This is a genomic window from Agarivorans sp. Alg241-V36, assembly GCF_900537085.1.
GTDB lineage: Bacteria > Pseudomonadota > Gammaproteobacteria > Enterobacterales > Celerinatantimonadaceae > Agarivorans.
Genome location: NZ_UNRE01000004.1, coordinates 173,015 through 288,357, shown reverse-complemented (window position 1 = coordinate 288,357; position 115,343 = coordinate 173,015). Strand labels below are relative to the sequence as shown.

The window sequence follows — 115,343 nt, the reverse complement described above, 5'->3', positions numbered from 1 at the left end:
TTGCAGGTACGGCCACGTAACTGTGAGTTCGATAGGTCTCGACATCACCGATCGGACGGCGGCGTTTATACTTTATGGTGAGTCCTACATCCAACCCATTTACTTGGTACTCTTGACAAACATCTTCGAAAAATTCTTTGAGTCCATCAAAATCTGACGCTGCGTGATCGGAGCAGGTTTTTTCTAAATGGTCCAAGATAGCTGCGTAAGCTTCAGCTGCATTGAGGTTGGTATAGTGCATCGAAGCATTATTACCATGATAACCGCAAGCTCTACCAATATTGGCTTGCACAACAGCAGCAACACTAGCAACGGTGCTATCCCATGTCGAGATAAGGTTGTTTTTCATCATCGCACCAAAGTTAATGCCAGCTCTGGCACCCGCGACCGTAATGGCAATGAGTTTATCATCGAAGATCTTTGCATCATCGAACTCTCGCTTAAAGCGGTCTATGCTGCAATGTTCATCCTCTGGTACTCCGTTAAGCGAGTTTCCAAGTATATAAACAGCATTTTCATCTATCCCTTGAGCAATTAGTAACTCTTTTGCATCCATAGCAAAGCCCGCAGGAACCCGAACTAATGACCAACCCATACCTTCATGAGTTTTAAACTGCCGAATAAATTCTTCTCGCTCAGGAGAGCCAACGAGAAAGTTTTTGTTGTCTTGTTCCAGGCCTTTAACTTTCCCACTGTTGAGCATTTCACGAACGCCATAGTATTCATCGCTGGTCTTATGGAAAACTAAGCGTGTATTGAAATCGCGTCTTAGGATTGAATCTTTAAGTGCGTTATGGGCAGCTTTTTGTGCCTCAAGAATTAAAGCTCGGTCGTTCTCATCTTCTGCTTCTTGTTGAATATCAATCGCCTCTTGATATTCTGATTCCGCCCCATAGAGAGCACCAAAAGGCGTTGCTGAAATGAAGGCGACTTTGCAGCTATCGTTTTCTTGCTCAAGGTAATCAAAGATCTTGCTGTATCTCACCGCTGATACGTTTGACCCATAATGACACTCATCAATGATGATAAGCTTTGGTGGACTGCCTTTAAATTCATTTTCTAAAGCTTTTTCGAAATTGACGAAGTTGCTTACCACAACATTTTTAGCTAGTTTTAAGTCATCTTCAGCTTGTTCTTTAAGCGCGGTATCAGGCATGGTAACAAGGTACAGAGTATCTTTGAGCTGTTTACGATCGCAGATCTCAGTATCGCTTAAACTTAGACGTTGTATACAACAAAGAGCGAGAGCGATCCCTGATTTCCCAGCCTGCATTTCTGCAGCAGTAACCACAGCTCTTATATCATTTTTGAGTGCGTTAAAGGTTTTCGTGGCCGCATTAACCTGGTGAGTGTGGAGGTCATCACTATCGAGAACAGAATGTACCATTTGGCGAAGTTTTTGTGCTTTATCTGTCAATTTTATCTCTGCCGCGTATCAAAATAATCATAGTCGTATACTGTAAAGACTATCTAGCTATTCTGTTTTTAAAAGTCTGATAATTGAGGTATACGTCATACTATGTGTTGGCTATTTAAACTGGGATTACCAAGGTTAACAGGCTAAACAATAGAAAATGGACTGTTTTTGATCATAAAGCGGATTCATATAGTTAATCGTATCATGCTATAGAATGGCACCTAATAGGTACTTTATGTGCTACTGCGGTATCTAATGCATTCAGACCTCAAGCTTGGAAAACTTTTTTAGGTATCGTATGACCAACACGAGTTAGGACGCTAGTTGTACTAATTAATTGCTCTGTGAGGGCCAAGGTAAATTACAGTATGGACTCAACTATTTTGCTTTGATGTACCTATATAATGTGGCTACACCGATTCCCACAGCCTTAGCTGCTTTTTCTTTACTTAGTCCCTTTTCAACATAGGTGAGTGCTTCTTTGCATTTTTGAATCGTTTCTAATGATTGCTGTTTGCCTTTGTACTTGCCCTCTGCCTTGGCGCGAGCAATACCGATACGTTGTTTATCAAGTGTATCTTCACGTTGCATCTCTGCCACCGCAGCAAGAGTAGTTAGAACTAGCTTGCCCATTGCGCTAGTCACATCTATACCGCCTAAATCTTCCACAAGCACTGATACGCTCTTGGTTTTCATCAGTCGGATGAAAGCCAACACTTCTTCAGTATTACGACCAAGTCGGCTCACCGACAAAACAATGATGATATCTCCGGCTGATACTTTGTTGGTGAGTTTATTGAGTATTGGCCTATCGAGAGATTTTCCGCTCGTTTGTTCTTTGAATATTTCGGCGGCATCGTGAAGAGTGAGTAAATGTTCCGCTTGTTGGTCAACATTTTGATCTGTGGTAGAGGTTCGAGCATAAATGTACTTCATAGGAGGCGTTCCATATCTATCATTTAGGAGCCTATATGATAATCCTATCTTTTAGGCTGACTAATGAGTCATATGATAGCTTTTAGGGAATCTATGCTAAGACCATGCCCAAGTGATAGTGTAACGGTCAAATAAACGAGGCTACTTGGTTAAGAACTTTTCCTTAATTTCACCCATATACAGCAGGAGGTATATTGACTGTTTTGTTACTTACATTTACCGTATCACTTTATATTTGATTTAACAGTAAAAGGAACAAACTGTGAGCGAGCAAGCCGAGATTTTTCTCAGTACAAAGAGTCGTCAGCTAAAATCGAATGATTTTGAAAATGAAGCAGCATTTAATACATTTTTAAGCGACAATTCTTTGCAATCTGGCAGTTTTTTGCATGCAGGAACGCCTTACATTGTTCGCCCAAGTGGGAGTGAAAAATCGACCAACTTAATGCAGCAATGTAGACAGCTGCAAAGTATCCCGTCCTGTCATCGTCGCTCGTTAGCCAATGTAAATGCTCAGCTTGGCAGTGATGTTACACTTGGGCTTGCTGAGCTGTTTGACCAACAGATTGCTCCTGCGGCCAGCAAGCTTAATCAATGGGTGAATGATGAGAAAGTAAACCTATCTAGCGCAGCTGCTGGATTATTGCAGAGTCGTAATGGACAGTTTGAAAAAAGCATTGGCGCTTATGAAAAAGCATTAATGGAAGTGCGAAGAGGCCACAAAGCCAAACTGCCAAAACTACAAATGATGACGTTGGAATCGAATGCTCGCTCGGCGTGGAAAAAACTAAATGATTTATTCAAAACCGAACTGGCTAAAGCTACAGCGAAAGTAAAAGCTCGAAAGGGCACCGTGCTGAATAATCCCCAAAGAGCTATCAACAAGGCGAAAGGCAATAGAACTGACGCGTCTGTTAAGCTAAGTAACGCAAAAGAACTGAAAAATTTGAGTCGTATGTCTAAAGGCTTAAAGTTTGGGGGGAATGCGCTTTTGGCTGTTGATGTAGCTCAGAGAGGGCAAATAATTAAATCTGATTTTGAGCAAAATAAAGACTGGGGGAAAACGGCAGTTGTACAGTCCTCGGGACTGGCTTTTTCTGTATTAGCTGGCGCAGCTGTGGCAAAAGGAACTATTACTGCGGTAAGTACAGCCGCCGTAGCTATTGGGTTAACTATGACTCCTGTGGGGTGGGGCATCGTTATATGTATTGGTATTGGGGCGGCATATGTAGCGGCGACAAAAGTTGATGAGTTGGCTCAAGACGCGACAAAAAACCTGTATGAACGCAATGGTATATTTAGCCGTATTCCAAGGACTTTATGATGGAGCATGCCCCTTTAACCTATGCAGATTGGATACAGTTATTTTTTCTGATACTTGGAGTATCAGCAATGATAGCTTGGTTATTAAGTGCAAAACTCACCATGCGACGAATAGAACCAGAATTGATAAAGCAGGGCTTCAGTTGTGGAAGCTGGGATGGACCTGGTTTTCGGGTTTTGAGCTATGCAACGATTATTTTGTTTCAAACAAAATTGCTTAATGACAGTAATTATCCCTTCGTTCCAGTGAGTGCTACCCGTAAGCTAGCTACGAAAAAAGACTGGTACATATCACTGTGGCTATGGTGCTCATTAGTAGGAATGGTATTCCTAGCATTTATCTATTGACCTTATGTTTACTCTACCCCTTAAGCAAATAAATCGGCTTAAACGTGATGTCAAAAACCTTTATGAGCGAAATAGTATCTTTAACCGTATTCCAAGGTTATTGTAATGGAACATCCTCCTTTAAGTTATGACGATTGGCTCCAATTCTTTTTCATGATTACTTTTGTGTCGTCAATGATAGCTTGGCTATTAAGTGCAAAGTTCACCATGAGAAGAATTGAGCCTGAATTAAAAAAGCAGGGATTTAATTGTGGAAGCTGGGATGGCCCTGGATTTCGAGTATTAAGTTATGCAACGATTATTTTGTTTCAAACAAAGTTGCTAAATGACAGTAATTATCCCTTCGTTCCAGTAGATGCTACCCGTAAGCTGGCTACGAAGAAGGACTGGTACATATCACTGTGGCTTTGGTGCTCATTAGTAGGAATGGTATTCCTAGTGTTCCTTTATTGAACTTGCTGTTATGACAAAGCTGCAAATATGCTGTATTAGTGCGGGAGTAATACTTAGCTGCTTTTGTTTTGCAAGCAGCGAAAATGTCGTTACTACAACGTCTAATGGCAAAAGCTATTATCACCTGAAGCTTGCATTGAATGACCAAAGTATTAGTTCAATCAAAGAGTTTAGCGCAGACCAGTTTGTTATAAATGGAGGGCAATTTGAGGTGAAGGTTCAACAAAACTCTTTCCCGATAAAAGCCCCTAACTGTAAAGATGACTTGATCCTCAGATTGCCTTGGACAAACTCAGGCTTAAATGCAGCTGAAGATTTCATTGATGAAAAATACAATGTGTACAAAGCGATTGTAGATGCGTCAAAAAGTGAGGGGAGTAATGTCGATGTTTACATCGAGCTAAACCCTTATGTTCAAAAGACGGGCGATGATTTTGAGCTAACAGAGTGCAATGTGTTTTTTAGACATGTTAATGGTCAGTACATTCCTAAAACTGGGGCGCTAAATTAAGGTAGGTATGAGGGTAAAGGTTGGTCTACTGTTTTTAGGGGGGCTCTTTTGGTTATCAGGTTGCTATAGCGATGAACCCAAAGAAAGTAACTTTATTGAGTACTCCCGTAGTGTTGAAAAATTAGCACTATTTGTGAATCTTGATGGATTAGATATCGAATCGGTATATTGGACTTCTGGGCCAGTTATTCGTGAAAATGAATATGATAGCTTTTTGCCATCTAGTAATGATTGGTGGCTTAATGCAGTAATAAATATCTCCAGTGAGCAAAAGGTCGAAGAGATAACGCAAGGGTGCAAGTTTTTATACTCCATTAATGACGGAGATATAGATTCTGATTTTGTAGACGATACTATTCGAAAGCTAACCAGCAACCCCAAATTTTTTAGTGCTCCTATAGAAGTTTTTGATGCGTGTAGGTTTAGGTCTAGTGCTTTACCAGACGGAGTTTTAGTTAAAAATGTCAACAGCAATCAAATTTTGGTAAGGCTTTTTGTTAATTGACTTAGCCAAGCTAAAATGTGCTTCATAAGGACTAACATGAAACAGTTTTTGCCTATTGTTATTGCTAGCATATTCTTTATCTTGGGATGCACCCACTCTTCGATAGAAGATAAGATTATCGTTTTACCTTACAACGCTTTTGGACCACCTTCTATGAGCAGCCATTTATTGGGTGTGGAGTGGTTTCAGTGGCAGTCGCATGGTGACTCAAGACCTCGCGAGTACCCGGTAAAAGTTGTTGTTTATAAGGATGCGTCTTTAGAAGAGTTAGCAGCAGCTTATCCAATTGATGAAGATTTAGAAAAAGATTTTAGGTATGTGGAATATACTGCAGCGATAAGCTACTTCGACAAGAACGTTCACGAAGTCGAGGAAATGGCTAAAGAAGGTTTTCCAGCGGGAGATCTTTCTAGCGAACTCGTAGAAACCAAATCTCTAATTTTGGAAGCTCTAGGAAAATAGATTTTAGAATATTTTCTAAAATTGAGTCTTCAGCAGTTAGGCGTGAAGACTCAAATTTATCCTCAAGCTCAATTCCAGAAAGAAGTGCAGTGCTGTCGCTCGCATGGCACTCCATCGCCATCACCGTCTATTTTAGTATTAGGGCAGCTTGCCAAGTAGAATTTGGCTTCCTCACAAGAAACCATTTGGCTGCAATGCGTTTTCCCTTCACAGCTAAAGTTGTTACTAGTTGAAAAGTTTGAAGAGCTATTAAATGCAGAACCTTCTGCATTGGGGGGAAGTGGTGTGCTCTCAGTATTCGAGTATTGAGGAGCAAATGTTTGATACAGATAAATCGCACCTATAACCGCAAGAACCGGAATCAATTTTGCCAATACACTTGGCTTTTTATTGCGAGCTACTTTCCTTTGCGGTGAATGGTTAAAAGGCTTCTTAGAGCTTATGGGCGTTAGCCCTTGAATACTGCAATTGTAGGCTTTGGTTTTTCCATTCGGCTGATGCTCAATCTGAAATAAAATGGTGTCGCCAACTTGTGGTTTTCTGGGCATTAATTTTAAAGATGAAATGTGGATAAACACATCGTTTGGTTTTCCAGTTACTGAGATAAAGCCAAATCCTTTGGCATCATTCCATTTTTTTAATACGCCTGTTTCCATTTTATCTACCGTATTCCTGAGCTGTGACCAATTCTATACAAAGTTACCAATCAATAATCTTGATTGACATCAACTAGCCTTGCTCTCTCTTAGTAGTTTCATGCAGATTGGTAGGGTATCCCGATGATAGGCTGGGAGTTGCAACATATCTTCTATTGCATCATTAGGGGGATTTCTATTTGTGCTGTGCAAAACGCGTATATCTGAAGGATGTCAGCCTTTATTTAACTGCTACTATGATAGCAAATAAATCATAATTTTTGCTATAATTGCTATTATAGTAACAATTTGTGAGGCATGTATGTTATCTCTTTATACCGCTTATGATTTGCAGATGGAACTCAAAGAGTTTATCAAGTCTGCTCGGAAAAAAGATAAACTTAGTGTTCAAAAGATGGCCGAACTCTCAGGCGTACCTTACGCGACGATCCGAAAGTTTGAGTCATCTGGCAACATCTCATTACGTCAGTTCCTCATGCTTTATGAGGCAGTCGGAGACTTGAAAAAAGTGAAAGAGTTGACCAAGTCGTCCGAGCCTGAATTTAAGTCAATTGAGGATGTGCTTCGACATGCTTAAACCTGCCCTAACCGCAAAACGAACGCTTAGCAAAGGTGAAAAGGTACTGGTCGGAAAGCTCGTTGAAAATAGTAAGCAAAGCTTCTTTCAGTTTGATGAGTCTTATTTAAGCGATCACTCAACCTATTTAGCTCCGTTCAATTTAAAGGCTGATACAAGCCTGCAAGTTGCGCCTAGAGGGCCGCATTACGGTATTCACGGAGTTTTGGAGATAGTCTTCCTGATGGTTGGGGCCTTTATCTCATGGATCGTGTATTTAGAAAGAACGATCATAACCCAAAGGAAGTTACCGCCCTAGAGCGTTTGGCATACCTGGGGGACAGATGTATGGGGGCGTTGAGCTATGAGCCAGAATTAGATTTACTTGATGAGTCAAAGGAGTCGATTGATATCATTGCCCTTGGACGAGCTGCGATTGAAGAGCTTGAAGGCACCGAGTCTGCTTTGCTTGAGCACTTGATGAATACTGGTGGTTCGGGTGGTGCTAGGCCCAAAATGAACGTTACACGTTTATTAAATGGGCAATATTCAACATTAGATGACTCACCAGGAACAAAGCTCATCGTAAAGCTTACATCTGAAAAGTTTGACTTGAAGCACTCTGAATCATTAGTCGAATATTGCTACATGCAGATGGCCCGTAATGTAGGTATTGAGGTTCCTGACTTTGATTTGATAGATGTGGGTAATGGACGATTCTGGCTAGAACAGGAACGATTTGATTGCACCGAGCAAGGCGGCCGAGTCCACATGATTTCAGCGTGTGGGTTGTTAGATGCACCGTTTCGAGAGCCTTCTTTGGACTATGTGGATTTAGTTAAAGCTACGCGCATTATGTGTAGTGTCACTGAATCTCAGAAACTTATTAAGCGCTGCATGTTTAACTACTTAACTGTTAACCAAGATGATCACAGCAAGAACTTCAGTTTCCTTGCCAGTGACACCGATAGCTGGACTCTATCGCCTTTCTACGACATTGTTTACAGCCCTAACCCTTACAAAGATCGGTGGCAATGGGCGAACGCTAAAGAGCGCACTAGACCAGTTAGCTGCTCAGTCGGGTTTGTCTTCAAAGAAAGCAATAATGGTTATGGTTGAGGAAATATTTGAAACAACACGTTCGTTTAGTCATGAGGCCAAACATCTGGGCTTGTCACCTAATCTAATCAAAGAGATTGATAAGGATATGTTAGAAAAATTTAGAGCGCTGTCAGTGTAGTGGATAAATCATATCTGCCATGGCTTTGTGGCCGATTTTGAGGGGGCGGGTAAAGTAGCCGAGGTTATTCGAGTTAACTTTGTAATATAAAGTTCGTAACAAGCTTTTGCTCCAAATGAGCTACGTATAGGATTGTTATTTCGGGTATTTACTGGTTTTGATATATCAAAACTAATGAATGGCAAGAGGCAGACTGTCCCCATGGTCTTGCGCTAGCGACTCACCTCAGCTAGCTTCAAACACAAAATGATTACTACCAAGTGGCACTTTGTATCTTATTTGGATTACATCTCCTGAAGTATCGTATCTATTTTTTGATACCGTTAGTTTTTTATGTATCTGAAAATGAATACTTTAAACTGGTTTTGTATCTGTATTTAAACACAATTAAAGCTATTATGTGTTCACTAATAGATACACTCATAACTTATATGTAATCTAATTAAGATACAATATAGTGGAAAGTGTATCTATTTTTGGTTACACTTATGGCGTCAGTAATAGAAAACGAGGTTACTATGTACTCTTTTCAAAGCAGCTCGTACAAGCAACAACCCGTTAAGAAAACGGTTTTAAGACAGTACAGAGAACTGGTTGATGCAGTTAAGGAAACACTATTACCCTCAACACCTAAAGAGGGCTGGATTAGAACGGTAAGAAAGGCTCTTGATATGTCAGGCGCCCAGCTAGCAGATAGGGCCGGCATGACCAGAAATAGAGTTTCAGTCCTTGAAAGGCGAGAGGCTGATGGCGATATCACTCTAAATCAGTTAAAGCAACTAGCTGAAGCTCTAGACTGTGACTTCTCATATACTCTAAAACCGAAAAAGGCAATCTCTGAAACAATACAAGAACGTGCACTTGAGATTGCGAAAATAGAAGTAAAGAAAGCATCTAAAAATATGTTTCTAGAGGCGCAATCAATTAACAAAGAGAAAGAAAACATATTAATAAGTGAACTAGCCGGAGAAATTATGCGTGCCGGTGGACGAAAGCTATGGGTTAAGAATAAGGAAGATAAAGTAATTTGATCATCAGCAATGAGCCAGAAGGTGCTACACCTCTTGATCCAGATGATATGGAAGGGTTGAAACACCCACACGTAACAACAAGAGAGCAACTTAACGAACTTGAACAGTCCAATATATTGGCAGGGCAACAATGGGTTACTGGAATCTTCTCTGACCTAACACAGGATTCTATTTTCTCAGTTGAATTCGTCCTTGCCCTCCATGAAAACCTATTTGGTGATGTCTGGAGATGGGCGGGGACCATTAGAAACAAAGAGTTAAGCATTGGCTGCGATCCCTTCCAAATCAGGCCTAATCTCCACAACTTTCTAGAAGACGCTAAGTGTTGGGTAGAGTTCAAGCATTTCTCAAGCCTAGAGCTCAGTGCTCGTATACAACACAAGCTTGTTGAAATTCACCCTTTCCCAAATGGGAATGGCAGGCACTCGCGTGTATTTACCGACGTAGTTCGTCTAGTTCTACTAGAAGAGCCACAGCTTAATTGGGCTGAAGGCAATTTAGAGAAAGTGAGCGAAGAGCGAAAAGCTTATATCTCTTGCCTTAAGGAAGCAGACAAAGGTGATTTTTCTTCGTTCGTTAAGTACCTAGAGAACCTTGGTAACTAACTTAAACAGCAGGCCTAAAAAAGTCTCTAAATACGACCTTATTTATTTTGTCTCGGTGAGTCTATAAAGCTTGCTCTTACATCAAAGCAGCCTTGACTGTAGTGGATGAGAACTCCACTTGATCAAAAGCTTTCTCCATACCCCAAATAATCCGTAAAAAGCTAATTTAGCAAAGCCACCAACAGAGCCATTGACTCGGTTTTGTCCAAAAGTATTTTAAGCACTGTTTTGCCGGTGAAGTTACAAAATATAACTGATTCAGTTTGCGCTAACGGCTCTCGAATCTGATATACGAATAGTTGAGCTTCTAGTTGCGCAGTTACTAACTAAAATCTCATTATTTGGAAAATTGAACTGATATCGATTGAACGATTTAGTTCTAAGTAAAAAGCTTTTTACAGCAACAATCAAACTCTAACACATGTAAATCGTTGAATAGCGTTAATCTGTTGAACGAGCTTTTTTGCCTGCAATTTTCTTATCGATTTTGGATACAAAAATAGACGACAGTTTTATCGCTATTTTAGCCGATTTGCACAATCCTCCATTGCACACCCATGAGAAAAACATAGCCAAATTAGTCCCAAGTAATGAGAAAAATGTGCTCAAGTTAAATTTTAGAGGGGATTGTGCAGGGGGATTGTGCAGGGGATTGTGCAGGGGATTGTGCAGGGGATTGTGCAGAGGTATTTTTGCGGCCTATAAAATTTTTGAAATTTGGCTTTTCAAGGTCCCCAAAAAAAATTCGAGTTAAGGCAAAAAAAAAGTTTGAATCGATAGATTGTGCTCAGAGTGATGCTTCAATGAATAAAATCTATCGAGCTAAAAGCTCGATAGATTTTTATGCAACGTTCATCGAGTTTGCCTATCCAGAAATGCGATAAGTGCATCAGCGGGATAATAGATCCGCGACCCCACTTTCAAGTAGTGCAAGTCATAGCATTTTGCACATCGCCAATTGGCTAAGGTACTTATACGAACCGATAAAACCCTAGCTGCCTGCGCTGAGTATGTGTCCTGAATGAAAGCCTGCCGACAGTAATGCATTTGTACCAAAAGTATTATTTTCCATGGGTCGTCCTTAGGTTGTTTTTATAAGGTCAAAACCCATTGGGTAATGTTTTTGGTTCTTTAGTGTGATGCATATCGCAGTTTTGGTTTGTTTGTGATTTTTGGCTTATTTAAGCGGAGGCGTGGGCTTAACTAGATTTTGCTGAGGTGGTTAGTGTATCTAGGCTTGAACGGAATAATGCAAATAAAGCTTATAGAGCCGTATCAACTCTATAAGCCTCCCTGCGTATTAACATTGCCTGGTTTGGCTATCAAGGTGAGCAATGACAGCCTCTGCTGGGTAGTAGATGCGCCCGCCAACCTTCATGTACTGCAACGTATAACGTTTGTTGCAGCGCCAAGTAGCCAAAGTGCTCACTTGTACAGACAAGATGTCAGCTGCTTGTGCCGGTGTGAGTTTTTCGCCCGTTGAGAAGCCAGCTCTAGCCAATATTTGAGTACCAAATGAATTTTCTTTCAAAACAAACTCTCCAATAGATTTTTAAGATTTGCTTATGAGAAGGTTAACTTTATCTGGCACAAAGTGTGATCTGTGTCACGCTTTTGCGGTTGGGTTAGAATATTTTTGTTTCGCGTTTTGGGGTGAAAAACGCGGAAAACCTCTCTATTATCTCAGTAGGGTATTGGTACTGATAATAGGCCTTTACGGGGAATAAACGGCACAGAGGCGGCACAGAAAAAAGGCGTAGTGGTTACTAACCTTCTACGCCTTTGTATATGGTGGCCCTTCACAGACTTGAACTGTGGACCTAACGATTATGAGTCGTGTGCTCTAACCAGCTGAGCTAAAGGGCCAAATTGGGTGTTGCGAGCTTAGCTCAAACAACGAGGCTGGATTATAAAAAATCATATCAGCCTTGTCTATGCGTTTGAAACTAAGCGCTTATTTATTCGCCGTTTAGCTCACCTATTCGTCTAAGAAGCTACGTAGCTGCTCAGAACGAGATGGGTGACGAAGCTTACGCAGTGCTTTTGCCTCAATTTGACGAATACGCTCACGGGTTACGTCAAACTGTTTGCCTACTTCTTCAAGTGTATGGTCGGTGTTCATACCTATACCAAAACGCATGCGTAGTACTTTGGCTTCACGCGGGGTTAGGCCGGCTAGTACTTCTTGCGTGGCAAACTTGAGGTTTTCGCCTGTTGCTGCATCTACTGGCATCGACAGGGTGGTATCCTCAATAAAGTCACCTAAGTGCGAATCTTCATCATCACCAATTGGTGTTTCCATGGAGATTGGCTCTTTAGCAATTTTAAGCACCTTACGGATCTTGTCTTCTGGCATTAACATGCGCTCTGCCAGTTCTTCTGGAGTAGGCTCACGACCCATTTCCTGAAGCATTTGGCGGCTAATACGGTTTAGCTTGTTAATGGTTTCTATCATGTGCACAGGGATACGAATAGTACGTGCCTGGTCTGCAATAGAACGAGTAATTGCCTGACGGATCCACCAAGTAGCGTAAGTAGAGAATTTGTAACCACGACGGTATTCAAACTTATCTACGGCCTTCATTAGGCCAATGTTACCTTCTTGGATAAGGTCTAAGAACTGCAAACCACGGTTGGTGTATTTCTTCGCAATAGAAATTACCAAACGTAAGTTAGCTTCAACCATTTCTTTCTTGGCACGGCGAGCTTTTGCTTCACCAATGCTCATACGACGGTTGATGTCTTTAATGTTGTTAATGGTTAGGCCAGTTTCTTCTTCAACACTTTTCAGCTTGAAGATACAACGGCGAACTTCTTCGTCTACGGCCATCAACGCAGGTGCGTAGTCTTTAGCAGAGGTTTTGTGCTCGTTAAACCATTCTTCGTTTGTTTCGTCTTTAGAGAAGGCTTTTACAAATGCTTGTTTTGGCATTTTGCCTTGCTCTACACACAACTTAAGAATTAGGCGTTCTTGAGTACGCACACGTTCCATCATGGTACGCATGCTGGCTACTAGCTTGTCGAACAGTTTTGGTACTAGGCGGAAAGTATGGAAAATTTCGCTTAGTTCAAAAATCTCTTTGGTTGCACGGGCAGACATACGGCCGTGCTTTTCAATAGCTGCGTGAGTTTTTTCGTATTGATCACGTAGGGTGTCGAAGCGCTCTTTTACCAGCTCTGGATCAAGGCCAGTGTCTTCTTCTTCCTCGTCTTCATCTTCGTCTTCGTCTTCAAGATCTTTTTCTTCAAGCTCTGAGCCGATGTGAGTCGCTGTAGGTGCGGCTTCGGCTACTTCGTCTTCGTCGATGAAGCTGTTTACAATATCGCTAATTTTTAGTTCTTCTGCTTGGTACTGGTCGTACATTTCAAGCAGGATAGAGATGGTTTCTGGGTATTCAGAAACACTACGTTGAACTTCGTTAATACCTTCTTCAATGCGCTTGGCAATGTCGATTTCGCCTTCGCGAGTAAGTAGTTCAACGGTACCCATTTCACGCATGTACATACGTACTGGGTCGGTGGTGCGGCCTAATTCTGACTCTACCGTAGCAAGTGCTTGGGCTGCCGCTTCGGCGGCGTCTTCATCGGTAGTATTTTCGGCCAACAATAAGTCATCGGCATCGGGTGCATTTTCATGTACCTGAATACCCATGTCGTTGATCATTTGAATGATATCTTCAACTTGATCGGAATCTACGATATCAGCAGGTAAATGGTCGTTTACCTCTGCATAAGTTAAGTAGCCTTGCTCTTTACCTTTTGCGAGAAGGAGTTTGAGTTGAGACTGTGGGGTTTGTTCCATAGATGTCATCCGAAGTAGATTAAGCTAGCAAAACCATAAACGTAAGCGCTGCAAGCGCAAACGAAGAATTATATCAAGTATGGGTTAAAATTTCTATATCAAGGGCATTTAACCAAAAACTTTTTGTTTATTCCTTAAACAAGCCATTTAAGGCTTTAATTCCACTACCAATTGCTGCATTTCATATTTCTCCTCAACGCTAAGTGTGCCTTGTAGTGACTTAACATTGAGTTGCTCGTAACGCTGCAGTAGCAGTTGCTCCACAAAACTGGCAATAATATCTTGCAGCTCGTCTGGGTAGCCTGATTCGTCAATTTCTAAATTATAGCCTGCCAATGCACTTAAGTGCTTTTGCTCAGGTTGTTCGCGCCAGCGTTCAATTAGCTGGCCGGTGGTAATCTCGGGTTTCTTGTGTATTTCGCTAATCAGTGCCAATAACAGTGGCATGCCTTTAATGTTAACTTGCTTAAGCTGCTCTGATGGCGGTAATTCATTGGCAATCTCAGGACGTTGCAAAATCATCGCAATGGCTTTACGCATTGGGGTGATTTTGAGTGTGTTGGCCTGATTGTTTTGGGGCTTGGGGTCGCTTGCGGCAAAAAACTTATTTAAGCGGTTACTATCCCAGCGCAACCATTTAGCCAATTCGCCCTTGAGCATTTCGCGATAAAATTCAGCCTGAACCGGTTTAATTAGCTCAGAAGCGCGGGCTGCCAAGTGGCTTTTCCCCGCATCTGTAGTGACGTCTATTTCTTGGCTTAGGCGTTCAAATAGGAATCGAGAGAGCGGCATGGCGTCACGCATGCGCTGTTCAAAGCCGTCTTTACCTTCTTGGCGAACTAGGGTGTCTGGGTCTTCACCGTCGGGTAAAAACATAAACTTAAGTTCTACGTTGTCGCGTAAATGCGGTAGGGCATTTTCTAGGGCGCGCCATGCGGCGTCGCGGCCAGCTCGGTCGCCGTCATAACAGCAAATGATTTGCTCGCTGGCTCTAAATAGCGTTTGCAAGTGTTCTGGCGTAGTAGAGGTACCTAGCGAGGCAACCGCGTAATCAATATCAAACTGGGCTAATGACACCACATCCATATAGCCTTCAACCACCAAAATTTGAGGTACTTGTTTGTGCGCTTGGCGCACTTCGTAAAGGCCGTAAAGCTCGCGTCCTTTATGGAATACGCTAGTCTCTGGAGAGTTTAAGTATTTAGGTGTGCCGTCGCCAAATACCCGCCCACCAAAGCCAATATAGCGGCCACGTTTATCACGAATAGGGAACATGACCCTGTCACGAAAGCGGTCGTAGCGGCGGCCTTTGTCGTTTTCTATGGATAATCCGGCATCGACTAACTGTTGACTAGCTTGCTTAGAGCCGCCTAGGGCTTTGCCTAGCGCGTCCCACTCATCGGGCGCGTAACCAATGGAGAAGCGCTGTACTACTTCGCCACTTAAGCCGCGGCTTTTTAGGTAGTCGATAACCTGTTGTTTGTTTGGGTTAACCCGTAACTGCTGTTGAAAAAAGCGGCTAGCATGGCCAATTAGCTCGTATAAGTCTTTACTGGCTTGGCGCTGTTGCTGGCTTTTGACTTTATCAAATTTACTGTTGTTGCTGTTCTCACGCTCTACTTCTACGCCCATTTGGCTGGCGAGATCTTCAATGGCGTCTACAAACTCAAGTTTGTCGTACTCCATTAAAAAGCTGATGGCATTACCATGAGCACCACAACCAAAGCAGTGATAAAACTGTTTGTCTTGGCTTACGGTAAATGAGGGAGATTTTTCATTATGAAAGGGGCAGCATGCTGAATAGTTTTTGCCGGTTTTTTTTAAGCGCACACGTTGATCGATAAGGCTTACGATATCGGTACGAGCCAATAAATCATCGATAAACTGTTGCGGTATTCTTCCAGCCATTCACTACCATCTTCAGCGAAATTTAAAAACAAACAAGCCGTGAACTCAATGAGAACACGGCTTGTTCGAGTATTCTAAGGGACGAGCTTAGGCTAGTTTACTGCGAACAGCGGTGCTAATAGCACCCATGTCTGCACGGCCTTGTACCTGAGGTTTCAGGATGCCCATCACTTTACCCATATCTTGCATTCCTGCAGCGCCTGTTTGAGCAATAGCTGCTTCGATTAACGAAGCCACTTCTTGTTCGCTAAGCGCTTGAGGAAGGAACGCTTCCAAGATTTCAATCTCGGCAAGTTCTTTATCAGCTAAGTCTTGACGCTCGGCAGCTGTAAATTGTTCAGCTGCGTCTTTACGCTGTTTTACTTGTTTAACAATGATGCTCAGGATCTGGTCATCATCTAAAGTAATACGCTCGTCAATTTCTACCTGCTTAACTGCCGCAAGCAACATGCGTAAGGTGCCAAGACGAAATTTGTCTTTAGCACGCATTGCTGCTTTTTGCTCATCTTGTAAGGTTGCTTTTAATGACATAGGTTATTAACAGCGCTTAGTACAAGCGAACGCGACGTGCGTTTTCACGAGCCAATTTCTTAGCGTGACGCTTAACTGCAGACGCTTTAGCACGTTTACGAGCTGTAGTTGGTTTTTCATAAAACTCGCGACGGCGAACTTCAGAAAGAATACCTGCTTTCTCGCAAGAGCGCTTGAAACGACGTAGAGCTACGTCAAATGGTTCGTTTTCACGTACTTTAACGATTGGCATATGCCTATCACCTTCCGGTTTATTAACGGCCGAACAAAAATCAGCCTGAGTGTTTAAAAATGGTGCGGAATTTTAAGCCGAACTAGGGGGCAATGTAAAGCCTATTTGTAATCCTCTGGTGAAATAAGCCGCTAGCAAGTAAGATAGCTGCGATTTTAAGCGGGCTTAAGCAATAAAAACACCTATTTTTAAGCCAGTAACTAAGCAGGAAAAGCAAGATTATGCGTGTACTAGGTATTGAAACGTCGTGTGATGAAACGGGCGTGGCCATTTATGATGACCAACAAGGTTTATTGGCCGATGTTCTTTACAGCCAGGTTAAACTGCATGCCGATTATGGTGGTGTAGTGCCCGAGTTAGCCTCGCGTGATCATATTCGTAAAACGATTCCGCTAGTAAAAGAAGCAATGGCTAAGGCTAATTGCAGCCCCGAAGATATTGATGCAGTTACTTACACAGCTGGCCCAGGTTTAGTGGGGGCTTTGTTAGTGGGTTCGCTTACGGCGCGCAGTATTGCCATGGCATGGAACAAGCCTGCTGTGCCGGTTCATCATATGGAAGGGCACTTATTGGCCCCAATGCTGGAAGACAATCCACCGGAATTTCCTTTTTTAGCGCTGTTGGTATCAGGTGGCCATACACTGTTAGTTGAAGTAGACGGGATTGGTGAATACCAAATTCTTGGTGAATCTATTGATGATGCCGCCGGTGAAGCTTTTGATAAAACTGCCAAACTACTTGGTTTAGATTATCCCGGTGGCCCTGCTTTAAGCCGTTTGGCAGAAAAGGGCACTCCAGGTCGCTTTACGTTCCCAAGGCCAATGACCGATCGACCCGGTTTAGACATGAGTTTTTCTGGCCTTAAAACCTTTGCTAAAAACACCATTGATGCAGAAGGTAAAGATGAGCAAACTCAGGCTGATATTGCCTTGGCGTTTCAACAAGCCTTAGTAGAAACTTTGATCATTAAGTGCCGTCGCGCCTTAAAGCAAACTGGCTTGAAGCGTTTAGTGATTGCTGGCGGGGTGAGTGCCAATAAGTCACTGCGTGAGCAGCTAGGTGAATTGCTGGAGTCTCGAGGTGGAAAAGTGTTTTATCCTCGTCCAGAATTTTGTACCGACAACGGTGCTATGATTGCCTACGCGGGCATGCAGCGTTTTAAGGCAGGGCAAACTGAGGGCTTGTCGGTGAAAGCTATGCCTCGTTGGCCGCTTGATGAGCTGCCGCCGGCTAAAGTGATCTAGTTAGAATAAAGCGCCCAGATGAGGCGCTTTTTTATTGGTCTTTGTTTACTACTTTGCTTTCGGTGTGGTTGCGCAGGCGACTAATGTTGCTTTGGTGGCGGATAATAATCAGGCAGGCCAGCATGGCGACTGGCAAGGTGTACTCTGGTTTAATGAGCCAAGTATATAAAGGCGCGAGGCTTACGCTCACGATGGCGGCCAAAGAGGAATAGCCACGCAGTTTTAAGGTAATAATCCAGGTGACTATTAGTAAAGCTGCTAAGTCTAAGCCAATGGGCAGTACGCCGCCTAAGGCGGTAGCTACGCCTTTCCCGCCTTCAAAGTGAAAGAAAATGGGGTACATGTGGCCCAAACATGCTGCTATACCTACAAAGCCCAACACAATCGGAGCAAGGCCAGCATAATAGCCCAACCATACTGGCATCATGCCTTTTAGTAGGTCGCACAATAGTACTAATGCTGCAGGAATTTTGCCGCCGATGCGGTAAACGTTGGTGGCGCCGGGATTGTTTGAGCCGTGTTGGCGGGGGTCGGGCAAGCGATAAATTCGGCATATTAGTACGGCGCTGGATATAGAACCCAGCAAATAAGCCGCCGTAATAAAAAATAAACCGAGTAAACCCATTAGCTTAGAAGCATTCCACCAATTGCTGAATTGCGGTATTATCGCGCTCTCTCAAAGGTCAAATCATACGCTGTTTTTTTAGCTAAGGCTAATAAGCACGTTTGCAGCATAGCAGCCAGAACTATGGATAAAGTATTTATTAAAGATCTCACCGTATTAGCCACCATCGGCGCTTACGAGTGGGAAAAAGAGATTAAGCAAAAGTTGCTTATCGATCTAGAAATGGCGTGGGATAACAAGCCTGCCGCCCAAAGCGACGATCTGTCACTTGCCTTGGATTATGCTTCGGTAAGCCAAGCGGTTAGCGACTTAGTCACTGGGCAAGCCCACGAGTTAGTTGAAACGGTAGCCGAAAAAGTGGCGAGTTTGGTGATTCAACAGTTTTCAGTGCCGTGGCTAAAAGTCACTATTAATAAGCCTGGTGCGGTGCCTTTTGCTAGCAATGTAGGTGTACAAATCGAGCGCGAGCAAAAGGATTACCTTTCGTAATGGCCGATATCTTTGTAGGTATTGGCAGTAACATTGAGCGCGAACAATATATTCGTCAGGGAGTGGCGGCCTTACGCGAGCAGTTTGGTGAGTTAAGCCTAAGCCCTGTTTATGAAAGCCCAGCCTTGGGTTTTGATGGGCCTGCGTTTTACAATTTAGTGGCTAAATTTACCAGCCCCTTATCGTTGCAAGCGGTTTTTGAGGCGATCAAACGGATTGAATTTGAACATGGGCGAGCAATGGATGCACAAAAGTACTCGTCACGAACGCTAGATATCGATATCCTTTTATATAACCACTTAGTGGTAGATTCACCCTGTGTACTACCCAGAGCCGAGATAAGTAAGAGTGCTTTTGTATTAAAGCCGCTGGCAGATATTGCTGGCGAACTGATACATCCAACACTTCATCAAACTTACACGCAACTATGGCAAGATTTTGATCATAGTAGCCAAGCGCTCACTCTTGTAGAGAGTTTCAATTTTTAATTTTTTAGCAGCAAGGAACCAAGAATGAGTACATTCGAGACCATTTTTTTGGCTTTGATCCAAGGTTTAACCGAGTTTTTACCAATTTCCAGTTCTGCCCATTTAATCTTGCCTTCGCAAATCTTTGGTTGGGATGACCAAGGCATCGCCTTTGACGTAGCCGTGCATGTAGGTAGTTTGTTTGCTGTGCTGGGTTACTTTAGAAAAGAAGTATGGGTAATGTTAAAGGCTTGGCTAGGCTCTTTTGCCGGTAATCGCAGCCCCGAAGCCGTGCTAGCGTGGCTAATTATACTGGCCACCATTCCTGCGGTATTGTTTGGCGGCTTATTTAAATCGATGATTGAAGAGTACTTGCGTTCTGCTTACGTAATTGCAACCACCACCATCGTGTTTGGTGGTTTGTTATGGTGGGCAGACTCTCAAGCGAAGCTGGTGCACGACGAATATAAAATTGGCTGGAAACAAGCTCTGTTTGTGGGTGTTGCCCAAGCCATTGCGATTATTCCTGGTACCTCGCGTAGCGGGATAACCATTACCGCCGGCTTAATGTTAGGGCTTACCCGTGAAGCAGCTGCTCGCTTTTCCTTCTTAATGTCTATTCCGGTTATTGTTGGCGCGTGTGTACTTATGGGTAAAGACATGGCTGATAATCCGGTTGATATTGATTGGTCTGCTATGTCGCTAGGTATATTGGTGTCGTTTATCAGCGCTTATTCTTGTATTCACCTGTTTATTAAGTGGGTGAACAAGGTTGGCATGAAGCCATTTGTTATCTACCGCATGTTACTGGGTATTACCTTATTTGCCTTTTTGGCCTTAAGTTAAACCACATTATGCTAGAACCAAAAAAGCACGCTAATTAGCGTGCTTTTTATTTTACTTAGCGCTTGATTAAGTTACTGCTCTAGCTGCTGCAAGTAACGTTGCTTTTCTTGTTTAATCAGTTTTAGTCTTGCCTGATGCACTTGCTCTCGAATTGCCTCACCTTTAAAGCCTTGTTGCACAATGGCCTGAATATTCACGCTATTGGCTACTTCAAGTTGCGCTAGCAAATAGTCGTAAGGTGGGTAATCGTTTTGCTCAAAGCCCAAACGCCCGCGAATATCGGCCACGCCAGCTTCTAGTATTTGGGTAAAGCGCTGCGGCTTGCGCCAAGCATCGCAACGGTTAAACAGTTTTAATACGGTTTCGGGGCGAAGCTCCAAAGCGCTGTGAATGGTAATATGATGCTCGGCAACGAGCAGAGCGAGATCGCGGTATTCATTAGGGACTTTTATTCGTTGGCAAAAGGCTTTGATGAGCTTAACGCCCTTAGGCCCGTGGCCCGGATGAGAAGGTAGCTTTTCTTCAGGAGTGAGGGCTTTGCCAAAGTCATGGCATAAAGCGGCAAAACGCACCACTTCGTCATATTCATGCTTAGCGCTTTGCTCAATCACCATTAAGGTATGAATACCGGTATCAATCTCTGGGTGCCATTTGGGGCTGGCAGGTACGCCAAATAAATCGTCTAGCTCAGGAATAAGGGCAGCCAGAGCGTCAGCCTCTCGCAATACCTCAAAAAACACTTGTGGTGATTGGCTACTCAGCGCTTTTTCTAACTCTCGCCAAATACGCTCTGGGGTTAGGCTGGCTAATTCGCCAGATTGAGCAATTTCTCGCATTAGCTCGATGGTTTCATCGGCAACTTTAAATCCTAGATGATGAAAACGCGCGGCAAAGCGAGCTACTCGCAATACTCGTAGTGGATCTTCGACAAAGGCTGGTGATACATGGCGTAGTAGCTTGGCTTCTAAGTCGTGTTGACCGCCATAAGGGTCAATAAGGTCGCCATTTTCAGCGCGGGCGATGGCGTTTACTGTAAGGTCGCGCCGCAGCAGATCGTCTTCTAAACGAATATCAGCGGAAAAATCACAATAAAAACCGGTGTAACCGGTGCCTTGTTTGCGCTCGGTGCGAGCTAGTGCGTATTCTTCTTGACTGTGAGGATGTAAAAATACTGGGAAGTCTTTACCCACTTGGCTGTAGCCAAGCTGCAACATTTGCTCTGGAGTGGCGCCAACCACTAGGTGATCGCGGTCTTTTACTGGTAAACCTAGTAGTTGATCTCGTACTGCTCCGCCGACTAAATAGGTTTCCACTTATCACTCCTCGCTAACTAATATCCACAAACGCCTTGTGTGGGGGTATTATACACCTATCAATGCTCAATAGGGCTTGGATTGCGACTTGCTGATATAAGTGGCAGCCATAATCGGTGAAAGGATAGCGGTTTAATGTATTTGGATTATTTTGGCTTGAAGGAAAGTCCCTTTTCGATAGCGCCAAACCCTGATTTCTTGTTTATGAGCGAGCGTCATAAAGAAGCCTTAGCTCACCTTACTTTTGGTTTAGGCGAGACTGGCGGTTTTGTTTTGCTTACCGGCGAGGTGGGCACCGGTAAAACCACGGTGTCGCGCGCCTTGCTTAAACAGGTACCAGAAAACACTCAAGTTGCCTTGGTATTAAATCCTAGTCTTACCGAGCTAGAGTTATTAGCCACAGTGTGTGATGAACTTAGCATTGAATACGATAGAGAAGTGTTCAGCGTTAAAGACTATGGTGACGCGATTCGCAAGCGCCTGTTAGAAAACCACTTCCAAGGCGGCAATACCATGCTGCTAATTGATGAAGCGCAGCACTTGTCGGTAGAAGTTCTCGAACAACTTAGGCTATTAACCAATTTTGAAACCGACACGCGTAAGTTATTACGGGTGGTGCTGATTGGCCAGCCTGAGTTACAGCAAAAGCTAAAGCAGCCTATTTTGCGCCAGTTAGCACAGCGAATTACCGCGCGTTACCATTTATTACCTCTAACGGTGAATGAAGTAGAAGCTTACGTACGCCACCGTTTAATGGTGGCAGGGTGTGAGCGGCCATTATTTGCTCCTGCTGTGATTAAGCAATTGTTTAAAGCCGCAGAGGGTATTCCGCGGGTAATTAACTTGTTATGCGATCGCGCCTTGCTAGCCGCTTACGGCCGTGACCAAATGCAGGTAGATAAAAAGGCGCTTAATCAAGCGATTGAAGAAGTAGCGCTAGGCGAGCCTAAAGCATCAGGCATTAATCTTAACTATGTCCTCGGTGGTGCTTTGGCTGCTTGTTTAATCGTAGTGGCCTGGTTTGTATTGCAGCAGCCTGCAAAAGTTGAAGATACAAGCCAAGTTCTCGTTGCTGTTGCTCCTGCTCCAGTGCTTGAAGAGCCGGAAGTAGAAGTTGTTGCTGTTGAACCTGTGGTGGTTGCGCAGAGCCCCGATGATATCCAAGCCATTAAACAAGAGTGGCAACAACTGCGCGCGAACAACAGTTTGCCAGCACGCTCTTGGCAATTGTTGCTACGCACTTGGGGGTACGATGTGGCGAATGCCCAAGCAAACTGTAACTTGGTGACCAGCTTAAACTTATATTGTTTAAACCTTACTGGCGGCGAGCGGGCATTGCGTGAAGTGAATCTTCCTGCGGTGGTAGAGCTAGAGGAAGAGGGACACTATTTTTATGCGGTGGTGCGCCATTGGGGACCTACATTGGAATTGTGGATGGGCGACCGCGCGATAATGGTTAGCCGATCTTGGTTTGGCCAGCGTTGGAACGGTGAATTTCAAGTACTGTGGAAGCAACCTCCAGGGTTTACCGGGGTACTTAAGCAAGGCAACCAAGGCGAAGCGGTTTATTGGTTGGAGCAAAGCTTGTCGTTAATTCAAGGCCAGCGTCCGCGTAAAACCTTTAACTTTGATGCCCAGTTAAGCCGCCAAGTGCAGCAGTTCCAACAGCAAAATCGCCTAAGTGCCGATGGTATTGCCGGTGTGTTTACTTTATTACGTCTTAACCAACAGATTTACGTTGATCAACCGCGCTTGCAGGAGTTGAACTAATGTCCAGTATTTTAGACGCGCAGCGCCGCAATCAGCCAAGTGAAGCCGTTGCCTTAGTTGCACCGGCTTCAGTTAACCCGGTATTAACCGCAGTGCTAAGTTCGGTGCTAACTTTATCTTTAGGCGCTGGCGGATTTTGGTTGTGGCAGCAATCAAACCAAGAGACAGCGCCGCCAAAAGTGGTGGCAGCAGTTAAGCCAGTGGCAGCTGAGATAGAAACAAAACCTATTATGCGGGTTTCTCGGGTGGGTGAGCCTGAGTTGGAAATAGAGCTGCTAGCTTTACCTCAATTAGAAGGCTTAGAGAAAGTTGATTTACTCGCACTACGCCAAAGGCAGTTTGAAACCTTATTAAATGCGCCTATTCCGCAGTATCAAGCGGCTGAAGCAGTGGCCCAACCAAGCCCCAGCAATAATGTTGTTGCTAGTAGAGCCGAGCCAGTGCAGCCGTCAGCGTCTGCCAAGCCTAGCTCGGCAGAAGAAAAGGGCTTAGAGCAGCGTTTTGCCGCCGCAGTGCAGGCAACCAATACTTTAAGTTGGGATCAGGAACTTGACCCTAGTAATTATGATGACGCTCCCATGGTTGGGGCGCTCGACCCAGAGGTGCAAAAGTTGGTACCGGCGATCACTTTTAACTCTCATGTATTTTCTTCAGATCCCAACCGTCGTTATGTCACGCTTAATGATAAAGAGTTAATTGAGGGTGACTTTGTGACCAATAATATCGAGCTAGTGGCGATTCGCCTTGATGATATTGTATTGCGGGTGGCAGGCAACTTATGCCGATTGAATGCTTTGTCGGATTGGGGGTAATACCCATCGTACTAAATAACTGTTCATTCTATATGGTTAAAATGCTTGATAACTGCGTTATTTCTGAAGATATTGTATTGCGGGTGGCAGGCTACTTATGCCGATTGAATGCTTTGTCGGATTGGGGTTAATTTCCATCGTACTAAATAACTGTTCAATCTATCTGGTTAAAGTACTCGATAACTGCGTTATTTCTGATGGCTTGTAGAGTGACAGGCATAACAAAAAAGGCGCATTAAGCGCCTTTTTTAATGGAATAAATGTTCGAGATTACATCCACTGATTATCACGTTTTTTGCGGCGTGGGATCATCGGCAGCAAGATACCTAGGATTAAACCAATACCGGCTACACCTGCACCTCGCATAAACCACTGCATTTGCACAGCTTCATCTTTGGTGTCTAACTCATGTTGAATGGCATTATTTTGTTGGCTAATTTGAGTTAGCTGTTCGTTTAACTGATCGTTAGTCACCTGAAGTTGCTCAATTTGCTGTTGCTGGGCGTCAATTTGTTCCACTTGTTCGGCAGAGGCCGCGCCGCTGTCTTGTTGCTGTTGCTTAAGTGCAGTTTGGCTTTTTTCTAACTGACTTTTAACTTGTTCTAACTGTGCGGCTAAACCTGGAGAGCGATTAAGGTATTTGGCTTCTACCCAACCTTCGCGACCACCTTCTAATACAATTTTGGCGTATTTGTTTTCTTGGTTGTACTCAACCTGATTGATTTTAGTACCTGCATTTACACTACCCACAATTCGAAATTGGTTGCTAGGACCAGAATGCATGAAGACATATAAGTCGTCAGAGATGTAACGAGTTTGAGCAAGAGCAGGGAAGGCGAGGGCAAGCGATAAAAAAGCAGCAGATAGGGTTCTGACAATCACGGCGTATCTCTTTATTTAAAATAGTTTCGCCGTTAGTGTACGAAACAACGTTGCTAGTCTCAACCAGCAACGTTGTTAATGTGAGTAAAGTTAACTAGTTTAGCGCTGTTCTAGTTAAAAATAGCCAACATAATGTAGTAGAACACGATAGATAGTGCAGCACCGGCCGGTAGCGTTACTACCCAAGATACTACAATACTACGTACTACACCGAGGTTAAGTGCGGCAATACCACGCGCCATACCCACACCTAATACCGCACCCACTAGGGTTTGAGTAGTTGAGATTGGCAAGCCAGTACCCGAGGCCACAACTACGGTAGTTGCAGCTGCAAGTTCTGCGGCAAAACCACGGCTAGGGGTAAGGTGAGTAATACCTTTACCAATGGTGGCAATAACGCGGTGACCAAACAATGCCAAACCGGCCACAATTCCTAAACCACCTAGTGGTAAAATCCACCAAGCAAGCGTCGCTTTAGCGCCAATTTCACCGTTGTTGCTTACTACGCTAACCACCGCAGCAAGAGGACCAATCGCGTTGGCAACGTCGTTTGAACCGTGGGCGAACGCCATACAACAAGCAGTGATTACCATTAATACCGCAAATACTTTTTCTACGTTGGTGTAGTGCATTTGACGGTCAGCTTTAGGGTCAATTTTCAAGCGACTAATAATCACTTTACCTACTATCGCAACCAGTACGCCAATAGCTACAGCCCAAACGTAACCTTCAACACTGCTTAACTCTAAGCCAATGTGCTTAAGGCCTTTCTTAATGGTAACCAGTGCCATCATAAAGCCAGCTAGGAACATATAACCCGGTACGTAGCGCTTAGCTGCTTCTAGTGGGTTGTCATGTTCAAAGATCAGCTTTTGGGCACTCACAAAAATTAAGTAAGCAAATACACCAGAAATAGCCGGAGTAATTACCCAACTACCTACAATGCCGCCCACTTTCGCCCATTCTACTGCTTCGGTGCCTACACCTACTGCAGCAAAACCAACAATGGCGCCGATAATAGAGTGAGTAGTAGATACCGGCCAGCCGTTGTAAGAGGCAATTAATAGCCAAGTACCAGCAGCCAGTAGCGCGGCAATCATACCGAATACTAATAGCTCGGGAGTATTAACAAAGGCGCCAGAATCGATGATGCCTTTACGTACAGTATTGGTTACTGCACCACCGGCTAAGTACGCACCAGCGAACTCAAAGATCATCGCGATAATGATCGCTTGTTTAATGGTAATAGCGTTAGAGCCTACCGACGTACCCATAGCGTTGGCTACGTCGTTGGCACCAATACCCCATGCCATAACAAAGCCAAAAACGGCCGCAATAACAATCAGCGTAGTGCCGTAAGTTGCAAGAATTTCCATTGGAGTTACCTAAGTATTTTCTTTGTTTAGCGATAGATCATCAGTTCTAAGCGAGCGCCAACACGCTGCGCTTGGTCGGCAAGTTCGCCGATAGCTTCAATGATGAAATATAGGAACATTGCGTCGATAGGATCTAGTTTCTTCTCTAGCTTTTGTAATTTTCGACGAATTTTGATTTGCTGTGCGTCGGTATCGTCCTCAATGATGTCGAGTTCGTGTACCATTTTTTTCACTAGGTCTACTTCACGGCCTTTAAAGCCAGTTTCTAGCAGATCTTCTAGTTCGTTGATAACTTCTTTAGCTTTACCGGTTGCATCTAAACAGCGGGCTAAGTAAGTCATAAACATTTCTGCAAGCTTGGGAGGTAACTCCATCTTTCGCCCTAACATGCGGCCTGAAATGTCTTTTGCTTTATTGGCAATTCTATCTTGGTGAGTAAGCAGTTCGAGTACGTCTGAACGTTCAACTGGCATGAAAATACCACCGGGTAAATTCAAGCGAATTTCACGCTTCATGCGATCAGCTTCTTTTTCTAAGTTTGAAATATCTCTACGACGCTTAGCCGCAGTTTTCCAATCTTTACTCAGTACTGCTTCAAAAAAAGGTACAAGACCTTCACAGCATTCGTGTACTACGTTTATATGCTCTTCTAGTGGTTTAATTGGCGACTTAGCGAACAAACCTAGAATTGTATTTCCGGACATAATCTGTGTTCCAATTAGCTATGCAAAGGATATATTTTTTGCGAGGCGCATGGTAACGTAGCGGAGCTTAAGTGCAAGCATTTATCTTACAAATTGTTGCTTTTTACTTGAGCTGAATCAAAGGTTTTGTTTGAAAACTGAACAGAGGGAGCAGGTCGCTGCATCAGCCTACATGGATAAACCATGAACAATGAAATTGAAATCAAGCTCTTAGCTACACCTCAATGCGCGTCGGTGTTATTGGCTCGGCTCAATCAGTATAGTGTGCTGCAAACCGAAGTGAAAACCCTCACCAGTGTTTATTTTGATACTGATGACCGCCAACTAATGCGTTGGGGCATGGGCCTACGTATTCGCAGTGGCGATGGTGACAATGTTCAAACCATTAAAACCGATGGCCTCAGTGTAGGGGGCTTGCATCAACGCCCCGAATACAACTGCGTGGTTCAATCTAGTCAACCACAGTTAGCCTTGTTTGAAGAGGTTGAATGGCCAGCCGGCGCCGATCTTGCCAGCCTCAATAATCAGCTCAACCCCTTATTTACCACCACCTTCGATAGACAAACTTGGTTGGTTGACCTGCCAAACGATACCTTAATTGAAGTTGCGTTCGACCAAGGTTCGCTTACCGCAGGCAGTGAGCATGAAGCCATCTGCGAAATTGAGCTTGAGTTTGTTAAAGGCGACATTAGCCAACTGTTTGAATTAGCCAGCGAGATTGCCACTATTGAAGGCTTACGTTTGGCCAACATTAGCAAGGCCCAGCGCGGCTATATGTTAGCCACTGCCCATGTGCAACAAGTAAAAACCTTAACCGCAGTTAAGCTGAGTGACGCCGAAAACAGTAGTGAGTGCTTAGACCGTATTTTTGCTGGTGCTCTAGCGCATTGGCAATATCATGAACAACTCTTTGTAGAGCAGCGCAGTTTTGCCGCTTTAGAACAAGTGTCTTTGGCTGTGCAGATGTTGTATCAAGCCTGCAAAATGTTTAGTGAGCGCGATTTAGTAGAGTGCTCTTGGCTTAGTGAGCTTCGCTGGTTGCGCCAACAGTTTGCTTGGCTAACGAAGGCCGCTAGCTTAAATAAACTTACCGCTGAACGTGGCGCCTTAATTAAAAAATTGCCGCAGCAGCGCTCTTTATTGAAGATCCTTAAACAGCGTCAGCACGATTTACCTCAACCCGACGACGTTTACCAGCTAATGCACAGTGCTCGCTACTGTAGCTTGATGCTAAAAATCACCCGTTGGCTATATCAAGCTAAGTGGCAGCATCGTCAATCGTTGCAGCAAGAGAATATTCAAAATATCGCCACCACCATGTTGCAAACCAGCTGGGATAATTTGCAGCAATCACCCTTGGCTGAGCCGCAACTTGATTGTAATGCCTACATGAAACAAGCCACTAAACTGCGCCGTAATTTGCTGGTGGGTATGTGTGTAGGGGAGCTGTTTGATCAGGAGCTACGCCAAGACTTTAGATTGCCTTGGGTTGATATTTTGTCGGGCATTGAAGAACTGAGTTTGTTTAAACCGCTGCGTGAGCTAATGCCCGAGCAAGATACTGAGCTACAACAAGCCATTGAAAAGTGGGTGCGTCGTAAAGAGCGCTCCCTGCTGGATGCCTTAGAGTTTTCTCGCCAGCAAGCTTTGCAACAAGCGGTGTATTGGTAAACGTGGACGGTTTTGCCTTAAAAAAACTGCTTACCGTATTGGCTATGCCTAGCACTTCACTATGGTTACTACTGGTGCTGGCCCTTATTTTGGGCTTGCTAGGGCGTAAACTACTGGCTCGAACTTTTGCGCTAGTCAGTATATTGCTGATGTTTTGTTTAAGCTTATACCCGGTGAGCGGCACATTACTCTACCATTGGGAAAAGCAATACAACGGCTTACATACTCTGCCCCCCGATACCCAAATGATAGTGGTATTGGGCTGCTTACATTATCAAGATCAAAATCAACCTATAACCAGTCAAGTCTTGCCTTGTGGCGCCATTAAAGTTGCCGAAGCAGTACGTTTGTGGCGCCAACAGCCGCAGGCGAAGATCTTATTGTCTGGTGGCGACAACGAAGGCAGCGGAGTGCAGCATGCTGATATGCTTGCCAAGCTAGCCATATCGCTAGGAGTGCCAGATTCGCGGATCATTCGCAGTTATCAGCTTAAAGATACCGCTGCAGAGGCGGGCAATATTGCTAGGCTTTACCCAAATACCAATCTCACTTTAATCACACAAGCCTCTCACATGCCACGAGCGATGCTGCTATTTGCCAGAAATGGGCTTCACCCTACCGCTGCACCCACCTATTATCAGGTGAAGAACTGGCATGCTGATTATACTTGGCAAAGCTTTATACCGCGGCTGAGCCATATTGGTAAAGCCGATACCGCTGCTTATGAAGCGCTAGCCACGGCCTGGCTTAAGTTACGCAGTAACTAAAGCATACTCCTCGTTATTTGTTTTTAGTGACCAGTTCATCCAGTTGTTGTTGAATCTGATGGAGCTGCTGCTTAATAAGTTGCTGCTCTTGTTGCTGCGCTAACAATAGTTGTTCTAGTTGATGTTCAGATTGAGACTTTCCCCGTAGCAATACCGTAGACATTAAGCCGGAAATGGCACCAAAAAAACCTACCCCAGTGAGTATCATGATGCCGGCAATAATCCGGCCTGCATCGGTTACTGGTACAAAGTCACCGTAACCAACTGTCGAGATAGTGACAACCGCCCACCATAGCGCTTCACCCGCACTACTTATTTGGCTGCCAGCTTGGTCTTGTTCGGCCAGTAATATGCCAATGGAACCCAACAAAATAATTACCAGCAGAGTGAACAACACGGTGGCTGCGGCCGATTCTACCCGCCGATGTTTTAAGTTTGCTAACAAGTGGCGCTGTTCGCTTAGGGCTTTTATCAGTTTTATCGCGTGGAAGAAGCGCAATAAACGTAAGGCCTCAACCATGGGTATGCTTGCCAACAAATCTATCCAATGATGTTTGCAATAATTAACTGGGGATTTGCTGCGTATAGCGCTTAGCAAAAAATGGACAATAAACACTACGCAAATAAGTGTATCAAGGTTAATCAGTAAGGCACGAAGCTGCGAGTCAGCCGGGTAGAACAGCAAGCTACTTACAATCAAAATGGCAATTAGCGACAGTAACAGCATCACTAGATCAAAGGCATTAACGTGTGTTTTCATTGATGAATTCCGAAAAGTAACTAGCGCTAATTTTACTATACGCCAGTTTTGTCTAACAACCGCTGGGCATCACTATAAATGGTTGTCGAATCAGATTTTTGCTTGGATCTGTGGCGCAGCTTAAATGGCAGTTTGATATGGCTTACACTCCCTGCGATCTGGCTTGTGCTCAAGCATAAATCATGATGATATTAAGCCAAATTTTGGATTCGGGTTTTCTTCATCATGCCAAGTACTCTTCCTATCCCTAGCGAGCTATCTGCTATTGCTGTTAAATCTTGGGAACGCCTCATCGAGTTAGCGCCTCAATTACTTGAACAGCTAGACCAACAGCAACAATTACAAAGTAAAACCGCTTTTGCTTTAAGCGATTTTATTGCCCGCAGTTGCGTTAGCCAGCCCAGTTTATTAGCGGATATTTGGCAGCAAGAACTATTAGCCCAGCCCTTAAATGAACAGCAAATGCGTGAACAGCTAAGTGCCGAGTTGGCTGAGCAAATTACTGATGACGGTGCTAAAAAGGTATTGCGTCATTTTCGCCGTATGCAAATGGTGCTTATTGCTTGGCGCGACTTATTACTCAAGCAAGCGGTAACAGACAGCTTTGCTCAAGTTTCAGCAGTGGCCGATAGCTGCGTAGATTGTGCTAATCAATGGTTGTATAAGCGCTGTTGCAGTGAGTCTGGCACACCTAGCGATGCAGAGGGAAATGCTCAACCTTTAGTGGTGATTGGTATGGGCAAGTTAGGCGGGCGTGAGCTTAACTTTTCTTCCGATATTGATTTGATTTTTTGCTTCCCCGAGAACGGTGAAACTCAAGGCGGCCGACGTAGTATTGCCAATCAACAGTTCTTTATTCGTATGGGACAACGGTTGATTCAGCTGATAGACCAAACCACTGCAGATGGTTTTGTATTTCGCGTGGATATGCGTTTGCGGCCCTTTGGTGAGTCTGGCCCGTTGGCGGTAAGTTACGCCGCCTTTGAGGATTATTACCAGCACCATGGCCGAGACTGGGAGCGCTACGCCATGGTTAAGGCACGAGTGATTAACCAAGACTTACGTTTCGACCAAGATATTCAGGCCATGCTTAAGCCCTATGTTTATCGCCGTTACATTGACTTTAGTGCCATTCAAGCACTGCGCTCGATGAAAGCCATGATCAACTCAGAAATCCGTCGTAAAGGTTTACGCGACAACATCAAGCTGGGCTCGGGCGGTATTCGTGAAATCGAATTTATTGTGCAAACTTTTCAGCTTATTCGCGGTGGACGAGAGCCGGTATTACAAACCCGCTCACTGCTGCAGGCTTTGTCGCAGTTAAGTGAACACGGTGAGTTGAGTGAAGCGCAAACTCAAATGCTACGTGAACACTATTTATATTTGCGCCAAGTAGAAAACATTCTGCAGCAAATGGATGACCAGCAAACCCAAACCTTGCCCGATACCAGCAGCGATCGGCAACGTATTGCTTGGGTAATGGGCCATGATGATTGGGATAGCTTTTATCAACAATTGCAGCAAGGTCTCAAGCAAGTGAATTCTTGTTTCCAATCTGCAATTGGTGAAGAAGAGCAGGAAGAGCATCAAGCGGGTCAAGATTATGATGATCTTTGGCACTGTGGAGCAGATAGAGAAGCGCTGGCCAGCTTGATGAGCAAGCATGTTTGTAGCGAGGAAGAACAAAAAGCCCGCGTAGAAACCATGTACCACTTTATGCACGCCGTGGAGAAACGCCAAATTGGTCAGCGTGGTCGCCAAACCCTAGAACGAATGATGCCTAGTTTACTGCAACAGTTGTTTGAGCATCCCCAAACCAGCTTGGTATTGCCGCGGGTGATGGTTTTGCTTGAGCGAATTTTGTCGCGAACCGCTTATCTAGAGCTGCTAGCAGAAAACCCAGCTTCGCTTCAGCAGCTATTAAGGCTTTGCGCAGGCAGTGCCATGTTGGCGCAAAAGTTGGCGAGTTTCCCGATTCTGTTGGATGAGCTATTAGATCCCAAGTTATTGTACAACCCAGCCAGCGAAGACAGTTACGCCCAACAGCTACGTGAATTTATGCTGCGCATTCCGCCCGATGATATGGAACAGCAAATGGAGGCACTGCGTCAGTTTAAGCAGATTCAACAACTGCGCATCACTGCCGCCGATATTGCTGGAGCCTTGCCGCTAATGAAAGTAAGCGATCACTTAACCGCAGTGGCAGAGGTGATAGTTAGTGCGGTGGTTGAGCAAGCATGGAGTCAGATGATAGAACGCCATGGTTACCCTGAGCATTTAAGCGAACAGCAACGCGGTTTTGCGGTAGTGGGTTACGGCAAAATTGGCGGTATTGAAACGGGCTATAGCTCAGATTTAGATTTGGTATTTTTACATAACAGCGACAGCAGCACTTATACCAATGGGCCAAAGCAAATCGACAGTAAGCAGTTTTATCTAAAGCTGGCACAACGAATTATGCATTTGTTTAATACCCGCACCGCCTCAGGTGTACTGTATGAATTGGATATGCGACTACGGCCCTCTGGTGCTTCTGGCTTGTTAGTGTCGGCCATTGAAGCTTTTGAGCAATATCAGGTGAAAGAAGCTTGGACCTGGGAGCACCAAGCGCTAGTGCGTGCGCGGGTAATTTATGGTGATGCAGAATTAGCAGAAGGTTTTGGCCAAGTGCGCCATAAGATATTGGCTCAGCCACGTGAAGCCAAAGAGCTAGCGAAGCAAGTGCAAGAGATGCGCAGTAAAATGCAGGGGCATTTAAGCCGAGAAACCGAAGAGGTTCTTGACCTTAAACAGTCGGCTGGTGGCATGGTTGATATTGAGTTTATTGCGCAATACTTAGTATTGTTACATACCCAAGATTATCCTCAGCTAAGTAAATGGACCGATAATGTAAGAATATTTGAAAGCTGCGCCGAGCTAGAGCTATTAACGCCAGAACAAGCGCAGGGGCTTAGCCAAAGCTATTTAGATATTCGCGATGAGTGTCACCGCTGTGGTTTGCAAGGTTTACCGCGTTTGGCTAATAAAGCTGAGTTTAAGCAAGATTTAAGTGTGGTCACCGATACTTGGCAACAGCTGTTTACTTAGCACTGAACAAAGGTTTTAAGGCTTAAAAAAGGCGCTACTTTTAATACAAAGTAAGCGCCTTTTTATTAGTAAACGCCTTTTTCACCTTCTGGGCGAGACTTAAAGCGGCGGTGGATCCACATATATTGCTCGGGCGCGCGTAGGATCGCTTTCTCTACCACTTGGTTAATGGTGTGAGCATCTAGCTCATCATCACCTTGCGGATAGTTTTCTAGGGCTGGCTCAATTACCAAAGTAAAGCCTGAACCATCTTCATTACGCAGTGCATAGGTGGGTAATATTTGTACGTTTTTCACCTTAGCTAGGGTGGCGGTGCCGGTAATGGTGGCGGCTTTATCTTGAGCAAAAAACGGCACAAAGACTGCAGCGTGGGTACCGTAGTCGTGATCGGGTGCGTACCAAACTGCGTTGTCTTGGCGCAGTGCTTTAATCATGCCGCGTACATCGGTGCGATCCACTAAATACTTATTGGACTTAGTGCGACCATGATATTGGAAGTACTCATAAACCGAATTTTTGTTAGGACGGTAAATTCCAACACCGGGATCCAAAGTACCATAGGCCCGAGCATGGCTTTCTAAAGTCCAAAAGTGGGCACTGACTAATAGTATGCCGCCTTTTTGTTCGCGGGCCTTCTTGAGATGTTCAAGCCCTTCAACCTTAAAGTGTTTTGCAAAGCGCCATTGTGGCCAAAACCATGCGTTGGCGGTATCCACCACTGAATGACCAAGGTGGCGAAAACAGCCTTCAACTATGCGCTCTCGCTCGCTTTCACTTTTATCTGGAAAACATATCTCTAGGTTGCGACGAGTTATATGCACGCGTGACTTCATCAGTGCTCGGCCTAAACGGCCAATGCCCAAACCTAAGTAATGTTGAACGCGATAAGGCAGCAAGCTAATGCTGAACATAAAGCCAATTAATACCCAAGCGCCCCAGTTCTTTGGGTGGAAAGATTGTGCATTAAGCTTGGGTGATGAAATTTTCGCCATATTTTACTTTGTCACTGTAATAATGTGTAAAGTCTACCGGATATCAAGAGATTATGCCGCAGACCATAAGTTTAACTATGATAAACTGTTAGTAATTATTTTTCGATGAGAGTGAACAATGAGAATAACCCTCCCTGAGTTTGCCCAAGCAAAGGTGTTAGTAGTTGGCGATGTAATGTTAGACCGCTACTGGCATGGACCTACCGGACGCATCTCGCCTGAAGCCCCGGTTCCAGTGGTTAAAGTTGAACAAATTGAAGAACGCCCCGGCGGCGCGGCTAACGTAGCCTTAAACGCCGTGGCCTTAGGTGCTGGCTCTACTTTATTAGGAATGAGCGGCGAAGACGAAGCGGGCATTGCCTTAGAAAATAAGTTGGCAGCGGTTGGCGTAGAGTGCCAATTTACCAAATTTGCCGACTACCCAACCATTACTAAGCTACGTGTTCTTAGCCGTCATCAGCAGCTAATTCGTTTAGATTTTGAAGAGAATTTTCACGAAGTAGACAGCAAAGATTTAACCGCTAGTTTTGCCGAGCAGGTTAAGCAGCATCAAGTGGTTATTTTGTCTGACTACAATAAAGGCGCCTTAAATCAAGTGGGCGATTTAATTGCGCTGGCGCGTGAAGCTGGCGTTCCTGTATTGGTTGACCCAAAGGGCAGTGCCTTTGATAAGTACCGCGGTGCAACCTTGCTAACGCCTAATTTTTCTGAGTTTGAAGCGGTGGTTGGCCACTGTAAAGATGAAGACGAAATTATTAGTAAAGGCGAAGCGCTAATTGAGCAACTGGATCTACAAGCCCTGTTGGTGACTCGCAGCGAGCACGGTATGACGCTTATCCGTAAAGGACAGCCGGAGCTGCATTTAGCTGCTCTAGCGCAAGAGGTATATGACGTAACCGGTGCTGGTGATACGGTGATTTCTACCTTAGCCAGTTCACTTGCCGCTGGTTCAAGCTTAGATGACGCTTGTGCCTTAGCTAATGCTGCAGCTGGTATTGTGGTTGGTAAATTGGGTACGTCTACGGTGTCTACCATTGAGCTTGCCAACGCCGTGTACGGCTCGCAGGAAACAGGCTTTGGTGTATTGAGTGAGCAGCAACTTAAGTTTGCACTAGAGGCTGCTAAACGTCGCGGTGAAACGGTAGTAATGACCAATGGTTGTTTCGACATTTTGCATGCTGGTCATGTGTCTTACCTTAATCACGCACGCACCTTGGGTGACCGATTGATTGTGGCGGTAAACAGTGATGACTCTGTTAAGCGCTTAAAAGGCGAAGGGCGTCCGGTAAATAGTGTAGATCGCCGTATGGCGGTACTTGCCGGTTTAGGCGCCGTTGACTGGGTGGTTGATTTTAGCGAAGACACCCCGCAGCGTTTAATTGCTAACCTGTTGCCAGACTTACTGGTGAAAGGCGGAGACTATCAACCAGAGCAAATAGCTGGCGGAAAAGAAGTGATTGCTAACGGTGGTGAAGTGCGAGTGCTTAACTTTGAAGATGGTTGCTCAACCTCGGAAATCATTAAGTCTATTCGTCAAAATCAAATCGACTAGCTTTTCCCTAGATTTAAAAAAGGCGCCAATTGGCGCCTTTTTTATTGCAGGTTGTTTTGCTAGCTGGATTACTGAGCTGGCATTAAACCTGAGTTAACCAAAGCTACGTCTTCTTCGGTTAAAGTACCAGCAGCTTGTTTAAGCGCAAGCATGTTAAGAATGTAATCATAACGCGCGTTAGATAAATCGCTTTTTGCAGAGTACAAGTTACGAGTAGCGTCTTGTACGTCAACAATGGTACGAGTACCTACTTCAAAACCAGCTTCAGTGGCTTCTAGCGCACTTTGTGAAGAAACTACAGTTTGTTCAAAGGCTTTAACCGAACCAATGCTGGCGCTAACGTTGTTTACTACAGAGTTAACCGTGCTTTGCACTGTACGGAAAGTTTGCTCTAGTGCTTCAGACGAAGCGATGTAGCTGAACTGCGCTTGTCTTACTTGCGAATCAATACTGCCACCTAGGTAGATAGGCCAGTTGAACTCAAGGCCAATATTACCAGCGTTGGCACTGCCACCTACTGATGAGTCATAAATGTCATTTCCATATTGGTTATTGTCGTAACCAATGCCTGCAGTTAAGTCTAGGGTTGGTAAGTGACCACTTTGGGCTAACTCAATTTGCTCTTGGGCAATCTCTTTGCCGATGCGCTGAGCATTTAGCTCTAGGTTACGGTCGGTTGCTGTGGCTAACCAAAAGTCTGAACCTTGCTCAAGTGGGTTTGGTTCAAAGCGCTGAGTATTAAGAATGTTTAGTTCGCGGTGCTCTAAACCAGTTAGTTCACGTAAATCTTCGTAGCTGTTAGACAAGTCGTTACGCGCCTGAATTTCTTGGGCAAGGGTACGGTCATATTCAGCTTGGGCTTCGTGAACATCAGTAATCGCAGTAAGACCAACGTTAAAACGTTGTTTAGTTTGCTCTAACTGACGACCCACTGCCGTTTTGTTGGCTTCTACAAAGGTAACGTTGTCCATTGCACGTAATACGTTAAAGTAAGCGTTACTTACACGAATAATCAGGCTTTGTACGTCGTTACCGTATAAGGCTTCTGAACGTGTCGCATTCTTTTCAGAGATGCTTAAGCTAGTCCAGTTGGTTTTTGAGTACAGCGACTGACTAAGGCCAACTGATGCAGTGGTATTAGTAATGCTGTCGATAGCATCATTGCTGGTGGTGGTATATGTAGCGCCAGCACCAAAGCCAATTTGTGGCAGCAAAGATGCACGAGATTCGGTAATTTGCTCAAAGGCGATGTCACGCTGAGCTTTACTTTGCAAAATTACAGGATCTTTCTCTTGAGCTAATTGATAAATTTGCAATAAATCATCAGCTTGGGCTTGGAATGCTAAAGAACTCATTCCACAAGCTAATATTAACGATTTGATTTTCAGCTTCATTACGCCTTTCCTTTGGTCGCTGTGTTTAGCGAGGTTATTTCGGGAATAGATATTTACTTTGTTTAGACTAAATCTTAATAGTTTAAAACTACCACAGTTTAATTAATGCTAGTCTATACCAGCTTTATTTGTAGAGTAAGACCTAGATAACAAAGAAAAAGCATAAATTAAGGTCAAGCGGGTGTTTGATCAATAAGTTCTGACAATTTTTATACCAAGCGTTACAAAAAGGAGTCTTGGTCAATATGACAAAGTTACAAAATAGTAGTCAATTCTCCCACCAAGATGTGGAAATCAAAGATGTAGAAGATGTATATCAAGGTTTCTTCAAGATGCAACGCTATACTCTGCGCCACCGCTTATATCAAGGCGGATGGAGCAACTGGATTCAGCGCGAAATGATGGACCGCGGACATGCTGCCGGTATTTTGTTATTTGACCCAAAGTTAGACCAAGTGGTGTTGGTGGAGCAATTTCGCATTGGTGCCGTGGAAACAGGCGCTAGCCCTTGGTTATTAGAAATTGTTGCTGGCATGCTCGACAGTGGCCAGCCTCCCTTAGATGTAGCAGTACGTGAAGCTGAAGAAGAAGCCGGTTTAACCGTTAAACGGGTGTTTTCTTGCAATAGCTTTTTACCAGGGGCTGGTGGTTTAAGTGAACGCATTCATTTGTATATTGGTGAAGTGGACGCTAGCCAAGCGGGTGGTGTTCACGGCCTAGAGAAAGAAAACGAAGACATACTTGTTAAAGTAATTAGTCGCGAGCAGGCTTTTGAATGGGTGCAACAAGGGGTTATCGATAATGCTGCGGCGGTGATTGCCATTCAGTGGTTGCAGTTGAATTTGCAGAAGGTGCGTCAGCAGTGGCAAAATGATGGCGATGGTGATGCCCAGTAATACTAGCCCTAGCCGTTATCGAGTCAACCTCGACCAGTTGATGCAGCTTTATGCTGCCAATTACAGCTTGATGACGCGTTTGTTTCCAGGGCCGCTTGAAGTGGGGCAAATACTACGTTTGACCCCTAAACTGGGTGAAGATTATTTGCTAGAAAGCAAAGAGCTTACTCGTTACACCGCACTTTATGAGATAAGGCAAGCCAGTGCCCAAGCCTATAATTACCTACAGCCTCAGCTGTTGGTGCGCTTGTATCACGATGCACGGTTGGCGGAAGTGTGTGCTAGTCAGCAGATTTATAAGCTAAAACCAAGGTATGATTACCCGAATAAAAAGATGCATCACCAAGATGAAAAGCATCAAACAAATCAGTTTCTTAATGACTGGTTGGTATTTTGTTTAAAACAGCGGATTAAAGTTGAGTTTGCTTAAGCAAACTACAAGAAAACATTGTGGCATTTACTAAATTAAACATAAACACAGCACCAGACGGAAGTGTGCACTTATTGCAGGTCACCGATACCCACTTGTTTGCCGATGAGCAAACCGGCTTATTGGGGGTTAATACCAATGACAGTTTCACTGCAGTCATCGAAAATATCCAAAGTGACAACATTCCTTTCGAGTACATTCTCGCTACGGGTGATTTATCTCAAGATCACACCAAGCGCTCTTATCAACGTTTTGCTGAGCGAATTGCTGACTTAGATCGCCCTTGCGTTTGGTTGCCGGGTAACCATGACATGCAAGAAAACATGCTGACACTTGAGCAGCATGGGGTGTTAGCGGCAAAGCAATTGGTGAGCGAGCACTGGCAAATCATTATGTTGGATACCCAGTTAGAAGGTGAGCCTCATGGAGTGATGAGTCAACGGCAGTTAGACAACTTAGCTGAAGCTTTGGCCGAGTATCCCGATAAACATGTGCTAATTGCTATGCACCATCAAGCTATTCCCGTGGGCAGTAAATGGCTAGATCAACATAACCTTAAAAATGCTGATGAGTTTTTTGCGGTGATTGCTGATTATCCAAATGTTCGCGGAGTCATATTTGGCCATGTCCATCAAAACTATGAATTTCAGTTTGATGGCATTGCGTTTATTGCCACCCCAAGTACCTGTATTCAGTTTTTACCCTTATCGGCCAATTTTGCCTTAGATCACCAGCAGCCTGGTTGGCGTTACTTGCAATTAACTGCTGAAGGACGCATTGCCACTCGCTTGCGGCGTTTATCTGAGCGCAGTTTTCTTCCCGACCCTAAATCGAAAGGTTATTGAGTGGAGCCACCATCAGTATTATTGTACTTACACGGATTTAATAGCTCTCCTAATTCGGCTAAAGCGCAAGCAATGGCCCAGTATCTTGAACCATATAAAGCTCAAATTCAGCTGGTATGCCCGCAGCTTGCCTGTTATCCAAACGACGCTTGGCAGCAGATTGAAGGTATTCTCGATCAACACCGTGGTAAAAAGCTCGGTGTAGTGGGTAGTTCTTTGGGCGGCTTTTTAGCCACTCGAGTGGCTCAGCAAACCTCAGCTAAAGCGGTGCTGGTTAATCCAGCAGTTAAACCCTATGAACTGCTAAAAGACTATTTAGGCGAGCAACAAAACCCTTATACTCAGCAGCATTATCAATTAGAACAACAGCACATCGAACAGTTAAAGCAATTAGAAGTAAGTCACTTAAGTTGTCAGCAGCGACTTTGGGTGATGCTACAAACGGCAGATGAAGTGCTGGACTTTAATTTAGCAGTCACAGAATATAAGGGAGCAACTTTCACCATTGAAGAAGGCGGCGACCACAGTTTTCAAGGATTTGAAAATCACTGTGCTGCCATTCTCGACTTTTTGGCACTTAGGTAACAATTTCTATCATGGCTGATCAATATAATTCAGACTCTATTGAAGTATTAAGTGGTTTAGACCCGGTTAAACGCCGTCCTGGCATGTATACCGATACCACTCGCCCCAACCATTTAGCCCAAGAAGTTATCGACAACAGTGTCGATGAAGCCTTAGCCGGCCATGCTCGTGCTATTACAGTCACCTTATTTGAAGACCAGTCAATCGAAGTTATTGATGATGGTCGTGGTATGCCTACCGATGTTCACCCAGAAGAAAAAGTCAGTGGTGTAGAGCTTATTTTTACCCGCTTACACGCCGGTGGTAAGTTTACTAACGATAACTACCAGTTCTCTGGTGGTTTGCATGGTGTGGGTATTTCAGTAGTTAACGCCTTGTCTTCACGGGTTGAAGTTCAAGTGCGCCGTGACAGTCAACTGTTTGAAATGGCCTTTGAGAATGGCGATAAGGTTGAAGAGTTAACGGTGACGGGCAGCGTAGGTAAAAGAAATACCGGCACCCGAGTACGTTTTTGGCCAACGCCGAGTTATTTTGATAGTCCTAAATTTTCAGTATCACGTTTACGTCATTTATTGCGGGCTAAAGCGGTACTTTGTCCTGGTCTAAACATTAAGTTTGTCGACAAGGTTAATAAGCAAAACGACGAATGGTATTTTGAAGACGGCCTAAAAGATTATCTAAGCCAATCATTTAAAGATTACATTAGCCTGCCAGAAGATCCTTTCACGGGGGCATTTTCAAGTAAAGACGAAGCGGTAGATTGGGCGGTAAGCTGGTTGCCAGAAGGTGGCGAAAGCATCACCGAAAGCTATGTAAACCTTATTCCCACCGCGCAAGGTGGTACACATGTAAACGGCTTACGCCAAGGTTTGCTTGATGCCATGCGCGAGTTTTGTGAGTTTCGCAATATACTGCCGCGTGGCTTAAAGCTAACTCCTGATGACATTTGGGATCGCTGTTGTTATGTCTTGTCGGTAAAAATGCAAGACCCTCAATTTGCTGGACAAACTAAAGAACGTTTGTCTTCACGCCAATCAGCAGCCTTTGTCTCGGGCATCGTTAAAGACGCTTTTAGCTTGTGGCTGAATACTCATACTGATCAAGCAGAGCTATTAGCCGAAGTATTCATTAGTAATGCTCAGCGTCGACTTCGCTCAACCAAAAAAATTGCCCGTAAAAAGGTCACCTCAGGTCCAGCATTACCTGGCAAACTTACCGATTGTACTAGTCAAGACCCGCTAACCGGCGAACTGTTTTTAGTAGAAGGTGACTCAGCCGGCGGTAGTGCTAAGCAGGCCCGAGAACGTGAGTTTCAGGCTGTAATGCCACTGCGCGGAAAAATTCTCAATACCTGGGAAGTTGATGCAACAGAAGTATTGGGCTCGCAAGAAGTTCACGACATCTCTGTTGCCATTGGAATAGACCCAGACAGCAATGACTTAAGCGGTTTACGTTACGGAAAAATCTGTATTCTGGCGGATGCCGACTCCGATGGGTTACACATTGCCACGCTGTTGTGCGCCTTATTTATGATGCACTTCCGTCCATTAGTCGAGCAGGGACATATTTACGTGGCCATGCCGCCTTTGTACCGCATCGATGTGGGTAAGGAAGTATTCTATGCTCTCGATGAAGATGAGAAGCAAGGCATATTAGATCGTATCGAAGCGGAGAAAAAACGCGGTAAAGTGAATGTTCAGCGCTTTAAAGGTTTGGGTGAAATGAACCCGTTGCAATTGCGCGAAACCACCATGGATCCAAATACACGCCGCTTAGTTCAACTAACCGTTGAAGAGGAAGAAGCCACTGTGCAACTGATGGACATGTTGTTAGCCAAGAAGCGCTCGGGCGATCGTAAACAGTGGCTAGAAACCAAAGGCGATATGGCCTCAGACTTGGTATAGGGAACAAATTGAGCATGCGCGATTTGCGATTAGGTTTAGCCAGTAAAGCATTGCTGCTGTTATGCGGTGTTTTGTTAGTGACCTTGGTGGGCTTAATCAGCTTTAACCATGACAACTTAAAGAGCTTCTTTTTGCTTGGTCGCGCGCAAGTTATCGACAACCAGCAATACCAGCTGCAAAAATACTATCGTGATGTGTTTTCGCGCCTACAGGGTGTAACCTCCAGTCAGTCTTATCGTTTTGATGCTTATCAACAAGAAAACCTACCTGCAATATTTGATTCCTTCTGGCAAGACCTACGAGCTAATACTGAACTGCCGGTGCGTAGCATTGCGGTGGTAGATCCTCTAGAAGGTTTAAAATACGAGTTTGGCTATATAGCGCATAGCGAAAAAGCCTTAGAGTGGATGCTAAAAGATCCCGAGGATGTTGATGCTAAATGGATTCTCGATTGTCCCTTAAGCTGTCGCATTATTATCGCTACTGACTTGGAGAAAATGGAAGAGCAGGGAAGTTATCGAGTTTTCTACAGTATTGATTCTTTGCGTTTGCTGGAGCTGTTCCCTGCCAGCCAAGGTAGCCACCACTTTTTGGTTGAGCTGAACGACGATAATAGCGTTGAGCTACTGTATGCTGAGTCAGCGTTTCGTGAAATGGTGCAAGACCTATTGGTAGGCTTAAATGCCGAAGATATTGTTAACGGGGTAGAGCAGTTTAATACCGAAATGGGGCTTACCGAGTTACATGCTTTTAAGGTAAATAATACTAGTCAGCAAAAACCTGTTTATTACGCCATCGTCAACGACATCAATACTCAGCTTAATCAGTTAAAGCGTGCCGATTACAATAACTTGCTATTTGGTATTGGTGCGCTGGTTTTTGCCGGCGCGATTATTATATTCGCGCTTAGCCCATCGCTTAGGCGGATCCGCCGAACCATTGATAATTTGCCGCTATTAGCCCGCTCGTCGCATAACCTGTTTCGTCGTAACCTAGAGAGCAATGGCAAACGCTTTTTGCAAGATGAGTCTGACGAGCTTAACCACACTTTAATTCGCCTTTCTTATCAGCTAGAAGCTTTAGAGCAGCAGCTTAAAAGCCGCGCCGAAGAACTAGAGTGGGTTGCCAACTACGATAACTTAACCGATCTACCTAACCGCCGTAAGTTTGAGCGCGTGATCACTCAAATGGTGAAAGAAAAACGCTACGGTTGCTTGCTGATGGTGGATCTGGATAACTTCAAATACGTAAACGATATTAGTGGCCACGGTGCAGGCGATGAAATGTTGCGCCAAGTCTCCTCTAGCCTAGAACGCTTGCTGCCAAACGATACCTTATTAGCGCGAATTAGCGGTGATGAGTTTGCCATTTATTTGGAAGGTACTAGCCTTGCTTACTCCGAAGTAGTTGCTCAGCGAATCATCAGCATGTTGGCGCAGGTAAGTGTGCCAGGGCATAACATTATTCATACTGCCTCCGCCTGTGTGGGCATTGTTGCCTTCCCTGAACATGGTAATGGTTTTGAAGATCTCATGGCCAAGGCGGATATTTGTAATAACCAAGCCAAAGAGCTGGGTAAAAACTGTGTAGTTACCTTCCAAGCGGAAAATAGTGACTCAGAGCTTGCTAAAAAGCACTACTGGTTAGACTTAGCGCAAAACGCCATTGAGCGTGATCGGCTAGAGCTGCACTATCAGCCGATCATGAATAACAAGCTCAACAAGGTTGAACATTACGAAGTGCTATTGCGCGTACGTGATGAAAAAGAGCAATTACATTCGCCCTACCAGCTCATTTTGGCAGCAGAGAAAAACGGCCAAATTGATAAAATTGATTTGTGGGTAGTGCAGCAAGCCCTACAGCAAATGGAAACTAACCTGCGTAACGGCTTTACTGACAAACTAGCAATTAACTTGTCGGCACGCTCTTTCTGTAGTGAAAAAGTGATTGCGCGCATTGCCCGAGAGTTTGTTAGCCGCAATATTGCCGGCGATATGATTATCTTTGAAATTACTGAAACCGCCGCGCTGCCAAATATGAAGCAAGCGGAAGAACATATTCGCCGTCTTAAAGCTTTAGGTTGCGCCATTGCGCTGGATGACTTTGGTGTGGGCTACTCATCTTTCCATTCTTTGAAACATCTGCCTTTTGATTATCTAAAAATCGACGGCTCTTTTGTTCGCGAAATTCTAAATCAAAATGAAGATAAGGTCTTTATTCAAGCCTTGGTTGATATTGCTAATCAACTTGGCCACAAAACCGTGGCTGAGTTTGTAGAGTCGGAAGCATTAAACAACGAACTTATCAACTTGGGAGTGGATTACTCGCAAGGCTATTACATCGGTAAACCAGCTAGCGCACGCTATTTCTGGCAATTTGACAAAGCCTCAGCAGTGCTAGCTTTGCAAGGAACATAAAAGGTTATTAGAGCATGAGTGATGCCAATGAACTCAGTTTAGAGGGCGTAGAACGCCTATCAATGAGTAACTTCACTGAGCAGGCGTATTTAAACTATTCCATGTACGTCATCATGGATCGCGCTTTACCGCATATTGGCGACGGCTTAAAGCCGGTGCAACGACGCATTATTTACGCCATGTCGGAGCTCGGTTTATCGGCTAACGCTAAGTACAAAAAGTCGGCACGTACCGTAGGTGATGTACTGGGTAAGTATCACCCACATGGTGACTCGGCCTGTTACGAAGCCATGGTATTAATGGCTCAGCCTTTTTCTTATCGCCATCCCTTGGTGGACGGACAAGGTAACTGGGGGGCACCCGATGATCCTAAATCCTTCGCGGCCATGCGTTATACCGAAGCCAAGCTGTCTAAGTTCTCAGAAGTACTGTTGAGCGAACTCGGTCAGGGAACCTGTGATTGGATCCCTAACTTTGATGGCACCATGAATGAGCCAAAAACCTTGCCAGCGCGCTTGCCACACATTTTGCTAAATGGTGTTACCGGCATTGCAGTGGGCATGGCTACCGATATTCCGCCACACAACGTCAAAGAAGTGGCTAACGCCTGTGTGCACTTACTCGATAACCCCAAAGCGCAATTGGAAGATTTACTGGAGCATGTTCAAGCGCCCGATTACCCCACCGAAGCAGAGATAATTACCCCGGCCAAAGATATTCGTAAAATCTACGAAACCGGCCGTGGTTCAGTGAAGATGCGTGCGGTGTTTCATACCGAAGATGGTGAAGTGGTGATTACCGCATTGCCGCACCAAGTCTCTGGTGCCAAAGTTTTGGAGCAAGTCGCCGCGCAAATGCAGGCTAAAAAGCTGCCGATGGTGGTGGATTTACGTGACGAGTCAGACCACGAAAACCCCACTCGTATCGTTGTTGTCCCTCGCTCAAATAGAGTAGATGTCGATCAGCTGATGAATCACCTGTTTGCTTCTACCGATCTGGAACGTAATTACCGAGTTAACCTCAACATGCTGGGTTTAGATAACCGCCCACAAGTGAAAGGTTTAGTACAAATATTAAGTGAGTGGCTACGTTACCGCCGAGATGTGGTGCGTCGCCGTTTACAATACCGCTTAGACAAGGTGCTGGCGCGCTTACATATTTTAGAAGGCTTGTTAATTGCCTTCTTAAACATTGATGAAGTGATCGAAATTATTCGAACTGAAGATGAGCCTAAAGCAGCCCTTATGGAACGTTTTGGTCTGTCGAATAAGCAAGCTGAATCTATTTTAGAGATTAAACTTCGTCAGCTGGCTAAGTTAGAAGAAATCAAAATTCGCGGTGAACAAGCTGAACTTGCCGAAGAGCGCGATAAGCTTGAGAAGCTGTTAGGCAGCGAACGCCGTATGAGCACATTGCTTAAGAAAGAGCTAATTGCCGACGCCGAAACCTATGGCGATGAGCGTCGTTCACCACTGGTGGAGCGTTCAGAAGCAAAAGCCTTAAGCGAAAAAGAACTCATGCCTAACGAAGCCATTACCGTGGTCTTGTCGGATAAAGGTTGGGCAAGAGCCGCCAAAGGCCACGAAGTAGATGCGCAGGGCTTAAGTTATAAAGCGGGCGATAGTTTCCTTGGCAGCGCTAGCGGACGGAGTAATCAGCAAGCCGTATTCTTTGATACCGCAGGGCGAAGTTATGCTTTGGATTCACACACTTTACCGTCTGCGCGTAGCCAAGGTGAACCTCTTACTGGGCGCTTTAACCCAGCACCTGGTGAAATGTTTAGCCATGTGGTGATGGCGGATGACGAGCAGCGTTATTTAATTGCCTCTGATGCAGGCTATGGCTTTATTGGCAAATACGCCGATATGCTTAGCAAGAATAAAAATGGTAAGGCCTACCTCAATCTGCCAGCAGGCAGCAAGGTACTAGCGCCTATTGAAGTAAGTAGTTATGACACAGATAGCTGCCTAGCCATTTCCAACGAAGGGCGAATGTTAGTCTTCCCACTTACCAGCCTGCCTGCACTGGCAAAAGGTAAAGGTAATAAACTAATAAGCATTCCAACGGCGCGGGTTAAAAATCGCGAAGAATATGTCACCTTGCTGCAAGTGGTGCCTGCCGATGCGTCAGTCACTTTATTTGCCGGTAAACGTAAACTTACCCTTAAGCCAAGCGATTTAGATCATTATCGGGGCGAACGAGGTCGTCGTGGTAATAAACTGCCGCGTGGATTGCAACGTGTTGATGGCATTGAGATTGAGGCCACAGCCCTAGAAAACGATGAGCCAACGACAGATGACGCTTAGATTAAGTTTTTCAGCTTACACTTGTTCACCTAAATGACAGCGCGTATACTGCGGGCTGTTTTAATGGGGGTGCCATGTTAGCCGTAATTCGAATTTTGTTTATTGCCTTGGTAATGCTGACGGCATTTCCGTTTGTGATTTTGTATTGTTTAACGCGACCTCGCCATCCTGATTTAGTGCATCAAATTGGTGTACTTATCGCAAAATGTGGCCGCTTTGTGGGTATCGATGTGGAGCTTAGATATTTAAGCGACGATATTCCCGATAAAGCAGTGTGGATCGCCAACCATCAAAACAGCTACGACATGTTCACTCTACCTTTTGCTTTGCGCAAAGGTGTGGTGTCGATTGGCAAAAAAAGCCTAGCTAAAATTCCATTTTTTGGCCAAATCTACTGGATCACCGGTAACATTCTTATTGACCGAGACCGCCGTAGTAAAGCTGCTGATACCATTAAACAGGCTGCTGAAGCTATCGATAAGCGCCACCTTTCTGTGTGGATGTTCCCAGAAGGAACTCGTAGCTACGGCCGTGGTTTACAAGCCTTTAAAACCGGCGCTTTTCATTTAGCCTTGCAGGCTAAGGTGCCAATGTTGCCAATTTGCTGTTCGTCTACTCATGGCCAAGTAAAGCTTAACCGCTGGAACAACGGTAAAGTGATTGTAGAAGTGGGCAAGCCGATTGATGTCAGCCAATGGAAAGAAAACCTACGTGCCGAAATTACCCAGCTGCACGATACTATGGAACAACGCATCTATGAGCTAACCATGGAAGCGCGTGGCGAAGCTGCCGATTACCAAGAAGTTCATAAGAAACAAGTCGAATTAAATCAAGCCACGGTGGGAGAACAAGCATGAGCCTGCAACAAGTAATAAATGACTGGCAAGAAGAAACCGATCTGATTATTCAAGAGTTGTTGGCCGATGGCAGCGATCCTGACGCTGAATACACCATTGAGCATCACATCGCCAGCAAAGACTTTAAAGTGCTTGAGAAAGCCGCTGTAGACGTTTTTAAAGCCGGTTTTGAAGTAAGCGATGCCGAAGAAGCCGAATTAGAAGATGGCGGCAAGGTATGGTGTTTTGATGTGATAATTGAGGCATCTCTAGAAGCGGAAGGCATCAAAGAAGACATTGAAACCTTAGCCAAAATCGCTGAGAAGCATAAAGTGATTTACGATGGTTGGGGCACCTATTTCGAGTCTGGCGAAGAAGACGACGAGCAATAAGTTTCAGTTATAGATGATTAGAAGGCGCATTTAGCGCCTTTTTTTTTGACTACACTATTACCAAGATAAGCCTAAAGGACTAGCTGTGACACGACTACGGATATTGCTTTGTTTGCTACTAAGCACACCTGTTTGGGCGCAACAAACCCTTATGACCGCAAATGCGCATTGGCCGCCATGGCGAACCATTGAAGCCGACGGTAGCTTAAGTGGAATAGAAATAGAGTTGCTTAAGGTTGTAAGTGAGCGCTTAGATTTACAGTTACACACCAAGGGCTGCGGCTGGAAACGTTGCTTAAAACACATGATGGTGGGTGAAAGTGATGTAATGACAGGGCTCTACCGAAATGCTGAGCGCGAACAGTACATGGCGTTTGTGGAGCCTGCTTATCGCAGTTTTCAAAGTATTTGTTTTTACTTGAAAAACGATAGCCAGCATCAAGTGAATAGCTATCAAGACTTGGGCAAGTTAACTATTTCGGTGCAAAGCAAAGTGGCATACTTTGAGCGTTTTGACCAAGACCAAGCGCTGAGCAAGCATGAAGTGATTGATGACTTGTCGGCGTTTCGTTTACTCAAAGGTCAAAGAGTTGATGCGGTAGTGATGTCTTGTGTGGAAGGGGATTACTTCCTAAAAGAGCAGGGTATTAGTTCATGGTTTAAACATGCTGATTATCGCCAGCAAACACGGCGTCCTGTTTATTTAGCGATCTCCAAGTTATCACCGCTACTGGAGCGTCAGCAAGAGTTCTCAAACTTACTGCAAGCTATGTTAGATAGTGGAGAGATAGAAGCCTTGATAGCAGGAAAACAGCTAGCCGCAAGCAACTAGCTGGATGTTATACCAATCGTACTTAGTGTTATTGGTATTAAAACTTACACTAGGCCATGGATTAGGCCAAACACTCCACCAAAAACGCCGCCCCAAACTACCAGCCAGCCTAGGTGTTTGCGAATCATCTCTTGAATGATTTGTTTAACCAACTGCGGTGTGAGTTCAGCAAGCCGCTGCTCGATGATTAAGGTGATTTTTTGCTGCACGTCACCTAGATGCTCAGGCTGTTCTAATTCTTCTCTTAGTGCTTCGCTAAACTGCTCATCTTCGCTAATTTCAATCACTGCATCTTTTAGCTTGTCAACAAAGGGTTGTTCAAGAGGAGCTAATGCTTCCTTACCACCAACCATTGCTAGCATGCCGCCAAAAGACGAGCCTTCAATGGTTTCAACTAAGGCATGGTAAGCCGGGCTGAAGTCGGTTTTATCAATCACCGGGCGCAGGTTTAGTTGCACGGCTTTACCACTGGCGTCGGACAGGAAGCGGTCGATATTCTCTGCAGTGAAAAACTGGCTAAGCATTAATTGCTTGATACCGGCTTTAAAGTCGTCAAAACGGGCAGGAATAACCCCAGAACCATATAAACCGGGCACTTTTTCAAACAACATATGTATTGCTATCCAATTGGTGACTGCCCCAGATACGGCAAATAAACCAATTGAGAACACTAAGGCATGGTTAGCTAAGTATCCAAACACGACTAAAGCTAAAGTGACTAAATTGGTAACTAAGCTCTTGTTCATTTATTCCTCTGAGTGATTCGAAAAATTGCAGCTGATACTTTAGAGCTAGTGGCAGCAGAAAGTCGGTTATTCTAGCGTAACAATAGTAGGAGGGCTATGCAGAAAAAGCCCCCGAATAATCAGGGGCTGTAGAAAGTATTATGTAGTCGAAAGTTGCTAGTGTTTACTCTGCTACGTATTGAATATCGGCTTGGTCATAAGTTATAACAGCGCCTTTGTTTCCGGTTAGAGTGGCGGCCATGTCATCCTCATACGCCTTCTCATTCCCTTTGTGTATAACAAAGTTAGCACAAGTTGCTGAATCATAGACTTCTATCTCAAACCTAGCAGCTATCACATCACCATTTAAGCTGCTATGAGTGGTAAAGCTGCTTGGTAATAGCGGCGATTCCCATTCGGTAATAATCTCCCCATTTTCATGACCTACATATGTGTCTTGGCAGGGGGCGTGATTCCAAATGTGGATACCCCAACCATCAAAGTCTGCCTCAGTAGCATCTACATCAAGTATGAAGTCGATGTAGTACTCTTTGGTTTGAGGTATTATGGCCTCTAATTCAGTTAATTTGGCTTCCGCTTCCGCTTGGGATTGGAAGAAGTAATTAGGCTCACTGCTTCTTCCTGCAAAATAAGTAAAGAAGCTACCTGTTTCAGCGTCAAACTCAACAAGTGGTAACTCTACTGGTTCAATGCAATAGCTTTCATTACTACAAATAGCACCAGAACCATGAGGGCTCATGGCAAACATCCCACCGGACTCAGCTATAAATACTAGGTCTGTACCTTCCTCGTCTAGCGTTAACTCTTCAAGAGTCCAGTTAGGCTGCAGATCGAGGGCGTTCTCAGACCAGACATTGTACCAAGTACGAGCTTGTCCATCTTCGTCATAAATGAAGCTGCTAGTGAATAGTTCTCGGTTGTAGGTACTGAGGCTTTCAATATGTTCTTCGGTAATATTTTCAAATGTAATATCGCTTTCTAAAGTTACGGCCAGCTGTTCAGCCAAATCAGTAACATTTAAACTCCCGATTTCTGCAAACTCATGCCCAACCCATAGGTTAAAGTCTGGAGACTCTAGTTGCCAGTATGTAACTTTGTGGCCAACATTTTCCTCAACGACAGTGAAATCATAGGCTTCTAGCGCGTAATGAGTCCAGTTTGCGACTTCAATAGTGAGTTCGTCGCTTAGATAGCTACTAGTAGAAGTGAATTCATGGAATAGCTCTTTATCTTCTCCTGCTGTTAATGTTTCATCTTCGAGTACGTAACGTTTACCGTTTGTGGTTTTTGTTTTTACTCCGTCAACAGTCTCAGTGGTCGTTTCTTTTTCGTACCAATAGCTTATCAGCGGACCTCCATCATAACGATAATCCGCATATTCTTCCCAAATATCATCACCGCGCCAAGCCCAAACTGGGTTAGCATTTATAATGGTAGTGGAGCCCGAGGCATAGCTAACTTGCTCGCTGCGCTCGTTAATGCTGCCATCTGCACCCCAGTCTTTTTCTACTATGTGGATGGTTCTATCGAGGTTGGTTGTTGTAGAGCGCATTTCCATGTACTTGGGTGAAGAGCTATCTAACGATTCAAAACTATCTGCTTGGTATTCATGGAAGTTATAAGTATTAACTAAGTTTCCTGATTCGGTAAGCTCCGTTTTATCGCGCTTATATTGAATCATATCGATTTCACTTAAATCTTTTTCAGCTACTGCCGTAACGATGTCAATATTATCGTATACGCGCCCTAAATCTTGTAAGCTAGCATCATCATCACTTGGATTGCCTTCATCGAAATACTCAATGAATTCCCAAGTTTTCATATCTTCAGAAACTTCACCGATGCTGTAGGATTGACCGAAGAATAAAGCATTACCATCGCCATTTTTGTCGATGTTGAACTTAGTAAGGGCCGTGAAGCCGCCTTGTCCATCCAAGTTTTGGGTTACGGAGTAGCGTTCATAAGCAATTGGCTCGCCAGACCCATCTACTTTGAGGGTGTAGTCACTTTCGCAGAAGTACTTAACCCCTGACTTTTCAACAGCTCTTGAGCCATCTTCGTTGACGGTGATGACTTCTTGCCACTCTACCAATAGGTGTAATAGCTCACCGGTGTGCCATTCTACAAAGCTCTCGCGGGTGGAGCCGGTTTTGACAATTTGACCATCTTCAGCTTGCTCTTCAGCTTCTTTCTGGCGTTGATGGTCTTTTTGTAGTTCTTTAACTCGCTGTTCTGCTACTCCACGCAATTCTTCACGTAGCTCTGCATCAACATTACCTTCATCTAAGAAGTCTCCGAGCAAAGCTTCTTTATCGTCTACACCGTACTCCTCTGCCAGCTCGGCCTTAGCTCCTTGTAACTCGGCCAATAGCTGAGATAGCTCCACGGTACCTGCTACGACTTGCTCAAGTGTTTCTTCGACTTTGCTGTTTAAATCAGTTGTGAAAGGTGTGATTGCGGCTGCGGGAGGAGTCGTATGAATACTTAGAGCTGTTAATGGTGGTGTTGAAAGTAAAACTGGCGAATCACTAAACTCTTCACCAGTGTCTAAGTCTACCGCTCCATCTCCGACGTAGGCGCGAATTGGTGCTTTTTGAGCTTGCTCGATTTGAGTTTCAAGCACCGTTAATTGGTAACTACCTGTGTTGTCAGAAGTTGTGAAAGGTTCGCCCTCATCTAGCTGGCGGTTTAGGTTCAAATCAAGGTAAACGATGGCACCTTGAATGTAGCCGTCAATAACTTTTCCGCTGACATTGACGCTTTCGACTGGAGTTACGCCATTATTTGTTTCGCTGCCGCTTCCTCCGCATGCGACAAGAGCAGAAGTAATTGATAATGTTAGAAGATGTTTTTTGAGATGCATAAGGATCCTTCCCTGTTTTACTACGTTTTTATAATGCTCCGCAAAGTTACCCTAATCCAATTATCGATTTATTGAACTGAGTATTAATAAAGTTATTAATCTAAAAAAAATATTAGAAATATGATCTATAACGAAAAAATCCCTCTTGAACAGTGCCAAAGAGGGATTCTATCTAAGCTTTATAGCTAGGATTTAAAGGGCGGCGATGGTCTCTTGTTGAGCAACCAACTTAGCTTTAGCACTTTCCATTTCTTCTAGCTTGGCGCGCTCTTTGGCAATTACTTGCTCTGGTGCGTTGGCTACAAATTTTTGGTTAGACAGTTTGCCAGATACTTTCGCTAACTCTTTTTCCAGTTTCTCTAGCTGCTTGCCAATACGGGCTAGCTCGGCTTCTTTATCGATAAGGCCAGCCATTGGAATAAGAATTTCCATGTCACCTAAGATAGCTGTAGCAGAAGTCGGTGCCGATTCACCTTCGAGAATTGCTGTAGTGCTTTCTAACTTAGCCAGAGAAGCCAAGAATGGTGCGTTGTCATTTAAGCGACGTAAGTCTTCGCTAGAAGCGTTTTTCAGCAGTACATTCAGAGGCTTGTTCGGGCTAATATCCATCTCACCTCGGATCTGGCGAATAGCGAGAGTGAATTGTTTTAGCCACTCAAGATCTGTAACCGCGGCTTTGTCTAAGCGAGTTGCGTCAAACTCAGGGAAGCCTTGCAGCATAATGCTATCACAGGCCTGCGCCTTACCGGCTAATGGAGCCACTTGGCGCCAAATAGTTTCGGTAATGTAAGGGGTAATAGGGTGCATTAGGCGCAATAGGCTTTCTAGTACGTTTAACAAGGTATAACGGGTACCTCGTTGCTGGGCTTCGTTACCTTTAAACAATACTGGTTTGGTTAGCTCAAGGTACCAACCACAGAACTGGTTCTTGGTGAACTCAAAAATGACTTGCGCGGCAATGTCAAAGCGGTAAGTATCTAGCGCTTCGCGATAAGCTTTAATGGTTTGCTGGTATTGGCCTTCAATCCAGCGATCCGCTAAAGAGAATTCCATCTCGCCACCGTCTTTGCCGCAATCTTGCTCTTCGGTGTTCATCAATACGTAGCGGCTGGCATTCCATAACTTGTTACAGAAGCTGCGGTAACCGTCTAAGCGGCTCATGTCCCAGTTAATGTCGCGACCAGTGGTGGCCATGGCGGCTAGGGTGAAACGCAGTGCGTCGGTACCGTGGGCTTCAATACCGTCTTCAAAGGTTTTACGGGTATCTTTTTCAATTTTTTTGGCAAGCTGTGGCTGCATCATGTTGCCACAACGTTTAGTTACCAAGCTTTCTAAATCGATGCCGTCGATCATGTCTAATGGGTCAAGTACGTTGCCCTTAGATTTCGACATTTTGTCGCCGTTTTCATCACGAATAAGGCCGGTTACATATACCGTTTTAAAGGGTACTTGTGGCTTGTTGTTTTCGTCTTTGATGAAGTACATGGTCATCATGATCATTCTGGCTACCCAGAAGAAAATGATGTCGAAACCAGTGACTAATACATCGCTAGGGTGGAAGGTGGCTAGGTTAGGTGTTTTTTCCGGCCAGCCTTGAGTAGCGAAAGTCCATAGACCTGAAGAGAACCAGGTATCAAGTACGTCGTCATCTTGGCGCAGCGTTACATCATCGGCTAAGCCATGTTTGCTGCGAACTTCAGCTTCGTTACGACCAACATACACTTTGCCGCTTTCGTCGTACCAAGCCGGAATACGGTGGCCCCACCAAAGTTGGCGAGAGATACACCAATCTTGAATATCGCGCATCCACGAGAAGTACATGTTCTCGTATTGCTGAGGAACAAATTTAATATCGCCATTCTCAACCGCTTCTGTTGCTGTTTTAGCAAGGGGTGCGGCGCGCACATACCATTGGTCGGTAAGCATTGGCTCAATCACCACACCACCACGGTCACCATAAGGTACGGTGTTATTGTGGTCGGCTACTTCTTCTAATAAACCTAGCTCGTCAAACTTGGCCACAATGGCTTTACGAGCGGCAAAGCGCTCTAAACCTTGGTACTCAGTAGGGATGTCTGTTGAGTAAGCATCTGAAGGCTCGCCATTGGTGGTAAATACTTCCGCAGCGTCACGGATGTCGGCATTCAAAGTAAGAATGTTGATCATCGGCAGTTGATGGCGCTTACCTACCTCACAGTCATTAAAGTCATGAGCAGGGGTGATTTTTACACAGCCAGTGCCTTTTTCCATGTCGGCATGTTCATCACCTACAATTGGAATACGGCGGCCAACTAGCGGTAGCTCAATGAATTTACCAATTAGGCTGTTGTAGCGCGGATCTTCTGGGTTAACCGCTACGCCTGTATCACCTAACATGGTTTCTGGGCGGGTAGTGGCAACGACCAAATAGTCTTTACCTTCGCTGGTGGTTTCGCCATCGGCCAGCGGGTAACGCAAGTGCCACATGTGGCCTTTTTGTTCTTTGTTTTCTACTTCTAAATCAGAAATAGCGGTGTGCAGCTTTGGATCCCAGTTTACTAGGCGCTTGCCACGGTAAATAAGATCGTCTTCGTAAAGGCGCACAAAGGCTTCTTCAACGGCTTTAGACATGCCGTCGTCCATGGTGAAGCGCTCACGTTCCCAGTCTACCGATGCGCCTAAGCGACGTAGCTGTTTGGTAATTGTGCCACCAGACTCTGCCTTCCAATCCCAAATTTTATCGATAAAAGCTTCACGGCCGTAGTCGTGTTTAGTTTTATCTTCTTCGGCTGCAATTTTGCGCTCAACTACCATTTGGGTAGCAATACCGGCGTGGTCAGTACCTACTTGCCACAAGGTGTTTTTACCTTGCATGCGTTGGTAGCGGATCAAGGTATCCATAATGGTGTCTTGAAAGGCATGTCCCATATGCAAGCTGCCAGTGACGTTTGGCGGTGGGATCATAATGCTATAGGCTTCTTTTGAAGTATCGCCATGCGGCTTAAAGTGGCCTTGTTGTTCCCATTCTTGATATAGCGCTTGTTCAATTGCGCTTGGGTTGTAGGTCTTTTCCATTGGATGTACTGACTCTATGTAATTTCTGGGTTTGTGTACGCTGCGGTGTCTAATTGTAGACCCTGTTGGCGATACACTCGATAACGTTCTCTAGCCGCAGCCTTGCCGGTTTCATCTGCTGGCACAAAATCGATAATATGCTGAAAATTTCTGGCAAAATCTGGTGCCGTATCTGTGAGATTCACTAAACACTGGCGACGTTGCCTAGGTGCCTGCCATGATATCTCGACAGGCGCCCCTCCTTGGGGGCCTTCACCACTGAGGTTATGCGGTACAAATTGCTCTGGCTCAAATTGCCAAAGTACTTCATCTAGGCGCTCTGCATGCTGCTTAGACGAGGTATAAACCTGTATGCGCTCACCGTTTCGATAGTATTGTGCAAGCACGTTGCACACTATTTTATCGAAGGCTTCGCTGTCAGTGGTGACAGAATCGGGCATGATATAAAATTTCGCTTTCATACGCTAGAGACTACTTGTTTGAAATATGCACGGCAATGCTTAGTTTTAGGCCTTTGAGCAAGAGTTTTTGCCCAAAAAAGAAAAGAGGGAGCTAATGCTCCCTTTTTACGAATAAGCGCTGTGGCTTATTCTTCGATTTCTTGGTCAGTTTTGCTGATTAAGAATTGGGTAAGTAATGGCACGGGGCGGCCGGTTGCGCCTTTCTCGCCACCGCTTTTCCAAGCTGTACCGGCAATATCGAGGTGAGCCCAGTTGTACTTTTTGGTAAAGCGCGACAAGAAACAAGCTGCGGTAATAGAGCCGGCAGTTTTTCCGCCAATATTGGCCATGTCGGCAAAGTTGCTGTTTAGCTGCTCTTGGTACTCTTCACCTAGTGGTAATCGCCAAGTTTTGTCGCCACTTTGCTCGGCACAGTTAAGCAAGTCGTGAGCTAGCGGATTATGCGGAGTCATTAAACCAGTGGTGTGATGGCCCAGTGCAACCACACAAGCGCCGGTTAGAGTGGCTACGTCAATCACTAGCTCTGGCTCGTAACGCTCTACATAAGTAAGTACATCACACAATACCATGCGGCCTTCGGCATCGGTATTTAGCACTTCTACAGTAATGCCTGACATAGTGGTGATAACATCACCTGGGCGATAAGCGTTGCCACCAGGCATATTTTCGCAACCAGCTAGAATACCAGTCACTTTAAGCGGCAGTTGTAACTCGGCCAAGGCTTTCATGGTGCCGTAAACACCCGCCGCGCCGCCCATGTCGTATTTCATCTCATCCATGCCTGCGCCTGGTTTTAATGAAATACCGCCGGAGTCAAACGTCAGCCCTTTACCTACCAATACAATCGGTTTTTGATCTTCGCAGCCCGGTGCACAATACTCAATCACACTCATGATTGATTCGTTGTCTGAGCCACGGCCAACGGCTAAGTAAGAATCCATTTTAAGTGCCGCCATTTGGGCTTCACCTAGGGTGGTAACTTTTACGTTGTCGTAATTGCTTTGTAGCTCTTTAGCTTGATCAGCCAAATACGCAGGATTACAAATGTTAGGTGGCAAGTTGGCTAGGTCTTTAGCGTGCTTAACCCCTTGGGCGACTGCTAAACCATGTTGCACAGCGCTTTCACCAATGGTGAGCTCGCGGCGGGTAGGTACGTTAAATACAATTTTACGTAGCGGACGACGAGTTTCTTCACGGTTGCTTTTAAGCATATCAAAGCTGTAGAGCGTTTCTTGGGTGGTTTCTACCGCTTGGCGAACCTTCCAATAAGTGTTGCGCGATTTAACATGCAACTCAGGTAAGAAACACACCGCTTCCATAGAGCCGGTTTCGTTTAAGGTATTAATGGTTTTGGTAATGATTTGGCGGTATTGGCGCTCGTTTAATTCACGCTCTTTACCACAGCCAACCAATAATACGCGCTCGCTTAATACATTAGGTACATGGTGCAACAACAGTACTTGGCCAGCTTTACCTTCTAAATCACCGCGACGTAATAAGGCGCTAATATAGCCGTCGCTAATTTTGTCGAGTTGTTCGGCAACGGGCGATAAACGACGTGGTTCGTACACACCTACAACAATACACGCACTACGTTGCTTCTCCGGGCTACCGCTTTTTACGCTAAACTCCATGAATACTCCTACAATCTCCAAAACTGGGTTAAGATAGCTTACCTGCTAGAACGGGCGGCCGATTCTATCTACTGTTTAAATAAATATGAGCTATACAGGCACATATTGCTATGTGAAACTGTAAAAAATAGAAAGTTTATCTGAATTTTTTGCTATTACCAGCAAAGTTCTATGTTTGAAGTGAATGACTGAGTGCTAATATTCCGTTACTTATTTAAAGAAACAGCAAAAACCCAACTAGCGGTGTTGGCTGTTTTATTATTGATTTTTACCTCGCAAAAGTTTGTTCGAGTCTTGTCTCAAGCAGCTGAAGGCAATGTTGCAGGTGAAATTATCGCCAAGGTCATGTTGTTGAACATGCCTGCCTTTTTGATTCTTATCCTACCAATTAGCATGTTTATTGGTGTTTTGGTGGCTCATGGTCGCTTATACGCCGATAGTGAAATGGTAGTGCTGCATGCCTGCGGCTACAGTACTGCCCAATTGCTGCGTGACACCATGGTGTTGGGCTTGTTGTCTACCTTAGCTGCTGGTTTTAATACACTGTACTTGAGCCCTTATACCAATGAGTTAGAACAACAATTGTTTGACCAAATGGACGCAGAAGCCGGAATATCGGTACTGGTGCAAGGGCGCTTTGAATCCTTGGGTGGCGGGGTGGTGACCTTTGTGGAGCAAATCGAAAACAAAGGCCAGCATCTTGAAAAAGTATTTGTAGCGCATACCCCAGCAGAGGGCAGTGATACTCGCCCGTCGGTGGTAATGGCGGAAGAAGGTGGTATTGAAAGACGCACTGATGGCTCTCAATGGATGGTGCTTAGTAACGGCAAACGTTATGAGCAAGCACCAGAAGAGCTGGACTACAGTATTTTGCACTTCGAGCGTTATCGAGTGTACTTGCGAGAGCAAGAAGGCAACCAATCGCAGCGCCGTTTGTGGTCTTTGCCCACTAAGCAATTAATTGGCTCTGACGATTTAACACAAATCGCCGAGTTACAATGGCGTATTTCGCTGCCGCTTACCATTCCAATCTTAACTCTAATGGTGGTGCCTTTAGCGGTGGTTAATCCACGCCAAGGTCGTTACGCTAAACTACTGCCTGCTATTTTACTGTATTTAAGCTATTACTTGATGCTAAGCGCCGCCAGAAGTGCTTTAGAAGAAGGCAAGATATCGCCCGAAGTCGGCTTGTGGTCGGTGCATTTACTGATGCTATTTATAGCGCTTGGTTATCTATTCTTACGTAGTGAATACTATTTAAAAGTTCGCGGAAAAGTTAAAGGAAAGGCCTGTGTTTCGGATAATTGATTGGTATATAGGCCGCACCATCATCATGTCGAGCTTGCTGGTACTGGTTACTTTGCAAAGCCTCAGCATGATTGTGAAGTTCGTCGAACAGCTGGGCAGTGTAGGTCAAGGTGATTACCAAATTGCAGATGCACTTTGGTATGTATTACTTAGCGTGCCCCGTGAGCTAGAAATCTTCTTTCCAATGGCCGCTTTGTTAGGATCATTAATTGGCTTGGGTTCGCTCGCCAGCACCAGTGAGTTGGTGGTTATGCAAAGCTCTGGCTTATCGCGTTTTAACATTGCTGTTGCCGTGCTTAAAACAGCGGTTCCAATGATGATAGTAATGATGTTATTGGGTGAGTATGTGGCTCCACGTGCCGACATGGCCGCCAAAGAACTGCGCTCAAGTAAAATGTCGGGCGGTGCTATGGTGGCCGTGCAACGCGGGGTATGGGCTAAAGATGGCGAAAGCTTTGTTAATATTGGTGAAGTTCAAGAAAGCAAAGAGCTATTTAATATCACCATTTATCGTTTTAATGACGACGCCGAGCTATATCAACAAGTAGAAGGCAATCAAGCATTTTATGATACCAACCGCTGGTTAATTCGTGAAGCTAAGGTGATTGATTTTAGCGATGATGGCGTGGTTGAAACTCGTTATGAGAACTACCCTTGGAGCAGTACCTTAACCCCCGATAAACTCAGCGTGGTAACCATTAAACCTCACGATTTGTCTATCTCTGGCATGTACTCTTACATCGGCTATTTAAAACAAAATCGCCAAGATCCCGCGCGTTACGAACTGGCATTAGCACGTAAGCTAATGATGCCTGTGCTTACCGGTATTATGATGCTGTTGGCCTTATCCTTTGTATTTGGGCCGCTGCGAAGCTCGAGTATGGGCGCTAAAATAATGTTGGGAGTAGTGGCTGGATTTAGTTATTACATCTTAGATCAAGTGCTTGGTTCAATGAGCCTTGTGTATGGTGTGCACCCCTATGTTAGTGCCGCAATACCTAGCGTATTGGTACTAGGTATTGCCTTCTTCTTAATTAATCGTAGAACCTAGCGCTACTTTTTAGGTAAGGTCACCACTTGGCATCTGCCCCAAATGTCTTGGAAGGCGGTATTGTCTTTGGTGACTATTACCATCAAATTGCCCACGCCCAATGCTGAAGTAAACAAACGAATTAGCGCTTGGGTATAAGAGATATTTGAGCCGTCTTTATTCTGTACTCGCAAGCGCCATGCGCGCATACCAATAGTTTGGCCATGGTTATGCCAAAACCAGATATAAAACATAATGATGCTGCCCCAAATTAAGCCCTGAAACCAAATTTGGCTAACCATATAAGTAGAGTGCTCCATGCCCTCAGGTAAGGTAATTACACCTATGCTGGTAGCAATAGCCACCATTGCTAAGCCAAGCATGGTGGCTACCATGCCAATAGCAACAGCCATTAAAGCATCGTAGATATATGCCCCTAACCGGCGAAAGAAACCTGCGGTTGGCAGAGAAGTGGTAGCGCTAGCGTTAGCCATTGTTTTATTGCCTCTAATTAGTTTCCTGTATGGTAGCAAATCTCGGCTGGCTGAGAATTAATCTGAGCAGTAAAATCCGCCACTTTCTATAACTAAGCGCTTGCTAGCACAATTCTTAAACACTTAGTGGGCTTAAAAACAAAAAGCGCTTGCCAATCTAAAAACGCAGCTTATAATGCCAATCACTCGCTAAGGCGAGTAAAAAATAAATGCCAGAGTGATGAAATTGGTAGACATAGGGGATTCAAAATCCCCCGCTAGTGATAGCGTGCCGGTTCAAGTCCGGCCTCTGGTACCAAATTAAGAATTGAGGATGCCCTAGGGCATCCTTTTTTCGTTTTAGAATCAACGTTTACCTCCATTGTCAGTCCTGAGACGGTTAATGTTGACCATATTGACCGCGAGTACTAGTCAATTAAAGCTTTAAACTCATTCTGGAATTGATAACTTATTTGTAGCGTTAGCCTAGTGTTATTGCTTATGCAGCCTAGCGCTTGTGAGCTTGTATTTAGTAAGCGCTTCCTTTATTTTTAGCTGGAAAACGAAAGAATATCGACATTGCTTTCCAGCTTTGTGTTCTAAATGTCTTTTATTTAAAGGCTTTGGTGTGATTTTCCTTTTCTTGGTTGGCTTCTTATTTTGTGATTTAGGCAGATTGAAAAAGAAAGCGCTTTCATTGTAACCTGTGCTCAGTTTAGATAAACAAGGTTGAGTGAGTAAATGAAAGCAACACACTATAGAACACTTGAGCGCACGGGTGAGCGTTGGGCAGAAAAAGCAGCAGTGCAATTTAAGCCTCATTACAAAGTGCAGCAATCAATGATTGCAGTTAACTCCAAAGAAAAATATCAAAGTCATATCGGCTTTGGTGGCGCATTTACCGAAGCGGCAGCCAGTACTTTCCACGAGATGCCAGAAGCCTTGCAAGAGGAGTTTATTAAGGCCTATTTTAATAAAGAGCAGGGCTTGGGGTATGTGCTAGGGCGTGTTGCTATTCATTCCTGTGATTTTGCTTTAGGCAATTACACCTATATCGAAGAAGGGGATAGTGAGCTTAAAAGCTTTGATCTTTCTCACGAAGAGCAGTGGGTTATTCCAATGATCAAGCGGGCTGCTGAACAGGCAGGACAGCCCATTACTATGTTGGCATCGCCTTGGAGCCCGCCGGCATTTATGAAATCTAACGGTGAAATGAACTACGGCGGAAAACTGTTGGCTGAATATCAGCAGTCCTGGGCCAGCTATTACACCAAGTTTATCGAACAGATGGAGCTGCGCGGCGTACCTATCTGGGGCATTAGTATTCAAAACGAGCCAGAAGCCGATCAAATCTGGGATTCGTGTTTTTATTCTGCCGAAGAAGAGCGCGACTTTATTAAGAATTACCTTGGCCCAACTATGTATGCTGCAGGCTACCAAGATAAAGCCATTGTTATTTGGGACCATAACCGTGATGTGATGGTGCAGCGAACAGCCATTGTGCTTAGTGACCCAGAGGCGGCCAAGTATGTGTGGGGCGTGGGCAATCATTGGTACGTGAGTGAAGACTTCGATAATCTTTCTATGGTGCATCACCTTTACCCAGACACTCACCTTATCTTTACCGAAGGTTGCGTAGAGTTAACCGATACCTCGGTAGATAAGAATGATAAAAGTGGCTACTTAGGTGCTTGGGGTAATGGTGAGCGTTATGGCAGAAACATTATTGGTGATTTCAACAACTATTCAGAAGGCTGGATTGACTGGAATTTGCTGTTAAATGAACAAGGCGGGCCAAATCACGTAGAGAACTACTGCGAAGCGCCCATTATGTATAACCGCCAGACAAAATCGCTGATTTACAATAACTCGTATTACTACATTGGCCATTTATCTCGCTATGTTGAGATTGGCGCTAAGCGAATTAAAACCCAAGTAATCGGCGAAAACTTGCATGCTGTGAGCTTTGAAAATAGTAATGGTGAGCGGGTAGTCGTGGTTCAAAATGAGGGGCATGTAGCCAAGCTTACTTTGGTAGTTGACGGCTTAGGTGCTGAGCTGTCTTTAGCGAATAACTCGATCAGTACCTTTGTGTTAAAAGCATAACCACTTGTTGGCTTATAGCTCTTTATTTGCGTAGCGCAAAAAAGCACCCTTGGGTGCTTTTAAATATTAAATGAAGGGAGACTTCTGCTTGTTTGTTTAACCCTGTATCAATATCTGCAGTACTATTACGGACAAGCAATTACCCCATTTTTCGTCCTAAACGTGATTAACTATTTGACCACGTTGTACAGCTGTTCGTTGCTCAATATCGCCTCTTGATTAGGTGGTCACAGTCTCTATGCCACTACAACTTCAATGCACTCTCTTTTGTTAAAGCAGCTTTTGCATGTTTCAGAATAAGCTTTATTTAGTAAGCGCTTTCTATTTTTTTTGAAAAAAAGATCCAGGTTAATCTTTATTTACACCTTAGTACGCGGAAGTCAATCGACCTATAACTCTTTGTTAATTGTGAGTTTGTACGCATATATGCGCAGAACTTAGACTGTCTTTAATTGTATGGTTTTAAGCCTAATTCAACAATGCTATAAAGAAAGCGCTTTCAAAATTAACAAGACAAGGATGACAACATGAATGTTAAGTTTTGTTGTAAGGTGGCGGCGCTTCCTGTGCCGTTGCTGTTACTTGCCTGTGGGTCTACAGAGCAAGCTAATCAGTCGGTAGGTGTTTTGCCACAGCCGGTAGGTAGCCCAGCGGCGTATTGGCAATTAGTCTGGAATGATGAATTTGATACCGATTCAATAGACCTGCGTAAGTGGAATATAGAAGAGCACTGTTGGGGAGGTGGAGGTGCTAGCCAGCAATGTTATACCAAACGAAAAGCCAATTTACAGGTAGCTGAAGGTAGTTTAAAACTGCTGGCTAAAAAGGGCAGCTTTACCGGGCGAAGCCTACCCAATGGCGATAAACGAATTACTAAGACTCAGCCTTATACCTCAGCAAAGTTAAGCACTAAAGGTAAAGTAGATTGGCGGTATGGCAGAGTTGAAGTACGCGCCAAACTACCGCAAGGGCAAGGTACCTGGCCTGCTATTTGGATGTTGCCCTTCGAGGATAAATACGGGAAGTGGCCAGCATCTGGCGAGATTGACATCGTAGAGGCAGTGAACCTAAAAACACCTAGCGATGCGAAAGGGACTGCCGATGCGGCCTTGGAGGGGCGTTTATATGGCAGCTTGCATTATGGACGAGCTATGCCTGAAAACTTGCGTTCTGGAAAAGACTATCAGTTGCCTAATGGGGTTAACCCGGCTGATGGTTTTCACACTTATACAGTAGAGTGGGAAGAAGGAGAAATCCGTTGGTTTATCGACAATGTTCATTATGCGACTCAGCGTCAAGACGAGTGGTATAGCCAATATCGCAACAATGGTCACTTGGTGACAGCCGAAGGAGCAGCACCTTTCGACCAAGCCTTTTACCTTGGGTTGAATCTTGATGTAGGAGGCTCATGGGCTGAGAATGCTAATGCCACAGGGGTAGATAATGATATTTTTCCACAAGCATTAGAGGTGGATTATGTGCGAGTTTATCAGTGTACTGTGGAGCGAAGTAGCGGTAAAGGCTGCAATAGCGTACCGCAAGAAGCAAACCTAGTAGAAGGCTTTAGACCCCCGGTTAGCGCTACTGTAGATACACAGTTTGCAGCAGGTCCTCGTTTCACTTTATTTGATGATGAACTGAACTATAGCTTAATGCTAAATAGTTATGACCCCAGAAATGCGATGCGCTATAAGTTAATTGAAGATCTTCATCGTGGGCAGGTTATCGAAATTAGTAAAGCTGGCAAAGATGGTAATGTGCATTTAACCGCACCTGAAACCAATATGAACCATTGGCAGGAAGGCGGGCAACTCATCTTTGATTTAAAACTGCTTAGTCAAGATAAAGGCGCTAGTTTGTTGGTGAAAATGGATAGCGGTTGGCCTCATGCTAGTGATTTTGAAGTTGATTTGCCGGCGCTAGATACCTGGACTGAAGTGAGGATAAATGTGGCTGATTTAGCCGCTAGAGGGAATAGCCTGGTGTCTGGCAAGTCGGTTGATTTGACCAAAGTGGTTAATTTGTTTGTTATCGAGCCTACAGCAAGTATGGATCTGCAAATAGACAAACTACGCTTTGAGTACCCTGAAGCCAGTTTGCCATTTAACTTTAGCCAACGTGGCTTGGCATACTATTTCTCAGATTTTGGCGGCAATAATAGTCAATTAATTCAAGATCCTAGTAAACAGCGTAGCCGTGTGGCGCTTACTCGTAAATCAGCCAATGCTGCTGGTTGGGCGGGAACCAGTTTAGGAGAGGGCGCTGGTTTTTCCCAGCCTATTCAATTAGATGAGCTTAAGCCAACCATGAGCTTGTGGGTTTACTCTCCTGCTGTAGCAACGCCAGTAAGGTTAAAGATAACCGACAGTAAGCAACCAGATAGTTTTGCCGAAGTTGAAGTGCTTACTCAAAGCCAAGGGCAGTGGGAGCAGCTAGTGTTTGACTTTAGCCAAGCCACTCCAAGCTGGCAGAGTGATACTCGCTACAACAAAGTAACTTTGTTTTTTAACTATGGGGTGCGCGGAGCAGAGGCCGGAGAACAAGTTTTCTACTGGGATCAACTGAAGGTAGGCAGCTAAAGCTGTTTGAAGAGCATTAAGTAAAAAGGGGAGAAGCCTAAGCTTCTCCCCTTTTTTATGCCGATTTTATAGGGCTATTTTTTTTCGAATCGAATGTTATCTAATTTGAAGGTCATTTTGTCGCTTGGTTCAAATACTAATAGATTACTGATTGCTGCAATGTCAGCTTTTTTACCTGCTGCATGGCTATTTCCGCCAGCTAGAATATCTTTAATATTTAAGCGAACTTCTTTCCATTCACCGGCTGCTGGCAGTGGCACTTCAACATCACTGGTGTGTGGCCATCCGCTATCGATTTTCACAAGGAGTTTGGCGCTGCTAGCTTGCTCTTCAACTTTAATATCAAAGATGAGCTGTCCGCTTTCTAGCCAGTGGCTTAAATCGGTAAGAGGTGCTCTAAAGTAAATATTACCGGCTCCACTGCTCTTACTCACTTCAATCACTTTGCCGCGACCTGCTTCGTCAACTTCCGAGTACTTAACCGTGTCTACTGGGTTGTAGCTTTCAAAGGCTAAGGATTTATTTAGGCTATCGCTGTAAATATCCAATAGAGGGCCATCAGCATAGGCATCATCTACCGCTAGAATAGCGGGTGGTGTTACGCCTGGAACCATAACTGCGTCATCTGATTTAGCTGCACAGCCCTTACCTTTCCAGCGATCAACACTGCAGCGGTAAACTTTTACTGAATCAATCGAAAAGGTTTGTGGAAAGATTGACTCATCAATTCCGCCTTCATTGGCCTTCGCTGCCCAGTTACCGCCTACTGCAAGGTTAAGCAGTAAGTGGAATTTTTGATTAAACGGAGCTTCTGATTCTGCGTTTACCAACATGCCATCTTTCTCATATTGGCTATACCAGCCCTCGTGAGTTTGTGTCGCGTAGTGGTAGTTATCTACATACCAGCGAATTTCACCTTCTTCCCACTCAATAGCATAAGTATGGTAGTCATCTGCTGGGTTAGCGCCATTTGGCAGCTTTACACCTTGACCTACGTGAGCATTGTCTGGCCATTTTTTGCCAAAGTGTAGGGTGCCGTGGATCCGCGATTCAGGCTCGCCAATAGCGCCAGTTTCGTCGGACTTTGCCTTTAGGTTTACTGCTTCCATAATGTCGATTTCACCCGATGCAGCCCAGCCACCGTATACCCAGTCGGAAGGTAGCATCCAAATAGCTGGCCAAGTACCTTGACCTGACGGCAGTTTAGCGCGGATCTCAAAGCGACCGTATTTCCATTCTTTCTTGTTTAAGGTGCGTAAACGGGCAGATGTGAATGGAAGGGTTTTGTTTAAGCCTTTTTTACCATCAGGGTTATCAGGACCGGTGAAGTTTCCTTTCTTGGCAACAATATTAAGTTTGCCGTCTTCAACAAAGGCATTAACCTTGCGCTCGGTATAACATTGCTGCTCGTTGTTACCGCCACCCCAACAGTTTTCTTCAAAGCCCCATTTGCGGGTATCAATTTCGTCACCGTCAAATTCGTCGCTCCAAATCAGTTTCCATTTGTCACTTGGAGTGACCGGCTCGCCAGTAATTTCTTTGGCTGGCTTAGTTTGAACCAAGCCACTACTTCCGTCTGAAGAAGACGAAGTGGAACCACAGGCCGTAAGTGTGGTGGCTAGCGCTAGTGCTGAGAGTTTTCCAACAGAACTCGGCTTAATCATCATTATTCTTCCTTGCTAAGCTAAAATCATTTTGTAAGCGCTTTCTTTATAGCATTTGTGTGGGTTGCTTTAAATATCGTCGTTTTGGATCTGCCTAATTGTCATCTATATTTGCGTATTGCTTCACAAAAGCTAGTGTTTGAGGGGGCTTTGGGCGAGTCTGGCATAGTGATAAACTTACTCGATTAGTTGAGGTAATAGTATGTTTTGTCACTTTGTTATCCTATTTTTTAGGAAGCGCTTTCTTTTTGCTTGGTATTCTAATAAGTACCAAGCCTGATTCTAGCCCAGCTAATCAGTAAACCGCTTAGTACACAAAGCTAGTAATCACCTAGGATGATGCCTCTTGGCACCGTTGATACTGTGGTAGTATGTATCAAAATACGCGCAACTTTATTTTGTTAGCGTTTACTTTGTCGACTATATCGCCGTTTCCGCTCATATTGCTAGCAAGCAGTGGCGATATTTAGTAAAAGTAACAGGTATTGCACTGCGCACATGTATAAAGCGGGAATTGAACAGTAGGGTTAATGAGTTGATTACAATAAAGGAAGTGTCTGAGCTGGCCAAAGTGTCTCAGGCTACTGTATCTAGAGCGATTAACGGTCACTCTTCAGTAAAGGAAAAAAATCGCATCAAAGTGTTTAATGCGATAGAACAACTCGGTTATAAGCCTAATACCTTCGCTCAGGCTTTAGCGTCTAATCGCTCAAACAGTATTGGTATGCTAGTGGGTAGCTTAGACGGCCCATACTTTGGCCCCTTAATGCACAATACTGAAAACATTATTCGTGAAGAACGATTGCATCTAATTGTGACCAGTGGTCAGGAATCCAAAACCAAAGAAGTTGACTCAATTGAGTTTTTAGCCTCGAAAAAGGTTGATGGCTTGATCATCCACTCAGACAAATTGTCAGACAATGAGTTAATTAAGATTGCTGAAGACACGCCAGCTTCAATTATCTTAAACCGCAATATTCCTGAGCTAGCAGGGCGCTGTATCTGGATTGACAATGAGTTAGGTGGCTATTTAGCCACTAAGCACTTAATCGACAATGGGCATACTAAGGTTGCCTGCATTACCGGGCAAATGAGTAAGGTGGAAAGCCGTGACCGCTTACAGGGCTATCGCAACGCTCTCGCTGAGGCGGGCATAGCTTACGATGCAAACTTGGTGATTGAAGGTCGTTTTGATCACGAAGGCAACCACGAAACCGTGCACCGTTTAATGTCTCGCAATAAAGGCTTTACCGCTATTTTTTGTCAAAACGACAACATTGCTCTAGCTGTGTATAACGTATGCAGTGACGCCAAGCTAACCATTGGTGAAGACATTTCAATTGTGGGTTTTGATAATGATACCTACAGCCAACACATTCGCCCTCGCTTAACTACGGTGAGCTTTCCCATCGAACAGCTCAGTTACGAAGCGGCTCAAGGCGTGCTGGCCTTAATTAACGATAGAGTTCATGAGGTTACAGAGAAACTGGCTCCGGAGTTAATCATTCGTAACTCGGTTAAGCAGTTGAATAGCGACAAAGCAGAGTAATCACTTAGCCAATTGCCTAAGTGATTAAACAGAATTTTAGTTGTCCCAAAGCTGGGTTTTCAATTGGTTCAACTGTTGCTGAATATCACCAGAAACAGTGATTTTAGGTGAGTTATTATCGTTAGTATCTCGGTTTTCTACAATCAGCACTTTGGCGTCTTGGCTTAGTGTATGAGTGTGGTAAACCCCTTGCTTGATGTTGTATATTTTTCCCGCTTGCATATTAGTGGCAACAATCTCACCGAGCTTACCTTGGGTGGTTTCAGCGCAAAATAAAATGCACTTTCCTTCAAGTAAAACAAACACTTCATCGGTTTCTAAGTGACACTGAAAGTTGTCGATAAGCTCCGTTTCGAGCTCATCAATGTAGTTTAGTATGGCGACTCGCCAGGTCTGAAAATCCACGACGGGAGCATATCCCGCCGCGTTGTAGTCAGACACCTCTACTAGGTGGCTGCTCACTGTCTTTTCCTTTCGTTTAGCTGAGTAAGATTTGGTTTGGCACCGATACAAAGACCTTGGCCACTTGTCCGCTACGTTCAAAGATGTGTTTACTGAGCTCTTCGCTCATCTCTAGGGAGTCGCTTGACCACTGTTCACCATTTTTATAGCTCACCACAAGCTGCCCTTGGCTTTGCTCTGTGCTGGCGTAAATAAACGGCACTTGGCAATAGGTAAAGGCTAATTGCTTTGCCTCTAGCGCTAGGCTTTGGGTATTGCCTTGTGGGTCGATGTATTGGTATTCATCGGCAGCACTTAAGAACTCGCTGCCTTTAAGCAGTGAAGGTTTGATGCTAATTTTACCTTGTTCTACCAAAATGCCCAGTTCGCCGAAGCGGGTTAGAATCTCTTCCTTTACTTGGCCAGTCATGCCTGGTTGTTGAGCCCCAGCTTGTTTAGGGGTATGAGAGTAGGGGTCGGTAGGGAAGGCGCCATAGACTTCTGGAGACTTATTAAAACCAATGCCCGCACGCACTTTGTAATAGTACTCAGCCAATTGTTGAGTCGCTAAAGAGTGTGGGTCAATATTGTAGGCGGCAAAATAGTTCTCTTGCACCGCGAGCAATAGTTTAGACACCATATGCCAGTAGATTGAACCTAGGCCTTCGTAGCCAAACATGGTGCCAGAGCGACCAGTAAAGGCTTGGTGGTTAAACACTTCTTCGTAAACGGCAAAGATGTCTTGCCAGGCCGAGTCGGCGATTTCTGGGTAATCTGCTTTGGCGACGCCAATAGCAGCGGTTAGCGCACCAGCATTCTCAAAATCCGCATTAAAGTGGTAGTGACCTTGGTTATCTTGCTCAACAATACGTGGGTCATTCTTTTCAAGCATGGTTTGCAGTGCAGGATTAGCTGCAACACGCGCTGCTACAATTCGATTTTTGTTGGCAAAACCTGCTAAGTCACGATCGGGATAAAGCATAAAGGTGTGCTGATCCGCACGGTACATACTGCTGTTGTATAACTTATCGAGTAAGTGAACCGCTTCGTCTGGCGTCAGTACTCCGGCAGACAGTACCGCTACTTGGCCTTCTAACATTGGGTAGAGGTAATCTACAGCAACTTCATCTTGTTTATAATTTATGATGTTGTAAGCGTTGTATAAACCGTCGTTGCGGTAGTTGCTGGCAATGCTCTTATCCATAATCTCAAGGCTTGGAGCAAGTAGCGCTTGAATGGCTGCTGCATCCACCGTTACTTTGCCAGAGAAGCCATGTTGGTAAACATGTCGGCGGTAATCTGCTGCGGCCTTGGCTAAATCACGCAAAACTTGATTACGTTGGGTTTCGTTTACTCGCGCAGCAGCCACTAGTTGGCTAGCTTCTTGTAAAATCCTGCTGCTTGCGCTTAACCACTTGGCTAGCTCTTTGGATATAGCGTATTGCTTGTTGTCAGCAAATAGCTTTTGCATAAAGGCAACATAACGGCGCATGTAATACAGGGTTACCATGGACAAGCCTGTACCCACAATCGCATTGTTAGCGTCGTTCCATTCTGGCCGTTGGGTGTTTAACCAAATACCGCCGTCTAACACTAAGTTTCCTAGCTTAGCTAGCAGTGGAACTAATAGCTTTTCGGCCAAGTTTGCTAAGTAGACTTCTTGGTTTCGGTCAAGTAAAAGGCGAGCGTCACTGCCCATTACGCTTTGGCGGCTTTCAATGATTTTTTGTTTGTTTTCGTTAAATTCAACGGTATTTTTGGCGTCGGCAAAAATCGCTTCAGCTGAAGAAATCTCGTAAGGCACATTGGCGTAACTAAAGATCTCTGTGTCTAACAGGGCTTTTAGTTCTGCAGGTTGGTATTTGTCTGATTGCTCCAAAAACTTAAGCAAATAGATAATCTGGTGATCACCCCAGTAACCAATGTTGCTCCATGGATCTTCAGATTCCAATAGCTCCCAATCTACACCAGCTTTGGTGATGCGGTAAGGGTTGTAGCCGTCAATGGTTGAGGCATTCACAAACTTGGCAATAAAGCTCTTAATAAAGCTTGGGTAACTTAGACCTAGTGCTTCCCAGTTTTGGAAAATGTCACGCCAGTTACCTTGGTAAGACAATAAACGGTTGCCCTGATTGTCTTTTAGCTTTATCTCGAAATGGTTCCAAGGGCGGCTTGGGTCGCCGTGGCGACGGCCAAAAGTAAGCGGTAAGTACTCGTGGCACAAACGTAACAATTGCGGGCTGTTTTGTTTAGCCGCTAGTGATAGTAGCTCGTCGTAATTAATCTTAGCCGGCAAGCTATTTAAGAAGCTTGCTTGGTCTAGTGCTACTTGGGTATTGGCATTTTTTAGGGTTTTCACAAAATCTGCACTTTCAACCCAGTACTGGTCAACAACCACACCACCGCGCATGTTGTTAAACAATACGTTGGCGTAGTGGTGCACGCTGGTCTCATCTTCTGCGGTTTTTTGGTAAGCGTCGCTGCCAGCCATAAGCTTAAGAAGCTCCTGGTGGTTTTGCTCAACCGATGCCATAAGCGCTTGCTCAAGTTGTTGCGGCTGGCTGATTTGCTGCTGCAATTCTGCTAACTGGGCGTGTGACTGGTCTACGTCGGCCACAATGCTCCAACTATCCTGTGCAGCCGCGGCAAGTGTTAACTTCTTATGAATGAAGTAAGAGCCTCTTACTCCACGTGTTAGTTGCTCGTCTTCTACTGAGCTGCCACGGCGAAATGCCGCTAACTGTTGGCTAGACAATAGAATTGATTGGCAGTTTTCTGCTAGCGAGAACACGCTAGTGGCTAACAGTGATTCTGCAGGCTCGGCGCGGTCGCTTAATTTGGCGTATAAGCTGTAGGTGGCTAGGCTAGAGTTGGCTTCGCGCTCATTCCATTTGTAGGCGTCAAGCAGGGCGCTGCTGCCTTGCATAATCGAGAACGGCGTATTAGACGGCAACAAGTTTTGAATACCATCCACTAGCTCTATTTCACGGGTTTTATGGGTGGTATTGGTGAGTGTTGCTTGGCGAACAAAACCAAACTTTTCGCTGCTACTCCACTGGTACTTAAAGCTCAAACCTAAATCAAAGTTAAGCTCTTCAAAGATGATTTTGTCACCGGCAATATTCTTGTAAATATTGCGGCGCAATTGGTACAAGCTGTCGTGATGTTGGTTGAAGGGTTCCCACTGCTGGATACCGGCTTCGCTAGTTACTTTAACAATGGTTTTACTGCCAGTGTTTTCCGCATTTTCATGGATGTAATCTACAGATTTGTAGGGAAACAAAGCGTTCTCTGGGCGAATACGACCCGCCGATAAACAACCGGTTGATGAGATGAATAACCAATGGTCGCTGGCTGAAACCACACTGATAAAGAATGGGTTCATCTGATCTACGTTTTTGATTTGGTAGTATTTGTCACCATCAATGGAGACAAACTTTCCGGTTATGTCTTTTGTTAATGTATCCATGTTTTCTTCTTTCATTAGCTTAAAATCCGTGTAAGCGCTTACTTTGCAGCGCAAAAAAATTCTTATTAAACGTTAAAACAACGAATGAAGTGATCGTCGGCAATTTGAGTCACTTCTGGGAATGCGTGATTACACTTATCCATGGCGTTTGGACAACGTGCTGCAAATGGACAACCTACTGAGTTAGGGTGCCACATAGGAATGTCTCCCTTTTTTGCGCCTAGTTCACGGCGACCACTTTTGCTCGCCTCTGGCACTGCCGACAGTAATAGCTTGGTGTAGGGGTGCTGGGGCGTTTGGGTTACTTTGTCACTGTTGCCCCATTCCACCATGTGGCCTACGTACATTACAGCGGTCTTTTCTGCAAAGTAGCGTGCGGTAGCAATGTCATGCGTGATGTACATGAAACTAATGCCACGTTTGTCCTTTAAATCGGCCATTAGGTTTAAAATGCCCAAGCGCACCGATACGTCTAACATCGAGATGGGCTCGTCAGCTAAGATAACTTCTGGGTCAACCGCAAGTGCGCGGGCAATAGCAACCCGTTGGCGTTGGCCACCACTTAACTCATGCGGGTATTTCTCGGCGGTTTCTACCACTGGCGAAAGACCAACTAAATCGAGTAACTCGTATACTTTGTTGCGTAGTTCTTTTTTGCTGGCGCGTTTGTGAATCAGCAAGGGGCGAGCAATATGGTGGTAGATTGAATGTACTGGGTTAAGTGAGCCAAAAGGGTCTTGGAAGATCATTTGCACTTGGCGAGCATATTCTAGCGAACCATGCTGCTTAACATACTCATCCAAAGGCAAGCCTTTAAAAAGGATGTCTCCGCCATTTTTCTCATAGATGCGTGTTAGCACTCGAGCACCGGTACTTTTACCGGAACCAGACTCACCCACAATGGCTAAGGCTTGACCCTTTTTAAGCTCAAAAGATACATCATTAACTGCCCGCATTTGGTTGTTTGGGTTAGACGATAAACCAATCGGAAAGTCTTTAATTAAATTTTCTACCGCAAGTACGGTTTGATTTTCGCTTACAACGCTCATTTTTGAACCTCCAAAATATGACAAGCAGCATGAACACCGCTGGCTTGTGCGCGCAAAATTGGTTCATCGCTTTTACAGTTCTCTACACAATCGTTACAGCGAGCTTGAAAGTTACAGCCGCTAGGCAATTTGAGCAGGTTTACTGGGTCGCCAGGGATCCCATATAAGCGCTCTTTTGGCCCATGAATGGTTGGGAACGACGATACCAAACCTTTGGTATAAGGGTGGCTAGGTTGGTTAAATACCGTTTTAGCGTCGCCAATTTCAATTAAGTTACCGGCGTACATCACACCAATGCGGTCGGCAATTTCGCCCATTAAGCTTAAGTCGTGGCTAATGAACAAAATCGAGAAGCCAAACTTTTCTTTTAGATCGTAAAGCTCATTAAGGATCTCTCGCTCTACCACTACATCTAGTGCGGTGGTTGGTTCATCCATAATGATTAGCTTTGGCTCTAGCGCTAAGGCGATGGCGATAACTACGCGTTGACGCATGCCGCCACTTAATTGGTGGGGGAAGCTATTTAAACGGTCGCCATGAATACCCACAACAGACAGCAATTCAGTGGCCTTTTCGTTGGCTTGCTTAAGGCTGACTTGTTTGTGAGCCAAAATCACATCGGTGAGCTGCTCACCAATGGTGATTACCGGGTTAAGTGAGTTCATGGCACTTTGGAATACCACCGAGGTGTCGTTCCAGCGAAAAGCCCGTAGCTGTTTGTCGTTCATTTTCAGTACGTCTTTGCCTTTATAAAGGATTTCTCCTTCAGGGATCAGCGCAGGTGCTTTGTGCAAACGTGAAATAGCGAAGGCGAGGGTGCTTTTACCGCAACCTGATTCGCCAGCTAGGCCAAGGGTTTCGCCTGGGGCAATACTAAGGCTTACATTGTTTACCGCGCGAGCAATGCCATTGGGTGAAACATAGTCAACACTTAGGTTGTTAATCTCTAATAATGCTTGGCTCATGCTAAACCTCGACGTTGATTGGCTGCTTTTTGCAGTTTTTTCCATACTTTTAGATGCGGACCCGTTTTAAGTTTTGGATTACTTACTTGGTCAATCGACATGTTAATTAGCGCTAGTGCACCACCGGTAAAGGCCAGTGCTAAAGCCGGTACTAACATCTCCCACCATGCGCCGGTGTATAGAGAAGAAGAAACCTGCGCCCAGTAGAGCATGGAGCCCCAGCTAACTTCGGTGGCGTCGCCTAAACCTAATATGCCTAAGCCGGCTTCAGAGCCCATGGCGTAAATCACCGTACCCAAAAAGCCACCAAATACGATAGAGACTAAGTTAGGAAGGATTTCCACCAAAATGATGCGCAGCTTGGACTCGCCCATTACCTCGGCCGAGATGATGAACTCTTTGTTTCGTATCGCCATGGTTTGGGCTCTGATAACCCTAGCGCCCCATGGCCAGGAGGTGACCCCCAGCAGCACGGTTATCACTAAGGAGCCCACTTGCCCAAGAAAGGCGGCTAATACGATCAATAAGGGCAGTTGCGGAAAAACCAAAAATACATTGGTTATGAAGTTTAACCATTCATCAATTTTGCCACCAAAGTAGCCAGAGCTAACGCCAACGGCTACCGCAATGCTCATGGCAATAATGCCGGCAGTAATCGCAACCGTTAGTGACTTACGTGCGCCAAAAAGCACTTGGCTAAATACGTCACGGCCGTTACGGGTAGTACCCATAATGTATTCGGCGCTAGGCGCTTGGTGAGGTCTTGATACGCGTTTTTGTGGATCATGCGTAGCAAATACCGGCGCAAATAAAGCGCCACACAAAATAATTGTGGCTAGTAATCCGCCAATAATTGCCGGTGGATTACCATGAAAAAAGGCTAAACATTTGGCTAACACTTGGCGCCACTTAGCTGAATTGTGATGATGTTCCATAGTAAAACCTACTTCGAAATACGGGGATCAAGCCAGACATACAATAGGTCGGCGATGAAGTTTGCAGTAAGTACCGCAGTAACAAGAATGAGCAAAATAGCCTGAATAAGTGGGTAGTCTCGCGCCACAATGCCCTTAAGCAAGATGTTGCCTAAGCCTTGGTAGTTAAATACCACCTCGGTCATGATTGAACCGGCAAACGAGAAACCAATGGCCATGGCAATAGCAGTTGCTACCGGTAAGATAGCGTTACGCCCAGCGTAGCGGTACATTACCCGAAAACTCGAAAGCCCTTTGGCTTCGGCCATCGTCACATAGTCTTCACCCAGCACATTAATCATGGCGTTACGCATGTTAAATACCCAGGTGGCAATGCCTACCACAACCATAGAGCCCATGGGTAATATGGCGTGTTTAAGTACGCTACCGATAAACTCCCAACTAAAGGCAGGGTCTAAAGTAGGGTCGTAGGTATAAGCCAGTGGCAGCAGTTCTAACTGCAAACCAAAAAAGTAGAACAGCAATAATGCAGTAACGATGTAAGGGAAGTTACTTATAAAGGCGAGTACAGGCGGGAATACCTGACCAAAAAATCCTTCACGTCGATAGGAAGCGTAGGTGCCAATTGATACCCCAATAATTAGCGCTACAATCAGTGAACCTAGGGCAAGGAACATGGTCCATGGCAGGGCCATACCTATCACTTCAGTTACTCCCACCGGGAACATTAATACTGAAGGACCTAAATCCAAGGTAAATACACTTTTAATGTAGGCGATGTATTGCTCAAAAACCGAGCCATCCATAAAACCATACATTTCTCTTACCGCGTCCATTTGCGCGGGATCCATTCTGCCTTGAGCTGCTGCAAATAATGCGTCAACTGGATCGCCTGGCATTAACCGGGGTAACAAAAAGTTAAAGGAGATGGCGATCAAGAAGGCTGTGAAGTAAAAGCCCAGTCGGCGTAATAAAAAACTCATAATATTTTCCAAAGTAAGAGAGCCAGCCAGTGGCTCTCTACAGTTGTGTTACTTAAGGTGAAGATTGTTAATGATTAACACTCGTTTACCACCGTCGTACCATACTGGCTGTACATATGGGTTTTCTGCGTTTGGCCAACCAACAATTTTAGTACTGTTGTATTGGAACCAAGTTGGGTTAGAAAATAGCGGAATAAAAGGCAAGTTCTCTGCGCTAAATACTTGCAGTTGCTTGATAATGTCAGCTTGTTTTGCAGTGTCGTTAGTTTTACCAAAACCTTCGATTAAAGCGTCAATCTCAGGTGAGTGAACACCATGACCGCCATGCCATGTTTTACCAATGCGTGAACTTGAGTAGTAATCTTGGTAAGCCAAAATAGGGTGGGTAGCCACTAGCGACCAGTTAATCGACATTTTGTATTTACTGTCTTTTAGTGACGAGTCATAAACTGCCCAGTCAACGGTTTTCACATTAGCTTTAACACCTACTTCTTCGAAGTATTCGGTAACCATTTGTACTACTTGGATCCAATCGGTCCAGCCGTTTACCACTTCAATATCAAACTCGATGCGCTTACCGTCTTTGGTTTGGCGGAAGCCATCGCCACTTTTATCTACATAACCAGCTGCGTCTAACATTTGGTTCGCTTTGTCGGGATTGTAGGTGGTTAAGTCTTTGTATTTAGCTGTAACATCAGCATCAATATAAGTGCTGTATAGTTCACCAATACCACCGGCATTAAAGTTAACCGTTGGGTAGCCATAAGCCGCAATATCTACAATCGCTTCGCGGTCTAATGCCATTGATAAAGCTTTACGCAATTCTAAATCGCTAAAAGGCGCTTCTTTAGTGTTTACGTATAAATGAATCGCGTCATTTGCTGGGTACCAGTAGTGGTGGTTTTCTGGGCTTGCGGCAACAAAGGTGTTGTCGATGTCAGCAATAAAGTTTGAACCCCAGTCAATTTCGCCTTTCATTAAAGCGGGTTGAATTTGCGAGTTGTCGTTGTAAGAACGGTAAGTAATACAATCTAGGTGAGGCAAACCTTCTAGGTAGTAGTTAGGGTTGCGGCACAACTCCATTTGCTGGGTTTTTACATACTTCACTTCGGTCATTGGACCGCTACCAATTGGGTTAGGGTTAGTGAAGGTGGTTAAATCACTTACCTTGCTCCATACCTTTTCTGGAATGATGTGGTATTTTTCTAAGTTCCAGATAAAGGTCGAATCGGCTTGGTTTAACTTGAACTCAACCGTTGTGTCATTGGTTGCTTCAATGCTAATTAGGTTGCCGTCTGTCCAAATACCACGTTGGTCAAATGCACCATTTTCTTTAGTCATGGTGAAGCTATAGGCAACGTCTTTAGCAGTAAGTGGGCTACCATCTGACCACGTTAAACCATCACGAAGGGTAAGTTTAATGGTTTTAAGATCGTCAGAGTATTCAGCTGATTTAGCCAGGCGCCATTCAGTTTTGCCGGTCATGTTGTTGAAAACCATTAATGGTTCAAACATCACACCGTGTAATAAGTCTTTAGAAGTATAAGGGTTGTAGTTTTCTACAAAACCAGTACCAATGATTGGTACGGTAAGGGTTCCGCCTTGTTTAACGTCGTTGGCTATTGCGCTTCCTGATGACAACATTAAACCGCAAATAATTGAAGATAAAACCGTTTTACTCTGCATTAGATAATCCTTTTTTATCGGCACTCTCGCTAGGTACGCTTTCCTATTAATGCTTAAGGCCCTTACTATAAGTCTTAAAAACCAAAAAGAAAGCGCTTTCTTTTGTGGCACTCTATTTGAGAATTGAAATGTAGGCAATCTAAAGGCGGTTGTTTTTCTACTTGGGTCACATTTAGCTCGTTTTTTACCTATTAAGGGGTGTTTACGGGTGAAAAATGCCCACTTAGGCTGGGTTTCAGCTAATGCCCATTTGATCTTGGTAGCCTTTTCATAGGATTTGCATGAAGAATATTTTGAAAACGCTTACTTTTCGTGATGAGCCTCAATATTTTGAGTAAAGCCTTGCAGTAACGCTGTACAGATTCCGGTAGCTGTTGTTTATTTATACGTGTAATGGCGATGTAGCATTGCGCTCCAAACAAATTAATGGACAAAAAGACTGGCTGAAAAGTCATTTTTTTAGCAATAAAAAGTAAGCGCTTTCTTTTTTGGGAGGCAAAAATAATCCGTTTTTTAGTTAAAACATGATGTTAATAACTATCAAGGACACATGGAATGACAGTGACAAACAACAAATTCAAAATGGCCAATGCGGTATTAGCTACTGCTTTGGCTATCGCGTTAAGTGGTTGTGCTGACGAAGTAGTAAATGGCGAAACCCCTGCTAACCCAGTAGAGCCAACCGACCCGGTTGAGCCAACTGATCCAGTAGGTACCGACCTATTGGTGTTTAATGATGCGGTAAACCCTTACTGGCCAGCGTGGGACTGTTGTGGTGGTACCACGCCAACTAACCCAATTGAGCTGAGTGACTACGGCATGGTAACCGAGTTTGCGATTAATGCTCAGCCTGCGGTGTTAGGTTTTGTACGTGATAGTGAACGTGGTGCTCTAGATGTGAGTGCGATGGAAAGCACTGGTACTTTGGAATTTGACTTTAAAATGACAGCCAGTCCAGGCGATGTTAACTGGGCATTTAAATTAGAAAGTAATGGCGGCGAACAAAATGGTGCCGGTGGTCAAGAAGTAGAAGTAATGATCACCGCCCCAGTGTTAGATACTTGGCAACACGTTAGTGTGAACCTAGCCGACTTAGCGACCCAAGGCTTAGACTTAAGCAACATTGATAATATCTTAATCTACCCTGCTTGGAGTGAAGGTGAGGGTGCAGTTTACCGCGTAGACAATGTAGAGTTTGTGGCAGATGGTAATACTACCGACCCAGTTGATCCGGTAGAGCCAACTAACCCAGATGCTGATACGGGTACAAAACTATCGCTAGATTTACCAATGACTGATTTTGGCGGCGCGGTAACCGAGTTATCCGCAGCTAATCCAGCCTTAAATGGTATTACTGCTTACAGCACTAGCGCTACGGTAATTAAAACCACCAAAGCTGCAGCTGCAGAAGATTGGGCTGGTACTACGCTGGGCGATACCTCTACTTTAGCTATCACCCAAGATCGCAGCATCATTAGTGTTTGGGTGTATTCACCTGAATCGGGCGTGCCTGTGCTGCTTAAAGTAGAAAACGCTGACGACGATACGCAAACCGCTGAGGTGCTTGCTTACACTACCGTGGCAGAAGCTTGGGAAAAACTTAGCTTCGACTTTACCAATGTTGCAGACGGTACTCAGCAACTTAACCCAGAATTTACCTTTAACAAAAAATCAATTTTCTTCGATTTCTTAGTCAACGCCAGTGAAGATAAAGTTTTTTACTGGGATGACGTGACCTTTGTAGAACAAGAAGACACAACTGACCCAGTAGACCCAGTAGACCCAGTAGACCCACCTGAAGGTGACTCGGTAGCGATTTTTAACGATGCCGCTAATCCAAGTTGGATAGCCTGGGATTGTTGCGGCGGAACCACCCCTACGGTGGTGACAGACAGTGATGAGAATTATGGCGCAGCCACTGAGTTTGAAGTTGTTGGCGAACAGGTTAATGGCTTTAGTAGTCGTGCCGACCACGGCGCTACCGATGGAGCGCCTATCGACGCGAGCGCTTGGGCAAACGGTGGCTCTATCTCGTTTGACTTGAAATTGACCGCTGAAGGTGGTGCTAGCGATTGGAAGTTTAAAGTTGAGTCAAACGGCGGTAGCGATTTCGCAGAATTGAGCCTAGCCGAACTACCCGAGCTAGATACCTGGAAGCACTACAGCTTTGATCTAGGTGAGTTGCAAGCTGCTGGGCTAGACCCAAGTGCTATTGACGTGGTGATGATTTTCCCTGCTTGGGGAACCGGCATCGGTTCTAAATACTTAGTCGACAATGTGCAAGTGTCTTCGACTGGCGGTACCGAAGCACCAATCGCTGGTGATAACAACACGGTAACCATTGATGAAGGCATCGACTTCGAAAGCAAAACCTTGAGCTGGGAAGTATTTGAAAACGCCGACAACCCAGTTATTGAGTTTGTTGCTAACCCTGATACTTCTGGCATTAACGGCTCTGCGACGGTGGCCAAAATTACTGCCCGCGCAGCGGGCGCACCATGGGCAGGTACAGTGACTAAATCGGTAGAAGGTTTTGAGCTTAATGCTAGCAACAGCACCGTGAAGATGATGGTTTATAAAGACAAAATCAGCGCGGTACGTCTTAAGTTGGCAGCCGCTAACCAATGGGGAGCAGAGCTTCTTGCGAGCAATACAAAAGTAGGTGAGTGGGAAGAGCTGACATTTGATTTTAGTCAGCACCCAGAGTTTGCCGCAGCGGCTGCGCAAGGAAATATGGTTGAAGTGGTGGTATTCCCAGACTTTGATGACCCCATCGTAGATGTTCGCCCGGCTGAAACAGTTATGTATTTCGACAACATTAGCTTTAGCGCTCAACCGTAACTTAAGTTGCAGAGTCACTATGTTTAGTGGCTCTGCATTTATCAGTCACCGAGAATGCGCTCAACGTATTCTCATTTTCAAGGAAATATCAGGTTAATTATTTTAATTTAACTGGTGGAAAAAAGATGAAAATATGTAGTTTAAAATCAATTTTGCTGGCCGCCATGTCGGTGTTAATAGTGGCTTGTGCCGATGAGCCCCTTAATGATTTGGGTGATCCGGGAACTGGCCCAGGCACTGGCACCGAGCTTGCTCCTCAGCCTAGTCCCGGCAGCGTCTATCCTAGCGCCTTAAACGGTGACGTAATCTTGGGTAACCCCGATTACTTGGCGATTTCTTATGGTGCTTGGCGTTCAACAGTAAGAGAAAGTGGCGTAAATGTACCTACCGTTGATATGCATAAAGAAGACATGCAAATCTTATCGGCCATGGGCATTAAAATGCTCCGCACCTACAATACCCAAGGCTTTATTGGCCTTGATGGTAAAAGCAATACCGAGAACCTTTTACAAGCCATTGCAGAGCTAATGGCCGAAGACGAAACTTTTGAAATGTATGTGCAGTTAGGGGTATGGATTGATGCTCTAAACTCATGGACTGATCAACCAGTGATTCACGACCAAGAGAACCCAGAAAACGCTCTAGAAATGGCGAAAGCTAAAGAGCTTGCCTTAGCTTACCCAGAAATCATCAAAGTGATTGCGGTAGGTAATGAAGCAATGGTTAATTGGGCTGAATACCACGTAGTGCCTGGTATTATCCTTGGCCACGTTAACGACTTACAGCAGTGGAAATCTGAGAACCCATCGGTAGCCAATATTTGGATTACCAGTTCTGATAACCACGCTGTATGGGCTGGTATAGACGACAGTGCCAATATTGGTGCGCAAGCAGATCTTATCGCATTAATTGAAGCGGTAGACTATGTGTCTTTGCATACTTATGCTCACCATGACACCCTTTACGACCCTACTTTTTCTGCTGACTGGAAAGTACCTGCCAGCGAGCAAGAATTGACTGTGCAGGAGCAAGTTGATTCAGCAATGGATAAAGCCTACCTGCATACCGTGTCACAAATTAAAGTGGCACAAGACTTCATTAACACCATTGATTCGAGCAAGCAAATTCACATTGGTGAAACTGGCTGGTCTACAGTTTCAAATGAAAATTTTGGTGCTGGCGGTACCCAGGCTGCCGACGAGTACAAGCAAAAAGCTTTTTATGATGCAATGCGTACTTTTTCCAACGATTTTGGTGCGTCACTGTTTTTCTTCCAAGCCTTTGACGAGCCATGGAAGGGCGATGAAAGCAACCCTAGCCACTCAGAAAAACACTTTGGCTTAATTGATATTGACGGCAACGTTAAGTACCTGGCCTGGGATAAAGTAGATGCCTTAAACAGCGCTGGCTTAACCCGTGGTGATGTATCGTCGTTTACAGCCAGCTTTGGCGGTGACTTTGATACTTTAATGGCAACTATTTTACCACCTCCGTATGCTCCTGTTGTTACTCCTCCTGAAGAGGGCGAGTTTGTAGTATTGAATACTGCTTTATACGAAGGCGCTGTTGCTTATGGTTGGGATAGCCCAGCTACCGCTTGGGCTGGAGTAGATGATACTACTGGCGTATTAACTATTGCTTCAGACCCTGCCACCGCTAAAGATTGGGGTTGGGGCGCTGGTGTTGGTATTCCTGGACAAACTAGCAACCTTTCAAGTTCTACCCAGATCACCTTCGAAATTAAAGGCGATGCAGCTTATGGCTTCTACCTTGGTTTCCAAACAACGGGTTCGGGCGGCACTAACCATTGGGTTCGCTTTAACGAAGGCCAAGGTTACACCCTAACTGACCAGTGGGTTGAACACACTATTAGCTTAAGCAGCTTCTCTAACTTTGCTGCTGCCGATCTTAGCGTGGTTAACTCACCGTTCACTATTGCGGATCTTTATGCTGAATCTGGTGGCAGTGCGCCAACCTTAAGCAACATAGAAATTCGTAACATTTCTTGGTTGGAGTAAAGCGCCTCTAACCATTAGCTAGCGTACCAGTCGTTAGCGCGTAAGCCAGAGGCGATGATTAAACCTGTTTGATCATCGCCTTTTTTATTTAGCCCTTTGCTAGCTAGCGATTGCGTAACTAGCCAAATGGCTCCGCTTAAATCAAGGATAGTAAGCAAGATGTTTTCTCAAGACGATGCCGTTAACCGTTTTACAGTCGCGAAAAAAGCAACGCTGTTGGCCGGTTTGTTTTTTGCAGCTACTCAGTCGGCTCAAGCAGGCTGGGAAGTACAGTGGATCGACACCTTTGAGGGTAGCCGGGTAGATTGGAGCAACTGGACCGCCCAAACTCAAGCAAACTATAACAATGAAGTGCAATGTTATACCGACGACGATTATTCTGACGAGCGCAACTATGAGGTATCGGAAGGTAGCTTAAAAATTATTGCCCGCAAAAAGACCCAAAACTGTGCCACCTTAGGTGGTCAGCAAAAAACCTGGACCTCGGGGCGCTTAAACTCAAAAGACAAACGAGAGTTTCTGTACGGTCGAGTTGAATCTAGGATCCGTTTTCACAACCTAGAAGCAGGTACTTGGCCAGCATTTTGGATGTTAGAAAACCGCATTGCTGAGCAGCCAATAAAAGGCGATGGCGACAACGTTAATTGGCCAAATGTAGGGGCAGGAGAAATTGATGTATGGGAATGGTTTTCTAATGAGCCAAATACCTATATTACTAACTTCTTTAATGTCTCCGGCTGTGGCGAAGAGCATCGTTATACTTATCCAAATGGTGGTAGCGATGTATTAAATTGGCACAAATACGCCATGGAGTGGACTCAAGATAAAATAGACTTTTACGTTGATGAGACCTTAGTGGTTAGCCAAGATATTAGTGGCTGCAATCAGTATCAAGAGCCTATGTTTGTATTGCTTAATCTGGCTATGGGCGGCAATTTAGGTGGTTTTATCGACCCTAACTTAGCACTCGCCACTATGGAAGTTGATTACATTGCCCATTGCCAAGCCAGTGATAGCAGCGACGCCAGCTACTGTGATGAAAACGCGCCCAGAGCCGATGATTCTGAACCCAGCGATAGTTTAGCCAGTGTTGAACTTAGCCTTTCTCAAGCGGGCAGTGTCACTCGTTTGGTAGACCCTTCTGCCGGCATGGTTACGATAACAGCCAGCATTGAACAGGGTGAAGAGCCACTCGCCAATTACAGTTTGTATTGGCAAGCCGATGAATTACCTAGCCCAATTATGCAAGGAACAACCCTGCAGTTTGACCCTACCTCAATGCTTGATGGCAGTTACTCCCTGCTAGTAAGCCTTGAGCACAACGCTGATAGCCAACTTAGCACTCGCGATGGATTAGATTTTACTGTGCAAGCAAACAGTGAGCCTGTTGATGGTCAATCTGGTGGTGACTCGGGCGGCGGAAGCTTTGGTTTAGCCACTTTGTTTGGTTTAGTTGGTCTGCTGGTTATTCGTCGTAAACACTTCAAATAAGTGCTGATTTAAGCGCTGTTTCACTTTTTGGCTAAGCCTTTTTGCGCTTAGCCAAGCTTTACCTTTCGCCTTGCTGTCCCCAACCGGGTAGGCACTTTTGTACCTGAAATTTATTCAAATTAATAAGGATATTAGTGATGATTGAAATGCTTAAAATTTACTTTTTGGCAGCTTGTTGTGCCTTAGTTGTTGGGTGTGGGGGGAGCAGCGACAGTGAGCCCGAGCCACAAAACACCTATCAAGTTGCTGTCACGGTAGTGGATGCTAATAGCCAATTACCTTTAGCTGATGCTCAGGTTAGCATTGCAGAACAAGCTCAAGCGAGTGACCAGCAAGGATACTCTAGCTTTGAACTGGCTGCTGGCAGCTATTCTTTAAGCGTGAGTTTGGCTGGCTATCAAACCCATCAACAATCAATAGAGCTTAGCGAGCAAGGTTTAAGCTTAAGTATCAACTTAGAAGCGCTGCCAACAGTTAGCGGGCCTTTATATGTTTTTCATTCTGAAAATGTTAGCTCTTATAACATTGAACACTGGGGAGATAACTGGGGATCTGGCAGTGTAATTAGCGATCTTGATGATGCAAGCATGGGGCGCGCTGTTAATATCACCAGTGGCACGGCTTGGGGAAATAAGGCGTCTATTGCTTGGGGAAATGAGCCAGAGAATGCGGTAGCGATTGGTGCTTATACCCACCTTAGATTTAAAATAAAAGCCAATTCATTTACTGCGGTAGAGGTGGTATTGCAAGGGCCAAGCAATCCTGAATCTAAAGTCGCTTGCGCCTTGAGCAGCGGCACGCCATTAGAAGATGGTTGGGTAGAAATGGAAGTTCCTCTGCCCTATGGCTTTAGCCAGCTAACTTGGCTCGGCTTAATTTTTGATAGCACCATTAGCGACAGCTTACTGCTAAGCGACGTTTACATGCTAAGCCAAGAGATAATTACTAGCCAACCAAGTAGCGCGGCACCGCAGCCGCCAGCCTTGGCCGATAACGAAGCGGTAGTAATTTTTAGTGATAGCTTAAATGAAGACAAGTATGTATCGGTGTGGAACTCCAATTGGTGGAATGCGCCATTTTACTCACCTGGGGTGATCGACGAAAACCATTACGCACGTTATGAGATTGCTGGTTTAGGTGTAGAAGGCGGTGTTACTGGTATCGAGTTTGGCATTGAGAATGGCAGTGTAGATGCATCTTCTCACGTGAATATGAACCTAGATTTGTACCTAGAAGCGGGCATTAGCCAAATGGAGATCCACTTAGTTTCTAGTGATGGCTCGGCCTTGTATAGCGTTATCTCACCTCAAACGGAGCAATGGGTATCTTATCAAATTCCTTTCGCGGATATGCAAGATGCTGATGGCGAGGGTGACGGAGTATTAAACCCAGCCACGTTAACCATGGCAGGCATTAAGTTGTGGGGAGAACAGGGCAAAGCAGTATTTCTCGATAATCTGTATTTCTCTGGCCAGTCGAATACCTTTGAATTAGCAGTAAGTGTGTTAAACCAATCTGCGCAAAGCATTGCTGGTGCACAGGTAAGTGTGGGTGAGCTAAGCGCTACTACTAACGCCAGTGGTGTGGCTTATCTTAATCTTGCCGAAGGCGAGCATAAGGTTAAAGCTGATGCCAGTGGTTACGGTGCGGCGCAACAAAATCAACAGCTATTGGGAAGTGATGCCAGCCTAGAGATTGTGCTAGCTGCCGAAAACCCTGGGCCAAGTGTGGCGGCCAGTACCCCTAGTGTGAGCGATGACGAGGTATTGGTTTTATACAGTGATAGTTTACAGGTCGATAAGCCGATTTCTTATTGGTCGGATAATTGGTGGAATGCGCCAAGCCACAGTGAGCTACAAATAGCAGGTAACAATGTTGCTCGTTTGCAGATTATTCCAGATGGCGTTGAAGGCGGTGTAACGGGCATTCAATACGGTATTCAAGATGGGGTTGTGAATGCATCTAGCATGACCGGCTTGCGCTTTGATATGTATGCTACCAGTGGTGTTAGCCAAGCGGTATTCCAGATTGTCTCTGCCACCGGCCCGGTTATCCATACCATGCTGCCTGTGGCAACCGAGCAGTGGATTAGTGTAGAGATGGTATTTGCAGATATGGTTCAACCCGGTGCGTTTGATGCTGCCAGTTTATCGCAACTTGGCGTGCAGCTTTGGGGAACCACCAGTGATAGCGTGTATCTAGATAACATCTACTTCTACTAGCAAGCAAAGCTAACTTAACAAAAAGGAAGCCTTGGCTTCCTTTTTTAGTTTAATGGTTTGCCGGTTTAATCCTTGGGTGGATTGAGTGTGATGACGCTTGCTGGAGCAAGTTCATTGAGTTTGTCCCAGCCTTGCTTAAAATCACTTTCGCTAAAAAATAGCTGATTATAACTGCCGTCGTTTAACGCCAAATACAAGCCTTTCTCTAGACGTTCGGCGAGCTCGACATTGTCTTTATTCACGTAGAAAAAATAACGACAAGAGTATTTAAGTACCACGTTGTCCAGCAATTCAAACTGATTGGCATGAGCGGCAAGCTCAGACCATACCTCATGAGCACCGCGTGAAAGGTAATCAAAGCGACCTGCTGCCAACATCGGTAATAAGCTATGGTTCACCGAGGTAACTGGCTCGATGCCGTTATAACGCATTACTTTAGTATCGCTCCAGTAGGTTCCAGAGCCTGCGCTAAATTGGCGAAGTTGGCGTAAGCTGTTTATCTCTTCAAATCGCTTACTATCGCCTGCCTGTACTAACAAGAATCGATATTGGCCAAGGCCTTGTAATAAGTCGAACTTAACTGGGCGCAGCGCTTGATTACGCTGTTTAGTGGCCGTTGACCACATTACGTCTATGTACTGTTTGTCTTGTAAATAGCGGCGCAAGCGCTCATTGCTCAACTCTCGCTCATAAGGCCGAAGCTGGCTTACACCATATTCGTTTTCGGTTTTAGCTAAGGCGAGTGCTAGAACTTTTTCAAAATACTCTGAGCGTTGACTGAACTTGGGGTAGCTAATGGTTTGCGGGCTATCAGCCTTAGCGCCATAGGGCAGCAATAGGCTTAGCATTAGCATCGCTGCGAATGTTTGTGGTGCACAAGGCCGCATGCGTATTTGCATAGTGTTTAACTAAACTCAATTTTGTTGCGGCCATTCATTTTTGCCTTATATAAGGCCTCATCGGCACGTTTAAACCAAGTATCAATATTAGCCGAGTTTAGCTGTGCAACACCAAAGGAGCTGGTGACTTGTTGCTGCTCTATTAGTGGGCTGTTAGCGATGAGAGTTCGAATGTTTTCGGCTAAGACACAAGCGCCTTTTAACTGGGTATTAGGGCACACAATCACAAACTCTTCGCCGCCCCAGCGGGCAAATACATCTTCGGCTCTAATTATCTCAGAGACCCGCTGACTGATAGAGACTAATACTTGATCACCCACATCATGACCATGTTGGTCATTGATTTGTTTAAAGTGGTCAATATCAAACATGATTAAGCTGGCCGTTTTGGATGAATGAGAAAACTCACTCATTAATGTAGAAAGGGTGCTACTTAAGCCGGCTCGATTAAGCAATTTAGTCAGCGGATCATGCTTAGCCATGGTTTTGTACTTGTCGCGTTCAATGCTCAAAAAACTATTAATTTTATTAAGCTCTTCAGCTTGCGTCTTCGAATTTATGTATTTATTTCGCATTTTACCTGCAAGGAAAATAGCATGCACCACAATGCTGGTTATCCATAGCGAGAGTAGCAAAAAGTACAGGTCTTGAGCATTTATCCACTTTCCACTAAAGCTAAAGGAATGCAGGGTTATTTCGAGATCTTTAAGTGCACGATTATCGCCGGTGGCAATTTGTAAGTACTCAACATTATCTAGCTTGGCGCCAGTGTCTATGTCATAGGGTTTAGCGAACACCCACCATGATGGAACATAAAATTGATTCAATGCTAGCTGGTATTGAACGCGACCAATGGTTGGATTGATAGCTTGAATATTGGCGCGAGTATGGCTGATTCTGTCATTACCACTTGGTAAGTCTTGCTCATTGTTTAGCAGGTAAATCAGCACCGTATCACGCCTTAAATCAACGGTGGTTAAGTCTATGTTTAAGGTGTCAAATTTAGATAAGTCGGCAAATTGCTTTAGCTTGGCTTTAAGTGGAATTAACATGCTGCAAAACGGAAAGGTGTGCGAGTCTACGGTTTTGCAGTGCAAAGTAACACTGGCATCGTTAACCTTAAGGGTGCCAACGGAAGCTCCCCCATTTATGTCATCGTTAAGTGCTGTCGCATTAAAGTGCTGATCAATGGGGTAGTTGAGCGTTATGTTCATACCAAACTGTTGCCACAACATAAGGCTTATGGTGAATACCACCAACAAGGGATAGTAGATTTCTTGTCGACAATACTTCATTACTACTGTTACCCCGTGGTGTTGCTTAGTGATGTGGTGCTATCTGGTAGGCATCTCACAAAACGCGTTATTGATTAATATTTGCCTTGTATTTGACAGCAGAATTATTACATTGATAAAAAGAAAGCGCTTACTTTGATCTGTTGAACGTGAAGTCTGTCGGTATTTTTACTAGAAAATGCCACGCGGAACACATTTATAAATACTAAGTGGCAAGGGCTTTAAGGCCCGCAGCACGTGGTATAGCGTGCTTTGCTAGATATAAAGGAAACTGTGATGAAAACAATTTTGGCCGCGAGTGTAGTGTTAGCCTTGACTGCCTGTAGTAATAATCAAAGCATGATTGTTGACTACGGTACAGACGATACCCAAGAGATCCAAAAAATTGCGCCAGAAGAAGGTTATGCAGCTTTAAAGCAAGCGGCAATATGCTGTGATTCTTTAAAACAGCTTGATTACCAGTTAGTTACTGCGCCTGGCAAATTAGACTTTACCATTACGGCCAGTGATCCAGTATTTAACTTTAGCTCTGGGCGCTCCTTTGTTAAAGCTTTTGAACTACCGAATGCTCAAGGTGCAACCAATATTGATGTATCGGCGCCTATTGTAAATAGTGTGTTTGTGCCTTCGATATTAGTGTTAGATGAAGACCATCAGCCATTGCAGTTGTTTGACGACAATACAATTAACTACGATCCGAGCTCGATCGTGAGCGTAGATCGCTACTACGGCAATATACTGCTGCCAAGCCGCTATGGAGAACAGCAAAAGGCAAAATACCTATTGGTGTTTACTACGGCTGAGGCAATGCAGCAGCAAACTAAGTTGAACCCGCCAGACAGTAAGGCCGCTGAAACCGGTAGGGTGGATGTAAATATGAAAATTCATATGAACAAACCCATACCACATACTGCCATTGGTGCCGCTCGTCTCGCTTTTGATTATGTTCCTGCTGGGCAGCAAAATGCAGACGCACTTGCTGCCGCTGCTGTAGTTACAACCAGCAGTAGCGCAATAGAGGTTGTGCCGAGCGAATCTAGCGTAGATAGCATTTCCGCTAACTCGGCAAGTAGCAACAGCCACATCCCTAATATTGAACCTGAAGTAGCAGCCATGTTTGAGCAACTTATTCAGCAAGCGGTCTCCGATGGGAACTATGATAAAGCCTTAAAAATAGTTAAAGACGCAGAACAAGCAGGTTTAGTGAATGCCAATGAGGTGTTTGTTAAGGCTGTAAAAGCACAGTAAAGTTTATTTATAACCTTCTTCACACTCTAGTTAGCTGTGCCCACCAGTGACTAAGAGTGTGAATTTGCGAAAAAATCGTATTTCACCCCCTCATGTTTTGTTTTGTCTTGCATAGTTTATTGATTCAAAAGGGATTTTTCGTATTTGCTATAAATAGTAAGCGCTTTCTTTTTGTGTGGGGGCGGTCACATTATGTTATTTACTAAATATTTATACTAAAAATGAAAGTTATTTAATGTGTTTTTACTGGTCTTTGTCTCATCAAGCCGTTTGTGGCTGTTTTTTGAGCTTTGTGCATTAGAGATTTTCATTTTTTTAGCCAAGAAAAGAAAGCGCTTACTTTTTTGATGGTTGTTTTATATGGAAAATACTGACTTTTAATGGAGTTAAAATGAAATTGTCTAAACTATCGCTTGCGTGCTTAGCAGCAGTGTCTAGCTTGTCTCTCTCTGGTGGTGCTAACGCGTCTACCGAAGGTTTTGAGTTTCATGGTTACTTTCGTGCTGGGCTGTTAACAAGTGCCGAAAACGATTTTAAAAAAGCTAATTTTGCTGGCCAAAAAGAAACCTTAGGTCGTTTAGGTTTGGAAGCCGATAACGACGCTAGCCTTAACTTTGCTAATACTTGGGCCTTTGATGATGGCCGCTCAGTTAAAGTAAATGTTGGCTTAGGGGATTACGGCCAAGAGAGCTCACTAAGCGCCAGTGCCGATGCCTTCCAAATGGGTTTTGGCCAGTTATTTATTGAATTTGATGGCATGTCGTCGAGCGGCATATTCTGGGGGGGGAAACGAGAATACGGTAAAGACAACTACATCTTTATGACCGACTTTTTCTACAGTGATATGTCGGGTACTGGTGTAGGTATTACTGGTTATGAAGTTGGCGATGCACTGCTGGATTTCGCTTACATTGCCAGTGACCGTGTTGACCCCACTATTGACCGTTGGGCTACTGACGATGCGGGCAATCTAGAAAACCTTAATAACATCATGCATGCCTTTCAATTTGGCGTGACTTACGGCGCGCTTGAATTGTCGGCTATGTATAAAACCATGCCAGATAACTGGGATTATGATGGTAAAGAGTGGGCTGAAACGGGCTACGATTTAACCGCGATTTACACCCTAAATAGCTTCTTTGGTATTCCTGGTAATGGCTTCTCTAAAATTATTGCTCAAGCAGGTAAAGGTTTAGGTTCAGGCAATTTGCTAGCAGGTACAATTACCTCATATAACGCTTACCACCCTGGTTCGCAGTTTCAGGGTGAGCACCCAGATTGGACCTGGAGCTCGGCTTCTGCTGGAGGTGACGCGAACCGCTTATTAACAATGGTAGATGAGAAAGATACCTCTGCCCGCTTATTGTTGTGGGGCGGTTACACCCTAGATAACGGCATCGGTTTCTTCCCTTCCATTCAAGGTCAATACAACGATCACCACGAAAATGATCTAGGTAGCTACGACTACTGGATTTCAGCAATGGTTCGCCCAACCTTCCCAGTAAGCGACCATTTCTACGTGCAGGGTGAATTGGGTTATGTGCACAACAACTGGAGTGGCGCTACCTCAAACCAATCTAAAATTACTGTTGCACCCACCTTTATCTTACCTACTGGCATGGGACCTGCGCCAGAAATTCGCTTGCTAGCCACTTATTTGCCTAAGTCGTGGACCCACACTAACGAATCTGGTGAATCAGATAGTGATTTCATCTTAGGTTTCCAAGCAGACGTTTGGTGGTAAGCCCTTTAGAGCCTCTACCTAACTAGAGGCTCTAGCTAGTTCATAACGTTTCCTTTCGTTCTTTACCTTTTATTGAGGTAGGCGAGGCAATAACGCGGTTAACTAGGTAGTGAGCAATAGAGAGCTGAACAATTGCCCACTAGCTTTATTAACCACTAACACTGGTTTGTGTAGGGCAGTGTTTAGTAGCGCTTTTGTCTCGTCCTTTTTTAGTTATTTGCCAACTTTAGGAGTCAGATAATGATCTTGATAGGAGTATTTATATTACTGGCTATTAGTTATGTCGTAGTTATGGATATTGTAAATATAGTGAATTCTTGGTGATGTATGATTAGATTGTTCTCAAATAAAAAGGCTCGCAATACTTCTCTAGTTAGACGAATGTATTTAGGTTTTGCAGTAATGGTGTCGCTATTTATTGTTACTGTAGCTTTAATGCTTAGTGGGACTAGCCGGGTGCACCAGCAGCTGCTGATGGTGAACTCTGATGCCCTTCCCTTAGTCACCTATTCCAACCTTACCAGCGTAAATTTGCTGATCGCCGATAAAACCTTTAAAGATTTTTTGACTACAGAAAACAGCGCTAAGCAGCAAGAGTTTGCCAACAAATTCGAGCAAGATCATCAAGCTTTTTTAGCTGCATTGGCAAAGCTTAAGCAAGCTACGCTAAAAGACTCTTCTCTGACTGAGCAACTATTTGCATTAGAAGAACTAGAACAGCGCTACTTTGCCGAGTCTAAACTGGCTATGGCTAACTACCGTAATCAGCTCTCTGCTCAAAGCGAGCGGAGAATAACCGCTCGCCGCTTTCAACAGTTGCAAACTGAATTGCGTCTTGGCATGAGCGAATTCGTAAATAGCCAAGATGATTTAGCCGTAAAACTCATGGCTAAAAGCTATTTTGAAAAACTAAAACAAACCGAAACCATTACTTCAGATGCTTTGGCTAGTGATGATGTAAAAGCCATTGCAGAGGCAATAAAAAATAACAAGCGCAGTGTTACCAGGCTTAATTTTTCATATCAAGGTTTGGCTACGCAACTGCCCGAACTTAGCCAGCACTTTGACCAAGCAACTAAGCAATTTATTCAAGACGTAGGCAAAAAAGGTGGGGTATTAGATTTACATCACCGCTCGGTTAAATCACGCAATTTACTGTATCAAAACATTGCGGTGCTGGCCGAAGAAGTGGATAAGGCTCTGGCCATATTAGGTGAATTTAGACAAGCAGCTAACGTACTAAAAGATAGCGCCATTGATAGTGCCGAAACTATTTACCGCGACAGTTATCAGCACGCCTTTGTTATTGGTGGGGTGGTGAGTGCCTTCTTACTGTTTTTAGCTTGGATCTTGTCGCGTAACGTACGTAAACCTTTAGCCAGTATGCTGCAAACTCTCGAAGCCCTTACCGCTGGTGATATGCGCCAGCGAGTGGACAACCATAGCTTTATCGAATTTGAACAGTTGGGCGCGCACATTAATACCTTAGCGAGTCACTTGCAGAGCATTTTACAAAAGCTTGGGGTTACTTCGACTAACTTGGCCGAGGTGTCTGCGCAAAATCAGTCTGCCATGTCGGATTCAAGTGAGCGCCTTGGTGAGCAGCGCCATCAAACTGCTACTGTTGCGACTGCCATGACCGAAATGGAACACTCTGTTAAAGATGTAGAGGCAAGTGCGAGAAGCTCGATGCAAAAGGTGGGGGATGTAGAGTCGGCAGTGCGCACCGGTAGCTTAGTTATGAGTAACAATACTGCCACTATCAATACCTTATCTGGTCAACTTAATGAATCAGTAGATGCGGTGTCTGCTGTGCAGCAAATGAGTGTAGATATTGGCTCTATTCTCGACGTGATTCAGCAAATAGCTATGCAAACCAATCTACTGGCGCTAAATGCTGCTATCGAGGCAGCCAGAGCGGGTGAGCAAGGGCGTGGGTTCTCGGTAGTGGCGGACGAAGTGCGGGTGTTGGCAAAACGCACTACAGATGCTACTAGCGAAATTGAAGAAATGATCCAAGGTTTACAAGATAAATCTGAAGATGCCAGTGCGGTGATTCAACGCTGCGTAAGTGAAATGCAAAACAGTGTGGAGCACTCTGAGCAGGCTAATAAGGCAATGACTGACATTCAAACCAGCATCGCCGAAATTAGCCAAATGAGCTATCAAATTGCTCATGCCGCCGAAGAGCAAACCACCACCGCTAATATGATTGCCCGAAGTTTGGAAGACATTAATCATGTTGCCGATTCCAATACTCACTCTATGAAGCTTGTTGCTAAGGTGAGTAACAAATTGGATGAGTTAGCCCATCAGCAAAATGAACTGGTATTGGGCTTTAAAGTGTAAATAGCGTCAGATAAAGCACAGGGACGTGCTGCGTTAATTAAAGCGAGGCTTAGTTGTTTATAGCCTGACCGTAAGCGGTATAAATCAGGGAAAGCAGCATGCAACAAATGAGTCATTACAAGGAGAGTGTTTTGAAAGCGATTATTTGGCTGGGTTTGTTCGCCATGCTAGTGTCCCCCAGCTTATTTGCTTACAACAGTTTTCGGGTTAAAAACCAACCCAACGAGACCATAAGTAACAATGCGCAAATTACTTATAAGGAGCTGTTCACCAGTGCCGGTGTACTTAAGTCCAACATCCATGGTTTAGTCGGCCTAGTTAAGCACTATGGCATTTTTAAACTTAGCTGTGCTGCCGAGGGCGGGGTGAGGGTTGAGCACAACATTTTGAGTGCCCAACATAAAACCCTATACCTCGATGGCAAGGCTTTAACGGTGGATTTAAGTCACGGCTTATCGGAGCCTGTTATTGCCAACTTAAAAATGGCAAATTCAGTCAGCTTTGCTCAAGAGATCACCAATACAGCGGGAGAGGTGATTCCGGCTAATCAGGTTATTTCGCTATTGGGGTTTGAGGCATCTTATTATCGGGTGAGTTACTTATGCAATGAGCAACAAAAAGTGACGGCTGCACTGCGATTATAAAGGATTGTTCAGGCTTAGCTAAGCAAAGGCTGTTTTATTGGTTGCCAAGTGTTTTTTTTGCGGCTGCCCCGACAGGGAATCACTGTTATAAGTTGTAAAGCTGATTAGTAACGCAAGGGTGATGCGTATGCTTACGTATACATTTTAATTGAGTAATCTGAGTATGGTTTATTATTGTATGGTGATGAATAGTTTAAGTAATCCTGTATTGAGTTGCTTGAATCTTAATATAAATGAATCACATGATTAACGAGTTTGTTCTAGTCCGGCCTCTGTACCATATTTAGATTTAGAAGAAGCCGTCCTAGTGACGGCTTTTTTACGTTTTGATGCCGGCGTTTTCCCTATGTGTGCAATCATTCAGCCCAATCGGACTTCAATCAAATAGCTTAAACAAGCAATCCTGTTTCTAGTGCTTATTCGTGAGCGTTATCAATCAATGGCTTTGAAGTAAGCTATGACTTCGCTTATTGTTCTTGTCTAGCATAGGTTGTTAAGAGGGCGCGGTTTGTTGGTTAATACCTTAGACAAGGTTTTGTTTGCGGTTCTGTTGTTGGGCTTTATGCAGTTGCCGCTGTTAAGCAATCATTACTTACAGTTTGTCAGTGGTCAACATGATGTATTGCAACAGCAAGTGGACAACTTTCAACAGAATGCTGAGTTGCACCAATACTCAAGCATTAACGCGATGATTGATGACTTTAAGAATAATCCTAACTTGGCGGTGCGCACAGACGCCGAGCAAAAACAGCAAACCATGTATGAATACGAGGAGCTGAGCCAAGCAATTACAGTCTTTGAGCAAGGCTCTTATTATCAAAAAGCCAAATACATGCTTAGCCCTCAGCGCTGGGAAACGCTTGAAAAAGTACTCGGTAACTTCAAACCTGGTATATCTTTAGAGCCATTATTATTAGCCTATAGTGGATTGGCCGCTTTGTTGTTTGGCGGCCTGCTGATGTGGCCGATTAGAAGGGTGGGGCGGACACTTAAGTCTTAATACCAATCGTACAAAGTAACTGTTCATTCTATCTGGTTAAAATACTCGATAACTGCGTTAGAGTTTTTGATTGTAGAATAACTACTTATCGAAAAATTCTGCCTTATTCTCGAGTATTTTTCCTGCGTTATTTCTGATCACTTACTTAGTGTGATTGGTATAAGTGAGAAGTTGTTACCAGAAGAAAGTTAAAAGGCTGCATTAAGCAGCCTTTAATTTAGCGAAGTATGACCGTTTCTTTATAGTTTTGCCGCGGCTTCAAATACTGCATGAGTGTAAGCGCCTTCCGGCTTTTTGGTGATTACTGGAGTTGAATCACTATCAAGCAGAACATTTACGGTGCGGTCAAAGGCAGCTGGATCTAAGTAGCCAATTCCTTTATCACTGCTAGCCAGTAATTTTGCTACTTCGTTTGCCATGCGAATTTGGTGCTCTTCAGTTTGAGCGCCAGTATCATCGTAATCCAATACTATTAGGCCCGCTTCTTTAGGGTTAGCTGCCGCCCATTCCCAGCCTTGAATAGTCGCTTTCAAAAACTTGGCGTAAGTAGCTAGCTTTTTACTGTCTTTTAAGCTGTCTTCTAGCACATACAAACCGTCTTCTAAGGTGGCTACGCCTTCTTCTTCATACTTAAACAGCATCAGTTCTTCGTTGCTTAAACCGCCATCAAGTACTTGACCATATTCGTTGTAGGTCATGGTAGAAACGCAGTCAGCTTGGCCTTGGAAAATAGGGTCCACATTAAACCCTTGTTTTAGCACTGTAACTCCATCTTCGCCGCCTGTAGTGGCGTAGCCTAATTTAGACATCCAGCTCAAGAAAGGGTATTCGTTACCAAAAAACCACACCCCTAAGGTTTTGCCTTTAAAGTCGGCAGGGCTACTAATGCCGCTAGATTTCAAACAGGTTAACATCATGCCTGATTTGCCATAAATCTGCCCTATGTTAACCAGTGGCAAACCTTTCTCTCTTGTCGCTAAAGCAGAAGGTAACCAATCTACAACTACGTCGGCACCGCCACCGGCAAGCACTTGAGCTGGCGCTATGTCGGGCCCACCGGGTTTAATCGTTAAATCAATTCCTTGGTCTTGGTAAAAGCCTTTGTTTAGCGCAACGTAGTATCCAGCAAACTGTGCTTGAGTTACCCACTTTAGCTGTAAAGTCAGCTTCTCTGCTGCAGATGTCCCAAAACTCGCTGCAAGTAATGCAGCGCCCGATGCGAATGAAATCAGTTTCTTATTCATAGTTAATTCCCTTTATTGCAACAATACTTGAGTGTGTAAAACTAGCGCTTATGTGTTCCTCTAAATGAGGGATGCCAAAACAGTAGTGACCTTTCCAACAGAGCCAGAGCTCCATAACTTAAAGAACCAGCAATTGCCGCAACAACAATTGTGGCCCAAACCATATCCATGTTCATTCGCCCTACCTCAGTAGAAATCCGAAAGCCCATACCTACGATAGGTGTGCCAAAAAACTCAGCCACAATTGCGCCAATCAGTGCCAGGGTCGAGTTGAGTTTTAAGGCGTTAAAAATGAAGGGCAAAGCCTGTGGCAGTTGGCTTTTAATAAAAATTTGTGACTTGTTGGCTGCGTAGGTATGCATTAAGTCGCTATGAATGGCGTCGGTTGACTGTAAACCCGCAAGTGTATTAATAAACATGGGGAAAAATGTCATAACTACAATCACTGCGGCTTTTGACTGCCAGTCAAAACCAAACCACATCACCATGATAGGCGCGATACCTACAATGGGGATCGCCGACATAAAGTTACCTAGAGGTACTAAGCCAAGGCGCAAAAAACGGCTCTTTACCGCCAGTTGAGCAACAATGAACCCAGCGCTGCAACCAAGAAAATAACCCGCCAGAACCGCCTTCAAATAAGTTTGTTTAAAGTCAGCCCAAAACATCGGGAGGTTATTGCTTAAACTATAGAAAATAGCGCTAGGGGCTGGCAGCAATACTGCTGAGACAGCAAAACCTACCACGATGCTTTGCCAAGTAAGCAATAACAAAAAGGCAAACAAACTGGGCACTAGGACTTTAGTGACAGCCGCGTAGTTAGGATGAGTCTCGGCAAGCTGCGTGAGCTGGCTTAGCAAGGCGGTAACGGCATAAGCTGCTACCGCAAGCAGTATTAATAAGCCTGGAGATTGTTGGTAAAAACCTTGCCCACTGGAGCTAACTACCACTACTTGGCTAGCTAATAAACAGAGGTAACTAATGGTTAAAACATACTTAGGCATTACTCAGCCCTCCGCGACGTTTTAGCAAGGCGGTTTCTGCTAGGTTAACTATCCATACCAGTAACGAGCCGAGCAGGGCTGCCATGATCAGGGCTGCCCAAATCTGCTGCGTTTGGCCGTAGTAAGAGCCGCTTAACAAACGTGAACCCAAACCTCCCTGAGCACCCGTGGGGAGTTCGGCCACAATGGCCCCCACTAACGCGGCCGCAATCGCAACTTTTAAACTGGCAAATAAGTAGGGTTGCGCCGAATACCACCTCAGCTTCCAAAATGTTTGCAGTGCGCTGGCATTGTAGGTGCGCATGAGTTCAACATGCAGAGTGTCGGAGGCGCGTAAGCCTTTTACCATGCCAATGGTGACCGGGAAGAAAGACAAGTACATTGAGATAACCGCTTTAGGTAGTACCCCGGTGATATTTAGCGCGCCTAATACCACCACAATAATCGGCGCAATGGCGAGTATGGGAATGGTTTGGGAAGCAATTATCCAAGGCATTAAACTCGCCTCTAAGGTCTTGTTATGAACAATGCCTATGGCAATAACAATGCCTACAACAGAGCCCAAGAAAAAACCCAGCATGGTGGAGTTTAAGGTGATTAGGCTATGGTGAACTAAAGATCGCTTAGAGCTTACCGACGTATCAAACACCGACTTTTTCAACTCTAAGGCCACTTGATGAGGCGCCGGCAGCATTGGTCGTTTTACTTGATAGGCTTGACTAGCAATTTGGCTGTATGACCACTGCTGTTTTTTACGCTCTAGCTGGTTGATTAGTTGGTTACCATTCATGATCAACGCTGCCAGATACCAGATGCCAATAATGGCTAAAATCATGCTGGCGAGCGGTAGCCAACTGGCTCCAATATTGAGATTTTTCATATCACTACTCTCCCATGAATCTAATCAATGGCATGGTCGTTGGCTAGGGCGCTGCGAATTTCGGCAGCCAATTGATGAAAAGCAGCCTGGTCGCGTAATGCGAGTGTTTTTAACTTAGGCAAGGGGCTCTCAATCACTTTTACAATGCGCCCTGGGCGCGGCGACATCACTACGATATGGGTGGAGAGAAGCACTGCTTCGTCGATAGAATGGGTAACAAACACCACGGTTTTTTGAGTTTCCTGCCAGATGCGCAGTAACTCCATATTCATGTGGTCACGGGTAATTTCATCTAAGGCACCAAAGGGCTCGTCCATTAGCAGCAACTGCGGATTAATACATAAAGCTCGAGCAATAGAGGCGCGTTGTTGCATGCCTCCGGATAGCTGCCAAGGAAACTTATTGTGAAAATCCTGAAGGCCAACCATCTTTAGATTTTTATCGATTTGTTTTTGTTGATGAGCGCCAGACTGTCCAGATATTTCCATTGGTAAGGCGCAGTTTTGTTGAATAGTGCGCCATGGTAATAGGCCAGGTGCTTGAAACACATAGCCATAAAGTCGATTGAGTCGCGCATCTTTAGGTGAAGTGCCGTCTACTTTAATGCTTCCTGAAGTGGCTTGCTCTAAGTCAGCAATTACCCGCAATAGGGTGGTTTTACCACAGCCAGAGGGGCCGATAAATGACACGAAATCGCCCTCGTTAATATTCAAGTTAATGTTTGAAAGCGCGTTAACTGGACCATCGTTAGTGTCGAATACCAGCGAAAGGTCTTCTACCGATATCATCGAACGATTGATGTTAGCCGCTGGTGCTACTTGTTCTTCTTGGGGCTGTTGTATTGCTAGCATCATTGTCTCTCTTATTTTGCTATTAATTGGGTAAATGCTTAGCGCTCAACGGGCACTGGAATATTTGCCTTATTAAACTTTTTCACTGCGTCGAAAATAGACGGAAATGCTGGTCGTTTTATGTAGCGGCCTGCGCCTTCTTCGACAAATAATTGGCCGTCTTTAAATACCACCTTACCTTGGCTAATGGTGATGTGAGGCGCACCCGTAACGATGCGTCCTTCAAAGATATTAAAATCAATTTTCTGATGATGAGTAGCGGCTGAGAGAGTATGTTTTTTCTGAGGATCCCAGATAACGATGTCGGCATCTGAGCCAGCGGCAATGGTGCCTTTTTGCGGGTAAATATTGAATATTTGCGCTGAGTTAGTTGATGTCACCGCCACAAATTCTTGCTCGCTCAGGCGGCCTTGATTAACGCCCGAATCCCAAAGCACCATCATTCGATCTTCTACGCCTGCGGTGCCATTAGGTATTTTGCTAAAATCGTCTTTGCCAGCCGCTTTTTGCTCAGCACAAAAACAGCAATGGTCGGTGGCTGTGGTTTGTAAGGTGCCACCTTGTAGCGCTTTCCACAATACGTCTTGGTGACCTTTAGGTCTAAATGGCGGGCTCATTACATGAGCAGCCGCAGTTGCCCAATCACTGCTTTGATATACGCTGTCGTCTAACTCTAAGTGGCCAGCTAAGCATTCACCGTAAACTCGTTGCCCTTCATGGCGAGCTCTGGCTATTTCATCTACCGCTTCTTTACATGATACGTGCACCAAATACAGCGGTACGCCCAATGACTGAGCAATGCGAATCGCTCTGTTGGCAGCTTCGCCTTCTACTTCTGTAGGCCTTGAAAGCGGGTGAGCTTCAGGGCCGGTCATGCCAGCTTCCAGAAGTTTTTGTTGTAGGTGATAGACCAGCTCGCCGTTTTCTGCATGAACAGTAGGCATAGCGCCTAATTCTAGGCAGCGATTGAAGCTATTAACCAAGGTTTCATCTTCGGCCATAATGGCATTTTTATATGCCATGAAGTGTTTAAAGCTATTCACTCCGTGCTCGTTAACTAACAAGCCCATGTCTTGGTATACGCTGTCGTCCCACCAGGTTACCGCCACGTGAAATGAGTAGTCTGCTACCGAGCGAGAAGCCCAATCTCTCCAAGTATTAAAAGCTTCCATTAAAGGCTGCTGTGGATTGGGGATCACAAAGTCGATAATCATGGTGGTTCCACCAGCCAAGCCAGCAGCGGTGCCGCTATAGAAGTCTTCGCTTGCCACTGTTCCCATAAAAGGAAGTTGCATGTGAGTGTGTGGGTCGATACCTCCAGGCATAACTAGCTTGCCTTTGGCGTCAATCACTTCGGCACCATCGGGAACGGCTAGGTTCTCGCCTACGGCTTTAATCAAACCATCTTCACAGTAAACATCAGCCAATATACTTTGATCAGCGTTTACTACCTTTCCACCTTTAATTAATAAACTCATGGTTCACAAACTCCATTTCGACATGCTTTAAGACAGCACCATGTTTGGGGTGTTCGCCTATCTCTTTTGAGGTATTTACGCTTATGCAATCTACTGACCATGTGGACAGAAGTTATTGTTAAGGAGGCTGTAAGCCGCGCGCTTACTTGGCTTAAGTGGCTAGATTGGCAGTATGGTTAGTCACTGCTATTGAATACTTACGCCTCAAGGCAGGGCGGTTAAGCCCAATTTTAGTGCATAAAAACTGAGCGATTTACTCGGGAATTAACTGTTTTCACTGAGATTATTAATGTTTTAATAGTTTATACTCAATTAAATCAATGGCTTATGCTTTGGTGTTTAACATCCTGTCCGCGTGGTCAGTTGTTTGCATGTATCCGCCTAGTACAAAACTAATTTGTTACTTCACTGCTTAGTAATAGGCGTAGTTTGGTTATTGGAGGCCATGATGAGTAGCTTTAAAATTAATAGTGACCGCTTGTGGGACAGCTTAATGGAAATGGCAAAAATAGGTGCCACAGCCAAAGGGGGGTGCAAACGTTTAGCCTTAACTGATCTCGATAAGCAAGGTCGCGAACTTTACATCAAGTGGGCTGAAGAAGCTGGCTGCACGGTAAGTGTGGATCAGGTGGGCAACATATTTTGTGTGCGTCCCGGCGAGGATATGAGTTTAGCGCCTGTTGGAACAGGTAGTCATTTAGATACCCAACCTTCGGGCGGAAAATTTGATGGTGTTTTTGGGGTTCTGTCTGGCCTAGAAGTTGTGCGCTCGTTGAATGATCACGGCATTAAAACCAAACATCCTATTGAAATATCGGTATGGACCAATGAAGAAGGCTCTCGGTTCGCGCCAGCGATGATGGGCTCAGGGGTGGTGTCTGGCCGCTTTAGTTTGCAGGAAATACTCGATAGTTGTGACGTAGATGGTTTGCGTTTAGGTGATGAGTTGCAGCGAATAGGCTTTGCTGGAGATGTCCCGGTAACTGGCAGGCAGTTCCATGCCTTTTTTGAAACACATATTGAACAAGGCCCTTACTTAGAGGCGGAAGAAAAACAGATTGGCGTAGTGACTGGCGGCCAAGGGCAGCGCTGGTTTAATGCCACTCTAACCGGTCGAGAATCACACGCAGGCACAACTCCAATGCACCTACGTAAGGATGCGTTATTGGCCAGTACGCAGCTCATTCAAAAGGTTGAAGAAATTGCCAAGGCTCACCCCCCTGGTTGTGGAACCGTGGGATTTGTTAATGTGATGCCCAACTCTAGAAACACCATTCCCGGCAAAATAGAAATGAGCATTGATTTACGCCACCCGTTGGATGAAGAGTTAAGCGCAATGGATCAAGAGCTTAGTGATTTTGTTGCGGATTTAGCTTCGCAAACCGGAGTAGCGATAGAGCTGGATCCGTTTTGGTATTATGAGCCGATCCACTTTGATCAAGCTTGTGTAGAAGCGGTAAGAAACGCCACGGCTAAACTGGGATACAGCCATATGGATATTATCGCTGGTGCCGGACACGATGCTTGTTATGTCTCCGACTTTGCGCCAACTGGAATGATTTTCACCCCCTGTCTAGATGGGATTAGCCATAACGAAATCGAGAGCACCACCCAAGAAGAATGTGAAGCGGGCTGCTCGGTATTATTAAATGCCATGCTAACAATGGCTGAACAAGTTAGTGAAGATAATAGCGTGTTGGCAAGTGATCTTGCTTAATCACAAACAGGTGCAATAAATAGGCTCGGCAGAGCGCTGAATATGGTCAATGCTCTGTTGTTTGTTGTGGTGTTAAACTGTTGTTTTATTAGAAGAGTTTAACACCACAACCTTTAAGTACCATGCGGGTAAGAAACTCAACCCCTTCCTCATAGTCGCTTTCTTCTAGCTTCTCTTTATCCATCATCATACTGCTTTGCACGGCATAATCGGCGTAAGCCTGAGTCGACGACCAAATCATAAATAATAAGTGCTCAGGGTTGATGGGATCCATCCATTGCTTGGCTATCCATTCTCTAAATACTTGGCAGGTTTTATCAAACTGTTGCTTAAGTTCTGTAGCTAATTGCTCCCGTAAGTAAGGTGCGCCATGTAAGATTTCGGCAGCAAATATTCGAGAGGCATTTGGATGTTCCTTAGATAGCGTCATTTTTTGCAATATGTATTGTCGTAGCGCCAGCTTGGGATGGTTATCGGCTGTCATCTCATCCATGTGGCTCATCCAAACCACTAATAGTTGGCTTAAAACGCCTTTATATAAGGCCTCTTTAGTTTTGAAGTAATAGAGAACATTCGCTTTAGGTAAGTTGGCTTCGGCAGCGATTGCCGCAATGGTGGTAGCACTGTAGCCATTTTGAGCAAATAGGTTTTCTGCCACCTCTAAAATCTGCTTCAAGTTATCTTTGCGAATATCGGCGAGCTTACGGCGTTTTGCTTTGCCATTCGGCGGAGTTTTCATACTAATTCGTTTCTCAATGTAAGAGCACTTATTGCACTATTATGTAGCTGTTTGCCTTTAAAGTGAGCAAGCGGCTTAACTAAAGCATACCGTGTAATTGCAGCAGTTGTAATACTACTAAGTTACTTTTAGCGAATAACTAATCTAATTACCCTTTAAAAACAAAAGGATATAGATATACCGATTGTATTTATCTAATCTTCTGACCGCGTGGTCAGGAGATGGCATGGGCTTTGCCTTATTTTTATACAACTAGAGATGTACGTCTCAGTAATAAAAAAGATAAGGAGATCCCATGGTGATGAGTATGGAGAAGCCGCAAGGCTATTCGCAACAGCAGTTAGCTCTTGATCAAATGTTCAAGGACATTAACCCGGCGTTAAGTGCCCGCCAAGCTGGAATAGAAAGTTCGCGTTGTTATTACTGCTACGACGCGCCTTGTATAACTGCTTGCCCTTCCAAGATTAATATTCCTAGTTTTATTGCCAGCATTCATGCCGATGACTTAACTGGCGCTGCCAAAACCATTTACCAAGAGAACATTATGGGCGGCAGCTGTGCACGTGTTTGTCCAACGGAAATCTTGTGTGAACAAGCTTGTGTTCGAAACAAAGAACAAGAACAGGCTCCGGTTAAGATTGGCTTATTGCAGCGCCATGCCACAGACAATGCAACATTTGTTGGTCATCCCTTTAAGCGTGAAGCTGCTACAGGAAAAACAGTGGCGATTGTAGGGGCTGGGCCGGCCGGTTTAAGTTGCGCCCACCGTCTAGCTATGTTGGGTAATGACGTGGAAATTTTCGAAGCTGCATCGAAAGCGGGTGGTTTAAATGAATATGGCATTGCTAAATATAAGCTCACCGACAACTTTGCCCAAAAAGAAGTGGATTTTATTCTAAGTATTGGCGGTATTACCTTGCATACCGAAACGGCTTTAGGAAAAGACATCAGCCTAGAGCAGCTTAAAGACCAGTTTGATGCTGTGTTCTTGGCCTTGGGCCTACAAGATGTGCAGTCATTAATGTTGGTTAACGAAGTGCACCCTCAGGTGATTAATGCTGTTGATTTTATTAGAGAGTTACGCCAAGCCAGTGATCTAAATCAACTTGATATTCCACAGGATAGCGCAGTGGTAATTGGTGCCGGTAATACCGCAATAGACATGGCATGCCAGCTTAAACGTTTGGGCACCGAAGATGTCACCTTAGTTTATCGCCGTGGTGAAGAGCAAATGAGCGCCACCAAACACGAACAACAAATTGCTAAAAATCATCAAGTGAGAATAAAAACTTGGGCTAAGCCTGAGAACATAAATCTCGACCATGATGGCGTGTTACGCAGTATGACCTTTAGAAAAACCTATAGCGAAGACGGGCAGCTTAAAGATAGCGATCAAACCTTTGATGTTGCTTGCTCGGCAGTGTTTAAGGCGGTGGGGCAAAAATTTGTTTACCCAGAAAAAGAGCAGCTAATCCCTACCATTAGTAACGGAAAAATCACCACTGTAGGTCAGCAGGTTACCAGCCTCGACGGCGTTTTTGCTGGTGGAGACTGCACCTCAGAAGGGCAAGATCTTACTGTTGAAGCTGTTCAGCAAGGCAAGTTAGCGGCCTTAGCGATTCATCAACAAATAAATTCGGTAGAGGTGTGAAATTATGGCTGACTTATCAATAGAATTTGCAGGAATTAAATCCCCGAACCCATTTTGGCTAGCTTCTGCTCCTCCAACAGACAAGGCTTACAATGTAGAACGAGCCTATGAAGCCGGCTGGGGTGGTGTAGTGTGGAAAACATTAGGAGAAGACCCAGCGGCGGTAAATGTGTCATCTCGTTATTCGGCCACTTATGACCACAATGGCGAAGTGGCGGGCTTTAACAACATTGAGTTGATTACCGATCGCAGCTTAGAGATTAACTTACGCGAGATTGAAGCGGTTAAAAAAAGCTGGCCAGATAGGGCGTTAGTGGTATCACTGATGGTGCCTTGTGAAGAAGAAGCTTGGAAGAAAATTGTTAAACAAGTTGAGCAAACAGGAGCCGATGGCTTAGAGCTTAACTTTGGTTGTCCTCACGGGATGCCCGAGCGAGGCATGGGCGCTGCAGTAGGGCAAGTGCCAGAGTACGTAGAAATGGTGACTCGCTGGTGCAAAATGTACAGCAGCATGCCGGTTATCGTGAAGCTCACCCCCAATATTACCGATATTCGTTTCTCAGCCCAGGCGGCAAAACGAGGTGGCGCCGACGCGGTTTCGCTAATTAATACCATTAATTCAATTACTGGTATCGATTTAGACCAAATGGCAGCTAGACCGATTGTTGATGGTAAAAGTACCCATGGTGGTTATTGTGGCCCAGCGGTTAAACCAATTGCCTTAAATATGGTGAGCGAGATTGCTCGCGATCCCGAAACAGCCGGTTTGCCTATTTCGGGGATTGGTGGCATAGGCAATTGGCGCGATGCTGCGGAGTTTATTTCATTAGGCTCGGGCTCGGTACAAGTATGTACAGCGGCGATGATCTACGGATTTAGAATTGTTGAAGAGATGAAGTCCGGTTTATCGAATTGGATGGACAGTAAAGGTTACGAAAAAATAACTGACTTCCAGGGGCTAGCTATTCCCAATACTACCGATTGGAAGTACCTCAATATGAACTACAAGGTTGTAGCCGATATTGACGAAGACAAATGTATTGGCTGTGGTCGCTGCTATATTGCCTGTGAAGATACTTCTCATCAAGCCATCAATAAAACAGAGCGCGAAGATGGTAGTGTTGCGTTTGAAGTGATTGAAGATAAATGCGTTGGCTGTAACTTATGCCAAATCACCTGCCCAGTTGATCAATGTATTAAGATGGAGCAAAAGGAGGCTGATAAGCCTTATATGAATTGGACCCAAGATCCGCGCAACCCCTATAAAGATGCTTCTTGAGCTTGCTAGCTCTAAACCATAATAGCCAGCCTCCTGATTAATTTGGAGGCTTGTTTGTTTAAACTCGAGCTAAATTTTATAGTCCATAGTATAAGGAAGGGGATTGGACAGCGGATAAATGCAGCAACAAGGGTTTTATAAACAATGACCGACTATAACGCGCTACGGGTGTTTTTGGAGCTAATGCAATCGAGATCTACCAGTAAGGCGGCTAAAAAGCTGGGACGCTCCCAGTCCTACGTGTCTAAAGTACTGGCGCAGCTTAGGAACGATTTAAACGATCCGCTGTTTATTCGCGGAGCCGATGGGTTAAGCGCTACCGCCTACGCCAATGCTATTGCTCCCAAACTTAAGCTTGCCTTTGAACAGGTAAGTTTGTCCCTAGAAGCTGAAAGCTTTGATCCTATGTCTCTAGAGAGAGTTTGCCTGCACATTGCAGAGCCGTATTTAGTAGAAAAAGGTAAAGCCTTAATTCAAGCAATCAGACAGCAAACTCAAGCGGTAATCGAAATGCGAGTTTGGGGCGAACATAGTGAGTCGTTAATTTTGCAGGGTGAAGTCGACATGGGCTTACATGTAATTAGTGACAAGCCGCAATCTTTGTATCAAAAACGCTTACATAGTGGCTCTGGCTATTTTGAAGGTAATCAGCAGGGTGAATATGTAAAGTTTATTGTCTCTGGGGTGAATCAATATACTAATCACTTTGAGGTGCTTAACCCCAATATTAAAGCCTCGATTTGTGTTGATAATTACCAGCTTATGTCGCAGTTACTCGACGAGTGTTTTACCTTGCGCTATGCGCGTTACAACGCTCAAGATGCCTTGCCAAAGCTTAACTTAGATGTGGCCTTAATCATGAAAGCGTCTAATCGGCATTCCAACAAGACTCAATGGTTGATGGAACTTGTCACACCTATCATCAATCAAGGTGTGAACTAAAGGCTAGGAGACAAACTCCCAGCCTTTAGTCGTTCGCATGGCCTTAAATCGCCGATAAGTAAGCTTTATAAGCTTTTAGCCTTACGGTCGCGCCACCAATAATGTCCATAAAGCCAAGTGCAGGATGGGGCTTAGTGGCCGATATCCAACCTGACCCGGTCGCGCCTATCGGGATGCTATAACCCTCTGGCTCATCAAATTCGATAATCACAGTACGGCCGTGGCTACCCGCGTTATTGCCTACGTGTTGGCGCACATGTTGCGAGCCATTAATTACCGGCACCCTTGCTTCGCCGGTTCCGGTGGTGATGCTGTGCACTCGGCCTCTGAATATTTCACCTGGGTAGGCATTAACAAAAAACTCGGCAAATTGCCCCACTTTAATGCGCCCATAGGTTTGGTCGGCTATGCGCATTTCAACAAACTTTTTGTCATTGTTGTAAAGGTGCATGTTACCAATGCGGGTGCCATTGACGATGTTAGATATTGATAACTGCCCGTCAAAGGGAGCGCGAACTTCACGGCGCTCATTTTGCCAAGCGGCGGTTTTTAGCTGCGCTTCAATATTCAACACTTGGGCGTTTGCGGCTGCCACTTTTGCGTGGCTGGTTTGTAAGCGCGTTTTTACTTCATCGCGCTCTGCATCATTAGAAAACTCATTCAGTGATTCCAAGCGGTAAAGGGTTTTATTGTCGTTATCAATTTGGTGAGTTAAGGCAACAATATCGGCTTGGGCCGCTAGCTTTTGGGCATTCAAGCTTTGCATTTGTGCCGCAGAATCCACCGATTTAAGGGTGTAAATTAAGTCACCTTGTTTCACCCTTTGGTTGTGCTCAACGAATACCTGTTCAACCTCTTGGCCTAATAGTGGGCTAAGCACTGCATGTGGCGCTTTAACTGTAGTGCTGTCGGTTAAATCGGCTGGCGACCAAAAACGGTGGGCAGTAAATAGGGTAAAGGCCAATAAAAAGCCTAAACCAACAATGATGGTGGCATTTCGTAGCGTCCATTGCACCACGCCCATTTTGACCAACACCCAGCAAATTAAAATGTAAGGCAGCATAATCTCTTTCATGATTACTCTCCTTTAGGCTGCAAAGTAGAGCGGCCTTTTCGAATGATTTCCGACAAGGCGTCAGAGAGTACATCCCAGCGAGCAAAGGCAATAATAATCGCTAGCACCCACCACGTTTTATCGATGAATAAGCCACAAAGAGACAGGGCAAAAACAATCTGAGTATGGGCGCTCGACATCTGCGAAGCCTTGTGGACCGCGATTTCGTGCAGTTGCCACAGTAAGTAGAGCACGTAGATGATTAAGGCAATGGTGACAAAAAATACGAAACCCATAAACACTTCGGAATCAAGCAGGGCCAGAATAGTAGGGTAACCGTCGGCAAAGTAGCTTTCGGGTAGGTCTTTGCCGTGCACGGTGCCGAGCTTAGATAAGCCGACAGAAGCCAACACTAGGCAAGCTAAGCCTATTGCTAGTTTTAGTGTTTTACTAAGAATGCGTTTAACGATCCCTGGGGTGTTGCTGCTCAGTCCTTTGGAAGTTAAACGGCTTGGTTTGTTTACGGCCATTGCTAACTACCTAAGTAAATAAAGGACCTTGAGTTTACTTCGGTGAGTACTTTTAGTTGGAATAACGGTTATTCCATTTGCACCGATACAGGTTTGGTGTTTCGTTAAGGACTGTTAGAAAAGCATGTTGCGAGCAGGGAAGATAAAGCGGCCGAAGCCGCAATCGTTATTTATGAGCCTAAGGCCGCTAAGCTTTGTTCAGTTTGCTCTAAGGCGTTTAACCCCCAGTCTACCACCGCTGCTGCGGGTTCAATATCGTAGAGGTTTTGGCCGCTGGCATGATTAAGAATTTTAGCGGCGCGCCAAGTGGCTAAGCTTAGTTGTGGCTCGGCAATGCCGTGGCTGTGAATGCCAGCATTCACCATGTAAATGCGGTTGCTGCTGGCACCAGGCCAGTTCACGCTAAAATCTGGGCAAAGCTCTGGCAGGCCTTGTGGATTAAGTGGGATTTGCTTGGCGAGCTCATTTAAACAAGCGGGCAGGGCGCGGCTATATCCAGTACACAAAATCACTACATCGGCATGTATTTGAGTATTGTCGTGGGTTAAGCCATGTTCAAGATGTAGCTTATAACCAAGCTCTGAGTGAGCCATCGACATTAAAGTTCGGTTAGGTTGAATCGACCACCAACTCGGATTGTTGAGCACAAAACGATCGTGATACAAGCGCTGATAAATACCTTGCAGGCAATCATTGGTAATCCCATCGCTGGTGAGCTTTTGTCGAGACACTTCACTGTTTTTAGTTTGTTGGCCCAGTTGATAAAAACCTTCAACGTAGTCTGGCATGAAATATTGATCGGTGAAGCAGCTTTCATCTAAGGCTTCGATGTTGGAGCGTCGCGATATCCAGTTTATCTCTTTTACCTCACCAAAGGTTTGGTCGAAGAGGTGTTGGAACACGTCGGCACCGGTCTGCCCACCACCAATAATGGCCACCCGTTTGCCACTTAAGTTCGGTTTTCTTAATGCCAATTCGCTGGCATGAAAACAGCTATTGCTAATGTGAGGCTCACAAAATGTCGGCACCTGTGGCTGCATGCCTGTGCCCACTACTAAGTGTTTGCTTTGATAGGCTTGGTTGTCGGTTTCAATATGAAAACTGTCGCCATCATAATCAATGGCCTGAACATTTTGATCAAAGCGAGTATTGCTCAAGCTATGAGCTGCCCAGCTTAAGTAATGGGAAAACTCTAAGCGCGAAATCACCGATTGGCCAGATGCAATAAAGGGATAAAGCTTATGTTGCTCAACCAAATAATTTAAAAAGCTGTAGGGGTTGGTTGGGTCGATGCCAGTGACCAAATCTTTTAAGTATGAGGTTTGCATTTTGGCGTCGTTCAGCAACAAACCAGGGTGCCAAGCAAACTCTTTCTTACGTTCTAGAAACAAGCTACTAAGTGCTGGCTTGGTGCTGGCTAGAGCCGCGATGCTTAGATTAAAAGGGCCAATACCAACGCCGAGTAGATCTACTTTCTGAGTGTTCATATTACTATCCCTAAATCGCATATTGAGTGAAAAAACGTTGGCGGTCACATTGCAGCAAGGCCGCTCGTTTGTGTGGAAAATCAAACTCGAACTGCTTTTCTAAACCGAGTCTTTCGGTAATGCTTACTACGCGATGGTTATCGGCACGTGGTTCGCCCATCACGCGTTGGGTTTTAGCTTCATCTAAGAAGCAATACTGCAAAATAGCGCTGCCCCAAGTATCAAAATACACCCCCCCTCTAAAGCTAAAGTTACCCACTAAGATATGAACCCCTCGGTCGTAGTCTTGGCACTGATAATGTGGCCCAAGTCGGTCTTCGGGTGTCCAATACACTTCAAAATAACCGAAGGGAACACCGTCAAATTCACCTATCACTGCGTACTGGTGAGGGTCTTTTTCCATTTTGCTGAGGTAATCAACATGGCTTTGCAGATCGCCTTCCAACTCCCAAACCGGCGAAATAAGCGGGTGGTTGTGCCAGCGGTTAAAGCAGCCAATGTCTCGCTGTTTATCAATTACCCGAAAGGTGACTTGTCGCTTTAGATGATAGAAGTAGCGGGTAAATACTTGCCCAGTTGGTTTAATTGGACGGCTAGGGTGGCTAATCCCGTTATTTGCCTCCACCAGCGTTTGCTCGGTTTCTGTGGCTTGAGGCTCCCGCCATAAAGGCGCGGTTTGTAAAAACTGGGCTAAGCTCAAGGCTTTGTATGGTGACTCCGCAACTAAGGCTTTGGCGGTTGTGGGGTAGTAATCACTTTGTAGTGCTTCTACTTTGAGTTGGAAGAAACCATGCTCGGCGGCACTCCACCATAAAAGATCATCGGTTTTATGTGCGGCATTAAGCTCGGCGTGGTCTTCTTCAAAGCTTAGTTGGCACCAGTCGCCTACTTTTTCTAGTTGCCCGCGACTTAGGCTTTCACCATGTTCTCTTACTTCAAACTTAATCGCATTGTCTGAGATTTGCTCATCGGCAAAACATAGGGTTCGGCCGCCAGCCAAGGTTTTAAAGCTAAAGGCTTGGGGTTTGCTTTGTTTTAATGGGTTAGCAATGGAGCAGTAAATCTGGCTTGGATCGGCCAGGGTGGCTTCGTTGTGGTCGGCCAAAAAACAATAAAAGTTACGCTTCCAATGCAAGCTAGGTGAGTTAAGTAGGTACTGATAAAACGACTGATCTTGTGGGTTACGGGCGCTAAGTTCACTAATCTTATCTCGGCATAGGTCCCAGAGCTTGGTTTCGCTTATTAACCATCCTGCGCCTATGGCTGCAATGGTGTTGAGCAGGGTGTTTCCAATCAAGTAATAGGCGTGATAGGGGTTAACTTGTTCGGCTTCCATAAAGTATTCAGGCGCTGTTTCGCCAAGTTCTTGCTTAAACAAGCTTAAGGCTTGGCTAGTTAAGCCAATGCCTTGGCAGTCTCGAAAAGCCGAGCCTGTAGGCAAGTTGTTTTCCACCCTAAGTAAAATGTTTTGCTGGTGGGCAAGCAGAACAAACCCATAATCAGCACGAGCAATGCACAAGGGCTTTATTACCTTGTCCCAAAAGGCCGACATCCATTGTCTAGCAGCATGTTCAAAACATAGCTGTTGTTGCTGAGCATAGTGCTTAATCCAACTAACAATCTTGCTTTCGCTTTGCTCTGCAACTATTTGATTCACACTTGCCAAACAATACAAATTGGCAGCGTTTAGCTGGCTTCTCTCTTGATTAGATTTATGGAAGGGGTTTTCTCTAAAGCTTATCAGTGGCAGGTCTAAAGTTTCGCCATCAATATCAATAATGCTAGCCCACAGGGGTTCTTCGATAAAGTAGCTAGTGGCTAAGCGTTGGCGTAGCTCGGCTCCTTTTTCACTGTTAAGCAATTGGCTAAATTGAATGCCACGTTTAGCCTCTTTGCTGCTTAATAAACGTAAGGAGTTAGTTAGCTTTACCGGCAAAGAAACTTTAAGCATCCAAGCTTGCTGGGGGTGATAAATCGCTCGGCTAGATGAGGTGGCCGTCCATCCAGGTGAGCCTAGGGCTAAGTCTTTTACTACTTCATTTAAGCTTAAGGCTTGTTGGCTTTCTCGCCAGGCTTTAGCCTGCAAAGGATGCATAGGAAACGGCACCCATTGCTTGTCGATAAATTGAATGTCGCTAGGTTTATCAGAAATCTTCACGCTGTTGTTATACAGCTGTTTTAGTTTGTCACTTAGCTCACCCACTTCGCTCTCTCCAGCGAGGTGAGAGCTATGAACGGCAAACCACTCTATGGAAAATTGCCCAGCAAATTCGGGAAGATATTGTTGTTGCTCAAGTTCACTAAGTGGCTCACAGCTTTTGCCCGCAGGGTGCATGCTATGCCCGCCCGTTAGGTTTTGCTCAGAAGCGATAAACTGATCCAGGTTAAGCGAAGAACGCTCAGACAAGGCTTGTTCTGCTCTGGCTATGTAGTGATTAGAGTCCTGAACTCGCTGTAGGAATAAGGCTTTTTTGTCTTCACTTAGTTCCGGGTAAAGTGCATTTACCACATGCTGCGCAGCCTGTTGAAAGCTCACTGATGTTTGCTTTTGCTGCTCATGTAGCACTATCTCGCCGCTGTAATGATGTCGCCAACTTGGCGATACATAACTGAGTTTAAGTTCTAGGCTAGCTTGAGTGGATAAGGGAAGAAAGACCGACTCCCCCTCTAAATGCTTGTTGGCTGTTTCGGCCAGAAGGCTATTGAAAAATGCCTGCTGACAAAGCTTATGAGTGTTCATTTGTTGCTTCCTGATTGACTGTTTCAGACTGCCCCCAGGGGCTTAACTGAGTGGCACCTAGCCACTCAAAACTGTGCTCACTTACATCGCTGCGGGCTTTGCTTCGTGGGTTAGTTGGGCTGCCCAGAACTAAAAAGCCCACAGGTTGGTGCTTATCTTGTAAGCCTAATAGTTGGCGTACATTGGGTAGTTCTACAGCGTCAGTGCTATACCAAACGCCGCCAAAACCCAAGGCATCGGCGGCTAGCAAGATCATTTGGCAGGCGGCTGCGGCAGAGAATACTTGGTCTTGCTTGGAGATAGGGCTGGGCTCGGTTAACGCAGCCGATACCAATACAATGCTGGGCGCTTGCTTTAAGTAGCTGGCCAGGCGTTTGGCGCGTTGTGGATCGAGGCTACTATTTGCTTGCTGCCAAGCGTTTTGCAGCAGGTTAATTAGCTCGCCAATGCGTGCTTGGTTTATCACTACAAAATGCCAAGGTTTTAACTTGCCGTGGTCGGGCGTGCTCATGGCCGCTTGCAAAATATCGGTCATTTGCTGCTGATTAGGCGCAGGTAACGAAAGTTCATGCACGTGATAGGACACGCGTTGATTGAGAAATTGTTGAATGCTGTTCACGCACGATTCCTGTAGCTAATTAGCAGTAGCAGAATGAAATAAATTGAGCCGATAACCGAGACCATAAGTCCGGCGGGGATCTCGTTAGGTGCCATTAAGCCGCGGCCAAGGCTGTCGGCCCAAATCAATAAAATGGCGCCAGTAATGCCTGAAGCGGGCAATAGGTGTTTGTGGCGGTATAAACCCAACAAGCGTGAGCAATGTGGGGCTAGCAAGCCAATAAAGCTGATAGCACCAATGCTCGAGACACAAATAGCGGTAAGAATGGCCGACACTGCCAATAACAACAGACGTTGTCGTTGCAGAGCCAAACCAAGGGTTTTGGGAATAACTTCCCCTAATGGCATTAAATCTAGCTGGCGCAGTAGCGGCGTGATAAATACTAAGCAGAGCAGAATAATGCTAGCAATCGGGATTATTCGGTCAACGCTCGCGCCGTAAGTGGTACCGGCTAACCACATCATAGTGACCGATGCGGTAGAGCTACCAAAGGTAAGCAGAATTTGGGTTGCCGTGCCAGCAAATGCGGTAATCACAATGCCAAATAAAGCCAGTTGAGCAACGCTTAGTTGCTGCTTCAAGCCCCAAGATAGTAAGCCAATCACTAAGCTTCCACCTAGCAAAGCCGCGAGTGTTAACTGCCATTGATTAGCTGCCGGAAAATAGACTAAAACTACGGCTATTAGCAGCACGGCCACGGCACTTACTCCAGAAATATCTGGGCTAGCCATGGGGTTTTTAAACAAGGTTTGTAATAAGGTGCCAGCGCACGCTAAGCCAAAGCCGCCTAAGCCTGCAAGCAGCACGCGTTGGTTAATCCACTGGGCGCCAATATCACCTGGGCTAGCTAAACATAGGTATAAACTTAAGGCCAGTAAGCCGCTTAACAAGGCCAGTACCACGCTAGGCCGGGCATGAACAATTGGGTTTAACCCAATATTTTGTGCTTCTACCGCTGCCAGTGCTTTGCCACTGCGTTGAAATAGCAAAAACACAAAATAGGGGGCACCAAGCAAGGCGGTAAACGCACCGGTGGGTAAGCGATAACCTAAGAATAGTAAGCTTCGTGAACACCACTCGGCGGCTAGAACCAGTGCGGCACCAATCACTATCGTCACTAGCCATTGCACGCTCACATTGTTATTGCCTCCTTTGCTTAGCTTTAAAACTAAACGAGTAAGGTGTGGCGCCATAAGGCCAACAAAACCAATCATGCCAACGATAGAGGTAGCCAAAGCAGCTTGGCCAACGGCTAGCAACAAAATTGTCCAGCGCCATGGTTTTACCGCTAAACCCAGTGCTGCCGCGTTGGTATCGCCAAGTAAAAACAAGGCTAACTTGGGCAACACTAATAGGCTTAAGGCAAGAAAGATAAGCATCGGTAAGGCGGTTTGCTGCAGCACTTCAGGATGGGTTTGCAGAACTTGCCCGCTACCCCAAAGAAATAAACCGTCGGTTTGATTCTCAAAATATAAAATCAATAAAGATGATAAGGCGCCGGCACTTAAACCAAGCGCCATGCCAATCAACACAACTGGCAACTTGCCGCCACCAATTAGCTGGCTAACTGCTAATACCGCTAACGAGAGCAACAAACCGCCCACCAAAGCGCCAGCCCAAACAAGGTTTAAGCCTGCCTCGGGCACAATCACACGCATTAACACAGCACCAA

92 protein-coding genes and 2 tRNA genes (2 of these 94 running past the window's edge) are annotated in these 115,343 nt (G+C 44.9%); 47 read left to right on the top strand and 47 right to left on the bottom strand.

All coding sequences use genetic code 11. The features are described from left to right. Both G6R11_RS11230 and G6R11_RS11225 read right to left on the bottom strand, forming a co-directional pair. A protein-coding gene (locus G6R11_RS11230) for a DEAD/DEAH box helicase family protein (RefSeq protein WP_163133162.1) crosses the window boundary here: on the bottom strand, positions 1 to 1,417 show its 5' portion. 581 nt of this gene lie to the left of the window's left edge; 1,417 of the gene's 1,998 nt are visible here — the first part of the coding sequence; the start codon lies at positions 1,415 to 1,417; its stop codon lies off the left edge, out of view. A 378-nt stretch (positions 1,418 to 1,795) separates the two neighbouring features. Beyond that, complete coding sequence (locus tag G6R11_RS11225; RefSeq protein ID WP_163133161.1) at positions 1,796 to 2,353, bottom strand: recombinase family protein; 558 nt, start codon at positions 2,351 to 2,353, stop codon at positions 1,796 to 1,798. 262 nt (positions 2,354 to 2,615) lie between these two features. Here G6R11_RS11225 and G6R11_RS11220 point away from each other — a divergent pair, with 262 nt between their 5' ends. The 4 genes from G6R11_RS11220 to G6R11_RS11205 all read left to right on the top strand — a co-directional run bounded on the left by G6R11_RS11220 (position 2,616) and on the right by G6R11_RS11205 (position 5,955). Next, positions 2,616 to 3,677, top strand: a complete 1,062-nt coding sequence (locus G6R11_RS11220) for a hypothetical protein (protein WP_163133160.1) — start codon at positions 2,616 to 2,618, stop codon at positions 3,675 to 3,677. Between the two features lie 810 nt (positions 3,678 to 4,487). Beyond that, positions 4,488 to 4,988, top strand: coding sequence for a hypothetical protein (locus G6R11_RS11215; RefSeq protein ID WP_163133159.1), 501 nt, complete (start codon positions 4,488 to 4,490; stop codon positions 4,986 to 4,988). Between the two features lie 7 nt (positions 4,989 to 4,995). Further along, entirely contained in the window at positions 4,996 to 5,493 is a 498-nt protein-coding gene (locus G6R11_RS11210; RefSeq protein WP_163133158.1) for a hypothetical protein, read from the top strand. A gap of 36 nt (positions 5,494 to 5,529) precedes the next feature. After that, on the top strand, positions 5,530 to 5,955 hold the full coding sequence (locus G6R11_RS11205) for a hypothetical protein (RefSeq protein ID WP_163133157.1): 426 nt from the start codon (positions 5,530 to 5,532) through the stop codon (positions 5,953 to 5,955). Between the two features lie 68 nt (positions 5,956 to 6,023). Here the strand turns inward: G6R11_RS11205 and G6R11_RS11200 are convergent, their stop codons facing one another. Continuing rightward, complete coding sequence (locus tag G6R11_RS11200) at positions 6,024 to 6,611, bottom strand: cold shock domain-containing protein (protein WP_163133156.1); 588 nt, start codon at positions 6,609 to 6,611, stop codon at positions 6,024 to 6,026. Positions 6,612 to 6,912: 301 nt separating this feature from the next. On the opposite strand from G6R11_RS11200, the gene G6R11_RS11195 reads away from it, so the two are divergent. The 4 genes from G6R11_RS11195 to G6R11_RS11180 all read left to right on the top strand — a co-directional run bounded on the left by G6R11_RS11195 (position 6,913) and on the right by G6R11_RS11180 (position 10,043). After that, entirely contained in the window at positions 6,913 to 7,188 is a 276-nt protein-coding gene (locus tag G6R11_RS11195) for a helix-turn-helix transcriptional regulator (protein WP_040307551.1), read from the top strand. A gap of 243 nt (positions 7,189 to 7,431) precedes the next feature. Continuing rightward, on the top strand, positions 7,432 to 8,286 hold the full coding sequence (locus tag G6R11_RS11190) for a type II toxin-antitoxin system HipA family toxin (protein WP_240352449.1): 855 nt from the start codon (positions 7,432 to 7,434) through the stop codon (positions 8,284 to 8,286). A 609-nt stretch (positions 8,287 to 8,895) separates the two neighbouring features. After that, positions 8,896 to 9,438: a mobile mystery protein A gene (locus G6R11_RS11185; protein WP_240352448.1), complete on the top strand. Its 543-nt coding sequence runs from the start codon at positions 8,896 to 8,898 to the stop codon at positions 9,436 to 9,438. Next, positions 9,435 to 10,043 (top strand): mobile mystery protein B, encoded by a 609-nt coding sequence (locus tag G6R11_RS11180; RefSeq protein ID WP_240352447.1) that lies wholly within the window; start codon positions 9,435 to 9,437, stop codon positions 10,041 to 10,043. Before G6R11_RS11185 ends, G6R11_RS11180 begins: the two co-directional genes overlap by 4 nt. Before the next feature lie 852 nt (positions 10,044 to 10,895). On the opposite strand, the gene G6R11_RS21980 is transcribed toward G6R11_RS11180, so the two are convergent. The 7 genes from G6R11_RS21980 to rpsU all read right to left on the bottom strand — a co-directional run bounded on the left by G6R11_RS21980 (position 10,896) and on the right by rpsU (position 16,516). Beyond that, a complete protein-coding gene (locus tag G6R11_RS21980; RefSeq protein WP_370525655.1) occupies positions 10,896 to 11,090 on the bottom strand; it encodes a helix-turn-helix domain-containing protein in 195 nt (64 codons plus the stop codon). Between the two features lie 253 nt (positions 11,091 to 11,343). After that, complete coding sequence (locus tag G6R11_RS11170; RefSeq protein ID WP_205472764.1) at positions 11,344 to 11,574, bottom strand: helix-turn-helix domain-containing protein; 231 nt, start codon at positions 11,572 to 11,574, stop codon at positions 11,344 to 11,346. A gap of 258 nt (positions 11,575 to 11,832) precedes the next feature. Beyond that, positions 11,833 to 11,909 (bottom strand) — tRNA-Ile (locus tag G6R11_RS11165). A 112-nt stretch (positions 11,910 to 12,021) separates the two neighbouring features. Beyond that, the gene (gene rpoD, locus G6R11_RS11160; RefSeq protein WP_163133154.1) at positions 12,022 to 13,845 is read right to left on the bottom strand and encodes an RNA polymerase sigma factor RpoD; all 1,824 of its coding nucleotides are present in this window, start codon (positions 13,843 to 13,845) and stop codon (positions 12,022 to 12,024) included. Positions 13,846 to 13,992: 147 nt separating this feature from the next. Beyond that, on the bottom strand, positions 13,993 to 15,753 hold the full coding sequence (gene dnaG / locus G6R11_RS11155; protein ID WP_163133153.1) for a DNA primase: 1,761 nt from the start codon (positions 15,751 to 15,753) through the stop codon (positions 13,993 to 13,995). An 87-nt stretch (positions 15,754 to 15,840) separates the two neighbouring features. Then, positions 15,841 to 16,284, bottom strand: a complete 444-nt coding sequence (locus G6R11_RS11150; RefSeq protein WP_163133152.1) for a GatB/YqeY domain-containing protein — start codon at positions 16,282 to 16,284, stop codon at positions 15,841 to 15,843. A 16-nt stretch (positions 16,285 to 16,300) separates the two neighbouring features. Continuing rightward, a complete protein-coding gene (rpsU, locus tag G6R11_RS11145; protein WP_016403353.1) occupies positions 16,301 to 16,516 on the bottom strand; it encodes a 30S ribosomal protein S21 in 216 nt (71 codons plus the stop codon). Positions 16,517 to 16,737: 221 nt separating this feature from the next. Between rpsU and tsaD the strand changes: the two genes are divergently transcribed. Continuing rightward, entirely contained in the window at positions 16,738 to 17,760 is a 1,023-nt protein-coding gene (gene tsaD, locus G6R11_RS11140) for a tRNA (adenosine(37)-N6)-threonylcarbamoyltransferase complex transferase subunit TsaD (RefSeq protein ID WP_163133151.1), read from the top strand. A 31-nt stretch (positions 17,761 to 17,791) separates the two neighbouring features. Here the strand turns inward: tsaD and plsY are convergent, their stop codons facing one another. After that, positions 17,792 to 18,385, bottom strand: coding sequence for a glycerol-3-phosphate 1-O-acyltransferase PlsY (gene plsY / locus G6R11_RS11135; protein ID WP_163133150.1), 594 nt, complete (start codon positions 18,383 to 18,385; stop codon positions 17,792 to 17,794). Positions 18,386 to 18,508: 123 nt separating this feature from the next. Between plsY and folB the strand changes: the two genes are divergently transcribed. The 3 genes from folB to G6R11_RS11120 are packed head-to-tail and all read left to right on the top strand — an operon-like array spanning position 18,509 to position 20,187. Continuing rightward, on the top strand, positions 18,509 to 18,874 hold the full coding sequence (gene folB / locus G6R11_RS11130) for a dihydroneopterin aldolase (protein ID WP_163133149.1): 366 nt from the start codon (positions 18,509 to 18,511) through the stop codon (positions 18,872 to 18,874). Next, complete coding sequence (folK, locus tag G6R11_RS11125; protein ID WP_163133148.1) at positions 18,874 to 19,362, top strand: 2-amino-4-hydroxy-6-hydroxymethyldihydropteridine diphosphokinase; 489 nt, start codon at positions 18,874 to 18,876, stop codon at positions 19,360 to 19,362. Before folB ends, folK begins: the two co-directional genes overlap by 1 nt. A 24-nt stretch (positions 19,363 to 19,386) precedes the next feature. After that, positions 19,387 to 20,187 carry an undecaprenyl-diphosphate phosphatase gene (locus tag G6R11_RS11120; RefSeq protein WP_163133147.1) on the top strand — a complete coding sequence of 267 codons (801 nt, stop codon included), beginning with the start codon at positions 19,387 to 19,389 and terminating at the stop codon, positions 20,185 to 20,187. Positions 20,188 to 20,258: 71 nt separating this feature from the next. Here G6R11_RS11120 and G6R11_RS11115 read toward each other — a convergent pair whose 3' ends face one another. Beyond that, the gene (locus G6R11_RS11115; RefSeq protein ID WP_163133146.1) at positions 20,259 to 21,500 is read right to left on the bottom strand and encodes a multifunctional CCA addition/repair protein; all 1,242 of its coding nucleotides are present in this window, start codon (positions 21,498 to 21,500) and stop codon (positions 20,259 to 20,261) included. A gap of 135 nt (positions 21,501 to 21,635) precedes the next feature. Here G6R11_RS11115 and G6R11_RS11110 point away from each other — a divergent pair, with 135 nt between their 5' ends. Both G6R11_RS11110 and G6R11_RS11105 read left to right on the top strand, forming a co-directional pair. Next, positions 21,636 to 23,270, top strand: a complete 1,635-nt coding sequence (locus G6R11_RS11110) for an ExeA family protein (protein WP_163133145.1) — start codon at positions 21,636 to 21,638, stop codon at positions 23,268 to 23,270. Further along, entirely contained in the window at positions 23,270 to 24,082 is an 813-nt protein-coding gene (locus G6R11_RS11105) for a general secretion pathway protein GspB (RefSeq protein ID WP_163133144.1), read from the top strand. Before G6R11_RS11110 ends, G6R11_RS11105 begins: the two co-directional genes overlap by 1 nt. A 270-nt stretch (positions 24,083 to 24,352) precedes the next feature. Here the strand turns inward: G6R11_RS11105 and G6R11_RS11100 are convergent, their stop codons facing one another. The 3 genes from G6R11_RS11100 to G6R11_RS11090 all read right to left on the bottom strand — a co-directional run bounded on the left by G6R11_RS11100 (position 24,353) and on the right by G6R11_RS11090 (position 27,044). Next, entirely contained in the window at positions 24,353 to 24,964 is a 612-nt protein-coding gene (locus tag G6R11_RS11100; protein ID WP_163133143.1) for a TIGR04211 family SH3 domain-containing protein, read from the bottom strand. 110 nt (positions 24,965 to 25,074) lie between these two features. Next, positions 25,075 to 26,340, bottom strand: coding sequence for an inorganic phosphate transporter (locus tag G6R11_RS11095; RefSeq protein ID WP_163133142.1), 1,266 nt, complete (start codon positions 26,338 to 26,340; stop codon positions 25,075 to 25,077). 26 nt (positions 26,341 to 26,366) lie between these two features. Continuing rightward, positions 26,367 to 27,044, bottom strand: a complete 678-nt coding sequence (locus G6R11_RS11090) for a TIGR00153 family protein (protein ID WP_163133141.1) — start codon at positions 27,042 to 27,044, stop codon at positions 26,367 to 26,369. Positions 27,045 to 27,227: 183 nt separating this feature from the next. Between G6R11_RS11090 and G6R11_RS11085 the strand changes: the two genes are divergently transcribed. Then, a complete protein-coding gene (locus G6R11_RS11085; protein WP_163133140.1) occupies positions 27,228 to 28,715 on the top strand; it encodes a CYTH domain-containing protein in 1,488 nt (495 codons plus the stop codon). Between the two features lie 2 nt (positions 28,716 to 28,717). Beyond that, complete coding sequence (locus G6R11_RS11080; protein WP_163133139.1) at positions 28,718 to 29,482, top strand: YdcF family protein; 765 nt, start codon at positions 28,718 to 28,720, stop codon at positions 29,480 to 29,482. 13 nt (positions 29,483 to 29,495) lie between these two features. On the opposite strand, the gene G6R11_RS11075 is transcribed toward G6R11_RS11080, so the two are convergent. Then, positions 29,496 to 30,242, bottom strand: a complete 747-nt coding sequence (locus G6R11_RS11075) for a potassium channel family protein (RefSeq protein ID WP_163133138.1) — start codon at positions 30,240 to 30,242, stop codon at positions 29,496 to 29,498. A gap of 225 nt (positions 30,243 to 30,467) precedes the next feature. Here G6R11_RS11075 and glnE point away from each other — a divergent pair, with 225 nt between their 5' ends. Beyond that, the gene (gene glnE / locus G6R11_RS11070; protein ID WP_163133137.1) at positions 30,468 to 33,329 is read left to right on the top strand and encodes a bifunctional [glutamate--ammonia ligase]-adenylyl-L-tyrosine phosphorylase/[glutamate--ammonia-ligase] adenylyltransferase; all 2,862 of its coding nucleotides are present in this window, start codon (positions 30,468 to 30,470) and stop codon (positions 33,327 to 33,329) included. A gap of 65 nt (positions 33,330 to 33,394) precedes the next feature. On the opposite strand, the gene lpxL is transcribed toward glnE, so the two are convergent. Continuing rightward, the gene (gene lpxL, locus G6R11_RS11065; RefSeq protein WP_163133136.1) at positions 33,395 to 34,321 is read right to left on the bottom strand and encodes an LpxL/LpxP family Kdo(2)-lipid IV(A) lauroyl/palmitoleoyl acyltransferase; all 927 of its coding nucleotides are present in this window, start codon (positions 34,319 to 34,321) and stop codon (positions 33,395 to 33,397) included. Positions 34,322 to 34,439: 118 nt separating this feature from the next. On the opposite strand from lpxL, the gene hldE reads away from it, so the two are divergent. Then, positions 34,440 to 35,873 carry a bifunctional D-glycero-beta-D-manno-heptose-7-phosphate kinase/D-glycero-beta-D-manno-heptose 1-phosphate adenylyltransferase HldE gene (gene hldE, locus G6R11_RS11060; protein ID WP_163133135.1) on the top strand — a complete coding sequence of 478 codons (1,434 nt, stop codon included), beginning with the start codon at positions 34,440 to 34,442 and terminating at the stop codon, positions 35,871 to 35,873. 68 nt (positions 35,874 to 35,941) lie between these two features. Here hldE and tolC read toward each other — a convergent pair whose 3' ends face one another. Further along, a complete protein-coding gene (tolC, locus tag G6R11_RS11055) occupies positions 35,942 to 37,267 on the bottom strand; it encodes an outer membrane channel protein TolC (RefSeq protein WP_163133134.1) in 1,326 nt (441 codons plus the stop codon). A 245-nt stretch (positions 37,268 to 37,512) separates the two neighbouring features. Here tolC and nudF point away from each other — a divergent pair, with 245 nt between their 5' ends. From nudF to G6R11_RS11005, 10 genes are all read left to right on the top strand, one after another. Next, complete coding sequence (gene nudF / locus G6R11_RS11050; RefSeq protein WP_163133133.1) at positions 37,513 to 38,163, top strand: ADP-ribose diphosphatase; 651 nt, start codon at positions 37,513 to 37,515, stop codon at positions 38,161 to 38,163. Continuing rightward, the gene (locus G6R11_RS11045; RefSeq protein WP_205472762.1) at positions 38,153 to 38,593 is read left to right on the top strand and encodes a DUF1249 domain-containing protein; all 441 of its coding nucleotides are present in this window, start codon (positions 38,153 to 38,155) and stop codon (positions 38,591 to 38,593) included. The genes nudF and G6R11_RS11045 overlap by 11 nt, the downstream gene beginning before the upstream one ends. Positions 38,594 to 38,613: 20 nt before the next feature. After that, the gene (gene cpdA / locus G6R11_RS11040) at positions 38,614 to 39,438 is read left to right on the top strand and encodes a 3',5'-cyclic-AMP phosphodiesterase (RefSeq protein WP_240352446.1); all 825 of its coding nucleotides are present in this window, start codon (positions 38,614 to 38,616) and stop codon (positions 39,436 to 39,438) included. Further along, positions 39,439 to 40,023 carry an esterase YqiA gene (gene yqiA, locus G6R11_RS11035; protein WP_163133132.1) on the top strand — a complete coding sequence of 195 codons (585 nt, stop codon included), beginning with the start codon at positions 39,439 to 39,441 and terminating at the stop codon, positions 40,021 to 40,023. Between the two features lie 11 nt (positions 40,024 to 40,034). Continuing rightward, the gene (gene parE, locus G6R11_RS11030; protein ID WP_163133131.1) at positions 40,035 to 41,927 is read left to right on the top strand and encodes a DNA topoisomerase IV subunit B; all 1,893 of its coding nucleotides are present in this window, start codon (positions 40,035 to 40,037) and stop codon (positions 41,925 to 41,927) included. A gap of 14 nt (positions 41,928 to 41,941) precedes the next feature. Next, positions 41,942 to 44,344, top strand: coding sequence for a bifunctional diguanylate cyclase/phosphodiesterase (locus G6R11_RS11025; RefSeq protein WP_163133130.1), 2,403 nt, complete (start codon positions 41,942 to 41,944; stop codon positions 44,342 to 44,344). 14 nt (positions 44,345 to 44,358) lie between these two features. Then, positions 44,359 to 46,650, top strand: coding sequence for a DNA topoisomerase IV subunit A (parC, locus tag G6R11_RS11020; RefSeq protein ID WP_163133129.1), 2,292 nt, complete (start codon positions 44,359 to 44,361; stop codon positions 46,648 to 46,650). Between the two features lie 74 nt (positions 46,651 to 46,724). Further along, positions 46,725 to 47,507: a 1-acylglycerol-3-phosphate O-acyltransferase gene (locus G6R11_RS11015; RefSeq protein WP_163133128.1), complete on the top strand. Its 783-nt coding sequence runs from the start codon at positions 46,725 to 46,727 to the stop codon at positions 47,505 to 47,507. Then, entirely contained in the window at positions 47,504 to 47,878 is a 375-nt protein-coding gene (gene rraB / locus G6R11_RS11010) for a ribonuclease E inhibitor RraB (RefSeq protein ID WP_163133127.1), read from the top strand. Before G6R11_RS11015 ends, rraB begins: the two co-directional genes overlap by 4 nt. Before the next feature lie 85 nt (positions 47,879 to 47,963). Next, positions 47,964 to 48,710 carry an ABC transporter substrate-binding protein gene (locus G6R11_RS11005; RefSeq protein WP_163133126.1) on the top strand — a complete coding sequence of 249 codons (747 nt, stop codon included), beginning with the start codon at positions 47,964 to 47,966 and terminating at the stop codon, positions 48,708 to 48,710. 44 nt (positions 48,711 to 48,754) lie between these two features. Here G6R11_RS11005 and G6R11_RS11000 read toward each other — a convergent pair whose 3' ends face one another. From G6R11_RS11000 to pepA, 5 genes are all read right to left on the bottom strand, one after another. Beyond that, a complete protein-coding gene (locus G6R11_RS11000) occupies positions 48,755 to 49,456 on the bottom strand; it encodes a DUF445 domain-containing protein (protein WP_163133125.1) in 702 nt (233 codons plus the stop codon). A 163-nt stretch (positions 49,457 to 49,619) separates the two neighbouring features. After that, on the bottom strand, positions 49,620 to 52,319 hold the full coding sequence (locus G6R11_RS10995; RefSeq protein WP_163133124.1) for a hypothetical protein: 2,700 nt from the start codon (positions 52,317 to 52,319) through the stop codon (positions 49,620 to 49,622). A gap of 192 nt (positions 52,320 to 52,511) precedes the next feature. Further along, positions 52,512 to 55,373 (bottom strand): valine--tRNA ligase, encoded by a 2,862-nt coding sequence (locus G6R11_RS10990; RefSeq protein WP_163133123.1) that lies wholly within the window; start codon positions 55,371 to 55,373, stop codon positions 52,512 to 52,514. Between the two features lie 14 nt (positions 55,374 to 55,387). Then, on the bottom strand, positions 55,388 to 55,834 hold the full coding sequence (locus tag G6R11_RS10985; RefSeq protein WP_163133122.1) for a DNA polymerase III subunit chi: 447 nt from the start codon (positions 55,832 to 55,834) through the stop codon (positions 55,388 to 55,390). A 125-nt stretch (positions 55,835 to 55,959) separates the two neighbouring features. Further along, positions 55,960 to 57,468, bottom strand: coding sequence for a leucyl aminopeptidase (gene pepA, locus G6R11_RS10980; RefSeq protein WP_163133121.1), 1,509 nt, complete (start codon positions 57,466 to 57,468; stop codon positions 55,960 to 55,962). Positions 57,469 to 57,660: 192 nt separating this feature from the next. On the opposite strand from pepA, the gene lptF reads away from it, so the two are divergent. Both lptF and lptG read left to right on the top strand, forming a co-directional pair. After that, complete coding sequence (lptF, locus tag G6R11_RS10975) at positions 57,661 to 58,776, top strand: LPS export ABC transporter permease LptF (RefSeq protein ID WP_163133120.1); 1,116 nt, start codon at positions 57,661 to 57,663, stop codon at positions 58,774 to 58,776. Continuing rightward, positions 58,760 to 59,827 carry an LPS export ABC transporter permease LptG gene (gene lptG / locus G6R11_RS10970; RefSeq protein WP_163133119.1) on the top strand — a complete coding sequence of 356 codons (1,068 nt, stop codon included), beginning with the start codon at positions 58,760 to 58,762 and terminating at the stop codon, positions 59,825 to 59,827. The genes lptF and lptG overlap by 17 nt, the downstream gene beginning before the upstream one ends. 2 nt (positions 59,828 to 59,829) lie before the next feature. Here lptG and G6R11_RS10965 read toward each other — a convergent pair whose 3' ends face one another. Next, positions 59,830 to 60,300, bottom strand: coding sequence for an RDD family protein (locus G6R11_RS10965; RefSeq protein ID WP_163133118.1), 471 nt, complete (start codon positions 60,298 to 60,300; stop codon positions 59,830 to 59,832). Between the two features lie 211 nt (positions 60,301 to 60,511). Between G6R11_RS10965 and G6R11_RS10960 the strand changes: the two genes are divergently transcribed. From G6R11_RS10960 to G6R11_RS10950, 3 genes are all read left to right on the top strand, one after another. Continuing rightward, positions 60,512 to 60,598: transfer RNA gene (locus G6R11_RS10960), tRNA-Leu, on the top strand. Positions 60,599 to 61,020: 422 nt separating this feature from the next. After that, the gene (locus tag G6R11_RS10955) at positions 61,021 to 62,385 is read left to right on the top strand and encodes a glycoside hydrolase family 30 beta sandwich domain-containing protein (protein WP_163133117.1); all 1,365 of its coding nucleotides are present in this window, start codon (positions 61,021 to 61,023) and stop codon (positions 62,383 to 62,385) included. A gap of 527 nt (positions 62,386 to 62,912) precedes the next feature. Next, the gene (locus G6R11_RS10950) at positions 62,913 to 64,964 is read left to right on the top strand and encodes a glycoside hydrolase family 16 protein (RefSeq protein WP_163133116.1); all 2,052 of its coding nucleotides are present in this window, start codon (positions 62,913 to 62,915) and stop codon (positions 64,962 to 64,964) included. A gap of 74 nt (positions 64,965 to 65,038) precedes the next feature. On the opposite strand, the gene G6R11_RS10945 is transcribed toward G6R11_RS10950, so the two are convergent. After that, on the bottom strand, positions 65,039 to 66,631 hold the full coding sequence (locus G6R11_RS10945) for a glycoside hydrolase family 16 protein (RefSeq protein ID WP_240352445.1): 1,593 nt from the start codon (positions 66,629 to 66,631) through the stop codon (positions 65,039 to 65,041). Between the two features lie 532 nt (positions 66,632 to 67,163). Here G6R11_RS10945 and G6R11_RS10940 point away from each other — a divergent pair. Beyond that, a complete protein-coding gene (locus G6R11_RS10940) occupies positions 67,164 to 68,177 on the top strand; it encodes a LacI family DNA-binding transcriptional regulator (protein WP_163133115.1) in 1,014 nt (337 codons plus the stop codon). A 36-nt stretch (positions 68,178 to 68,213) separates the two neighbouring features. On the opposite strand, the gene G6R11_RS10935 is transcribed toward G6R11_RS10940, so the two are convergent. The 7 genes from G6R11_RS10935 to G6R11_RS10905 all read right to left on the bottom strand — a co-directional run bounded on the left by G6R11_RS10935 (position 68,214) and on the right by G6R11_RS10905 (position 77,705). Continuing rightward, positions 68,214 to 68,639, bottom strand: a complete 426-nt coding sequence (locus G6R11_RS10935; RefSeq protein WP_240352444.1) for a hypothetical protein — start codon at positions 68,637 to 68,639, stop codon at positions 68,214 to 68,216. A gap of 16 nt (positions 68,640 to 68,655) precedes the next feature. Next, positions 68,656 to 72,087 (bottom strand): hypothetical protein, encoded by a 3,432-nt coding sequence (locus G6R11_RS10930; RefSeq protein WP_163133114.1) that lies wholly within the window; start codon positions 72,085 to 72,087, stop codon positions 68,656 to 68,658. A 65-nt stretch (positions 72,088 to 72,152) separates the two neighbouring features. Next, complete coding sequence (locus G6R11_RS10925) at positions 72,153 to 73,136, bottom strand: ABC transporter ATP-binding protein (RefSeq protein ID WP_163133113.1); 984 nt, start codon at positions 73,134 to 73,136, stop codon at positions 72,153 to 72,155. Next, on the bottom strand, positions 73,133 to 74,101 hold the full coding sequence (locus G6R11_RS10920; RefSeq protein ID WP_163133112.1) for an ABC transporter ATP-binding protein: 969 nt from the start codon (positions 74,099 to 74,101) through the stop codon (positions 73,133 to 73,135). The genes G6R11_RS10925 and G6R11_RS10920 overlap by 4 nt, the downstream gene beginning before the upstream one ends. Next, positions 74,098 to 75,036, bottom strand: a complete 939-nt coding sequence (locus G6R11_RS10915) for an ABC transporter permease (RefSeq protein ID WP_163133111.1) — start codon at positions 75,034 to 75,036, stop codon at positions 74,098 to 74,100. Before G6R11_RS10915 ends, G6R11_RS10920 begins: the two co-directional genes overlap by 4 nt. 8 nt (positions 75,037 to 75,044) lie before the next feature. After that, positions 75,045 to 76,019, bottom strand: coding sequence for an ABC transporter permease (locus G6R11_RS10910; RefSeq protein WP_016401631.1), 975 nt, complete (start codon positions 76,017 to 76,019; stop codon positions 75,045 to 75,047). A gap of 48 nt (positions 76,020 to 76,067) precedes the next feature. Further along, positions 76,068 to 77,705 (bottom strand): ABC transporter substrate-binding protein, encoded by a 1,638-nt coding sequence (locus G6R11_RS10905; RefSeq protein ID WP_163133110.1) that lies wholly within the window; start codon positions 77,703 to 77,705, stop codon positions 76,068 to 76,070. A 555-nt stretch (positions 77,706 to 78,260) separates the two neighbouring features. Between G6R11_RS10905 and G6R11_RS10900 the strand changes: the two genes are divergently transcribed. Both G6R11_RS10900 and G6R11_RS10895 read left to right on the top strand, forming a co-directional pair. Next, entirely contained in the window at positions 78,261 to 80,546 is a 2,286-nt protein-coding gene (locus tag G6R11_RS10900) for a hypothetical protein (protein WP_163133109.1), read from the top strand. A gap of 125 nt (positions 80,547 to 80,671) precedes the next feature. Then, on the top strand, positions 80,672 to 82,564 hold the full coding sequence (locus tag G6R11_RS10895) for a hypothetical protein (protein ID WP_163133108.1): 1,893 nt from the start codon (positions 80,672 to 80,674) through the stop codon (positions 82,562 to 82,564). Between the two features lie 14 nt (positions 82,565 to 82,578). On the opposite strand, the gene G6R11_RS10890 is transcribed toward G6R11_RS10895, so the two are convergent. Continuing rightward, on the bottom strand, positions 82,579 to 82,722 hold the full coding sequence (locus G6R11_RS10890; protein ID WP_163133107.1) for a hypothetical protein: 144 nt from the start codon (positions 82,720 to 82,722) through the stop codon (positions 82,579 to 82,581). A gap of 1 nt (position 82,723) precedes the next feature. On the opposite strand from G6R11_RS10890, the gene G6R11_RS10885 reads away from it, so the two are divergent. Further along, the gene (locus G6R11_RS10885) at positions 82,724 to 84,055 is read left to right on the top strand and encodes a family 16 glycosylhydrolase (RefSeq protein ID WP_163133106.1); all 1,332 of its coding nucleotides are present in this window, start codon (positions 82,724 to 82,726) and stop codon (positions 84,053 to 84,055) included. A gap of 137 nt (positions 84,056 to 84,192) precedes the next feature. Further along, the gene (locus tag G6R11_RS10880; RefSeq protein WP_163133105.1) at positions 84,193 to 86,277 is read left to right on the top strand and encodes a carboxypeptidase regulatory-like domain-containing protein; all 2,085 of its coding nucleotides are present in this window, start codon (positions 84,193 to 84,195) and stop codon (positions 86,275 to 86,277) included. A 65-nt stretch (positions 86,278 to 86,342) separates the two neighbouring features. Here G6R11_RS10880 and G6R11_RS10875 read toward each other — a convergent pair whose 3' ends face one another. Continuing rightward, on the bottom strand, positions 86,343 to 87,176 hold the full coding sequence (locus G6R11_RS10875) for an amino acid ABC transporter substrate-binding protein (RefSeq protein ID WP_163133104.1): 834 nt from the start codon (positions 87,174 to 87,176) through the stop codon (positions 86,343 to 86,345). Between the two features lie 5 nt (positions 87,177 to 87,181). Continuing rightward, complete coding sequence (locus G6R11_RS10870; protein ID WP_163133103.1) at positions 87,182 to 88,471, bottom strand: GGDEF domain-containing protein; 1,290 nt, start codon at positions 88,469 to 88,471, stop codon at positions 87,182 to 87,184. Between the two features lie 276 nt (positions 88,472 to 88,747). On the opposite strand from G6R11_RS10870, the gene G6R11_RS10865 reads away from it, so the two are divergent. The 5 genes from G6R11_RS10865 to G6R11_RS10845 all read left to right on the top strand — a co-directional run bounded on the left by G6R11_RS10865 (position 88,748) and on the right by G6R11_RS10845 (position 95,456). Further along, positions 88,748 to 89,719: a MalM family protein gene (locus tag G6R11_RS10865; protein ID WP_163133102.1), complete on the top strand. Its 972-nt coding sequence runs from the start codon at positions 88,748 to 88,750 to the stop codon at positions 89,717 to 89,719. Between the two features lie 391 nt (positions 89,720 to 90,110). Further along, positions 90,111 to 91,463 carry a carbohydrate porin gene (locus G6R11_RS10860; RefSeq protein ID WP_163133101.1) on the top strand — a complete coding sequence of 451 codons (1,353 nt, stop codon included), beginning with the start codon at positions 90,111 to 90,113 and terminating at the stop codon, positions 91,461 to 91,463. Positions 91,464 to 91,790: 327 nt separating this feature from the next. After that, positions 91,791 to 93,812: a methyl-accepting chemotaxis protein gene (locus G6R11_RS10855; RefSeq protein ID WP_163133100.1), complete on the top strand. Its 2,022-nt coding sequence runs from the start codon at positions 91,791 to 91,793 to the stop codon at positions 93,810 to 93,812. A gap of 131 nt (positions 93,813 to 93,943) precedes the next feature. Next, positions 93,944 to 94,456 (top strand): hypothetical protein, encoded by a 513-nt coding sequence (locus tag G6R11_RS10850; protein WP_163133099.1) that lies wholly within the window; start codon positions 93,944 to 93,946, stop codon positions 94,454 to 94,456. A 508-nt stretch (positions 94,457 to 94,964) separates the two neighbouring features. Then, positions 94,965 to 95,456, top strand: a complete 492-nt coding sequence (locus tag G6R11_RS10845) for a DUF2937 family protein (RefSeq protein WP_163133098.1) — start codon at positions 94,965 to 94,967, stop codon at positions 95,454 to 95,456. A 239-nt stretch (positions 95,457 to 95,695) separates the two neighbouring features. Here G6R11_RS10845 and G6R11_RS10840 read toward each other — a convergent pair whose 3' ends face one another. The 5 genes from G6R11_RS10840 to hydA are packed head-to-tail and all read right to left on the bottom strand — an operon-like array spanning position 95,696 to position 100,913. Further along, entirely contained in the window at positions 95,696 to 96,700 is a 1,005-nt protein-coding gene (locus G6R11_RS10840) for an ABC transporter substrate-binding protein (protein ID WP_163133097.1), read from the bottom strand. Between the two features lie 41 nt (positions 96,701 to 96,741). Next, positions 96,742 to 97,704: an ABC transporter permease gene (locus G6R11_RS10835; RefSeq protein WP_163133096.1), complete on the bottom strand. Its 963-nt coding sequence runs from the start codon at positions 97,702 to 97,704 to the stop codon at positions 96,742 to 96,744. Beyond that, positions 97,697 to 98,584, bottom strand: a complete 888-nt coding sequence (locus tag G6R11_RS10830; RefSeq protein WP_163133095.1) for an ABC transporter permease — start codon at positions 98,582 to 98,584, stop codon at positions 97,697 to 97,699. Before G6R11_RS10830 ends, G6R11_RS10835 begins: the two co-directional genes overlap by 8 nt. Positions 98,585 to 98,604: 20 nt before the next feature. Next, positions 98,605 to 99,438: an ABC transporter ATP-binding protein gene (locus G6R11_RS10825; protein WP_240352443.1), complete on the bottom strand. Its 834-nt coding sequence runs from the start codon at positions 99,436 to 99,438 to the stop codon at positions 98,605 to 98,607. 35 nt (positions 99,439 to 99,473) lie between these two features. Further along, the gene (hydA, locus tag G6R11_RS10820; protein ID WP_163133094.1) at positions 99,474 to 100,913 is read right to left on the bottom strand and encodes a dihydropyrimidinase; all 1,440 of its coding nucleotides are present in this window, start codon (positions 100,911 to 100,913) and stop codon (positions 99,474 to 99,476) included. Between the two features lie 448 nt (positions 100,914 to 101,361). Between hydA and G6R11_RS10815 the strand changes: the two genes are divergently transcribed. Next, entirely contained in the window at positions 101,362 to 102,630 is a 1,269-nt protein-coding gene (locus G6R11_RS10815) for a Zn-dependent hydrolase (protein ID WP_163133093.1), read from the top strand. Positions 102,631 to 102,718: 88 nt separating this feature from the next. Here the strand turns inward: G6R11_RS10815 and G6R11_RS10810 are convergent, their stop codons facing one another. Beyond that, entirely contained in the window at positions 102,719 to 103,369 is a 651-nt protein-coding gene (locus G6R11_RS10810; RefSeq protein WP_163133092.1) for a TetR family transcriptional regulator C-terminal domain-containing protein, read from the bottom strand. Between the two features lie 295 nt (positions 103,370 to 103,664). Between G6R11_RS10810 and G6R11_RS10805 the strand changes: the two genes are divergently transcribed. The 3 genes from G6R11_RS10805 (at position 103,665) to G6R11_RS10795 (ending at position 107,241) form a co-directional block, all read left to right on the top strand. Continuing rightward, positions 103,665 to 105,020, top strand: coding sequence for an NAD(P)-dependent oxidoreductase (locus tag G6R11_RS10805; RefSeq protein ID WP_163133091.1), 1,356 nt, complete (start codon positions 103,665 to 103,667; stop codon positions 105,018 to 105,020). A gap of 4 nt (positions 105,021 to 105,024) precedes the next feature. After that, positions 105,025 to 106,299 carry an NAD-dependent dihydropyrimidine dehydrogenase subunit PreA gene (gene preA / locus G6R11_RS10800; RefSeq protein ID WP_205472756.1) on the top strand — a complete coding sequence of 425 codons (1,275 nt, stop codon included), beginning with the start codon at positions 105,025 to 105,027 and terminating at the stop codon, positions 106,297 to 106,299. Positions 106,300 to 106,443: 144 nt separating this feature from the next. Beyond that, positions 106,444 to 107,241, top strand: coding sequence for a LysR family transcriptional regulator (locus tag G6R11_RS10795; RefSeq protein ID WP_163133090.1), 798 nt, complete (start codon positions 106,444 to 106,446; stop codon positions 107,239 to 107,241). 43 nt (positions 107,242 to 107,284) lie between these two features. Here G6R11_RS10795 and G6R11_RS10790 read toward each other — a convergent pair whose 3' ends face one another. The 6 genes from G6R11_RS10790 to G6R11_RS10765 form a co-directional block, all read right to left on the bottom strand. After that, complete coding sequence (locus G6R11_RS10790) at positions 107,285 to 108,316, bottom strand: HlyD family secretion protein (RefSeq protein ID WP_163133089.1); 1,032 nt, start codon at positions 108,314 to 108,316, stop codon at positions 107,285 to 107,287. Positions 108,317 to 108,318: 2 nt separating this feature from the next. Next, entirely contained in the window at positions 108,319 to 108,825 is a 507-nt protein-coding gene (locus G6R11_RS10785; RefSeq protein ID WP_163133088.1) for a magnesium transporter, read from the bottom strand. Between the two features lie 170 nt (positions 108,826 to 108,995). Beyond that, positions 108,996 to 110,312, bottom strand: a complete 1,317-nt coding sequence (locus G6R11_RS10780) for a lysine N(6)-hydroxylase/L-ornithine N(5)-oxygenase family protein (RefSeq protein WP_163133087.1) — start codon at positions 110,310 to 110,312, stop codon at positions 108,996 to 108,998. Positions 110,313 to 110,322: 10 nt separating this feature from the next. Further along, on the bottom strand, positions 110,323 to 113,052 hold the full coding sequence (locus tag G6R11_RS10775) for a GNAT family N-acetyltransferase (protein WP_163133086.1): 2,730 nt from the start codon (positions 113,050 to 113,052) through the stop codon (positions 110,323 to 110,325). Beyond that, entirely contained in the window at positions 113,039 to 113,671 is a 633-nt protein-coding gene (locus G6R11_RS10770; protein WP_163133085.1) for a nitroreductase, read from the bottom strand. The genes G6R11_RS10775 and G6R11_RS10770 overlap by 14 nt, the downstream gene beginning before the upstream one ends. Further along, on the bottom strand, positions 113,668 to 115,343 hold the 3' portion of the coding sequence (locus G6R11_RS10765) for an iron ABC transporter permease (protein ID WP_163133084.1). The gene runs 247 nt beyond the window's last position; only the last 1,676 of its 1,923 coding nucleotides appear in the window; its start codon lies off the right edge, out of view; the stop codon is at positions 113,668 to 113,670. Before G6R11_RS10765 ends, G6R11_RS10770 begins: the two co-directional genes overlap by 4 nt.

Coding starts and splice junctions, on each gene's coding strand:
- G6R11_RS11225 (WP_163133161.1), bottom strand. CDS start 2,353: ATGAAGTACATTTATGCTCGAACCTCTACCACAGATCAAAATGTTGAC.
- G6R11_RS11215 (WP_163133159.1), top strand. CDS start 4,488: ATGACAAAGCTGCAAATATGCTGTATTAGTGCGGGAGTAATACTTAGC.
- G6R11_RS11210 (WP_163133158.1), top strand. CDS start 4,996: ATGAGGGTAAAGGTTGGTCTACTGTTTTTAGGGGGGCTCTTTTGGTTA.
- G6R11_RS11205 (WP_163133157.1), top strand. CDS start 5,530: ATGAAACAGTTTTTGCCTATTGTTATTGCTAGCATATTCTTTATCTTG.
- G6R11_RS11200 (WP_163133156.1), bottom strand. CDS start 6,611: ATGGAAACAGGCGTATTAAAAAAATGGAATGATGCCAAAGGATTTGGC.
- G6R11_RS11195 (WP_040307551.1), top strand. CDS start 6,913: ATGTTATCTCTTTATACCGCTTATGATTTGCAGATGGAACTCAAAGAG.
- G6R11_RS11190 (WP_240352449.1), top strand. CDS start 7,432: ATGGATCGTGTATTTAGAAAGAACGATCATAACCCAAAGGAAGTTACC.
- G6R11_RS11185 (WP_240352448.1), top strand. CDS start 8,896: ATGGCGTCAGTAATAGAAAACGAGGTTACTATGTACTCTTTTCAAAGC.
- G6R11_RS21980 (WP_370525655.1), bottom strand. CDS start 11,090: ATGCATTACTGTCGGCAGGCTTTCATTCAGGACACATACTCAGCGCAG.
- rpoD (WP_163133154.1), bottom strand. CDS start 13,845: ATGGAACAAACCCCACAGTCTCAACTCAAACTCCTTCTCGCAAAAGGT.
- dnaG (WP_163133153.1), bottom strand. CDS start 15,753: ATGGCTGGAAGAATACCGCAACAGTTTATCGATGATTTATTGGCTCGT.
- G6R11_RS11150 (WP_163133152.1), bottom strand. CDS start 16,284: ATGTCATTAAAAGCAACCTTACAAGATGAGCAAAAAGCAGCAATGCGT.
- rpsU (WP_016403353.1), bottom strand. CDS start 16,516: ATGCCAATCGTTAAAGTACGTGAAAACGAACCATTTGACGTAGCTCTA.
- tsaD (WP_163133151.1), top strand. CDS start 16,738: ATGCGTGTACTAGGTATTGAAACGTCGTGTGATGAAACGGGCGTGGCC.
- plsY (WP_163133150.1), bottom strand. CDS start 18,385: ATGGGTTTACTCGGTTTATTTTTTATTACGGCGGCTTATTTGCTGGGT.
- folB (WP_163133149.1), top strand. CDS start 18,509: ATGGATAAAGTATTTATTAAAGATCTCACCGTATTAGCCACCATCGGC.
- folK (WP_163133148.1), top strand. CDS start 18,874: ATGGCCGATATCTTTGTAGGTATTGGCAGTAACATTGAGCGCGAACAA.
- G6R11_RS11120 (WP_163133147.1), top strand. CDS start 19,387: ATGAGTACATTCGAGACCATTTTTTTGGCTTTGATCCAAGGTTTAACC.
- G6R11_RS11110 (WP_163133145.1), top strand. CDS start 21,636: ATGTATTTGGATTATTTTGGCTTGAAGGAAAGTCCCTTTTCGATAGCG.
- G6R11_RS11105 (WP_163133144.1), top strand. CDS start 23,270: ATGTCCAGTATTTTAGACGCGCAGCGCCGCAATCAGCCAAGTGAAGCC.
- G6R11_RS11095 (WP_163133142.1), bottom strand. CDS start 26,340: ATGGAAATTCTTGCAACTTACGGCACTACGCTGATTGTTATTGCGGCC.
- G6R11_RS11090 (WP_163133141.1), bottom strand. CDS start 27,044: ATGTCCGGAAATACAATTCTAGGTTTGTTCGCTAAGTCGCCAATTAAA.
- G6R11_RS11085 (WP_163133140.1), top strand. CDS start 27,228: ATGAACAATGAAATTGAAATCAAGCTCTTAGCTACACCTCAATGCGCG.
- G6R11_RS11075 (WP_163133138.1), bottom strand. CDS start 30,242: ATGAAAACACACGTTAATGCCTTTGATCTAGTGATGCTGTTACTGTCG.
- glnE (WP_163133137.1), top strand. CDS start 30,468: ATGCCAAGTACTCTTCCTATCCCTAGCGAGCTATCTGCTATTGCTGTT.
- lpxL (WP_163133136.1), bottom strand. CDS start 34,321: ATGGCGAAAATTTCATCACCCAAGCTTAATGCACAATCTTTCCACCCA.
- hldE (WP_163133135.1), top strand. CDS start 34,440: ATGAGAATAACCCTCCCTGAGTTTGCCCAAGCAAAGGTGTTAGTAGTT.
- tolC (WP_163133134.1), bottom strand. CDS start 37,267: ATGAAGCTGAAAATCAAATCGTTAATATTAGCTTGTGGAATGAGTTCT.
- nudF (WP_163133133.1), top strand. CDS start 37,513: ATGACAAAGTTACAAAATAGTAGTCAATTCTCCCACCAAGATGTGGAA.
- G6R11_RS11045 (WP_205472762.1), top strand. CDS start 38,153: ATGCCCAGTAATACTAGCCCTAGCCGTTATCGAGTCAACCTCGACCAG.
- parE (WP_163133131.1), top strand. CDS start 40,035: ATGGCTGATCAATATAATTCAGACTCTATTGAAGTATTAAGTGGTTTA.
- G6R11_RS11025 (WP_163133130.1), top strand. CDS start 41,942: ATGCGCGATTTGCGATTAGGTTTAGCCAGTAAAGCATTGCTGCTGTTA.
- parC (WP_163133129.1), top strand. CDS start 44,359: ATGAGTGATGCCAATGAACTCAGTTTAGAGGGCGTAGAACGCCTATCA.
- G6R11_RS11015 (WP_163133128.1), top strand. CDS start 46,725: ATGTTAGCCGTAATTCGAATTTTGTTTATTGCCTTGGTAATGCTGACG.
- rraB (WP_163133127.1), top strand. CDS start 47,504: ATGAGCCTGCAACAAGTAATAAATGACTGGCAAGAAGAAACCGATCTG.
- G6R11_RS11000 (WP_163133125.1), bottom strand. CDS start 49,456: ATGAACAAGAGCTTAGTTACCAATTTAGTCACTTTAGCTTTAGTCGTG.
- G6R11_RS10995 (WP_163133124.1), bottom strand. CDS start 52,319: ATGCATCTCAAAAAACATCTTCTAACATTATCAATTACTTCTGCTCTT.
- G6R11_RS10990 (WP_163133123.1), bottom strand. CDS start 55,373: ATGGAAAAGACCTACAACCCAAGCGCAATTGAACAAGCGCTATATCAA.
- G6R11_RS10985 (WP_163133122.1), bottom strand. CDS start 55,834: ATGAAAGCGAAATTTTATATCATGCCCGATTCTGTCACCACTGACAGC.
- pepA (WP_163133121.1), bottom strand. CDS start 57,468: ATGGAGTTTAGCGTAAAAAGCGGTAGCCCGGAGAAGCAACGTAGTGCG.
- G6R11_RS10965 (WP_163133118.1), bottom strand. CDS start 60,300: ATGGCTAACGCTAGCGCTACCACTTCTCTGCCAACCGCAGGTTTCTTT.
- G6R11_RS10955 (WP_163133117.1), top strand. CDS start 61,021: ATGAAAGCAACACACTATAGAACACTTGAGCGCACGGGTGAGCGTTGG.
- G6R11_RS10950 (WP_163133116.1), top strand. CDS start 62,913: ATGAATGTTAAGTTTTGTTGTAAGGTGGCGGCGCTTCCTGTGCCGTTG.
- G6R11_RS10945 (WP_240352445.1), bottom strand. CDS start 66,631: ATGATGATTAAGCCGAGTTCTGTTGGAAAACTCTCAGCACTAGCGCTA.
- G6R11_RS10930 (WP_163133114.1), bottom strand. CDS start 72,087: ATGGATACATTAACAAAAGACATAACCGGAAAGTTTGTCTCCATTGAT.
- G6R11_RS10925 (WP_163133113.1), bottom strand. CDS start 73,136: ATGAGCGTTGTAAGCGAAAATCAAACCGTACTTGCGGTAGAAAATTTA.
- G6R11_RS10920 (WP_163133112.1), bottom strand. CDS start 74,101: ATGAGCCAAGCATTATTAGAGATTAACAACCTAAGTGTTGACTATGTT.
- G6R11_RS10915 (WP_163133111.1), bottom strand. CDS start 75,036: ATGGAACATCATCACAATTCAGCTAAGTGGCGCCAAGTGTTAGCCAAA.
- G6R11_RS10910 (WP_016401631.1), bottom strand. CDS start 76,019: ATGAGTTTTTTATTACGCCGACTGGGCTTTTACTTCACAGCCTTCTTG.
- G6R11_RS10905 (WP_163133110.1), bottom strand. CDS start 77,705: ATGCAGAGTAAAACGGTTTTATCTTCAATTATTTGCGGTTTAATGTTG.
- G6R11_RS10900 (WP_163133109.1), top strand. CDS start 78,261: ATGACAGTGACAAACAACAAATTCAAAATGGCCAATGCGGTATTAGCT.
- G6R11_RS10895 (WP_163133108.1), top strand. CDS start 80,672: ATGAAAATATGTAGTTTAAAATCAATTTTGCTGGCCGCCATGTCGGTG.
- G6R11_RS10885 (WP_163133106.1), top strand. CDS start 82,724: ATGTTTTCTCAAGACGATGCCGTTAACCGTTTTACAGTCGCGAAAAAA.
- G6R11_RS10880 (WP_163133105.1), top strand. CDS start 84,193: ATGATTGAAATGCTTAAAATTTACTTTTTGGCAGCTTGTTGTGCCTTA.
- G6R11_RS10875 (WP_163133104.1), bottom strand. CDS start 87,176: ATGCAAATACGCATGCGGCCTTGTGCACCACAAACATTCGCAGCGATG.
- G6R11_RS10870 (WP_163133103.1), bottom strand. CDS start 88,471: ATGAAGTATTGTCGACAAGAAATCTACTATCCCTTGTTGGTGGTATTC.
- G6R11_RS10865 (WP_163133102.1), top strand. CDS start 88,748: ATGAAAACAATTTTGGCCGCGAGTGTAGTGTTAGCCTTGACTGCCTGT.
- G6R11_RS10860 (WP_163133101.1), top strand. CDS start 90,111: ATGAAATTGTCTAAACTATCGCTTGCGTGCTTAGCAGCAGTGTCTAGC.
- G6R11_RS10855 (WP_163133100.1), top strand. CDS start 91,791: ATGATTAGATTGTTCTCAAATAAAAAGGCTCGCAATACTTCTCTAGTT.
- G6R11_RS10840 (WP_163133097.1), bottom strand. CDS start 96,700: ATGAATAAGAAACTGATTTCATTCGCATCGGGCGCTGCATTACTTGCA.
- G6R11_RS10835 (WP_163133096.1), bottom strand. CDS start 97,704: ATGCCTAAGTATGTTTTAACCATTAGTTACCTCTGTTTATTAGCTAGC.
- G6R11_RS10830 (WP_163133095.1), bottom strand. CDS start 98,584: ATGAAAAATCTCAATATTGGAGCCAGTTGGCTACCGCTCGCCAGCATG.
- G6R11_RS10825 (WP_240352443.1), bottom strand. CDS start 99,438: ATGATGCTAGCAATACAACAGCCCCAAGAAGAACAAGTAGCACCAGCG.
- hydA (WP_163133094.1), bottom strand. CDS start 100,913: ATGAGTTTATTAATTAAAGGTGGAAAGGTAGTAAACGCTGATCAAAGT.
- G6R11_RS10815 (WP_163133093.1), top strand. CDS start 101,362: ATGAGTAGCTTTAAAATTAATAGTGACCGCTTGTGGGACAGCTTAATG.
- G6R11_RS10810 (WP_163133092.1), bottom strand. CDS start 103,369: ATGAAAACTCCGCCGAATGGCAAAGCAAAACGCCGTAAGCTCGCCGAT.
- G6R11_RS10805 (WP_163133091.1), top strand. CDS start 103,665: ATGGTGATGAGTATGGAGAAGCCGCAAGGCTATTCGCAACAGCAGTTA.
- preA (WP_205472756.1), top strand. CDS start 105,025: ATGGCTGACTTATCAATAGAATTTGCAGGAATTAAATCCCCGAACCCA.
- G6R11_RS10795 (WP_163133090.1), top strand. CDS start 106,444: ATGACCGACTATAACGCGCTACGGGTGTTTTTGGAGCTAATGCAATCG.
- G6R11_RS10790 (WP_163133089.1), bottom strand. CDS start 108,316: ATGAAAGAGATTATGCTGCCTTACATTTTAATTTGCTGGGTGTTGGTC.
- G6R11_RS10785 (WP_163133088.1), bottom strand. CDS start 108,825: ATGGCCGTAAACAAACCAAGCCGTTTAACTTCCAAAGGACTGAGCAGC.
- G6R11_RS10780 (WP_163133087.1), bottom strand. CDS start 110,312: ATGAACACTCAGAAAGTAGATCTACTCGGCGTTGGTATTGGCCCTTTT.
- G6R11_RS10775 (WP_163133086.1), bottom strand. CDS start 113,052: ATGAACACTCATAAGCTTTGTCAGCAGGCATTTTTCAATAGCCTTCTG.